General features: G+C 69.3%; 111 protein-coding genes, 1 tRNA gene and 1 pseudogene (2 of these 113 cut by a window edge). 48 read left to right on the forward strand and 65 right to left on the reverse strand.

The genetic code is table 11. The annotated features are described in order from the left end of the window. Window positions 1-1,180: the 5' end (the start) of an RHS repeat-associated core domain-containing protein gene (locus tag LV75_RS16610; RefSeq protein WP_253887821.1), read on the reverse strand. The gene continues 6,221 nt to the left of window position 1, outside the view; 1,180 of the gene's 7,401 nt are visible here — the first part of the coding sequence; its start codon is at window positions 1,178-1,180; its stop codon lies off the left edge, out of view. A 1,254-nt stretch (window positions 1,181-2,434) separates the two neighbouring features. Between LV75_RS16610 and LV75_RS35510 the strand changes: the two genes are divergently transcribed. Then, entirely contained in the window at window positions 2,435-4,069 is a 1,635-nt protein-coding gene (locus LV75_RS35510; RefSeq protein ID WP_253887822.1) for a restriction endonuclease, read from the forward strand. Window positions 4,070-4,705: 636 nt separating this feature from the next. Here LV75_RS35510 and LV75_RS16620 read toward each other — a convergent pair. From LV75_RS16620 to LV75_RS16635, 4 genes are all read right to left on the reverse strand, one after another. After that, window positions 4,706-5,101: an Imm1 family immunity protein gene (locus LV75_RS16620; RefSeq protein WP_253887823.1), complete on the reverse strand. Its 396-nt coding sequence runs from the start codon at window positions 5,099-5,101 to the stop codon at window positions 4,706-4,708. Window positions 5,102-5,208: 107 nt separating this feature from the next. Further along, a complete protein-coding gene (locus LV75_RS16625; protein WP_253887824.1) occupies window positions 5,209-5,847 on the reverse strand; it encodes a DddA-like double-stranded DNA deaminase toxin in 639 nt (212 codons plus the stop codon). Then, window positions 5,844-6,104, reverse strand: coding sequence for a hypothetical protein (locus tag LV75_RS16630; RefSeq protein ID WP_253887825.1), 261 nt, complete (start codon window positions 6,102-6,104; stop codon window positions 5,844-5,846). Before LV75_RS16630 ends, LV75_RS16625 begins: the two co-directional genes overlap by 4 nt. A 61-nt stretch (window positions 6,105-6,165) precedes the next feature. Next, window positions 6,166-6,540: a signal peptidase I gene (locus LV75_RS16635; RefSeq protein ID WP_253887826.1), complete on the reverse strand. Its 375-nt coding sequence runs from the start codon at window positions 6,538-6,540 to the stop codon at window positions 6,166-6,168. 185 nt (window positions 6,541-6,725) lie between these two features. Between LV75_RS16635 and LV75_RS16640 the strand changes: the two genes are divergently transcribed. Beyond that, window positions 6,726-7,433, forward strand: a complete 708-nt coding sequence (locus LV75_RS16640; protein WP_301319315.1) for a creatininase family protein — start codon at window positions 6,726-6,728, stop codon at window positions 7,431-7,433. Window positions 7,434-7,438: 5 nt separating this feature from the next. Here LV75_RS16640 and LV75_RS16645 read toward each other — a convergent pair whose 3' ends face one another. From LV75_RS16645 to LV75_RS16660, 4 genes are read right to left on the reverse strand one after another with little or no spacing between them, the layout of a single operon-like run. After that, the gene (locus LV75_RS16645) at window positions 7,439-7,852 is read right to left on the reverse strand and encodes a hypothetical protein (RefSeq protein WP_253888147.1); all 414 of its coding nucleotides are present in this window, start codon (window positions 7,850-7,852) and stop codon (window positions 7,439-7,441) included. An 18-nt stretch (window positions 7,853-7,870) separates the two neighbouring features. Then, window positions 7,871-8,692, reverse strand: a complete 822-nt coding sequence (locus LV75_RS16650; RefSeq protein WP_301319316.1) for a helix-turn-helix domain-containing protein — start codon at window positions 8,690-8,692, stop codon at window positions 7,871-7,873. Further along, complete coding sequence (locus LV75_RS16655) at window positions 8,689-9,072, reverse strand: helix-turn-helix domain-containing protein (protein WP_253887828.1); 384 nt, start codon at window positions 9,070-9,072, stop codon at window positions 8,689-8,691. Before LV75_RS16655 ends, LV75_RS16650 begins: the two co-directional genes overlap by 4 nt. A gap of 10 nt (window positions 9,073-9,082) precedes the next feature. Then, entirely contained in the window at window positions 9,083-9,529 is a 447-nt protein-coding gene (locus LV75_RS16660) for a hypothetical protein (RefSeq protein ID WP_253887829.1), read from the reverse strand. 899 nt (window positions 9,530-10,428) lie between these two features. Between LV75_RS16660 and cutA the strand changes: the two genes are divergently transcribed. Then, window positions 10,429-10,746 carry a divalent-cation tolerance protein CutA gene (cutA, locus tag LV75_RS16665; protein WP_253887830.1) on the forward strand — a complete coding sequence of 106 codons (318 nt, stop codon included), beginning with the start codon at window positions 10,429-10,431 and terminating at the stop codon, window positions 10,744-10,746. Between the two features lie 7 nt (window positions 10,747-10,753). Here cutA and LV75_RS16670 read toward each other — a convergent pair whose 3' ends face one another. Further along, entirely contained in the window at window positions 10,754-12,178 is a 1,425-nt protein-coding gene (locus LV75_RS16670; protein ID WP_253887831.1) for a helix-turn-helix domain-containing protein, read from the reverse strand. Between the two features lie 115 nt (window positions 12,179-12,293). Beyond that, entirely contained in the window at window positions 12,294-12,761 is a 468-nt protein-coding gene (locus LV75_RS16675; RefSeq protein ID WP_253887832.1) for an Imm1 family immunity protein, read from the reverse strand. Between the two features lie 405 nt (window positions 12,762-13,166). Between LV75_RS16675 and LV75_RS16680 the strand changes: the two genes are divergently transcribed. After that, entirely contained in the window at window positions 13,167-14,114 is a 948-nt protein-coding gene (locus LV75_RS16680; protein ID WP_253887833.1) for a hypothetical protein, read from the forward strand. Window positions 14,115-14,120: 6 nt separating this feature from the next. Here the strand turns inward: LV75_RS16680 and LV75_RS16685 are convergent, their stop codons facing one another. Then, window positions 14,121-15,035 carry a phosphotransferase gene (locus tag LV75_RS16685; RefSeq protein WP_253887834.1) on the reverse strand — a complete coding sequence of 305 codons (915 nt, stop codon included), beginning with the start codon at window positions 15,033-15,035 and terminating at the stop codon, window positions 14,121-14,123. Between the two features lie 1,089 nt (window positions 15,036-16,124). Between LV75_RS16685 and LV75_RS16690 the strand changes: the two genes are divergently transcribed. The 3 genes from LV75_RS16690 to LV75_RS16700 are packed head-to-tail and all read left to right on the forward strand — an operon-like array spanning window position 16,125 to window position 18,192. Continuing rightward, window positions 16,125-17,162, forward strand: coding sequence for a nucleotidyltransferase family protein (locus LV75_RS16690; RefSeq protein ID WP_253887835.1), 1,038 nt, complete (start codon window positions 16,125-16,127; stop codon window positions 17,160-17,162). Beyond that, window positions 17,159-17,638 carry a hypothetical protein gene (locus tag LV75_RS16695; protein ID WP_253887836.1) on the forward strand — a complete coding sequence of 160 codons (480 nt, stop codon included), beginning with the start codon at window positions 17,159-17,161 and terminating at the stop codon, window positions 17,636-17,638. Before LV75_RS16690 ends, LV75_RS16695 begins: the two co-directional genes overlap by 4 nt. Continuing rightward, window positions 17,635-18,192 carry a hypothetical protein gene (locus LV75_RS16700; RefSeq protein ID WP_253887837.1) on the forward strand — a complete coding sequence of 186 codons (558 nt, stop codon included), beginning with the start codon at window positions 17,635-17,637 and terminating at the stop codon, window positions 18,190-18,192. Before LV75_RS16695 ends, LV75_RS16700 begins: the two co-directional genes overlap by 4 nt. A gap of 1,434 nt (window positions 18,193-19,626) precedes the next feature. On the opposite strand, the gene LV75_RS34935 is transcribed toward LV75_RS16700, so the two are convergent. The 3 genes from LV75_RS34935 to LV75_RS16710 are packed head-to-tail and all read right to left on the reverse strand — an operon-like array spanning window position 19,627 to window position 20,237. Next, window positions 19,627-19,761: a hypothetical protein gene (locus LV75_RS34935; protein ID WP_301319318.1), complete on the reverse strand. Its 135-nt coding sequence runs from the start codon at window positions 19,759-19,761 to the stop codon at window positions 19,627-19,629. Window positions 19,762-19,764: 3 nt separating this feature from the next. Then, a complete protein-coding gene (locus LV75_RS16705) occupies window positions 19,765-20,004 on the reverse strand; it encodes a hypothetical protein (protein WP_253887838.1) in 240 nt (79 codons plus the stop codon). Beyond that, entirely contained in the window at window positions 20,001-20,237 is a 237-nt protein-coding gene (locus LV75_RS16710; protein WP_253887839.1) for a hypothetical protein, read from the reverse strand. The genes LV75_RS16705 and LV75_RS16710 overlap by 4 nt, the downstream gene beginning before the upstream one ends. 195 nt (window positions 20,238-20,432) lie before the next feature. Between LV75_RS16710 and LV75_RS16715 the strand changes: the two genes are divergently transcribed. Then, the gene (locus tag LV75_RS16715) at window positions 20,433-21,884 is read left to right on the forward strand and encodes a helix-turn-helix transcriptional regulator (protein ID WP_253887840.1); all 1,452 of its coding nucleotides are present in this window, start codon (window positions 20,433-20,435) and stop codon (window positions 21,882-21,884) included. On the opposite strand, the gene LV75_RS16720 is transcribed toward LV75_RS16715, so the two are convergent. The 3 genes from LV75_RS16720 to LV75_RS16730 all read right to left on the reverse strand — a co-directional run bounded on the left by LV75_RS16720 (window position 21,873) and on the right by LV75_RS16730 (window position 24,174). After that, a complete protein-coding gene (locus LV75_RS16720; protein ID WP_253887841.1) occupies window positions 21,873-22,223 on the reverse strand; it encodes a signal peptidase I in 351 nt (116 codons plus the stop codon). The genes LV75_RS16715 and LV75_RS16720 overlap by 12 nt on opposite strands. Further along, on the reverse strand, window positions 22,220-23,716 hold the full coding sequence (locus LV75_RS16725) for a helix-turn-helix domain-containing protein (RefSeq protein ID WP_253887842.1): 1,497 nt from the start codon (window positions 23,714-23,716) through the stop codon (window positions 22,220-22,222). The genes LV75_RS16720 and LV75_RS16725 overlap by 4 nt, the downstream gene beginning before the upstream one ends. A gap of 101 nt (window positions 23,717-23,817) precedes the next feature. Next, complete coding sequence (locus LV75_RS16730; protein WP_253887843.1) at window positions 23,818-24,174, reverse strand: XRE family transcriptional regulator; 357 nt, start codon at window positions 24,172-24,174, stop codon at window positions 23,818-23,820. A gap of 151 nt (window positions 24,175-24,325) precedes the next feature. On the opposite strand from LV75_RS16730, the gene LV75_RS16735 reads away from it, so the two are divergent. From LV75_RS16735 to LV75_RS16760, 6 genes are read left to right on the forward strand one after another with little or no spacing between them, the layout of a single operon-like run. Further along, a complete protein-coding gene (locus LV75_RS16735) occupies window positions 24,326-24,643 on the forward strand; it encodes a WhiB family transcriptional regulator (RefSeq protein WP_253887844.1) in 318 nt (105 codons plus the stop codon). Beyond that, window positions 24,640-24,957 (forward strand): hypothetical protein, encoded by a 318-nt coding sequence (locus tag LV75_RS16740; RefSeq protein WP_253887845.1) that lies wholly within the window; start codon window positions 24,640-24,642, stop codon window positions 24,955-24,957. Before LV75_RS16735 ends, LV75_RS16740 begins: the two co-directional genes overlap by 4 nt. Further along, window positions 24,954-26,978, forward strand: coding sequence for an FtsK/SpoIIIE domain-containing protein (locus LV75_RS16745; protein ID WP_253887846.1), 2,025 nt, complete (start codon window positions 24,954-24,956; stop codon window positions 26,976-26,978). The genes LV75_RS16740 and LV75_RS16745 overlap by 4 nt, the downstream gene beginning before the upstream one ends. Then, window positions 26,975-27,115: a hypothetical protein gene (locus LV75_RS16750; RefSeq protein ID WP_253887847.1), complete on the forward strand. Its 141-nt coding sequence runs from the start codon at window positions 26,975-26,977 to the stop codon at window positions 27,113-27,115. Before LV75_RS16745 ends, LV75_RS16750 begins: the two co-directional genes overlap by 4 nt. Then, complete coding sequence (locus LV75_RS16755; RefSeq protein ID WP_253887848.1) at window positions 27,105-27,470, forward strand: hypothetical protein; 366 nt, start codon at window positions 27,105-27,107, stop codon at window positions 27,468-27,470. Before LV75_RS16750 ends, LV75_RS16755 begins: the two co-directional genes overlap by 11 nt. Continuing rightward, window positions 27,380-28,858, forward strand: coding sequence for a recombinase family protein (locus LV75_RS16760; RefSeq protein WP_253887849.1), 1,479 nt, complete (start codon window positions 27,380-27,382; stop codon window positions 28,856-28,858). The genes LV75_RS16755 and LV75_RS16760 overlap by 91 nt, the downstream gene beginning before the upstream one ends. Here LV75_RS16760 and LV75_RS16765 read toward each other — a convergent pair. Further along, window positions 28,840-28,923: transfer RNA gene (locus LV75_RS16765), tRNA-Leu, on the reverse strand. The genes LV75_RS16760 and LV75_RS16765 overlap by 19 nt on opposite strands. Before the next feature lie 104 nt (window positions 28,924-29,027). Between LV75_RS16765 and LV75_RS16770 the strand changes: the two genes are divergently transcribed. Continuing rightward, window positions 29,028-30,374: a M20/M25/M40 family metallo-hydrolase gene (locus LV75_RS16770; RefSeq protein ID WP_253887850.1), complete on the forward strand. Its 1,347-nt coding sequence runs from the start codon at window positions 29,028-29,030 to the stop codon at window positions 30,372-30,374. 58 nt (window positions 30,375-30,432) lie between these two features. Here the strand turns inward: LV75_RS16770 and LV75_RS16775 are convergent, their stop codons facing one another. From LV75_RS16775 to LV75_RS16785, 3 genes are all read right to left on the reverse strand, one after another. Then, a complete protein-coding gene (locus LV75_RS16775; RefSeq protein WP_253887851.1) occupies window positions 30,433-30,930 on the reverse strand; it encodes an RICIN domain-containing protein in 498 nt (165 codons plus the stop codon). Window positions 30,931-31,111: 181 nt separating this feature from the next. Continuing rightward, window positions 31,112-31,765, reverse strand: coding sequence for a class I SAM-dependent methyltransferase (locus tag LV75_RS16780; RefSeq protein WP_253887852.1), 654 nt, complete (start codon window positions 31,763-31,765; stop codon window positions 31,112-31,114). Between the two features lie 306 nt (window positions 31,766-32,071). Continuing rightward, complete coding sequence (locus LV75_RS16785; RefSeq protein ID WP_253887853.1) at window positions 32,072-33,019, reverse strand: nucleoside-diphosphate kinase; 948 nt, start codon at window positions 33,017-33,019, stop codon at window positions 32,072-32,074. A gap of 100 nt (window positions 33,020-33,119) precedes the next feature. Here LV75_RS16785 and LV75_RS16790 point away from each other — a divergent pair, with 100 nt between their 5' ends. Continuing rightward, complete coding sequence (locus LV75_RS16790; protein WP_253887854.1) at window positions 33,120-33,590, forward strand: DUF2231 domain-containing protein; 471 nt, start codon at window positions 33,120-33,122, stop codon at window positions 33,588-33,590. A 3-nt stretch (window positions 33,591-33,593) separates the two neighbouring features. On the opposite strand, the gene LV75_RS16795 is transcribed toward LV75_RS16790, so the two are convergent. From LV75_RS16795 to LV75_RS16815, 5 genes are all read right to left on the reverse strand, one after another. Continuing rightward, entirely contained in the window at window positions 33,594-34,127 is a 534-nt protein-coding gene (locus tag LV75_RS16795; protein ID WP_253887855.1) for a hypothetical protein, read from the reverse strand. Between the two features lie 332 nt (window positions 34,128-34,459). Then, the gene (locus LV75_RS16800) at window positions 34,460-34,660 is read right to left on the reverse strand and encodes a DUF5703 family protein (protein ID WP_253887856.1); all 201 of its coding nucleotides are present in this window, start codon (window positions 34,658-34,660) and stop codon (window positions 34,460-34,462) included. Beyond that, complete coding sequence (locus tag LV75_RS16805; RefSeq protein WP_253887857.1) at window positions 34,657-35,658, reverse strand: YncE family protein; 1,002 nt, start codon at window positions 35,656-35,658, stop codon at window positions 34,657-34,659. Before LV75_RS16805 ends, LV75_RS16800 begins: the two co-directional genes overlap by 4 nt. 95 nt (window positions 35,659-35,753) lie before the next feature. Beyond that, window positions 35,754-36,164 carry a winged helix DNA-binding protein gene (locus LV75_RS16810; protein WP_253887858.1) on the reverse strand — a complete coding sequence of 137 codons (411 nt, stop codon included), beginning with the start codon at window positions 36,162-36,164 and terminating at the stop codon, window positions 35,754-35,756. Further along, the gene (locus LV75_RS16815; RefSeq protein WP_253887859.1) at window positions 36,161-36,628 is read right to left on the reverse strand and encodes a MarR family winged helix-turn-helix transcriptional regulator; all 468 of its coding nucleotides are present in this window, start codon (window positions 36,626-36,628) and stop codon (window positions 36,161-36,163) included. The genes LV75_RS16810 and LV75_RS16815 overlap by 4 nt, the downstream gene beginning before the upstream one ends. 177 nt (window positions 36,629-36,805) lie before the next feature. Here LV75_RS16815 and LV75_RS16820 point away from each other — a divergent pair, with 177 nt between their 5' ends. Further along, window positions 36,806-37,318, forward strand: a complete 513-nt coding sequence (locus LV75_RS16820; RefSeq protein ID WP_253887860.1) for a hypothetical protein — start codon at window positions 36,806-36,808, stop codon at window positions 37,316-37,318. On the opposite strand, the gene LV75_RS16825 is transcribed toward LV75_RS16820, so the two are convergent. After that, window positions 37,275-38,246 carry an aldo/keto reductase gene (locus tag LV75_RS16825; RefSeq protein WP_253887861.1) on the reverse strand — a complete coding sequence of 324 codons (972 nt, stop codon included), beginning with the start codon at window positions 38,244-38,246 and terminating at the stop codon, window positions 37,275-37,277. The genes LV75_RS16820 and LV75_RS16825 overlap by 44 nt on opposite strands. 85 nt (window positions 38,247-38,331) lie before the next feature. Between LV75_RS16825 and LV75_RS16830 the strand changes: the two genes are divergently transcribed. The 3 genes from LV75_RS16830 to LV75_RS16840 are packed head-to-tail and all read left to right on the forward strand — an operon-like array spanning window position 38,332 to window position 40,926. Continuing rightward, window positions 38,332-39,381: an LLM class F420-dependent oxidoreductase gene (locus LV75_RS16830; protein ID WP_253887862.1), complete on the forward strand. Its 1,050-nt coding sequence runs from the start codon at window positions 38,332-38,334 to the stop codon at window positions 39,379-39,381. Continuing rightward, the gene (locus tag LV75_RS16835) at window positions 39,378-40,205 is read left to right on the forward strand and encodes an undecaprenyl-diphosphate phosphatase (protein ID WP_253887863.1); all 828 of its coding nucleotides are present in this window, start codon (window positions 39,378-39,380) and stop codon (window positions 40,203-40,205) included. Before LV75_RS16830 ends, LV75_RS16835 begins: the two co-directional genes overlap by 4 nt. A 25-nt stretch (window positions 40,206-40,230) precedes the next feature. Further along, a complete protein-coding gene (locus LV75_RS16840) occupies window positions 40,231-40,926 on the forward strand; it encodes a histidine phosphatase family protein (protein WP_253887864.1) in 696 nt (231 codons plus the stop codon). Window positions 40,927-41,041: 115 nt separating this feature from the next. Here LV75_RS16840 and LV75_RS16845 read toward each other — a convergent pair whose 3' ends face one another. The 5 genes from LV75_RS16845 to LV75_RS16865 form a co-directional block, all read right to left on the reverse strand. Further along, entirely contained in the window at window positions 41,042-41,455 is a 414-nt protein-coding gene (locus LV75_RS16845) for an SSI family serine proteinase inhibitor (protein WP_253887865.1), read from the reverse strand. Between the two features lie 159 nt (window positions 41,456-41,614). Next, window positions 41,615-43,111: a CHAP domain-containing protein gene (locus LV75_RS16850; protein WP_301319322.1), complete on the reverse strand. Its 1,497-nt coding sequence runs from the start codon at window positions 43,109-43,111 to the stop codon at window positions 41,615-41,617. A gap of 155 nt (window positions 43,112-43,266) precedes the next feature. After that, entirely contained in the window at window positions 43,267-43,920 is a 654-nt protein-coding gene (locus LV75_RS16855; RefSeq protein WP_253887867.1) for a hypothetical protein, read from the reverse strand. Further along, a complete protein-coding gene (locus LV75_RS16860) occupies window positions 43,917-44,747 on the reverse strand; it encodes an ATP-binding cassette domain-containing protein (RefSeq protein ID WP_253887868.1) in 831 nt (276 codons plus the stop codon). The genes LV75_RS16855 and LV75_RS16860 overlap by 4 nt, the downstream gene beginning before the upstream one ends. A 9-nt stretch (window positions 44,748-44,756) precedes the next feature. After that, complete coding sequence (locus LV75_RS16865) at window positions 44,757-47,858, reverse strand: GH92 family glycosyl hydrolase (RefSeq protein ID WP_253887869.1); 3,102 nt, start codon at window positions 47,856-47,858, stop codon at window positions 44,757-44,759. 137 nt (window positions 47,859-47,995) lie between these two features. Here LV75_RS16865 and LV75_RS16870 point away from each other — a divergent pair, with 137 nt between their 5' ends. Beyond that, entirely contained in the window at window positions 47,996-48,505 is a 510-nt protein-coding gene (locus tag LV75_RS16870; RefSeq protein ID WP_253887870.1) for a hypothetical protein, read from the forward strand. 227 nt (window positions 48,506-48,732) lie between these two features. Next, window positions 48,733-49,425 (forward strand): hypothetical protein, encoded by a 693-nt coding sequence (locus tag LV75_RS16875; protein WP_253887871.1) that lies wholly within the window; start codon window positions 48,733-48,735, stop codon window positions 49,423-49,425. Between the two features lie 4 nt (window positions 49,426-49,429). On the opposite strand, the gene LV75_RS16880 is transcribed toward LV75_RS16875, so the two are convergent. Continuing rightward, on the reverse strand, window positions 49,430-50,731 hold the full coding sequence (locus tag LV75_RS16880) for a M20/M25/M40 family metallo-hydrolase (RefSeq protein WP_253887872.1): 1,302 nt from the start codon (window positions 50,729-50,731) through the stop codon (window positions 49,430-49,432). 192 nt (window positions 50,732-50,923) lie between these two features. Between LV75_RS16880 and mptB the strand changes: the two genes are divergently transcribed. The 3 genes and pseudogenes from mptB to LV75_RS16895 all read left to right on the forward strand — a co-directional run. Next, the gene (gene mptB, locus LV75_RS16885) at window positions 50,924-52,525 is read left to right on the forward strand and encodes a polyprenol phosphomannose-dependent alpha 1,6 mannosyltransferase MptB (protein WP_372504187.1); all 1,602 of its coding nucleotides are present in this window, start codon (window positions 50,924-50,926) and stop codon (window positions 52,523-52,525) included. 41 nt (window positions 52,526-52,566) lie between these two features. Further along, a complete protein-coding gene (locus LV75_RS16890) occupies window positions 52,567-53,637 on the forward strand; it encodes a glycosyltransferase family 9 protein (RefSeq protein WP_253887873.1) in 1,071 nt (356 codons plus the stop codon). Window positions 53,638-53,755: 118 nt separating this feature from the next. Continuing rightward, window positions 53,756-54,877 (forward strand): annotated as a pseudogene (locus LV75_RS16895) (sugar efflux transporter); the annotation flags it as partial. A gap of 45 nt (window positions 54,878-54,922) precedes the next feature. Here LV75_RS16895 and LV75_RS16900 read toward each other — a convergent pair. Continuing rightward, window positions 54,923-55,840: a S66 peptidase family protein gene (locus tag LV75_RS16900; RefSeq protein WP_253887874.1), complete on the reverse strand. Its 918-nt coding sequence runs from the start codon at window positions 55,838-55,840 to the stop codon at window positions 54,923-54,925. Continuing rightward, a complete protein-coding gene (locus tag LV75_RS16905; RefSeq protein WP_253887875.1) occupies window positions 55,837-57,747 on the reverse strand; it encodes a dipeptidyl-peptidase 5 in 1,911 nt (636 codons plus the stop codon). Before LV75_RS16905 ends, LV75_RS16900 begins: the two co-directional genes overlap by 4 nt. Window positions 57,748-57,859: 112 nt before the next feature. Between LV75_RS16905 and LV75_RS16910 the strand changes: the two genes are divergently transcribed. After that, entirely contained in the window at window positions 57,860-58,426 is a 567-nt protein-coding gene (locus tag LV75_RS16910) for a DUF3090 domain-containing protein (RefSeq protein ID WP_253887876.1), read from the forward strand. An 8-nt stretch (window positions 58,427-58,434) separates the two neighbouring features. Then, window positions 58,435-59,229, forward strand: a complete 795-nt coding sequence (locus LV75_RS16915; protein WP_253887877.1) for an SCO1664 family protein — start codon at window positions 58,435-58,437, stop codon at window positions 59,227-59,229. A 481-nt stretch (window positions 59,230-59,710) separates the two neighbouring features. Here LV75_RS16915 and LV75_RS16920 read toward each other — a convergent pair whose 3' ends face one another. Next, window positions 59,711-60,553, reverse strand: a complete 843-nt coding sequence (locus LV75_RS16920) for an LLM class F420-dependent oxidoreductase (protein WP_253887878.1) — start codon at window positions 60,551-60,553, stop codon at window positions 59,711-59,713. A 283-nt stretch (window positions 60,554-60,836) separates the two neighbouring features. Between LV75_RS16920 and LV75_RS16925 the strand changes: the two genes are divergently transcribed. From LV75_RS16925 to LV75_RS16945, 5 genes are read left to right on the forward strand one after another with little or no spacing between them, the layout of a single operon-like run. Continuing rightward, entirely contained in the window at window positions 60,837-61,649 is an 813-nt protein-coding gene (locus tag LV75_RS16925; RefSeq protein ID WP_253887879.1) for a DUF3097 domain-containing protein, read from the forward strand. Window positions 61,650-61,689: 40 nt separating this feature from the next. After that, window positions 61,690-62,115, forward strand: a complete 426-nt coding sequence (locus LV75_RS16930) for an NfeD family protein (protein WP_253887880.1) — start codon at window positions 61,690-61,692, stop codon at window positions 62,113-62,115. A gap of 15 nt (window positions 62,116-62,130) precedes the next feature. Next, window positions 62,131-63,264 carry an SPFH domain-containing protein gene (locus tag LV75_RS16935; protein WP_372504192.1) on the forward strand — a complete coding sequence of 378 codons (1,134 nt, stop codon included), beginning with the start codon at window positions 62,131-62,133 and terminating at the stop codon, window positions 63,262-63,264. A 34-nt stretch (window positions 63,265-63,298) separates the two neighbouring features. Further along, window positions 63,299-63,760, forward strand: coding sequence for a hypothetical protein (locus LV75_RS16940; RefSeq protein WP_253887881.1), 462 nt, complete (start codon window positions 63,299-63,301; stop codon window positions 63,758-63,760). After that, window positions 63,760-64,197 carry a hypothetical protein gene (locus LV75_RS16945; protein ID WP_253887882.1) on the forward strand — a complete coding sequence of 146 codons (438 nt, stop codon included), beginning with the start codon at window positions 63,760-63,762 and terminating at the stop codon, window positions 64,195-64,197. Before LV75_RS16940 ends, LV75_RS16945 begins: the two co-directional genes overlap by 1 nt. On the opposite strand, the gene LV75_RS16950 is transcribed toward LV75_RS16945, so the two are convergent. Next, window positions 64,190-64,897: a methyltransferase gene (locus LV75_RS16950; protein ID WP_253887883.1), complete on the reverse strand. Its 708-nt coding sequence runs from the start codon at window positions 64,895-64,897 to the stop codon at window positions 64,190-64,192. The two genes, LV75_RS16945 and LV75_RS16950, sit on opposite strands and share 8 nt — an antisense overlap. 53 nt (window positions 64,898-64,950) lie before the next feature. Between LV75_RS16950 and LV75_RS16955 the strand changes: the two genes are divergently transcribed. Beyond that, window positions 64,951-65,277, forward strand: a complete 327-nt coding sequence (locus LV75_RS16955) for a hypothetical protein (protein WP_253887884.1) — start codon at window positions 64,951-64,953, stop codon at window positions 65,275-65,277. Window positions 65,278-65,292: 15 nt separating this feature from the next. On the opposite strand, the gene LV75_RS16960 is transcribed toward LV75_RS16955, so the two are convergent. The 3 genes from LV75_RS16960 to LV75_RS16970 form a co-directional block, all read right to left on the reverse strand. Further along, complete coding sequence (locus tag LV75_RS16960) at window positions 65,293-66,366, reverse strand: DNA glycosylase AlkZ-like family protein (protein ID WP_301319323.1); 1,074 nt, start codon at window positions 66,364-66,366, stop codon at window positions 65,293-65,295. A 1-nt stretch (window position 66,367) separates the two neighbouring features. Beyond that, complete coding sequence (locus LV75_RS16965; RefSeq protein WP_253887885.1) at window positions 66,368-67,282, reverse strand: ferredoxin family protein; 915 nt, start codon at window positions 67,280-67,282, stop codon at window positions 66,368-66,370. 91 nt (window positions 67,283-67,373) lie between these two features. Next, the gene (locus LV75_RS16970) at window positions 67,374-68,342 is read right to left on the reverse strand and encodes a helix-turn-helix transcriptional regulator (protein WP_253887886.1); all 969 of its coding nucleotides are present in this window, start codon (window positions 68,340-68,342) and stop codon (window positions 67,374-67,376) included. 119 nt (window positions 68,343-68,461) lie between these two features. On the opposite strand from LV75_RS16970, the gene LV75_RS16975 reads away from it, so the two are divergent. Continuing rightward, a complete protein-coding gene (locus LV75_RS16975; RefSeq protein ID WP_253887887.1) occupies window positions 68,462-69,559 on the forward strand; it encodes a winged helix DNA-binding domain-containing protein in 1,098 nt (365 codons plus the stop codon). 62 nt (window positions 69,560-69,621) lie between these two features. On the opposite strand, the gene LV75_RS16980 is transcribed toward LV75_RS16975, so the two are convergent. The 3 genes from LV75_RS16980 to add all read right to left on the reverse strand — a co-directional run bounded on the left by LV75_RS16980 (window position 69,622) and on the right by add (window position 71,605). Next, window positions 69,622-70,131 (reverse strand): DinB family protein, encoded by a 510-nt coding sequence (locus LV75_RS16980; protein WP_253887888.1) that lies wholly within the window; start codon window positions 70,129-70,131, stop codon window positions 69,622-69,624. Window positions 70,132-70,283: 152 nt separating this feature from the next. Then, window positions 70,284-70,550 (reverse strand): hypothetical protein, encoded by a 267-nt coding sequence (locus LV75_RS16985; RefSeq protein WP_253887889.1) that lies wholly within the window; start codon window positions 70,548-70,550, stop codon window positions 70,284-70,286. Window positions 70,551-70,642: 92 nt separating this feature from the next. Beyond that, window positions 70,643-71,605 (reverse strand): adenosine deaminase, encoded by a 963-nt coding sequence (gene add, locus LV75_RS16990; RefSeq protein ID WP_253887890.1) that lies wholly within the window; start codon window positions 71,603-71,605, stop codon window positions 70,643-70,645. A 129-nt stretch (window positions 71,606-71,734) separates the two neighbouring features. Here add and LV75_RS16995 point away from each other — a divergent pair, with 129 nt between their 5' ends. Continuing rightward, the gene (locus LV75_RS16995; RefSeq protein WP_253887891.1) at window positions 71,735-72,133 is read left to right on the forward strand and encodes an STAS domain-containing protein; all 399 of its coding nucleotides are present in this window, start codon (window positions 71,735-71,737) and stop codon (window positions 72,131-72,133) included. 80 nt (window positions 72,134-72,213) lie between these two features. After that, entirely contained in the window at window positions 72,214-72,915 is a 702-nt protein-coding gene (locus tag LV75_RS17000) for a class I SAM-dependent methyltransferase (protein ID WP_253887892.1), read from the forward strand. Window positions 72,916-73,098: 183 nt separating this feature from the next. Here the strand turns inward: LV75_RS17000 and LV75_RS17005 are convergent, their stop codons facing one another. From LV75_RS17005 to LV75_RS17050, 10 genes are all read right to left on the reverse strand, one after another. Next, window positions 73,099-73,929 carry an alpha/beta fold hydrolase gene (locus tag LV75_RS17005; RefSeq protein WP_253887893.1) on the reverse strand — a complete coding sequence of 277 codons (831 nt, stop codon included), beginning with the start codon at window positions 73,927-73,929 and terminating at the stop codon, window positions 73,099-73,101. Window positions 73,930-74,151: 222 nt separating this feature from the next. Continuing rightward, entirely contained in the window at window positions 74,152-75,417 is a 1,266-nt protein-coding gene (locus tag LV75_RS17010; RefSeq protein ID WP_253887894.1) for an acyltransferase family protein, read from the reverse strand. Window positions 75,418-75,672: 255 nt separating this feature from the next. Continuing rightward, window positions 75,673-76,272, reverse strand: a complete 600-nt coding sequence (locus LV75_RS17015) for a dihydrofolate reductase family protein (protein WP_253887895.1) — start codon at window positions 76,270-76,272, stop codon at window positions 75,673-75,675. Between the two features lie 267 nt (window positions 76,273-76,539). Next, a complete protein-coding gene (locus LV75_RS17020; RefSeq protein WP_253887896.1) occupies window positions 76,540-78,069 on the reverse strand; it encodes an FAD-binding oxidoreductase in 1,530 nt (509 codons plus the stop codon). An 83-nt stretch (window positions 78,070-78,152) separates the two neighbouring features. Beyond that, the gene (locus LV75_RS17025) at window positions 78,153-78,932 is read right to left on the reverse strand and encodes a DUF2306 domain-containing protein (protein WP_253887897.1); all 780 of its coding nucleotides are present in this window, start codon (window positions 78,930-78,932) and stop codon (window positions 78,153-78,155) included. Window positions 78,933-79,117: 185 nt separating this feature from the next. Then, complete coding sequence (locus LV75_RS17030; RefSeq protein WP_253887898.1) at window positions 79,118-79,891, reverse strand: helix-turn-helix transcriptional regulator; 774 nt, start codon at window positions 79,889-79,891, stop codon at window positions 79,118-79,120. Window positions 79,892-80,001: 110 nt separating this feature from the next. Beyond that, the gene (locus tag LV75_RS17035) at window positions 80,002-81,573 is read right to left on the reverse strand and encodes an MFS transporter (RefSeq protein ID WP_253887899.1); all 1,572 of its coding nucleotides are present in this window, start codon (window positions 81,571-81,573) and stop codon (window positions 80,002-80,004) included. Window positions 81,574-81,766: 193 nt separating this feature from the next. Further along, window positions 81,767-82,924, reverse strand: coding sequence for an epoxide hydrolase family protein (locus LV75_RS17040; RefSeq protein ID WP_253887900.1), 1,158 nt, complete (start codon window positions 82,922-82,924; stop codon window positions 81,767-81,769). A 180-nt stretch (window positions 82,925-83,104) separates the two neighbouring features. Continuing rightward, entirely contained in the window at window positions 83,105-84,481 is a 1,377-nt protein-coding gene (locus LV75_RS17045; protein WP_253887901.1) for an FAD-binding oxidoreductase, read from the reverse strand. 28 nt (window positions 84,482-84,509) lie between these two features. Continuing rightward, entirely contained in the window at window positions 84,510-86,015 is a 1,506-nt protein-coding gene (locus LV75_RS17050; protein ID WP_253887902.1) for an alpha/beta hydrolase, read from the reverse strand. Window positions 86,016-86,195: 180 nt separating this feature from the next. Here LV75_RS17050 and LV75_RS17055 point away from each other — a divergent pair, with 180 nt between their 5' ends. The 3 genes from LV75_RS17055 to LV75_RS17065 all read left to right on the forward strand — a co-directional run bounded on the left by LV75_RS17055 (window position 86,196) and on the right by LV75_RS17065 (window position 88,410). After that, window positions 86,196-86,771 (forward strand): winged helix-turn-helix domain-containing protein, encoded by a 576-nt coding sequence (locus LV75_RS17055; RefSeq protein WP_253887903.1) that lies wholly within the window; start codon window positions 86,196-86,198, stop codon window positions 86,769-86,771. Further along, window positions 86,768-87,664, forward strand: coding sequence for an SRPBCC family protein (locus tag LV75_RS17060; RefSeq protein ID WP_253887904.1), 897 nt, complete (start codon window positions 86,768-86,770; stop codon window positions 87,662-87,664). Before LV75_RS17055 ends, LV75_RS17060 begins: the two co-directional genes overlap by 4 nt. A 143-nt stretch (window positions 87,665-87,807) precedes the next feature. Further along, window positions 87,808-88,410 (forward strand): dihydrofolate reductase family protein, encoded by a 603-nt coding sequence (locus LV75_RS17065; protein ID WP_253887905.1) that lies wholly within the window; start codon window positions 87,808-87,810, stop codon window positions 88,408-88,410. A gap of 50 nt (window positions 88,411-88,460) precedes the next feature. Here LV75_RS17065 and LV75_RS17070 read toward each other — a convergent pair whose 3' ends face one another. Further along, window positions 88,461-89,996 (reverse strand): class I SAM-dependent methyltransferase, encoded by a 1,536-nt coding sequence (locus LV75_RS17070; RefSeq protein WP_253887906.1) that lies wholly within the window; start codon window positions 89,994-89,996, stop codon window positions 88,461-88,463. 230 nt (window positions 89,997-90,226) lie between these two features. On the opposite strand from LV75_RS17070, the gene LV75_RS17075 reads away from it, so the two are divergent. The 4 genes from LV75_RS17075 to LV75_RS17090 all read left to right on the forward strand — a co-directional run bounded on the left by LV75_RS17075 (window position 90,227) and on the right by LV75_RS17090 (window position 96,426). Then, entirely contained in the window at window positions 90,227-91,639 is a 1,413-nt protein-coding gene (locus LV75_RS17075; protein ID WP_253887907.1) for an extracellular solute-binding protein, read from the forward strand. 27 nt (window positions 91,640-91,666) lie between these two features. Continuing rightward, complete coding sequence (locus LV75_RS17080; RefSeq protein ID WP_253887908.1) at window positions 91,667-93,298, forward strand: carboxylesterase/lipase family protein; 1,632 nt, start codon at window positions 91,667-91,669, stop codon at window positions 93,296-93,298. A gap of 207 nt (window positions 93,299-93,505) precedes the next feature. Next, entirely contained in the window at window positions 93,506-94,879 is a 1,374-nt protein-coding gene (locus tag LV75_RS17085; protein ID WP_253887909.1) for an aminotransferase family protein, read from the forward strand. Then, window positions 94,876-96,426: a GMC family oxidoreductase gene (locus tag LV75_RS17090; protein WP_253887910.1), complete on the forward strand. Its 1,551-nt coding sequence runs from the start codon at window positions 94,876-94,878 to the stop codon at window positions 96,424-96,426. Before LV75_RS17085 ends, LV75_RS17090 begins: the two co-directional genes overlap by 4 nt. 78 nt (window positions 96,427-96,504) lie before the next feature. Here LV75_RS17090 and LV75_RS17095 read toward each other — a convergent pair whose 3' ends face one another. The 3 genes from LV75_RS17095 to LV75_RS17105 all read right to left on the reverse strand — a co-directional run bounded on the left by LV75_RS17095 (window position 96,505) and on the right by LV75_RS17105 (window position 99,526). After that, window positions 96,505-96,846: a PCC domain-containing protein gene (locus LV75_RS17095; protein WP_253887911.1), complete on the reverse strand. Its 342-nt coding sequence runs from the start codon at window positions 96,844-96,846 to the stop codon at window positions 96,505-96,507. A 3-nt stretch (window positions 96,847-96,849) separates the two neighbouring features. After that, window positions 96,850-98,043, reverse strand: a complete 1,194-nt coding sequence (locus LV75_RS17100; RefSeq protein ID WP_253887912.1) for a helix-turn-helix transcriptional regulator — start codon at window positions 98,041-98,043, stop codon at window positions 96,850-96,852. Window positions 98,044-98,185: 142 nt separating this feature from the next. Continuing rightward, a complete protein-coding gene (locus LV75_RS17105; protein ID WP_253887913.1) occupies window positions 98,186-99,526 on the reverse strand; it encodes a condensation domain-containing protein in 1,341 nt (446 codons plus the stop codon). 242 nt (window positions 99,527-99,768) lie between these two features. On the opposite strand from LV75_RS17105, the gene LV75_RS17110 reads away from it, so the two are divergent. Then, complete coding sequence (locus LV75_RS17110) at window positions 99,769-101,103, forward strand: NAD(P)/FAD-dependent oxidoreductase (RefSeq protein ID WP_253887914.1); 1,335 nt, start codon at window positions 99,769-99,771, stop codon at window positions 101,101-101,103. Between the two features lie 54 nt (window positions 101,104-101,157). Here the strand turns inward: LV75_RS17110 and LV75_RS17115 are convergent, their stop codons facing one another. Both LV75_RS17115 and LV75_RS17120 read right to left on the reverse strand, forming a co-directional pair. Then, complete coding sequence (locus LV75_RS17115) at window positions 101,158-101,529, reverse strand: VOC family protein (protein WP_253887915.1); 372 nt, start codon at window positions 101,527-101,529, stop codon at window positions 101,158-101,160. 13 nt (window positions 101,530-101,542) lie between these two features. Then, the gene (locus LV75_RS17120) at window positions 101,543-101,911 is read right to left on the reverse strand and encodes a VOC family protein (RefSeq protein ID WP_253887916.1); all 369 of its coding nucleotides are present in this window, start codon (window positions 101,909-101,911) and stop codon (window positions 101,543-101,545) included. A 181-nt stretch (window positions 101,912-102,092) separates the two neighbouring features. On the opposite strand from LV75_RS17120, the gene LV75_RS17125 reads away from it, so the two are divergent. The 3 genes from LV75_RS17125 to LV75_RS17135 are packed head-to-tail and all read left to right on the forward strand — an operon-like array spanning window position 102,093 to window position 106,207. Then, entirely contained in the window at window positions 102,093-103,895 is a 1,803-nt protein-coding gene (locus tag LV75_RS17125) for a non-ribosomal peptide synthetase (RefSeq protein ID WP_253887917.1), read from the forward strand. Beyond that, window positions 103,892-105,133: an acyl-CoA dehydrogenase family protein gene (locus LV75_RS17130; RefSeq protein WP_253887918.1), complete on the forward strand. Its 1,242-nt coding sequence runs from the start codon at window positions 103,892-103,894 to the stop codon at window positions 105,131-105,133. The genes LV75_RS17125 and LV75_RS17130 overlap by 4 nt, the downstream gene beginning before the upstream one ends. Window positions 105,134-105,184: 51 nt before the next feature. Continuing rightward, entirely contained in the window at window positions 105,185-106,207 is a 1,023-nt protein-coding gene (locus LV75_RS17135) for an alcohol dehydrogenase catalytic domain-containing protein (RefSeq protein WP_253887919.1), read from the forward strand. A gap of 784 nt (window positions 106,208-106,991) precedes the next feature. Here the strand turns inward: LV75_RS17135 and LV75_RS17140 are convergent. The 4 genes from LV75_RS17140 to LV75_RS17155 all read right to left on the reverse strand — a co-directional run bounded on the left by LV75_RS17140 (window position 106,992) and on the right by LV75_RS17155 (window position 110,597). Further along, a complete protein-coding gene (locus tag LV75_RS17140) occupies window positions 106,992-107,504 on the reverse strand; it encodes a carboxymuconolactone decarboxylase family protein (RefSeq protein ID WP_253887920.1) in 513 nt (170 codons plus the stop codon). 122 nt (window positions 107,505-107,626) lie between these two features. Next, window positions 107,627-108,964 (reverse strand): FAD-dependent oxidoreductase, encoded by a 1,338-nt coding sequence (locus LV75_RS17145; protein ID WP_253887921.1) that lies wholly within the window; start codon window positions 108,962-108,964, stop codon window positions 107,627-107,629. Between the two features lie 21 nt (window positions 108,965-108,985). After that, window positions 108,986-109,405: an SgcJ/EcaC family oxidoreductase gene (locus tag LV75_RS17150; RefSeq protein WP_253887922.1), complete on the reverse strand. Its 420-nt coding sequence runs from the start codon at window positions 109,403-109,405 to the stop codon at window positions 108,986-108,988. A gap of 10 nt (window positions 109,406-109,415) precedes the next feature. Next, on the reverse strand, window positions 109,416-110,597 hold the full coding sequence (locus tag LV75_RS17155) for an acyl-CoA dehydrogenase family protein (RefSeq protein WP_253887923.1): 1,182 nt from the start codon (window positions 110,595-110,597) through the stop codon (window positions 109,416-109,418). Window positions 110,598-110,970: 373 nt separating this feature from the next. Between LV75_RS17155 and LV75_RS17160 the strand changes: the two genes are divergently transcribed. After that, window positions 110,971-112,527, forward strand: coding sequence for a 4-hydroxyphenylacetate 3-hydroxylase family protein (locus LV75_RS17160; protein ID WP_253887924.1), 1,557 nt, complete (start codon window positions 110,971-110,973; stop codon window positions 112,525-112,527). 64 nt (window positions 112,528-112,591) lie between these two features. On the opposite strand, the gene LV75_RS17165 is transcribed toward LV75_RS17160, so the two are convergent. Then, window positions 112,592-112,898: the 3' portion of a thiamine pyrophosphate-binding protein gene (locus LV75_RS17165; protein ID WP_253887925.1), read on the reverse strand. 1,340 nt of this gene lie beyond the right edge of the window; the window shows 307 of its 1,647 coding nt (coding positions 1,341-1,647); its start codon lies beyond the right edge, outside the window; it ends in the stop codon at window positions 112,592-112,594.

Consider the following 112,898-nt stretch of genomic DNA (forward strand, 5'->3'; position numbering starts at 1 on the left):
TGCCCAGGACGTCGGCGTCGCTCTCCTCGTGCAACCAGATGCCGTAGGGCAGCACCACGCCGTGCACTCTGCTCAGACCGCGGCCGGTGCCGACCGTGCGCCAGGTGTCCGGGACCGGGACGACGACGGTCACCCGGTGCGGCGTGGGCCACCCCGACGGCGGCGTGGTGTCCAGCCCGTCACGCACCCGGGCGGCCCAGTAGAAGGTGTCGTTCCAGTCGACGTAGCCCCACGGGACCTCGAAGACACCCTGGCTGTTCCAGCCCGACTCCTGGCAGCCCTGGGTGAGCGCGGCGTCGCGGCACACCCGGAACTGGTAGGTCAACGGCGAGGGCCACTCGTCGACGTCGGTGCCGGAGGCGTTGAGCCACGGGGTACGGGTCAGCGAGGTGCCGTAGTTGGCCGGTGCCAGCATCCGGATGCTCGGCTGCTGGTTGTACAGGGTGTAAGGCACCATGTACGCGCACACGCCTGCCTGGGAGAACCAGCCGACGTTGCTCACCCGCACGTCCCAGCCGATCTTCCACCGGCCGGGGTCGAGCCGCTCGATCACGGCGTCGAGGGTGACCTGCCCACCCGCGCTGACGGCGCCGGGGATCGGTGTCTGCGGGTGGACGCTGACGACCTCGACCCCGGTGTCGTCGTTGAACAGCCGGTACCCGACCCAGGCCTGCCCGGCGGGCCAGGTCTGGGTGCCGCTGTTGGTGATCGTGAGCCGCGCCGAGCCCTCGCGGTTGTGCAGCGGGGTGATCACCAGGCTGCCGCCGCTGTAGCTCGCCGACCACGGCTCGCTACCCGTTGGGGTGCAAGAGGTAGCGCTCTGCAGCGAGCTCTCCAGTTTGGACACCTTGAGCCGGTCGCCGTCGCTGGTCGTCCCCGCCTTGCGCGGCTGGGCCGCCTCGGTCGGGTGCAGCCGAGCCTTGATGTGCTCGGTGACAGCCCGCTTCGCCGCATCGACCCTGTCCAGCGCCGGGTTCACCCCGGGCGCGGGCCGTTTCGCGGGTGCGGGCGGGGTGGTCGGCGGCGCGGGTGCCTTCGGCGGGGCCGGGAGGGTCGTGCTGCCCTGACTGTCGCGGCCGGGCCCGACATCGGTCGGGAAGGCGGTGGCGGGCAACGCGGGCACACCAGCGGCGACCACCGCCACGCAGAGTGCGGCCAGCGTGAATCGAACCCGTCTCATGACGCCCCCAGTCAGCATCGCTTCGGCTGGTGGAGCGTAGAACCGCCCGGGATGGCGATTAACCGCCATAAGGTGCACGCCGAGCGGCCAAGAGATGAACGCCGCCTAGTTCCGCGCCCCTACATGCCCGCGAGGGCAGCGACGGCTGCCCACGCGAGACCGATGACGTAGCGCATCACCCGACCCCAGGATCGACCAGTGCGCGTCACTCGAGATCAAATAGGCAATCCGGCCTGCGGATCTTGGAGTTGCGCTTGGGCTAGCAACGACGGCTGTGCCACCTCAAGTACCGGTGCCGGTTCTGCGCCGATGAGGGCCAACCGCGGCATACACCGCTGGACTGGCGGGCGTAACCGCAACGGGTGCCATGCCCGTCCGCTATGCGCCTGGAGCCCAGGCGGACCGGGTGTCATCGACCAAGGAGCCGCGCAAGCGCGGTTAAAGGACGCTGACGCCTGACTACGACGCCACCAGGACGCCATCGACGTCGGTTGCCCCCATCGCCTGGTTGAGCCCGTCAACCAAGCTCAGGCCGAACGAGAGGCAGCTGCTACAGAACTGGCCAAGGGGCTAGACCCCGGCATCGTCACTACGGAGGAGATCTACGCCAAGCTCAACTCACTGGCACTGTCCACGCCACCGTGGACAGCGGCGACGCACCCACACTGGCCAAGCTCCACGACGCGATGGGCCTGAAGATCCGATACTTCAACGACGAAACGGCCGTCGAGATGACGGCCGCTTAGCGGGTGAATAGTGTGCGTGTTCGAGGAGCAAGAGACGCACTACTCACCCGCGCGTTCTTGGGGTAGGTGTCGCCGTCTCCAGGAGGTGCCGCGCGGATCCCATTTCCAGAGACGTGATCATTGACCAGTCGCGGGCAAGACGTACTACCGCGCGACTGACTGACTGACTGACGACGCCGAGTGATGGGCATCCTGCTGCACGCATACCCGGGCTGGCACGGCTAGCTACAAAGATGGCCGACTGCGAGGTACTAAACCGTCCATACTTCCACTTGACGGAGATGGCAGGGTATTCCAAGAGCGCTGGGGTCATCAGGTAACCGGCCAAGGCAATTGCAACTGCAGGGCTCCATGGGCAGACGATCTTAGCATGATTTCGCCTCAAGGAGGCTCTAAGATAGACTCTCCACTCGCGCTTAGATGAGCCCTATGGCGCTCGTCGAGCTATCACGGGACTTCTGGAGGTCGCGTGGGCTTGACGAGCCGTCACCGGTATCGAGGAGGTCTTGTGTCAGAGTTCGAAGTTGAGGTCGACGTCGAACACGAAGATCTTGTGGATCTCTGCGAATGCTATTGGGAAACTGATGGGGCCGGATCTTTTGTCCACACCGTTAAGACAATTGCTGAAAAGTACCGGATGGCGTCATATAAAGTGACAAAGACGGTGGGGGAGATCTGTGTTGCGCGCTCGCTAAGACATCACTGTCAGGTATGTGGAGTTGGCTTCGAGTATCGGTCTCGATCTGAATGGAGTTCGACTGCTCGTCTTGCGGCGGCCCGATGTCGAGACTGTGTTGATGCGGAAAAGCGCGAGCAAGAGGACGAGCGGCGCCGAATGGGTCTAGCCATGCGCGACGCGATCATATCCTCAATTAGGGTGGTCGACCAAGGTCGTTCCCTCCGGGCGGAAGATCTTGATCTTGCATCCGCATTTGCACTAGCTGCAATATTCGAAGACGCCGAAGAAGTTTCGAGTGGTGTTTCCACGCCTCTCGGGAAGCGGGTTGACCGCCTCACGCCCTTGGCAGAGCTCGACTTTGAACTCGTGTCAACGCTGGTGGATCTTCGGGTGGTGCACTTGCACCCATCGTCGACATCGGACTCATTCACATGGAATGGCGACGGCTCCCTAGGATCGTCGCACTATCCAGTTCTGGTGTCGTACTATATGACAGGTGTGGGAAGTGTCGGCAGCCGGGTCGCTGCTTATCAAGAATCGCTCTCCCGAGTACTGAAGCGTGAATGTTGGCCTGATCACTGGGTCGACCAGTTCTCGGAGTTCTGGTTTAAGGTTGCTGCTGCCGAGTGTAAGGCATATCTTGTCTACACCCTTAAGCAACACGGCCTCGATTTCACGCCAGGCCAGAAAACCGATGACGTGATCCGGCGCGCACTTCGATGGTATTCGATTGGACAGGTTTACTACTTCATCTGGCGTGCGGCTAAAGCTAGTGCCGCGTACCGTGCGCGAGACAAGGTGTCGGCCAAGCAAGCTGCAAATAGTGCGGTGACAAGGATATCTGCCGACATAGATCGGGCTTACGCTCAAGGTTGGCAGGTAAGTACGTATCGCCGCGACTCGCGACTTCCGATGTCAACGCTTTCGCATATACTCTTCTCTCGTGCGCTTGTCCTTGACGATCCAATGTCGTACTCTCCTATGGACTTGCCCGCAAGGCGTGCCGGATTAGCGCTCTCCTGGACGAATCTGGACTCAGGCACGTTCGAACGTCTCATCTTCCAGTTGATTGCCGAGACTGAAGGCTACGAGAACGTTGATTGGTTGATGCACACCAACGCGCCTGACCACGGGCGGGACGTAAGTGCGGTTCGCCTGCGTAGAGACCCTCTGAGCGGGCACAGTTCACAGCGGGTCGCTATTCAATGTAAGCACTGGACCAGCAAGCCAGTCCGCGACCATGATGTAAGTCAAGCCGTGGTCAGCATTAGTCATTGGCAGGATCCACCTTTTGATGTGGTGATCATCGCGACAAGCGGTCGGCTTACTTCCGACGCGGTATCCTGGATCGAGCGCCACAATTTGCGCTCAGGTCGGCCGATTGTCGAGGTGTGGAATGATGCGCGTTTGGAGCTTCTACTTAGCGACCGGCCTCATTTGATTCGGTCCTACGAACTACGATAGGGCAACGATTCTTGATCAAGAACGTGGGTCGGCAGTCGACGAGCGCAATGTAGCTGAGGTGGCAGCGGCGGACAATTAGGGTCGGTCCGACGTCGAGGATGGTGACGCGGAGGTGCGCACGGCAGGCTGGCCAGGTTGATGTTGAGTATTGGCTCCCCACTTGGACACGAACGGGCATCCGGCCTGTGAAAAAACATGTGCGTCCCGCCAGTTGGAACCTGCTCCGACGCAACTAGGCTGAGCCAGCCATCGTGGCTGCCGTGGAGGGATGTGGGTCGCGCTGCGACATCTGCACGACAGCCGGAATCTGAGCCAATGCCATCAACTTTCCGAGAGTTTTCGCCGGTCAGAGGTGGTTTCGGTCCTGTCGGAACCGTGCCGCCCAATGGGCCGCGATCTGGGCGCCGCGTGCAGGTTAGGCGGTGGCGACGCCAGGATGTCTACAGTGGAGCGTCCAGGGGCCTTTGCTGTGCGCCTAAACCCTACCCGCATGGCGGATCGTCAGGTGAACCACCTAAGGTTGCTGGAATCTGAGCGAGGGTCATCCTGCGAACCATACCACTCATTATGATCGGTAAGTCGGATAACTCGCCATGTCCAACTCTGGCGTGTCAGACAGCTGCCGTTGATATAGAACTATGCGGGGATCCAGGTGGTGCAGGTGGGTCGTGTTCGGGTGGTGATGAACTCGGTGATGGCGGTTTCGACGAGGTGACGGGGGACTTCAGTGCAGGGGAGTTGTGTGAAGGGGTGGCCATCGGGGGTTTGGTAGTTGTCGTTGGGGGTGGGGTTGGTGCCGTGTTCGGGGATCCAGGTGCCGTGGGGTTCTTCGTCCCAGGTTAGGGCGCCTTGGTCGCCGTGGATGCCGATGGTGAGGCAGTGGTCGTGGTGGTCGGTGATGTGGTGGAGCCACCAGGCGGTGCCCATGGTGGTGTTGGTGGGGAGGGCGCGGATGGCGTCGAGTACGGGGGTGGGGTCGCCGTCGAGGGTGGTGATGTCGAAGACGCCTGGGGTGTTGTCTGGAGTGGTCATCGTTGTCCTTGGACGTGCAGGACGTAGGCGGTGCCGTCGGGGTTGGTGCCGTAGACGGTGAGGCTATAGCCCTGGGGGAGGTAGCGCGCCAGGACGGTTGCGCATCCCTAGTAAGGCCCTCGATCGGGGCATGGGACGTGGTTGACGGTGAGTTCGACTCGGCGTTGTGCGGTGGCGATCATCATGGCGGCGACCTTGATTTCCACGTGGGTGGACAGGAAGCGGGCGTTGCGGCGGTGTACCCCGGCCTCGACCAGGCCGTGTTCGGCGAGGCGGGTCCAGTGAGGGTCGGTTCCGGAGACGATGGGTGTGTCGCGTCGGTCGCCTGGTTGTGGCCAGTGGTCGTGGTGGATGTGGCCGGTGGTCTTGGCCCGTGTGCCGTCAGGGCCGAGCCGGGGTGGCAGTCGGGGAGCACACCAGGCGGATTCGGTGGGGTAGTGGGCGCCGTCGGGGCCGCGGGGCACTGGGATGGCGGCGGTGGGTGAGGGGCCGGGCGTTGGCTGGCCGCTGTGGTGGTCGGCGGTGGCGGTGAGCAGTTCTCGTAGGAGCAGCAGTTGTTGTACTGCGGTCTGCAGCAGTGCTGTTGCGGTGCGGGCGGGGTCGAGGACGCTGGGGTGGTCGGTGATGTCGGCGACGGCGTGGCCGATGGTTTCGCAGTGGTCGAGTGCGGTGGTGGCTGTCTCGACTGGCACTCGTGTGGCCAGGTGACGTAGCTGCGTGGCGTGCTTGCCGATCGTGCCGTTCATGGGAGGCCGCGCTGGTGGTGGTCGGTGTGGTCGCTCAGTGCGTCGCGCCAGCGTTGTAGGGCGGTGATGGTGTCGTCGAGGGTGGAGGTGACGGTGGCGGCGAGGTTCTCTATCTGTTGGGCGCGGGCGGTGTCGCCTTGGGTCTGGGCGGCGTCGCGGCGTAGGGCGTGGAGTTCGTCTCGTATCTGGTGAACTGCTGTGTCCGGGATTCGGGTGCTCAGCCAGCGGAGCTGGTCTGCGTTGGCTGCGATGTCCACCGTGGCTGGCCTCCCATTGTTGCTGCGCGGCCTCGTGTCTCGACGGTTAGGGAGAGCTGACTTATCCGGTGGTTGAAGGCCAGCGGACGGTTATGACGATGGAGTTGGTGAGGGCTTGCCAGGTGTGGTCGATGCCTGGGCCCCACATGATGTAGTCGCCGGGGTGGGTCATGGTGTGGTGGCCGGTGGTGAGGTCGACGCGGAAGTGGCCAGTGACCAGGATGACGAGGGTGGTGCGTTGGTCGTCGGAGGTCCATTCGGGGCGTTTGTCGCCTGCTGGGTGGGTGCCCCATTTGACCTCGACGTCTTTGGAGGAGCGGATGCCTTCGGCTGGGTTGATGAAGTGGCCGACGAGCCAGCCGCGGGTGTTGGTGGTGTCGTTGGCGGCGTTTCCTATGGTCCAACGGGAGATGTGGTCGTGTGGTGTGAGGTGCATTGGCGGGATTCTAGGGGTGGAAGCGCGTCGATGGTCGGGACTGTGGCGTTGAGGGGCATTGAGTTCGGCGCAACTGGGGACGTGTGTCGAGCGCAGGTGGGGGAACTGGGGGCGTAGTGCTGGGCGCGTGGTTGTCCTTGTGGCTAAGGTCGCTGCGTCTTGGTGGTGGCGATTGTGGGTGTGGGTTGTTTACTGATTGGACTTCTCGGGATGCGAGTCGGTGGAACTCTGAGGTAGCGGTGATGGCGGTGGGAAGTTTTGAGCAGCATGGTGGGCACTTGCCGTTGGTGACGGATACGGTTGTGGCTGAGGTGATTGCACAGCGGTTGGCGGAGCGGTATGGGTTGTTTCGGTTGCCGCCGGTGACGATGTCTTGTTCGCATGAGCACGAGGGGTATCCGGGGACGGTCAGCCTCAGTGCGTCGACGTTGATTGCGATCATTCGGGATGTGCGGGCGTCGTTGGCTGAGGTGCATACGAACACGTGTCTGGTGTTGGTGAATGGACATGGGGGTAACTATGTGTTGTCGAACATCGCGCAGGAGGCGAATCTGATCGGGCCGTCGGTGGCGTTGTTTCCGGGGCGGCAGGATGTTGACGTGGCGCGGGAGGCGGCGGGGATGGAGTCGACGGCGAGTGAGGATATGCATGCGGGGGAGTGGGAGACGTCCATCTTGTTGCATGCGTATCCGGAGTTGGTGCGGCCCAGCTACAAGGAGGCTGACTACGAGGCGCCGGAGCGACCGTACTTCCATCTCACGGGGATGGCGGGGTACTCGAAGACGGGGGTCATTGGGTACCCGTCCAAGGCGACCGCGGAGAAGGGGGCGAGGGCTCTGGACTCGTTGACGGCGTCGTTTCGGGGGCTCTTTGATCTTCTGGTCGCGGACTGATCAGGTCATGCGGTGGCGGCGTCTCTGACTGTGGATGCCTGTTCGTGTAGCCAGAGGAGGGTCTGTTCGGGGGTGAGGGCGTGGTCTCGGAACTGTTCTAGGTGGTGTTCGGGGTAGGCGTGTACCTGGATTTCGGTGTGGTCTCGGAGTCGGCCGTGGATCTGGATTCTGGCTGTGTAGTCGTGGGTTTCGCCGAGGAGTCGGGGTTGTGGCTGGATGAGGGTGTGGGTCCAGTGCAGGAGGGTGGCGGCGGTGATGGGGAGGTGGTTGGAGTGGATCTCTACTCGTGCGTAGTCGGTGGGGCGGCCTCCCGCGGTGAGGGTGATGAGGTGGGGTGTGGGGAGTGAGTAGGTGATGAGGTGGTGGTCGAGGGCGTTGGTCATGGTGGTGAGGGTGTGGGCGATGACGGTGTGGCTCACTGCGGGTGCTTTCGGGGGTTAGGCGAAGACGCGGAGGGTGTGGTGATCGAAGGGGTGGGTGTGGGGGTGTAGGTGGGCAAGGAGGGTTTCGTAGGCACGGATGGTGTGGGGCTGTTCGGTGTAGAGGTGGGAGTTGTGCAGCGGTAGGTGCAGGACGGTGCGGCGGCTGGTGGTGTGGAGCAGTTGGAATGGTGCTGCGAGGTGGGGGGCCGCGAGGTGGGGGTGGGGTAGGACGTGGATGGTGATGTTGGGGTGGGTGGCGAGGGTGTGGAGGTGGCGGAGTTGGTCTTGAGGGGTGGTGTGGAGGGCTAGGTCGGTGAGGATGACGGTGACGGTGGGTGGGGCGGCGCCGGTGAGAATGGCGGCACGGGCGCGGTGGGTGGCGAGGCGGGCGGGGATGGTGTCGGCGGGGACCAGGGGTGTGGTGGCGAGCAGGGCGCGGTGGTGTTCGGGGGTGTGGAGGATGTCGGGCAGCGCCATCGGGGAGTAGTGGGTAATGGCGCTGCAGTCGTGTTCCAGGTCGTACAGGGTGTTGGCGTAGAGGCCGGTGTCGTGATGGTCGTGCCAGTGGTGCGGGGTGTGGTGGTCGGCGGCGAGGGCTAGAAGCTGGTCGCGATCGCTGCGGTTGGTGTGACCACAGGCGATGAGTAGATGCACCAGGTCCGCTGGCGGGATGTGGCGTTGGCCGTTGAGGTAGCGCGACAGGGTCGAGGGGAGCCAGCCGAGGTGGCGGGCGAGGGTGTTGTTGGTGTGGCCCGCGTTGGTCATGAGATGGCGGAGTTCGCGGCCGAGGATCCAGGTTCGTAGCGTTGTGGCGGGGCTGCGGTGGTGGGTGGTCATGGTTGGGCATCCCGGGGTCGGTGGGTGTTGATCGCGGCGAGGATCTCGTCGAGGCGTCGGTAGATGGCCATGAGGTGTAGGTCCATGGCGTCGAGTTCCGCGCGCGGATCCGCGCCGGGCGGTGCGGTGGGTTCGGGTTCGCGTGGGGATGGGTTGGTGCCTTCGAGGACGGCGGTGAGGTGGTCGGGGTGTAGGTCGAGGACTTGGGAGAGGGCTTCGAGGGTTCGGGTGCTTCGGCGGCGTTGGACGGTGTTGTATTGGATCTCTCGGATGACGGCCTGGGAGACCTGTGACCGTTGGGCGAGTTCGCGTTGACTGACACCGATCTCCCGGATGCGGCGGTCTACAACCTTGGCGACCGCGTTCCAATCTCCGGTCATGTGTCCCCGTCTAGGAGGCTTGTCGTCGCCAGGAGGTGAGCATCAGGTGCAGCTCCCCGGCGAGGATGGCGAGGGCTTCGGCGGCGTGGTTGCGGTAGGTGAGCGTGAGTTGTTGATCCCTTGTGGTGCTGGTCATGGTGATGCTGTCTCGGGAGTGGGTGACGGTGAGCGTCCTTCCGGGGTTGGTGATGGTGGCCGGTCGTGCCCCGGCGTGGCAGGCGACGATCAGGCGATCGGTGTCGGTGGGCGTGAGAACCATGCTGTAGGTGGGGATCGCGGCGGGGTGGATGTGTGCCCTGTGGAGGTTGGGCGCGAGATCGAAGATCGTGGTCGCACGGGTGCCGTCGGGGAGGTCGGCTTTGAGGCACCAGCGGTGGGCGAAGTGGTCGAACACCGGGCCGTGGCGAATGATGAGGGCATGGGCCTCTGGAGTACTGCCGAGCCTGCGCGGCGCCATGGCTAGTCCACGATGGTGCAGTCGTGGAGCTGGCGGACGAGGTTATGGGCCAGCACCCACACGATGGAGGGGTCGGTGTAGCGCAGAACGACCCGGTCGCCGGGGGTGAGACTGGTCGAGCCAGGGCGGAACTGGAGGCCCTGGACACCGGAGACGTCATGGTCGCGGGATCGAACGAGGACGTGGCCGCGCCGCAGGGCAGGGCAATGGCGGGTTGCGGTGTCGATGCAGGGCGGCAGATGGGTGGCTCGGTGACACCCATGCCGTCAGGCCAACCGGGCCAGTCGTCGCGATGGTCGAGCAGGAGCCAGAGGACGCCGTCGGGATTCTGGTCGGCGGGCTCGGCGCAGACCTGGCACAGCAAGCGGCGCATCGCACGGCGCTGGCGGGCCGGGTGGGTCGCACCGAACCTGGGGCGACCAGTGCCCGGAGCTGAGTTCGCGCGAGCCCAGAGGACACCGTGGCGGTCGCGGTCGCCGATGGACTCGTCCCGATAGGCGATGCCACGGCCGAGGGGGCGGCGTGCGAGCTTGTCGAGGTCGGTGACCTCGGCGGACCACCTGGTGATGTAGGGCGTAACGATCGCCAACCCTGAATGCCCTCGATTAGCCGCACTCGGTGGCGACAGGAGCGTGTCAGAAGGCTGTCCATAGGGGTGCATATGTAGTCATCCAGGTTCGTGGAGTGTGCTGGAGAAGTTGCTCCACACTGGATGCATTGCCGTGCAGCGGTCTATATCTACCTCGACATGAGCCATTCCCGCGCAGGAATCTCAGTCGTCGCAGGGCAATTCGCGCAGTGGCCCGTCACCTCATCGGGCGAGTAGACCAGACAGTGACGCTCCTGGGCCAGTAGCGAGCACTCGGGCCGGTTTCGGCTGGGACGCTATGATGCCGATCATGGCTGACTATCTGCAGGTCACGACCGTCGCGGACAGCGAGGAGGCGGCGAAGCGCCTTGCGCGGTCCGCTGTAGCCGCGCGGCTCGCCGCGAGTGCCAACGTGGTTGGCCCCATCGCGTCGGTGTTCTGGCACCTGGGTGAGTTGGGGGAGGGCCAGGAGTGGCAGGTGATCTTGAAGACGACCTCTGTGAGGTTCGTCGAGTTGAGGGACCACCTGCTGGCTGAGCATCCTTGGGAGAATCCCGAGATCTCTGCCGTGCAGATGGTTGCTGGCGCCTCCGCCTACTTTGACTGGTTGGACCGGACTACGCAGTAGCGCCAGCCTATTCGAAGAGTGCCGACACTGGATCGAGCCCCCTATGCTCGCGCAGCCTGTGCATGACTTCTGAGATGAGGGCCAAGGGCCGGACTGATCCCACGCCTCGCGCGAGGTCCATCGACCTCGCCGTGACGTGTGCCGCCTGCTCGACTTCGGAGCTGTCGATGAGCGCGTTGGCCAGGTACGTCAGGTACAAGGACTTGTCGCGTGCGTGAGTCTCGTCGAAGTTCGCCAGGGCGGCTTCCAGTGCGGCAACGGCGTCGTTGGGTCGCCCCAGCGCTGTCCAACACCGGCCCGACATGATCTCGATCTCGTTCTCGTCAACCCAGAACACCCAGTCTGGTTCGGGTCGGTCATCCTGCGCGCGCAGCGCGACTCTGGCGCCTTCCAGGGCCCGGCTGGTTGCCTGGTAGTTGCCAGCGACTGCGTATGTCCACGCCTTGCGTTCCAGAAGCAGCGCTCGAACACGGGGTGTCGCATCCACCTCAGCGGCCGCGAATGATGCCTCAGCGAGGGCGACGTTCGGGCCAGTTGTTCCAACCTCCTGGTATGCCAGGAAAGCGAGTGCGTTACCGGTGAGCGCCGGATCGTTGGCTTCCCGCGCGGCGGAGAGACTGGCCTGGTAGTGCTTCCTGGCCTCAGCGTGCATCCCGGCGTCGAACGCGGCCCAGCCGGTGAGTTGCGCCTGCTCGGCAATGATCTTGATCAGTTCGCGCTCAAGTTGGGGGTTGGAGTGGGCGTGCTTGACATACCCGATCGTCGATGACATTTCCGAAAGGTACAGGTTATACGTGTCGCGACCACCGAGGTGGTTGTCCAGACGGCGCAATCGCGCGGTTCGGTTGGCCAGGTAGTCGAGGTCCGTCGTGCCCGCTCGCGGTGAGAGCGTGCGGTGAAATGGGTCTGTCATACCCAAGAAAGCTCCAGAAGCGACCCGCATAAAGTCGCGCCTGTCCACGTCCATGTCCTCCGTGACGCTGGGCCGCTGTTGGCGGCTCTGTCCTGGCAGATCGAACCACAAGAGGTGCTGCGGTAGGTGTAGCACCTGTGCATAGGCTCGGAGAATGTCGAGATTCTGTTCAGGTTTGCCATTCTCCAGCTTGCTGACCTGTGCCTGGGTCAAGCCGAGCCATCGGCCTAGTAGTTCCTGGTTCAGGGCCTTGCCGAATATCTGCAGGTGCCGGGGGTGGTGGCGATACGCCTTCAGTACCTTCCCGATGTGCTGTGTTTCGAACGCTGATCGGAAGTCGTCCGTCTCGAAGAAGTCACGTCCGGGGCGGGCTGGCTTGCTCAGTTGGTCGCGTTGGTCTCGAAAGCACTTGTTGCACAGCTGTGCGGTGTTGTCGATCGCAAGCGCCGCACCACATGCCGCGCAGCGTCGACCGGCGGTTGTCCGGTCTCCCGTTCCGCGCGGGCTGCGAGTGCTCATCACGGTCCCAGTGTCCGTCTCTAGCTATAAGAACCCGTGATCGAGCGTACACCGGCCCAAGTGGTGACGGATGGTTCGATCACCTCGGCCGAGAGGCGTTAGCCCAGTCGGGTGACTAGTAGTGGTCGAACGGCTGCCAGTTGATACAGGTTGGTCTGCGCTGCGTGAGAAGCCATTGATCCAAGGCTAGTTGGGCGTCCGCTATGGGTATCGCTGCCGTGCGGGGAAACACTGTGCGTGTCGAGCCGTTAAAGATCAACACAAGGTCGGGCGTGGAGAGACGAGGATTGTAGGAGTTCGCGATCGGAGGGTCGCTGTTGGTGTCACTGTGGTTGAGGGCGGCATAGCCCAGTGTGGGCCGCACAGTGACGCGTAGTTGCTGGTCGGGGAACGGGCCGTTCTTGGTCTGGTGGAACTGCTGGTCGCCGAGTAGGAGAATGGTCTCCCATTCGTTGTGGTCCAGGCGAAGGACTTCCGCGATCAGCTCGGTTGATGCCTCAATACCGTGGGCGACCCGTGCCACGCCCGTCGTGAGAGAAGCGGTCAAGATGGTCCGGTCCGACGGTCCATTCAGCTCATCCATGCCTGTTCCGGAAGTGTGTGTGCTGGCGGGGGACGATCCAACCGTGGAACGCCAGCGTGAGCCCTGTCTATGTCAATCTCGACATGTCACATGCTCGTGCGGCATGTGTGCAGCTAGAGCCCTTGCGCACGGGGTCGTTCACCCAATCAGACGTACGGTCCGGCCGGGTATCCTGACCAACGGACTGGCGGCGGCACTCCTGGGGAAGGAACGAGGATGGGCGCACCCGAACACGTCCGTCGTAGCCAGGCGGAGTGGCTTCGGGTTCGGCGGGTTGGGAGTTCGCGTGGGCGCGAGCTGGCGGAGACGGCGGCGTCGTTATATCCGGCTGGGCAACGAGCACCGGGTGGTCATGTACTGACTGGGCCTGGTTGGTTGTTGGACGAACCCACGGAGTTGGACTCGGTGGAGCTCACCTTCTCCGACGCCAGTCTGCCGACACCTGATCTTGGGTCGGTGGATCATGTGCTGCCGCTGAGTGATCGGGGTGATCGTTATGGGAGCTACAGCCGTGCGGTGCGGGACTTGGTGCGGCCGCGGTTGCTGGAGAACCGCCTTAGTTATCGGCTTCTCGACGTGTCCACCGCGGGTGGATATGGGCTGACGTTCGGGACCACGACGTTCTTTGAGGTGTTTGACGCCAAGGAGTATCTGGCTCACGAGTTCAAGGCGGCGTGGTTGGCGGCGGGTGGGTCGGTGCCGACGTGGGACGCCCTGCCGCTGCGGGCAGCGCTGGGGGACCCGTTTGATCCCGCGAGGATGTTGATGTCGCCGGGTATCAGCACTTTGACGATCCGGAAGGATGCGCGTGGTGAGCACCGCTTCGTGGTGCACCAACGCGACGGTAGCGCCGTCGCCGATGGTGGCGAGATGTGCACTGTCATGCCGTCTGGGGAGTTCCAGCCGTCGTCGTTCGCCGCAGTGGATGTGGACAACGACTTTTCGTTGTGGCGCAACATCATGCGCGAGTACTCGGAAGAGTTCCTTGGCAACCCAGAGCATGATGGCTCCGGAGCGAGGTCCATCGACTACGCGGGTGAGGAGCCATTCCGCTCCTTCGAGCAGGCGCGTGCCGATGGTCGCCTCCGGCTCTGGCACTACGGCCTGGTGATGGACCCTCTCACCCTGGGCGCGAGTCAACGGACCGTCGCGGTCGTAGACGGCGAGGTGTTCGACCGCTTGTTCAACGCCTTGGTGGCGACCAACGACGAGGGTCACGTCATCGGCGAGGGAGGTCGAGCGGACATGCCATTCACCTCGGAGGCCATTGATCGGCTGGAACCGCGGTTCTCGGCCAGCTCCCTGACCTTGCTGCGACTGGCCTGGCGCGATCGACACCACTTGCTAGGTTGATCAGGACTAGAACGGCTTCCAGCGAGGCCCGGGTTGCTGTAACCGGATGGATTGCATCCTGGCCGCGAACTCCTCGGCGATCTCTCGGGACTGGCTGATGTTCTGCATCAGCCACGTGGTCATCTTGATCTCATGCACCTGCCGGAGCACGTCGAACCCTGACCATGTGGTGACGTCGAATCCGTATGTGCGAGCGAAGGCGGCGTACTGCTGGTCTAACCACCACCGGGCGGTCACGTACTCGGTAGCCGTCATCGCCAGGTCCCACTCGGGCTGGCCGAATCCGACGTGCTCGAAGTCGATCAGCACCGGGTTGTAGCCGATGACCATGACGTTCTTGATGTGCGCGTCGCCGTGGACGGGGGCCTTGTCCAGCGGAAAGACCAGTCTGTTGACCTCCTCGTCTAGTTCCTTGAACTTTGCGAGGAGATAGGACTTGTCATTGTCGGCGGCCAGGGAGGTCTCAAGGCGTCTGATGACTCGCTCTGTGAAGTCGTATGCGGGCAGCGTGAAGTCTGACGGAGGGGACAGCGAGTGCAGTTGGCGGAGGAGCCGCGCGAGTCTGGTGATGTCCTGCGGTTTCGCATCCGCGCCAGGGATGAGCAGCCATAAGGTAACCGGGTGCCCAAGCGCCTCAATGGGCTGGCCGAGATCAGGGACCACAGTAGCGCCGGGGTAGTCGGCGCTGGCGAGCCACTGGGCTACATGGACCTCGTTGACGGCTTCGTTCCAGTAGTCCATGGATCGGGCGATCCGGACGATAATAGGCTTATTCGCCAGTCGATATAGCGCGTTCTCGCCGGTCCGGATGCGGGTCGCGCCCGTCGAGTTGAGGCCCGCCTTGGTGCAGGCGGCGTCCAGGATGGCACGGGTGACCTGCGGGGAGAAGCATTCGGAACCCTCGCTCGCGTGGTCGCTCACGGATGTCAGGTTACCGGGCACTTCGGCAGCGAGGCAGATCGACATTCATCCTGAGAATATTGCTGGCCGTATATTCATTCTCGGAATGTTGCCATGGCGCGGTCATGTGGTGACCTGTGGATATTCTCGGCCAGAATTATCGCATCCCGAACCGGCATGGGAGATGTTCGCAATCTCAGTCCTACTGGACTCGTCGGCACGCACAAGGCGGGCCGCGAGCAAAGGACTAGTACCAATGACGAACAAACCTTCCCGGCACACGCCATGCCTTTTGTCGATTGCGACTGTGGCGTGGCTTCTCGGCACTGACCGTGGCTGGATCAGTCGAGCAGTTCGGACGGGCACTTTGCCCACCGTCCGGCGTAGGCAGGGGCTGGTCGTTCCGGCGCACGCCTTGGCGCACCTGGCGGATGAGTCGGGTGATGCTCAGCACCTCGACAGCCCTGGTCACGTTGTGCTGATTGATCGGCGCGGCAGCGTGCAGTTCTCTGCTTCCCACTTGATGCCCCCGCTGAGGCGGAACAGCGACCAGAGCGGAACACTTCTGGTTTCCCGCGTGTTGGGCTCGCCCGCTGGACTGGGGCGTGCTCGCGGGCGCACCCGGTGGCGCTACCGTGACGGAATCCAGGGGGATGAACTCCGTGCCCAGGCCGTGCCGATGGACGGCTACCTCTTAGTCGTCAGTGTCACCGGCTGGGCGCCCTGGGAAGAGGGCTTCTCGTTGCCGATCCCGCAGGTCGGACCGGAAGCCGTAGAGCGAGTGTGCGAGGTTCCCGATTGCGGGCACGAGTTCTCATCGTTCGAAGCTCCGTGCGCACGCTGTAAGGCTCCAGCATGTCCGCGGTGCAAGCGCTGCAGTTGCGCCCCGCGCCCTAGGGAGCAGCAGTGCTCCAAGTGCTTCAACGTGCTTCCCGTGCACATCTTCGAGGGTGACCGCTGCCGTGACTGCGCCTAGATGTACTCCGATCGAGTGATCAATGCTCGCCGAGTTAGCTCGTCTGTCCTAGGCGAGGCCGCCAAGCGGCCCACCGCCTCGCAGTGCCGACTTGCGTGGCCGGGCACAACGGTCGGCACGAGAGGACATGAAGCATGAACGACGAGACGTGCTCGTTGGAGGAGTTGATCACGCAGGCCCGCGAGACAGTCGAGGTGACCGACCAGGAGATCGAGGAGGCCCGCGCGCGGAGGCAGATGATCGCCGATGCTCTGCGCCTGGAGTTCCCGGGGTCGTGGGTGTACTTCAACGGCAGCCTTGCCCACGGTGACGCGCTGACCCCGTTGACTGACATCGATCTGGGAATCGTCATCGTCGAGGCCGCAGACACCCACGGTCCGGGGAAGAAGGGGCCGCGGGACCTGATGGACCGCGCGGCCGACGCCATCCGGCGGGAGCTCAAGGCCGACTTCCCGAAGCTCACGGTGCAGGTCGAGGGCTGCACCCGTGCGGTGCTGGTCCGCTTCGGCGACCCGGTGCACGCGGGGGAGAAGGACTTCACCGCGGACGTAATCTGCGCCATCGACAACCCGGATGACCTCGGGCTGTTCATCCCGAAGGTCCCCGGCTGGTCACGCTCGGCGCCAGACGTCCACACCAGCATGGTCCGCCAAGCCATCGAGGACACGAACGTCGGGTTCGCCCACGTGGTACGGCTGCTCAAGCACTGGAACCGGCGCAACGGCAAACCCCTCTGCAGTTGGAACATCAAGGCTCTCGCCCTCGCGTGCATCAACGGCCCGACCACTCAACTCGGCGGGATGCAGGTCTGGTTCGCCCACGCCGCCAGCGCGCTCGACCGGGGGCTGACGGAGGACCCGGCAGGAGTCGCAGAGAAGCCGATCAAGCTCGGGAAGGGGTGGACTCGCACTCAAGTGGTCACGACTCTGCGCGAGGCGGGCAAGCACGTCGACGAGGCCGTTCGGCTTGAGCGCGAGGGCTACCCGCTGCAAGCTGCGGAGCAGATGGCCAAGCTGTTCAACGACGAGGACATGTTCCCCTACCCCGACCGGGGTGCCCTCCACGACGAGGTCGTGCGTCGCTGGAAGGACAAGAGCAGTGTGGGCATCGCCGCTGGGGTCGGTTCGGGTGCGCGCCGACCCCAGGTGCAGGCCCGCAGCTGGGCGCCATGACCACGGCCCAGAGTTGGTGGTACGGGTTCCACCCCGCCTGGCAGGTCGCACTTGAGGCGCAGGCCCGCCGGGAGCACGGCGACGTCCTGCGCCTCCACCTGAACCCCGGTCTCGTCACCTATATAGTGCCGATCGACGTTCCCGGTCGCCGTCGCCCGGTGCCTGCGGCCATTGAGTTCCACCGGAGGCCGTACTACGACTGCTACGGGCTCGCCTCCGAGGACTATCCCCGAGTACATGCCGCACCCGGAGAAACCTCACCGCACAGGATGCCCGACGACGCACTTTGCCTGTACTACCCCGCATCGCCAGCGGACGAGCGGTGGCGTGCCGCTGACGGGCTCCTGGCGTTGATCGACCTGATCCGCAACCACCTGTTCTTCGAGGACTACTGGCGGGCTACCGGCGGGCACCGGCGTGGCATCTGGCTGGGAGCCGAGGCACCACACGGATTCGCGCGAGCGAGGGTGGCATGAGCCCTTCTGCCCTGGTGGCCGGAGCCTTCATCGCAGGCTCCGGCTTCTGGGCAGGGCTGACGGCAATGGGCTTGGTCCCGATCGTCGGGGCGTTCGCCACCCTTGTCGTCGGCACCGTGGCCGCGACCGTGGCGGTGAGGGTGTACAAGGCGCAGCAGAAGGAGCAGCGCAGGCAGGCCAAAGCGGAGTTCTACGCCGAGGCCGTCCGCGCTGTCGAGGACTACATGGAGTGTCCTTACCGCATCCTCCGCAAGGACGGCTCTGCGGCTGCCCGTCGCGAGATCACCCAGCACATCAGCGACGTCAAGTCCCGCATCAGCTTCTACACCGCGCTGTTGGCCATCCATGGGACCCCCGAGGTTCGGGCCGCTTACGACACCTTCGTCGCCGCGGCCCAGCGCGAAGCAGGACCCCAGATGACCGCTGCGTGGGACACCAAACCGGTCAAGAAGGACACCGGCGTACCTCTGCGCACGGCTCCGTTGCCGCGCGTCGTCACCGACGTCGCCCGCGCCGGTCTGCTGAACACCCTCAAAGACGACCTTGATCGGTAACCTGCTGGACTGAGATGTGGCCGTCTTGCCAGGTCTGAGCCAGAACCACTGACGCTACGAAGACAGAAACAATTCCTCTAGTCGATCTCTGGATCATACCAACCACCAACTTCCTGATCTTCTTCACTAGTTTGCGGAAGGCCCTGCTGCTTCCGATTGCACTGAGCAGTGAGATAGCCAGGATGCTGATACATAGCAGTAAACCAGATACGTAGCCGCTTTGGGAATCGAACCCTGCGCTGGACCCAGGCCAAGCAAGACGGACACTGTAAACCTTGTCCAAAGGTACCCAACGCGGAGGGTGTGGTCAACTTTCCGCACACGATCCACTACTTTGGGGTGAATCTGGTAACGCTGACACAGGTTCGAGCGAGCGTGCAGTCGTGAAACCCCGGGCTGCGTTGGCGCTGGTGGTGACGACTTCGGATCCGCCGATCTAGCACGCCAAAGGGTCGTTGGCATGGTGGTTCGATCTTGGAGGAGGAGTTCAGGCGATCTTGCTAGTCGGCGAATGTGCGAGGCCTTTGGTGGCCGACTACAGAACGGTGAATGGGGTGAGTGGGGCGCTGAAGTAGGACGTTGTCGAGACGTAGGACGAGGGTAGCTAGGAGTTGTTCGAGGGCGTCTAGGCGCTCCGCGATGGGGTCCTCTGGTTCCTGCTGGAGTTCGATGCGCGGGATGGGGCCCTTGGCGAGGACTTCGGTTAGATAGAGGGTTGGTAGTTCTAGCGCTTCGGAGAGCGCTTTTAGCGTCTTGGGGCGACGGTGGCGTTCGGTGATGTTGTATTGGATTTCTCGGATGATGGCTTGGGAGAGGCCCGAGCGTTTGGCGAGTTGGACTTGCGTTAGTCGTAGCTCGTACATGCGATCGGAGATGACCTCGGCTACGGCTTGCCAGTTGTTGGGCATCAGGAGACCGCCTTGTCGTGGACGGACACATGTTGTGGGGTTCGGTGGTGAGGTCCGCCAGGGCTGTGGAGGGGTGGCGGCGGGCCGTGAGGGTGAGGCTGTAGGTGGAGACGACGGCAGCGTGGATGTGTGCGGTGTGCAGGCCGGGCTAGGGCGAGGCTGACGCCGTCGGGGGAGTTGGGCTTGGAGGTATCAGCGTGGGTGACGGGGCCGTAGATCGGACCGAGGCGGACGACGAGGAGCCTGGGGCGAGGTGGTTGGGGTGCGGCCGGCTGGTGGCATGGGTCGGCCCTCGGGGGTGAGCGTTGGGATGGCAGCGGGTGTCCTGGGTGGGGACAGGGTGGGCGTGGCGGGGTGGTGCGGCGGGACGGGGTGGGTGGAGGGCTGAGCTGGTGGTTTCTCGGTTGGGACGGGGTGTGGCAGGTTGTCCCGGGGTGGGGGCGGGCTGGTCTTGGAGGCGAGTTGGAGGGGCCGGTGAGGTGGGCCGGGCTGACGGGTGGCTAGGGAGTGGCGGCGTCGAGTTTGGCTAGGGAGGACTGAAGGCTTCGGTGGTGGGGCCGATGATGAAGTCGATCTGCTCTTCGGTGGGGTGGAGGGTGGCGGTCATCTCGCAGTTGTCGCGGATGGCGACCCAGGTGATGACTTTGAGTGGCGCGGTCATGGCTCAGCTTTCGTCGGGTAGGGCGGAGTGGAGGACGTGGCGTTCGTGGGTGTGTTCGATGAGGCGGTAGACGGCGGTGCAGGCGGTTCGGACCAGTTCCTTCTGGGCGTCGAGGGTGGGGGCCGGGGCGGTGCCTTCGTGGGCGTCGATGGAGGCCAGGACGTAGTGGTCGATGGCGGCGGCGGTGTTGCTGAGGTCGGTGACCATGTCGCCGTCGAAGCGCCACGTCGGGTCGCTGGTCATGAGCTGGGGTGCTGGGCCAGCCAGCGGAGCGAGGTGATGACCGTGGTGGCGGTGTCGTCAAGGTTGTCGATCTCGGGGCCGCTGCCCAGCCGGTCCTGTTCGAGCGCGGTAGCGACGGCCTTGACGCAGCGGGTGAGATCGTCGAGGTCCTTGGAGAGGTAGGGGACGCCGGGTGGACGGGGCTGATTTCGCGATCGGAAGGCTGATATCAGCCTGTTGACGATGGTGTTCACCGGCGGTACCTCCTGGGGTGGTCGGCCGGTGCGGTGAGGGCATTGGCCTGGGGTGAAGCGGTGTAGTACCTAGTCAAGGGCCTGCACGCGGCCGGGAACAGAGAACCCGGGTCAGAGGCGCGTGGAAGGTCTGTTGGAACCGGCCGCGGAGTTGGTTTCGGCTGTACGGTTGCCCTGATACCGGAGGTGGTCCGCATGGGGACTGGGCGTCGTCGGGTGGAGTTGGCGGCTGTACGGCGTGGAGCGGGGTTCACGCAGGAGTCATTGGCTGAGGCGCTCGGGGTTGACCGGACGACGGTGATCACATGGGAGGCCGGGAGTCACGCGCCGATGCCGCACGTGAGGCCGCGGTTGGCGCGGCTGCTGGAGCGGTCGTCGGACGAGTTGGATTCGCTGCTGGACGGTCGCCCGAAAGCGGTGGAGTTCGGGCGACCGGATCTCGACGCGGTGTTTTCCTGGTTGGACCGGCTCGCAGGCTGGGATCGTGGGACCAGTCGACGGCGGGTGGGCGAGGAGCTTGTGGACGTCGCACCGCGTCGGGCGGTGGGGCGTGCGGAGATCGCGGACCGGCTGGCGCGCTACTACGGCGGAGACAGCCAGTTCGGGGCCTGGGTTGGATCGGTCGATGTCCTGACCAGCGTGGTGACGTGGCCGGAGTGGCTGGATCTGCGATGTGAGCTGTCACCGCACGGGGACCGTTTGGAGCTCAGCATGGGCGCGGCCGCTCGGTGGGCGATGGACAAACGGGCGGCGGACACTGCCGCGCGCAGGCTCGCGCACGCGGTTGCTGAGGGCACGCGGTTGACGGATGCGCCGGTGTACCGGCTGGTGGAGGCTGACCCGACCAAGGGCTTGGTGCGCGGCCAGGTGGAAGTGGCGTCGTTCCTGGACTACGCGTTGACGGCGGATTTGCTGGAGCGGGAGCTAGGCGAATCGGGCGACGGGCTGCCGCTGCGGGACGCGTGGATGCCGGACCTGGAAGCGGTGTTCGACCTACGGGGGCGGCTGTGTGCCGGTGGGGCGCTGGCGTTGTTCGCGGCGGCGCGCCCGGCGGACCCGTTCCGCGGTGAGGCTGACTATGTACTGCTGGTGCAGGAGCGATCCGGCCAGGTGGTGAACGCGGCTGGGCGGTTGGCGGTGATCCCGAAGGGGTTCCATGGGCCGCTCAACGATGTGCGAGCGGACAGCCGGATCGGGGCGACGTTGCGGCGGGAGCTCGAAGAGGAGCTGTTCGGGCGCGGGGACGTGGATGTCACGGGCGGGCCTGTGCGGGCGGCGGACCCGATGCACCGGGAGCGGTTGTCGGCGCCGATGCGGTGGTTGAGTGAGGATCCGGCGCGGTGGCGGATGGAGTGCACGGGGTTCGGACTGAACTTGGTGAGCGGGAACTACGAGTTCGCGTGCCTGGTCGTCATCGAGGACGAGGAATTCTGGGAGCGATTCGGAGGACAGATCGAAGCGAATTGGGAGTCCGCCGGATTGCGGCAGTACTCATCACGAGATGGGGAATCGCTCGAAAAACTGATCGCGGATGACACGTGGAGCAACGAAGGCGTGTTCGCGATGGTGCAGGGGCTCCGGCGGTTGCGGGAGATCGGCGGTGACCGGGTGCGGGTGCCGCCGGTGGAGTGGCGGCTAGGCGGCTGAGGGCCAGCGGACGGTCATGACCACGGAGTCCGCGAGGGCTTCCCAGGAGTGATCGACACCGGCGCCCCACATGACGTAGTCGCCAGGGCGGGCCATGGTGTGGTGCCCGCCGGTGAGGTCCACGCGGAAGCGGCCGCTGACCAGGACGACCAAGGTGGTGCGCTGGTCGTCGGAGGTCCACTCGGGGCGCTTGTCGCCTGCCGGGTGGGTGCCCCACTTGAACTCGACGTCCTTCGAGGAGCGGACACCCTCGGACGGGTCGATGAAGTGGCCGACGAGCCAGCCGCGAGTGTCGGTGGTGTCGTCTGCGGCGTTGCCGCTGGACCAGGCGGTGGTCACTCGGTGATCTCCCAGTCGAGGGGTGGCAGGGCGACCCGGGTGGGGTCGAGTTCGACGAGGCGTCGCAGGCCCTGGAGCATGGCGAACAGTCCCTCGTTGCTCCACGCTACATCACCGAGAAGGTCGCCAATGATGTCCGGGTCCTGTGTGGAATAGCGGCGGAGGGATGTCGATTCCCAGTTCGCTTCGACCATTCCGCCGAATTGTGGCCAGAAGTCTTCGTCCTGGATGACGATGAGGCTGGCGAACTCGTAGTTCCCGCTGACCAGGTTGAGGCCGAAGCCGGTGCATTCCATGCGGAGGCGGCCGGGGTGGGCGAGGAGCCAGCGCAGCGGTTCGGACAGGCGGCTGGGGTGCATGGGGTCGGCGCTGCGTTGGTCGCCGATGGTGCTGTCGATGTCGGCGCGGCCGAACAGTTCCTCTTCCATCTCGCGGCGGAGGGTGGCGCCGACCTGGGCGTCCGCGCGGATGTCGGTGACGGGCTGGTGGAAGCCCTTGGGGATGACCGCAAGGCGGCGGGCGGCGTTGACGACGTGGCCGGAGCGTTCCTGGATCAACAGGAGGTAGTCGGCTGGGCCGCGGAACGGGTCTGCGGGGCGGGCGATGGCGGTGAGGGCCAGTGCGCCACCCGCGCAGAGACGGCTACCGACGTCGAGGACGGCAGGCAGGTTGGGCAGGTAGCGGTCGCGCAGGGGCAGAGCGGTCGAGCCTGCGGTGATCGCGTCGATGAGTTCGGCTTCGAGGAGGTCGAGGGTTAGGGCGTACTCGACGAACGAGGCGATACCGGCCGTGCCCTCGATGCGCTGCAGGCCGACGTCGATGCTGGTCAAGCGGTACAGGGGCGCGTTGACCAGGCGAGTTTCGAGCGTGAGGGTTTCCGCGAGCCGGTTGATGGCCGCGTCAGCATCGAGGTCGGCGGCATGGGACGAGGTTGCGGTGGCCCGGATGCGGTCGTTGCTCGCGATCAAGGGAACGGCGATGTCGAGCCAGTCCGGGCGGGTCACGATGCTGGTGGTCAGGAGCTGGTGGCCGAAGTGCGCGCGGTACAGGGGCGTCGGGCCGTAGTAGGCGGTGAGAGCGTCGGCGATGTCGCGTTGGCTGATGCGGGCGCGGTGGTGGCCGCGGTCTTGGAGCTGGTGCGGGTCGAGCTGAGCGGCGCGTGCTGCCACACGGGTGCGGGCGGTGCCTGGAGTCCAACCCGCTTGAGCGTCGACCCAGTCGAGGGCGGCGACGATGTTCGGATCGAGCTGGAGGCGGTCGCTGGTCGGCGGGCTGGTGAGATCGGCGAAGCGGGCCTGAGCGTCCGGTGCCGCTTGGGCTAGGGCCCTGTCGAGGAGCTGTTGCATCTCGGACTGTGGCTTGACCGTGGGCTTCTGGTGCCAGGCCGCGACTGTGCGGGGCGAGATGCCGAGGTGGGCGGCGAAGGCTTCTTGACTGAGGCGTAGCGCGCTCTGGAGGGCAGCAGCGGTGCGGCCGGTCCACGGGCTACGCATCTCCGCGCCCGGGTTCTGCGGGGTTCTTGCGGTGTTTGTGCGGCGCTTGTTCATGGGAGCAAGCGCCGTTTCGGCCTTGAATCAGAGGTATGGAAAGCACCTCACTCGCCACCGGTATTTCGCAATACCGCGCGCAGATCGGCTTGGATGCCGTCGAGCACGGTAGCGATCTCGGCGACGCGCCTTTCCAGACTGTCCAGTCGGGACACGACGGGATCAGGCAGGGGTGGGGTGCGACCGTTCAGAACCGCGTCCAAGTGTTGTGGGTGCAGGCTGAGCGTGACCGAGAGGGCTTCGAGGGTTCGCGCGCTGCGGCGGCGTTCGACGGTGTTGAGCTGCAACTCCCGCACGATGGCTTGGGAGACCTGCGAGCGTTCGGCGAGTTCACGTTGGCGCAGGCCGAGTGCGTCCGCGCGCTCGTTGATGACCCTCGCGACTGCCGCCCAGTCTTCCGCCACGCATTCCTCCGTGCTCCGCCTCGCGGCCGACATTAGCGCCTTGACCTCTTAGCGCGCCGCTCAAACGACGCGGCGGACGAACGCGCCCATGGGGCGCTCTATTTACCGCTTACGGGCGGTTCTAAATCACTCTTCGACTGGCGGGTGCGTTGTGAGCGACGAGCAATGGTTGATCGGGATCGCGTGGCGGCTGGACCGGTTGCGGTGGGTGCCGACGTCGGTGTTGGACGAGGTGGTGCGCCGGGATGGCGATATGGGGGAGTCGGACTGGGCGGGGACGGACAGGGAGGTCGCGGCGCGGTTGTGCGCGGGGTGCCCGGTGCGGGACGAGTGCCTGGAGTTGGAGTTGCGCACGACCGGTGAGGCGACGGTGGGGGTGTTCGGCGGGCTCGGGGATGAGGACCGGCGAGCGTTGTATCCGCACTGGTTGCGGCGCGGGGAGCGAGTCGAACGGGGGCCGCTGACATGATCGAGTTCACGACTCTGCACGTGGTCGCGGCTGCTGGCGGCCTGCTCGTGTTGCTCGGGGTGTGGCGGTCTGGTGCCCGGCGGGCTCGGGCGGCGGCTGAGGCGACCCGGAGTGGGGCGCGGTTGGTGTCGCTGGTCGGGCGGGTGTTGTTCAACGCCGGGTTGATCGTGGCTGTTCAGTGGGTGGTGATCACTCACCCGGGGAGTCCGTGGTTGCTGCTGGCGGTGCTCGGGTTGCCTGCCCTGTTCGCGGCGTACGCGTTGACCAGGGCGTTGACGGTGACCACGGTCGATACGTCGAGGCGGCGGCGATGAGCGGGGAGTTGGAGCGCGCCGTGCTGGACGGAGAGTTGCTGCCGGTCCGACGGGTTTCGTGGTGGTGGCGGTCGACCTGGGTGCCGGTGTGGCTCAAGAGCTGGCGGGACTTCCTGGCGGTGGTGCTGGTGGCGCCGTGGCGGTTCGTGGGTGCCGTAGTGCGGGGGCTGATCGCGGTGGGCCGGTGGTGGCGTCGGTGGGTGACGGTGCGGGACTACCGGGAGGCTGCCGAGTCGTCGGAGAAGTTGGCGGACAAGTTCGAGCCGATCCGGGCGTTGACGTTGTTCCGGTGGAAGGTCACCGCGGCCGTGGTCGTGGCTGGCGTGGTCCTGGTGGCGGTGTTGGACCTGGTCTATGGGGTGCTGTGGGAGATCGTCGCCGCGGCGGCTGTGGGGTTGGCGGTGCTGGGGCGGCGTCGTGAGGGGAGTCCGGGGCGGCGGGCGGTGTTGGCGGGGCCGCGGGCGTTGACGTGGACGATGGACCCGCAGGTGCTGATCGACGCGTTCCGGGACGCGAAGCTCATCGGCAAGGACGAGACGCTACGGCTGGTCGAGCGTGCCCGGCGCGATGGTGTCGGGTGGGCGGTGACGGTCGATCTGCCCGCGACGCGCAAGGCAGTGGACGTGATCCGGAATCGGGACGCGTTGGCGTCGGCGCTGGCGGTCGATGAGGTCCAGTTGAGTGTGGAACGGGTGCGCGGCAACGGCGGGCACGCGGGTCGGGTGGCGATGTGGGTTGCCGATGCGGACCCGTACACGACTCCACCGGTGCGCACGCCGCTGCTGGAGGCGGAGCGGTGGGACGCGTGGCGGCCGGTCCCGTTCGGACAGGACGCGCGGGACCGGCGGGTGGACTTGCCGTTGGTGTGGACATCGCTTCTGGTGGGCGCGATTCCGCGCCAGGGTAAGACGTTCGCGGCTCGACTCGCTGCGGCCGGGTTGATCCTGGACCCGCACACCCGGCTGTACGTGGCGGACTTCAAGGCCGGTAAGGACTGGGACGCCGCTGGCCAGGTCGCGCACCGGTTCATGTCTGGCGATGAAGCTGAGCACGTCGTGGCATTGGTCGGCTGGTTGATCGAGTTGGTCGGCGAGGTGCAGGCCCGGTATCGGCGGATGCGGGCGCTGGACGACGTGACGTGCCCCGAGTCGAAGGTGACTCCAGCGATGTCGCACGACCCGGGGTTCGCGATCACCGCGCTGTTCGTCGATGAGGTCCAAGTGCCGCTGGAGGACCGAACGCAGATCAAGGTGCAGGACCGGCGGGTCACGGCGGGCGAGTACATCGGCGAGCTGCTGACCTGGTTGGCGAAGAAAGGGCCGGCGGCGGGGCTCGTGCTGGTGCTGGCCACGCAACGGCCGGACTCCAAGACCATCCCGTCCGGGCTGCGGGCGGTGATGGGCTCGCGGTTCGCACTGCGGGTCATGGACTGGCGGGACTCGAACATCGTGCTCGGGGAGCAGATGAACACCCGCGGCTACGACAGCAGTCGCCTACTCGCCGCGCACAAGGGCGTGGGCATCCTCCGCCCGGACGGCGAGACGCAGACGGACGGGCTCGCGGTCACGGTGCGGACCTACTACATGCCCAACGAGAACTGGCGAACCATCTGCGCGCGTGGCCGGGAGCTACGGGAGACGGAAGGCACCCTGACCGGTCATGCCGCCGGACAGGACGCCACGCTGGTCTTGGACCATGCGGCAGCGGCCAAAGCCATTGGCGCGGGCACTGGGCCGGTGTGGCGGCCGGACGGGTTGCCGGAACCGTTGGACGCGGTCGTGGCCTACCTCGGAGACGACCTGGAGTCGCGCGAGTTCGTCCCGACCTCGGAACTGGTGGACGCCCTCGACGTCGAACCGACCGCCTTCGCCCGACAGATGGCGACCCTGGGTTGTCGGCCGGTGCGCAACCGCATTCCAATGGAGGACGGCGAAGTCAGGCGTGTCCGCGGCTACCTCACCACCGACATCCGCGCGGCGATCCTGGCCGGTGATTTCAGCTCATCGAGTGATGAGCCATGAACAGCCCGGATGACCTGGTCGTGCGCTTCCCGGCCGATCTACCTGAGCTGAACCAGCGTGCTTGTCGGGCACTCCTTGCCATACTGGTCGAGCTGACCACCATGGAACCGCCGAGTGAGGTCGACGATGACTCTTGAAATCAGCCGTGACCCGTGGTCGACACTCGACGACCTGATGGGCATCGAGGTCACCGACCTGGTCGACGACGGGATCGGCGACTTGGGGTTCTATGGCCGCTGCTCCACCGAGGGCAACCAAGACCCCGAGACCTCCCACGGCTGGCAGCACGGCAACGCCAACAAGTTCATCGGCCCACTCGGCGGGCGGATCGTGGCCGACTTCTTCGACATCGGCCAGTCGCGGTCTGTGCCTTGGGAGCGGCGGAAGGAAGGCGCCGGCTGTTGGCCGCACTCAAGGACCCTGCCCGCACCTGGACCGGGATCGTGGTCGGCGAGGGCACTCGGTGCTGGTTCGGCAATCAGTTCTCCCTGATCGCGCCTCGGTTCGAGGCGTACGGGGTGGACCTGTGGGTGCCGGAGTTGGGCGGCAAGTACGACTCGCGCAATCCGTCGCACAAGATGCTGATGAGCGTGTTGGGCGGGATGAGCGAGTCCGAGCGCCAACACGTCCAAGCCCGAGTCCGCGCTGCGATGGATGCCCAGGTGGTCAACGAGGGCCGCCACCAGGGCGGACGGGCTCCCTACGGCTACGTTACCGTCAACGGCGGTGTCCACCCGAACCCGCGCAAGGCCGCCGAGGGCTTCCACCTGCGGGTTCTGGTGATCGACGAGCCAGCCGCTGAGGTCGTCCGTCGGATCTTCGCCGCCTACCTCGACGGCAATGGTGACCGCGCCATCGCGAACGCACTCAACCGCGACGGCGTCCCTTGTCCCTCAGCGGCCCGCCCGGAGCAGAACCGGCACCGGCTCGCCGACGGCTGGCAGGCCAGCGCCGTCCGAGCGATCCTGGAGAACCCCCGCTACACCGGCTACGCCGTATTCGGCCGCTGGGTGAAGCAAGAGGTCCTAGCCGACCCGGACGACGTCGCAGCCGGACACGTCACCAAGTTCCGCCGCGCATCGGCGGACCGGATCGTGCGCTCCCGCACGCAAGCCCACCCCGTGATCGTGTCGGTCGAAACCTTCACCGAGGTCCAACTACTCCGCCGATCCAAGGGCGCCGGTGGCCTGGAATCACGCAGCAAACTTGAACGCGGCCCGAAGGCGACGAAACGCGTATACGCGCTGCGTGGTCGAGTCCGGTGTGGTCACTGCGAACGCCGCATGGAAGGAACCCCGCGAGAAGCCCGCATCTACTACCGGTGTGCCGCCCGCTCCATCGTCCCCGGATCACCGATCCTGGCGACACACCCGAAGAACATCTATCTCCCCGAAAGTGCCGTACTCCCGCACCTCAACGACTGGATCAGCGGACTACTCGCTCCCAAGAACCGCGACACCACCGTGGCGGCCCTAGTCGGTGCCCAACCCGGCAATACGACCAACACCCGCACCGAACCTCTGCGGCAACGCATCAAGGACGCCGAGACCCGGCTACGTAGGCTCCAAGCCGCCATCGAGGCAGGCGCCAACCCGACCGCCCTGGTTGACGCGCTCAACCGCGCGGAGGCTGAGCGGGACGCGGCGCGTGTCGAACTCGATGCCCTGCCCAGCGCGCGGACTATCAGCGCTGCCGAGGTGGACGCGATGATCGACTACCTCGACACCATCGGTCGCCAGGTCAACGACACCAGCCCTGCCAAGCTGCAAGAGCTGTACACGGCCCTTGACCTGGAACTCCTCTACAACGCAGAAGACCGGATGCTCAACGTCAGCATCCGGTCCGGTAGGGGTAATAAGCGTGTCCGAGGGGGGACTTGAACCCCCACGCCCGTTAAGGGCACTAGCACCTCAAGCTAGCGCGTCTGCCATTCCGCCACCCGGACTCGCGGGGGCTGGCCCCGCGTGGTGTGGGCATACCTTATCCGATGCTGTGGACCTCTCCCAAACCGGGGCTGTCGGTTGGGGCTGGGGGTGGTAGGAAGGCGGGGTGAGTGAGCAGCAGAGTGCGCTGGCCGAGCCCCATGACACCGCGGTGGCTGAGGAGGAGGCGGTCGCTCTTACGAGCGAGTTGATCCGGATCGACACGACCAATACCGGGGATCCGGCGACCGTGGTGGGGGAGCGGTTGGCGGCTGAGTACGTGGCTGAGAAGTTGGCCGAGGTCGGGTATGAGACGACCTATGTGGAGTCGGGGGCCAAGGGGCGGGGGAACGTCATCGCGCGGTTGGCGGGGGCGGATCCCTCGCGGGGGGCGTTGTTGGTGCACGGGCACCTCGACGTCGTGCCCGCTGATCCGTCGGAGTGGTCGGTGCACCCGTTCTCCGGGGCGGTGCAGGACGACTACGTGTGGGGGCGCGGCGCGGTCGACATGAAGGACATGCTGGGGATGACCCTGGCCACGGCGCGGCGGTTCAAGCGGGACGGGATCGTGCCGCCGCGGGATCTGATCTTCGCGTTCCTGGCCGACGAGGAGGCCGGCGGCGAGTACGGGTCGCAGTGGCTGGTGGAGAACCGGGCGGACCTGTTCGAGGGCGCGACCGAGGCGATCAGCGAGGTGGGCGGGTTCTCGATCACCGTCAAGGACGGGGTCCGGGCCTACATGATCGAGACCGCCGAGAAGGGGATCGCCTGGTTGCGGCTGCGGGCCCGCGGGCGCGCCGGGCACGGGTCGATGGTGCACGAGGACAACGCGGTCACCAAGCTGACCCAGGCCGTCGCCCGGTTGGGGACGCACAAGTTCCCGGTCGTGATGACCGACTCGGTGCGGGAGTTCCTGGCCGCGGTCACCGAGTTGACCGGGATGGAGTTCGACGAGGCCGATCTCGACGGGTCGGTGGCCAAGCTCGGGGCGGTGGCGCGGATGGTCGGCGCGACGCTGCGGGACACGGCCAACCCGACGATGCTCAACGCCGGGTACAAGGCCAACGTGATCCCGTCGGTGGCCGAGGCCGTCGTCGACTGCCGGGTGCTGCCGGGTCGGCGGGAGGCGTTCGAGCGGGAGCTGGACGAGATCCTCGGGCCGGACATCGAGCGCGAGTACGTCACCAACCTGCCGCCGGTGGAGACGACCTTCGACGGCGCGCTGGTGGACGCGATGACGGCGTCGGTGATCGCCGAAGACCCGGGTGCGGTGACGCTGCCGTACATGCTCTCGGGCGGGACGGACGCGAAGGCGTTCCAGTCGCTGGGGATCCGGTGCTTCGGGTTCGCGCCGCTGAAGCTGCCCGCTGACCTGGACTTCTCGGCGTTGTTCCACGGCGTGGACGAGCGGGTGCCGGTGGACGCGCTGAAGTTCGGGACCCGGGTGCTGGACCGGTTCCTGCGCAGCAGCTGAGCTCGAGCGGGCGAGTGGCAGTCGGCCTGCCACTCGCCCGCTCACCTGCTGAGGACTACTAGAACCAGCGCTGCTGCGCGGAGGTGTTGCAGGACCACTGGTAGACGGTCCCGCCGTTGTAGTTGGTGTTCGGGTTGACGTCCAGGCAGCGCCCGGAGTGGACGTTCTTGATGCTGAAGCCCGCACCGTTGGTGGGGTAGGTCCACTTCTGCTGGTTGCCGCCGTTGCACGTCCACAGGTAGACGGTGCCGCCGTCCCAGTTGGTGCTGGGGTTGGCGTCCAGGCACATGTTGGTGTTCGCCTTGGGCCTGATGGTGCCGTCGGTGTAGAGGTACCAGAACTGCTGGACGCCTCCGTTGTAAGCCCACTGGTAGATCTGACCGCCGTTGTTGTTCACCGTCGCCGGGTTTGCGTCGAGCACGCGGCCGGGGGCCAGTCCGGTTTGCAGGGTGTAGGCCGCCGGAACAGCGGACGCCTGTGCGGGCATCAGGGCCACCATGCCGAAAACTGCCGCCAGGGCTGTCAGGACTATGCGGAACACGCGGGTTGCGCGCACGTTCGTTCTCCTTCTTCGGGAACCTCGCTCCTGGTGGAGCGGTGCGCGACAAGATTCCCAGCGGCGCCGGGCCGTTGGATCCGCCAACCGGATTTCTTTGTTCCTTCAATTGGGTGACCGGATATCCGATGGAAGAGTTACGGAGAAAAAGGAAATACTTGGACCCGGCAGTTCCGGCAGATCAACTCCTGATTGCCACAATCGACTTGGTCAGCCCCGCTACCTTCTCGTGCCAGACGGTGGAGTCGGGGAACAGCAGGCGCATCTCGGAGATCGACAGGAGCTCGCAGGCCAGGACCGCGTCGAGGGCCCCCTGGTAGTCGAGCTCGGAGTGGCCGAAGGGCCAGTGCGGCAGGAGCTTGGCGCGCAGGTGCGGGGAGAGGAACTGCAGGCCGGGGAAGACCCAGTGCGGCTCGATGGGGAAGTAGCGGTACGGGGTCTGGACCCAGTGCCGCTTCGCCGAGGACTGGACGACGTCGGCGAGGCGTCTTCGGGCGGAGTAGCCGCCGACGTGTTCGATGAGGCTGTTGGAGACGACGAGGTCGAACTGCTCGCCGCCCAGGCTCGTGGGGCCGCACGCGTCGTCGACGATGTGGCGCAGCCAGGGGCCGGGGGAGTCGGCGTCGACGAGGTTGACGGTGGTGACCTCGGCGGGGCGCACGGAGGCGTTGAGCCAGAAGGAGGGCAGGCCGCCGAGGTCGAGGACGCGCATCTGCGCGAGGTCGGGGAAACTGTCCAGCAGTTTCTCCCAGCGCTTCGCCCTGGCCCATCCGGACACGGAACGGGAATCATCCGGGTTGTTCAGCTTCCGCTTCAACTGCTGGGTTAGCGTCACTATTCCCCCTACACAGAATTGGCCCCAGGCGGCGTGGATCACAAATAGGGTCGCTGTACCGCCCGTAGTCGTTCCCTTGCTGCCGGTGACTCCACTCGTTCGGCGCAAGGACCGATTTCCGCAGCCGGTCCGACCAGGCCATTTCGTCGGATTGCGTAGGCACATCGAGGAAACGTCAGCGGCTCACGTGCCAATGACGTCACATTTGCGCGGCAAACGGAGGTCGGCTGGATCCGCCGAGTAGTCGAAAGGTGGCCGACAACGGGCCCACGCTGCTTGGGAGCGAAATTCAGATCTATTTTTGGGTTAAACCGAGTCGGGTGACCACGAGTCGATCGGGGGGCGGTTGATCCGGCGCTCGGCGGCCGGCAGGTCGTAGACGATGTGGTGGCTCGCGACCAGCAGCGGGTCCCAGCTGTGCGGATCGATGCCCAGGTCCGCGAGATGCTCGCGCAGCCGCGCCCAGTCGATGTGCGCGCCGGTGTCGCGGGTGGCCTGCAGGGCGCAGGTCGCGGGGTGACCGGGCGGGGTCTGGGCCATGAGTCGGTTCAGGGCCGCTGCGGGGTTCATGTCGCTGCGTTCGGTCGCGGCGGTCATGGCCTCGAGTTCGGCGTAGAGGCTGGCTGACACGGACGGGTCTATAGGAGCGGTCATGGCCGCGTACATGGACGGGACCTCTTCGCCTGCCATCAGGTACGACTCGCGGATGACGTCGATGGGCTCGTCGGAGGCGTGGACGTAGGCGACCAGGCAGTTGGGGGAGCCGAGGACCTGGCGGAGTTGGCCGGGCTCGCGTCGTTCCGGTCGGGCCGGGCCCTTGAGGTAGGTCAGCCGCAGGCTCGCGGGGAGGTGCTCGACCGGGGTGGTGTCGCGCAGCACCACTAGGACCGCGTCGGCGTAGTCGCAGATCGCGTCGGCGACGTCCAGGCAGTCCTGGGTGGAGATGGCGGACTGGTAGTGCCACACGGCCGCGGCGACGCGGTGGTCCAGGCGGAAGCGGGTGTGGTGGACGGGCTCGAAGCCGTGCGCGCGGACGAAGTCGAAGCACGGGCGGGCGAGACCCGCGGCCACGCAGTCCGGCTGGATGACGAGGAGGGCGTGCCCCTGCACGGCCGCGATGAACGGGGCCGCGTGCCGGATACCGCCGAGGAACCACTCGTCGACGGCCAGCAGGGACCACTTGCGCGGGTCGGCGGTGAGGGTCCGCCAGTCGTAGCCGGGGGGTTCCTCAGTGGACTGGTCGCTGGGCGGCACGTGATCATTGTGCGCACATGGCGCTGAGGGCGTGCACGGGGTTGACTGAACCGGTCGTGGGTCGGGCGCGTACCTGTTGTATTGCCTAGTGGAGGTGGGTATGCCGGAGTTCATCAACGGGTTGCCGGTGCACGCGCTGGTGGTGCACGCCGTGGTGGTGCTGGTGCCGCTGTCGGTGCTCGGCGCCATCGTGATCGCGCTGTGGCCCGCGGCTCGGCGGCGGTTCGGGTGGCTTGTCGTGGGGTTCGCCGCGGTCGCGACGATCCTGACGCCGATCGCGACGTCGAGCGGGGAGGACCTGGAGAAGCGGCTGCCGGAGAGCGACCTGATCAAGGCGCACGAGGAGCTCGGCGACCTGACGATCTGGTTCGTGCTGGGGCTGCTGCTGGCGGTGACGGCGCTGATGGTGGTGAGTTCGCTGCCCGCTGACGTGTGGACGAAGCCGGTGGTGATCGTGCTGGCGGTGCTCAGCATCGGGGCTGGAGTGCTGGCCGGGGTGCACGTGTACCGGGTGGGAGACGCGGGGGCACGGGCGGTGTGGGACGGGATCGACCAGCAACCCGCCCGCTAACGCCTAGTCCCTGACCCGTTCGAACTTCTGTGTCCCGCTGCGTTGGTCGATGGTGAGCTGGTCGAGGTCGCAAGTGACCCCAACGGTGGCGTCGGGGGGAATCAGTCGGGAGAGCGGGATGGCAGGCATGGCTTCGTCGCGTACGCGGATGGTTCGGCTGCCCGAGCTGGCGGTCGCGTGCAGGTGTACTTGCTCGTCCTCGATGTCGTAGCGGTAGTCGACGGTGCCGACGAAAGTGATGACGATCGGAACGCCCGAGTGCTCGCCCTTGTGCTCGGTGCCCGTGCCGAAGTCGAGGCGAGCTGTGCCGTCCGGGTTGAAGACCCACTTTTCGCCCGCGGTGGCCAACGAAATGACGATGTCCTTGTCGCGGGTGAATGTTTTGGTACCGGACACTTCACGCCAGGTGCCCGCAAGGCACTCGCGCGTGGTGGTTGACGCTTTGAACGGAAACCTGCCTTGCAGCAGCATGCTGTCGCGCGGCACGGCCAGCACCCGCCGTACCGCTTCCAGCGTGGCGGGGACGGCGAGCGGCACACGCGACTTCCCGATTCGCACGAGAGCCAGCACCAGCGACGCTGGGGGCTGGCGGGGATTACTGGGGGTTGTCTGACGGTGCCATGGTCGGGAGTGGGCTGGCTGGGGATGGGGGCCTGGGTGGTTGCAGGTTGATGTACCAGCGGTCGTCGCTGCGGCCCAGGGCGTGCAGTGTTGTGGCGTCCTCGGCGTTCAGCGCCGCGACGTATCTGCCCACTGCGTCTTCCACGTTCGACCCGCCGTCGAAGGTGGTGTCCGAGCCGCAGCCGCCGAGGGCGGCGAGCACGGCGACGACCGCGATCAGCCTTCGGCGTCGAGCGGTCGGGTGGATGTCAGATCGCGACCTTGGGGACGCCTGCTCGGCGGATCTTGCGGCGGAGGAGGACTTTGCGGGTGCCGTCGGCGTAGAGGCGGACTCGGGAGAGTTCCCAGCCGTTGAATTCGGCTTGGATGGCCAGTTGGGTCGCCGCTGTTAGGCGGGATACGCCGGGGGGTAGTCGGAGTGGGAGGTATTCCCAGTCGTCTTCGGTCATGGTTGCACCACCTGAACACCTCCTCCGTTGCCGGACGCGACCACCACGCGTCCGGTAGCTGCATCGACCGCGACCGAGTTGGGTTGAGCGACCGTGGGGTAGCGGTGCCGTTCGATGGGCTCCTCACCGCCGACCTGGTAGGCCACGACCTCGTTGGTCTCGGTCAGCGTTACCCACGCCAGGTCGCGCTTGGCGTCGTAGGCGATCCCGTAGGGCGAGCCGGGCACGGGGTAGCGCTGTCGCATCAGCAGGGGGTTGGCCGAGAAGGCCAACAAGGCGCCGCCGCGGGTGTCGGTGATCAGGACGCGGCCCCAGCGGTCGGTGACGCCGTTGGTCGAGCCCTGGCCCGCGCGCAGACCCTCCCCGACCGTGCCCTTGGCGACGTCGAGGCGGAATACCGCGTTGCGCAGGCGGTCGAGGACGAGGGCGTCGGGGCCGGTGCTGAACACCTGGTCGGCGCTGAGCAGGCTGCCGGAGATCAGGCGCGGCGCCTGGTCGGCGTCGAGGACGGCGATCTGCCTGCGGTCGCGCACGGCGACGAGCGTGTCGCCCTGGTAGCTGGTCGCGGCGGCGGGGGAGCCGTCCACGGCGGACTCGGTGAGGGTGCCGCCGGGCAGCGCGACGCGGACCACCCGGCCCGGCACCGTGGCCAGCAACGCGCCGTCACCAGCGGTTGTCAGGGATTCGGCGGTGCCGGGCAGGGTGAGCGAGCGCGGGGTCTTGTCGAGCGCGTCGAGGTCGTAGAGGCGCAGTTCGACGCCTGTCGCCACGGCCAAGGTGCGGGTCGTGGCGTCGGTGGCCACGGCGGCGACCGGCGCGGACAGCGGTAGGACGGTGCCCGTCGGGGTGGCGCTGGGCGCGGGGGAGCGGGCGGGGGTCGCGGCCACCGGGTTGTCGGTGACCATCAGCTCGTCCCTGGGTTGGTCACCCGATGAGCAGCCCGCGACGAACGCGGCGCACAGGGCTGTGGAAGCGACCAGGACGACCAGGCGGGGCAAGCAGACCTCCGGACGGCGGGGACAGGCGTCCCTCCAGCATCCCGCAACAACGACACGAAGGCCACGTCCGGTGGGGTGTGTCCGCCCACCGGACCTCAGGCGGCCAGTTCGGCTTCCGCGCGGGCCGTCACGGCCGCCAGTACGCGTCCCGCCGTCTGCTTGTCCTCGGCGGACAGGTCGCCATAGAGGAGCGCGGCGATGGTGTCGACGCCGTCGCTGATGTGCTGGAACCGGGCGCGGCCCTCTTGGGTCAAGGTCAACCCGGGACCTGTGAGGCCCTCTTGGGTCAACCGGGCGACAGTCAGCGCTGCCTCGGCGCGGTCGACCTTGAGTCGCTCGGCGAGTCTGCCGACCAGTTCGTTCTCGGGGATGTCGGCGTCGGACAGCAGCACCAAGGCGACCCAGGTCGGGAAGTCCGTGTTCGCCTCGTCGAGCAGACGGTCCAGCAGCGCACGGGTGGCGCGACCGGCCTGGCCGATGACGAGTCCGTTGAAGGGGTAGGTCATGTCTCCTCCTGTGGGTCTTCGAGCTGTGGGTCGTTGAGCAGCGTGCGTAGTGCGTCGATGAGGGCTTGGGTGCGCGGGCTGTCGACGCCGCCTAGTGACGCGGTGAGCTGGTCTTGCAGCGCGACGACGGCGGTGATGGCCTGGTCGGTGACTTCGCGACCGCGGTCGGTGAGCGACAGCAGCATCGCCCGGCTGTCCGCGGGATCGGGTGTGCGCGTCACCAGCCCGGCCTGCTCCAGGGAGCGCGCCAGCTTCGACACGTAGAGCGGCTCAAGGCCGGTGAAGTCGGCGAGTTGCCGTTGACTCGGTCGGGTACCAGCCCGCTGCAGGCTCGACAGCGGGGCGACGACCGCGTATTGCGCGTGGGTCAGCCCCAGGGGTGTCACCACCCGGTCGATCATCGCCCGCCAGCGGGTCGACAGCCGCCAGACCAGGCCGGACACCGGGGTCGCCGCATCGCTCATGGCAACTATAGTACATGGATACTATGTCCATGGACAATGTTCGCTGCACCACGAAACAGGCAGGTCAGGTTCACCGGATTCGGCAACTTGTTACCCCGGGCGAGTGATGTCGCAACCAACTTGTAACACCCGGAGTGTGACGGCCGACGGAGCAGGCACGAGTGCAGGGAGGCAGCAATGGCGATCGACCCCACTCACCTGCCGATCTTCGGCGACGTCGAGCCCAACGACCCGCCCGCGCCGATCCGCGCGGCGAGCGTCCTGCTGCTGATCAACGTCGCGCTCACCGCCGCGCACCTGGCCGTCGTCACCGCCAGCACCGACCACGACGTGTCGCTCGCGCTGCTGCCGATCTGCCTGGCCGTCGCCTTCGCGCTGGGCATCCGCGGCGGCCGCGACTGGGCCCGGGTCGCGTCGCTGCTCGTCGCCGGACTCGCCCTGCTGCTCATGCTCGGCGTGGCCGAAGGCGTCCTGGGCGTCACCGCGCTGGTGCTCTCGACCGTGCTCGTCCTCGCGGCCGGGCACCTGATGTACCGCTCAGACGTGCGCGACTACTTCGGGCTTCCCGACAACGACAGCGACACCGACGACAGCGACACCGCAGGTACTGAGGTCGCTCCGGACGGCGAAGACGACTTCGGCGGACCTAGTGCAGACGCCGCTCCGGGTACCCGAACTCCACGGCGCTGACGTCGTCGAGCGCCGAGCGAATCGCCGCCGGTAGCGTCAACTCCTCCGCGACGAGCGACCCCTTCAACTGCGCTGTATCGCGCGCCCCGACCACCGGCGCCACCACGCCGGGACGATCCCGCACCCACGCCAGCGCCACCGCCAACGGCGACGTGCCCAGCCCGTCCGCGGCTGTTGCCACTGCCTGCACGATCCGGGCGGCCCGATCCGTGCGATGTCTCTCCACGTACCGCGCGAACACCGGCGAGGCTCCCCGCGAGTCTGCGGGCGTATTGGTGCGGTACTTACCCGTCAACACGCCTCGACCCAACGGCGCCCACGGCAACACCCCCAAGCCGTGGTGCACACACGCGGGCACGACCTCACGCTCCACCCCGCGCTCCAGCAACGAGTACTCCACCTGCGTACTCACCAGCGGTAGACCTACCGACGCCTGACGAGCCGCTGCGGTCGCGGTCTGCCAACCGGTGTAGTTCGACACCCCCGCGTAGCGGACCTTGCCCGCCCGCACCGCGCTGTCGACGGCCGCGAGGGTCTCCTCGAGCGGCACCGCCTCGTCCCAGGCGTGCAACTGCCACAGGTCCACGTGATCGGTGCGCAACCGCCGCAGCGACCCCTCCAGCGCGGTCAACAACGCCCCCCGCGACGCGCCCCCGCCGAACGGCCCGTCGTGGCGCCGCGCGACCGCCTTGGTCGCCAGGACCACCCGCTCCCTCGGCACCAGGTCGCCCAGCAGCGCGCCGAGCAGCCGCTCGGCCTCCCCGTCGGCGTAGATGTCCGCGGTGTCGACCAGGGTGCCGCCCGCCTCGGTGAACGCCGCCAACTGGGCGGCCGCCTCGTCCGCGTCGGTGTCCCCGCCCCAGGTCAGCGTGCCCAGGCCCAACCGGGAAACCCGCAGCCCGCTGCGCCCGAGGTGTCGTTGCTCCACGATCACCGAGCCTAGGCCGCCACCGGGTCGGCGCCACCGGAGGCCCACTGGCCAAGCACCCTTACCGGTGAGTAACCTGCCGGTCATGCGACTCGGACTGAACATGGGCTACTGGGGTGCGGGCAACGACGCGGCCAACCTGGAACTGGCGCGCGAGGCCGACCGGCTCGGCTACTCGGTGGCCTGGGTCGCCGAGGCCTACGGCTCCGACGCGCCCAGCGTGCTCGCCTGGGTCGCCGCGCAGACCACCCAGATCGACATCGGCAGCGCCATCCTGCAGATCCCCGCGCGCCGCCCCACCATGGCCGCGATGACCGCCGCCACCCTCGACACCCTCTCCGGCGGCCGCTTCCGGCTCGGCCTGGGCGTGTCCGGCCCGCAGGTCTCCGAAGGCTGGTACGGGGTCAAGTTCGACAAGCCGCTGGGCCGCACCCGCGAGTACGTCGACATCGTCCGCACCGCACTGCGCCGCGAACGCGTCGACTACCAGGGCAAGCACTTCGTCCAACCGCTTCCCGACGGTCCCGGCAAGGCACTCAAGCTCACCGTGCACCCGGTACGCGAACACATCCCGATCTACCTGGCCTCCATCGGCCCCAAGAACCTGGAACTTACCGGCGAGATCGCCGACGGCTGGCTGGCCATCTTCTACTCACCGGAACACGGCCGCGAGTCGCTAGAGGTCATCGCGAAGGGACGCGAGAAGGCGGGTAAGACCCTCGAAGGCTTCGACGTCGTCCCCACCAGCCCGTTGGTGGTCGACGACGACTGGCGCCGCGCCGCCGACACCGTCCGCCCCTACGCCGCCCTCTACGTGGGGGGCATGGGCAGCCGCGAGCAGAACTTCTACAACAACCTCGCCTGCCGCATGGGCTACGAGGCCGAGGCCACCGAGTGCCAGGACCGCTACCTGGCCAAGGACTACGCGGGGGCCGCGGCAGCCGTGCCGCTGGGATTCCTCGACTCGACCTCGCTACTCGGCCCGAAAGAGCGCATCGCGGACAAGATGCGCGAACTGGCCGAGTCCGGGGTCACCACACTGACCGTTTCGCCGATCCTGCAAGATTTGGAGCGCAGCAAGGCGGCCCTGCGGGTCGCCGTGGACGCTCTGGAGCTAGCGGGAGTCGGTAGTTGACCTGGTTGCAAGCAATCGTCCTGGGCATCGTGCAGGGACTCACCGAGTTCCTGCCGATCTCCTCATCGGCGCACATCCGGATCGTCTCGGAGCTGTGGTTCGGCGGTGACGCGGGCGCCTCGTTCACCGCGGTCATCCAGCTGGGCACCGAGACCGCGGTGATCATCTACTTCGCCAAGGACATCTGGCGGCTGCTGCGCGCCTGGTTCGTCGGCCTGTTCTCCGCCGCCGGGCGCACCGACCCGGACTACAAGCTCGCCTGGTACGTGATCATCGGCTCCGCGCCGATCGCCATCCTGGGCGTGGTGTTCAAGGACGCCATCCGCTCCGGGCTGCGCAACCTGTGGATCACCGCGATCGTCCTCATGGTCTTCGCGGTCTTCCTGGCCATCGCCGACGAGGTCGGCAAGCAGGCCCGCGACAAGCTCACCATGCGCGACAGCATCGTGATGGGTTTCGCCCAGGCGATGGCCCTGGTCCCGGGCGTCTCGCGCTCCGGCGGGACGCTCACCGCGGGCATGTTCCTGGGCCTCAAGCGCGAAGCCGCCACCCGGTACTCGTTCCTGCTGGCCATCCCGTCGGTGTTCGGCGCGGGCATCTTCAGCATCCCCGACGTCCTCGACCGCAGCGGACCCGGCGTGCAGGCCAGCGTCCCGCAGACGGTCGTGGCCACCGTGGTGTCCTTCGCGGTCGGCTACGCCTGCGTCGCGTGGCTGCTGCGGTACGTGTCGAAGAACAACTTCATGGTGTTCGTCTGGTACCGGATCGCGGTCGGCGCGCTCTTGTGTGGACTGCTCGTGACCGGGGTCGTCGCACCCACGTGATCGGCACCGCTTAGGCTCTTCGGCCGTGGCAACACTCGTCCTCCTCCGCCATGCCCGCTCCACCGCCAACGGCTCCGGTGTGCTCGCGGGTCGCAGCGAGGGGGTCACCCTCGACCCGACCGGCCAGCGGCAAGCCGCCGACCTGGTCGACCGGCTCGCCGAGGTGACCCTGCACGACATCGTGCGCTCCCCGCTGCCGCGCTGCGAACAGACCATCTCCGCCTTGGCGGCCGCCCGCGGCCTCGAACCCGTCGTCGACGACGCGTTCCTCGAGGTCGACTACGGGTCCTGGACCGGCAAGGCCATCAAAGACCTGCTCGGCGAACCGCTGTGGAAGGTCGTTCAGCAACACCCGTCGGCCGCGGTGTTCCCCGACGGGGAAGGCCTAGCCGACGTGCAGGCCCGCGCTGTGCGGGCGGTGCGGGCGCATGACGCGCGAATCACCGCTAAGTACGGCGAGCGCGCGGTGTGGCTGCTGTGCAGCCACGGCGACGTCATCAAGTCCATCTTGTCCGACGCGCTGGGCCAGCACCTGGACACGTTCCAGCGCATCGTGGTGGACCCGGCGTCGGTGAGCGTCATCCGCTACACCGAGACCCGTCCGTTCGTGCTGCGGATGAACGACGCGGGCAAGGAGTTCGCCGGGGTGGTGCCGCCGGAGCCCAAGCCGGAAGAGAACACCGGCGACGCCACTGTGGGCGGATCGACGGGCAGCGCCTAGGCGCTGCCCTGCAAGTCAGGCATGCGCTATCCGCGCCCGCGCTGCCCCTGACCGCCCGCGCACCCAGGAACCACGCGGATCACCGATCCCACGCACCAGACTCACAGGACAGCGCCTAGAAGCCGAACACGTCGTTGCTGCTGACGATCGCGACGCACTGGTTCGAGTACTCGCGGGAGAAGTAGACGTAGTCGCCGTACCAGTCGCCCTTGGCGGTTACCACTACCGGGTCGTAGTTGTAGGTGCACGGCCTATCGGTGTCGCTCAAGGCGTCGAAGTCGGCGTTGACGGCTTTAAGGGCGTCGCACGCTGCCTTGGGGTCGGCGTGGGTGCTGCCGTCTGTCGGGTCGCAGTTGAGGATGGCCGCCTTCGTCTGGCCGTTGCTGAGCCACTGCGTGGTGAGCGTCAGCGACGCGCCGGGATCGGCGACTGCGGCTCGCGGTTCGTCCGGAGACGCCGCCGTGGCCGCGGCGGTGCCACCGCTGAGTGCCAGTGCGGCCAGGGCTAGGCCTGCGAGCACGGTACGCATCGAGGGTCACTCCTCGGGTTCGATTGTGTTCGTACCGTTACTGCGTACCCGGATGATGTTGTTCGCGCCCAGACCTGCCCGGTGAACCACCCGATCGTGCGGCACAACGCTGGTGGATCTGGCCACCTCCCGCCAGGAGGTGGCCAGATCCCACGACCGCTACTCGGTGGCGTGGAGTTGGTTGGTGATCGCCCATTGGTCGACGTCAGTGGTGGGTTGGGGGCCGTCCGGTCCCCACGACGGGACGAGGTAGGCGGTCCCTCCCGTGATCCGGTAGACCTTGCCCGTGCTGTGCCCCCGCACGTGGGTGCCGTCCGCGGGGACCGCCGGGAGCCGCGTGATCGCCCAGTTGTCGACGTTGACCCAGCTGGAGTAGGGCACCGCTTGCAGGGAGGTGACCGGCAGCGGTGCGCCGCCCGCGACCACGGAGATCGCTCCCGTCGTGTAGCCCCGGACCACTGTTCCGTCTGCCGGATGTGGCCGCAGGCGGTTCCCGATGGCAGCGTGGTCGACGAACGCGAGGGAGGTCACGGGCTGGATGTTGTCGAACGCCGAGACCGGCATGGCGGCGCCGCCCGCCATCACGTGCACGACGCCCGTGCCGTGGTCAACGATCATGGACCCGTCGAACGGGTGCCGCAGGAGTTGGTTGTCGATCGCCCACGGGTCGACGTTGGTCCACGACGTGTACGGGACGTTGCCGAGGTTGTAGACGGGCATGGGCGACTTCCCGGCCACCACGTAGATGCCGCCGGTGAAGTGGTTGCGGACCATGGTCCCGTCCACCGGGACCGCTCGCAGTTGGTGCTCGATGGCCCAGCCGTCCACGTCGATCCACGTCGGGTTGGGAATGGCGCCCATGCCGGTCAGGCGGAACCCGAATCCCCCCGCGACGGTGAACATCTCACCGGTGACCGGGTTGCGCAGACCGGTGCCGTCAACCGGGTACTGGGGCATTCGGTTGATCTCGCCCTGGGAGTAGTTGCGGGCGATGGTGCGTTGGCCGCCAACCGCGCTCCAACTGGTCACCCAGAGCGGAGCGCGTCCTGCGATCACGTACACCCTGCCCGTGTCAGTGGCGAGAACGTAGCTGCCGTCAGGTGGTACGGGCACCGGATTGACGTGGGGGAAGTAGAGGTACTTGTGGGCGCGCTGGCCGCTCTGCGGGTAATACGTCTCGTTGAGGCCGTTGTAGCTGGTGACGTTCACCGAACCGTCACCGTTGATCGACTCGACCCACGCCACGTGGCCGGACCCGCCACCTCTGGAGCCATCCCACCACGCCACCGCCCCGACCATCGGGTTGTTCCCGTACGGCACGCCTGCCCGATCCGCGGCCGCGAGCCAGTTGGCCGCGTCCCCCCACCGCTGACCGCTCGGTTGGCCGTACGAGTTGGCGAAGGGGATTCCCGCCTGGTTCAACTTGTACGCGACGAAGCTGGTGCAGTTGCGTCGCGCGAACCCCCACTGGTCGTATTTGGTCCCTACCGCGGTGGACTCGTACCCAGGGTCGTAACCAGACGCAGTCGCGCGGGCTGGAAAGGTCGTGAGGAGGAGCAGGACGCCTACTAGTGCGGTCAAGAGAAGACGGGCATAAGACACACGAAGTCCGCTTGTCACCTGGCTTGCCTCCAAGGGGTGTCCCGTGCTGAACATCCCCTGGAGTGAACCGGAGCGCCTGTGTCAGCGCTAGCCGCGACCACTGAGATTGCGCCAGGTATGTTCCTGCTTACCTCGACTGGTCTAGCAGTTCGGACACGCTGGTCATTTCAGTGGCTTAGTCCAGGCATTCCTCTATTGAACGAGGCGGATCAGTCCCGGCGGACCGACACCACGTGCGTGATGACCGCGGCGACCGCCAAGGCAGCCAGCCCGGCGGGCAGCAATGCGAGGGCGAGGGGCAGCACGTCACCGGCGTCGCTGGTGTTCGCCATCCGCTTGAACAGCGTGTTCGGTGGCGAGCCCGTGGTCAGCAACGCTGCTGCAGCCAGCGCGAGGGCCACCAGCAGCGCGTAGCCCTGCCGCCGGAACACCAGGCGGGAGCAGACCAGGCCGATCGCGATACCCAGGGACCCGCACAGCAGGTGGGCCAGCGCCCCGGCGGGTAGGTCGGCCGCGGACACCGGGCGCGGGCTGAGCACCAGCGGCATGACGAGGCCGATGACGGTCAGTCCGAGGGCCAGCAAGGCGCTCACCGCGACCGTGGCCGCCAAGACCCGGATCGGGCTGCGCGCGGCCACGACCGTGATCGCGCGGTGAACCGGGTCCTCGACGCTGATCACCGCGATCGTCAGCCAGGTGGCGCATACCAGCGAGATCGCCGCGTTGAGCGCGTAGACACCCGGCAAGGGGCCGGAGTTGTTGCCGGAGGAGATGCCGACGCCCGCGCAGAACAGCAGTACCGGGGCCAGGTAGCGCTGAGCGTGCACTGTTGTGGCGAAGGTGTAGCGGATAAGCGCGTTCATGAGGCCGCCTTCTCCGGGGTGACGCTGTCGATTGACCAGCCGTGGCGTAGGGCGACGGCGAGAAGGGCGTCGGAGTGGGCGCGGTCGACCCGAACGAACAGCTGCCCTTGGTGGGTGACGGCGGTAACGACGCCGTCGAGGTCGTCCCAGCCCGGATCCTCGGCGTCGGAGTCCGGTCTCGATAGCGCTACCTCGACGATGGCGCGTTCCGGTGCGATCGCGGCGGCGATCCTGCCGTCGTGAATGCGGTGGATGCGGGTCGCGTTGGCTCTCGTCACGGACTCGCGGTGGTCGGTGAACACCACAGCGCCACCGGCCGCCGCGGTCTCGGCGATGATGGTGGCGAGAACCCCATGCGCGTCGGCGTCCAGGCCGGACCAAGGCTCGTCGAGCACCAACAGGCCCGGTGGCACCATCAGCGCTTGAGCCAACGCCACCTTTTGCGCGTTGCCCTTGGACAGGGTCCTTAGCTGGGAGTCGAAGCCGCCCTGCAGATCCAGCCGCTCGAGCAGTTCCTCGGCTCGCTCAGCGGCAGCCTCGCCGGTCATCCCACGGATCCGACCCAAGTGCCCCAGGTAGGCCAAGGCGGACAGGCGTTCGTTCGGTGGGAACCGCTCCGGTACATAACCGACGACATCCGGTCGGCCGCTCACCTGCCCCAGCGTCGGTCGCGACACCCCGACCATCAGCCGTAGCAACGTCGACTTGCCTGAGCCGTTGCCACCCACGATGGCGACCACAGCGCCAGGTTCGACAGTCAGGTCTACCTCGCGCAGCACCCAGTTACCGCCGCCGTAGCGCTTGCTCACTGCCTCCACGCTCAGCATGAGGCCACCTCAGCTCGTGCCTGGGCCCTCCTCGTGGTCGGCCAGCAATTGGACCTGGGCGAGCCTGGTAGGACCGTCGAGAACGAGACGGTAGTGCCGGTGGTGTTCGGGTGTTGTTACCTGGAACGGGCGAGTCTGCAGACGCCACCGGAACACCTGCTCGACCTGCCGGTCCAGCACCTGCCAATCGCGGCCGTCCGGCGACCCCTCAAGCACCCAGCCGGTCGGGTCCGGGCCGCTCGACGCCGAGGTCAACGTGTAGAGCACGACCCGGCCCGCCGCGGCGACGGTCACCGGGGCGTCCACTGTGGTCTCGGTGCGGGCAGTGTCGTCGAACAACGGACCCGGCATCCCCGCGGTGAGGTCTCGCAGCGGAATCCCCGTCCCCAGCGGCTTTGGCAGTTGGCCGGCGCCCCACAGCGACGGCGTCGGACCCATCGTGAACTCCAACCGCGCCCCGGCCGCGATGACGTCGTGGTCGATCCAGGCGTGGTCGTGTGGTTCGCCGTTGACCAGCAGCCTCTGGACGTAGACGTTGTCGTGGCTGTTGCCGTCCGCGATCACCTCAAGGTCCCCACCGTCGAGGTGCACCACCGCGCGGCGGAACAAGGGGGAGCCGATCGCGTAGACGGGGGATCCGACCCGCAGCGGATAGAGGCCTAACGCGCTGAAGAGGTACCACGCGGACATCTCGCCGTTGTCCTCGTCGCCGCAGTAGCCCTGACCGATCTCACTGCCCTGATAGAGCCGGGCCAGCACGTCACGCACGATCTCCTGCGTGCGCCAAGGGCGACCGAGCTGCGTGTAGAGGTACGGGATGTGGTGGGCGGGCTGGTTGCTGTGCCCGTACTGCCCGAGCCGCACATCCCGGGCCTCGGTCATCTCGTGGATGGCTCGACCGTAAGAGCCCGGGAACGCCGCAGTCTCCGGTACCGAGAAGTACTCGTCGAGCAGGTCCGCCAACGCGGCAGGCCCACCGTGCAGCGCGGCCAAACCGATCGGGTCGTGGGGGACACCGAACGCCGCTGTCCAGCCGTTGGTCTCGGTGTAGTCGTAGCCCCACACCCGGGGGTCGTACTTGTCCGCCGGCCACCGCCACGACTTGTCCCTGCCCTGGAAGAACCCGACACCCGGATCGAAGTGGTGGACGTAGTGGCGGGCACGGTCGAGGAAGTACGCGTGGTTGGCGGCATCACCGAGCGCGGCTGCCATGTTCGCGATGCCGAAGTCGTTGACGCACCCCTCCAGTGCCCACGACATCCCCTCGTTGACGCTCATGGGCGTGTAGTGCAGGAACTGCGACCGATCGAGCCCCTTACGACCCACGCTGTCGTTCGGCGCGACGACGGTCGCGTTGCGCAGCGCCGCCTCGTAGGCCTCCTCGATCCCAGGCACCCCCTTGAGATGGGCATCGGCGAACGCCACATCGGAGCTGGTGCCGGTCATCAAGTTCGCGTACCCGGGGGAGGACCACCGCGACACCCAGCCGCCATCGCGGTACTGCTGCACGAACCCATCCACCAGCTCACGACACCGGGCTGGGTCGAGCAGCGCGTAGGCAGGCCAGCACGTGCGATAGGTGTCCCAGAAGCCGTTGTTGACGTAGACCTGCCCGTCTTTGATCGACGGCGGGCTCACCGGGCTCGCATAGCGCGGCCCGGTCTCGGTCGGTTCGAACCCGGAGTTGGGGTAGAGGAACAACCGGTAGAGGCACGAGTAAAGCGTGGTGAGCTGGTCCTCGGTGGCGTCCTCGACCTCGATCCGGTCGGTGATCGCCGCCCACCGCGCCTTGGCCTCGTCGCGGACCTCGTCGAAGTCGCGCTCGTCGAGGTTGCGGCGCGCCTGCTCGGCGCTGATCAGCGAGGTCGCCACCCGCACCGTCACCTGCCGGGTGCCCTCGGCGAACCGCAGCAGCATCGTCCGATCCCGCGCCAGCCCGCGCCACCGGTGATCGGCACGCGTGATCGGCTTGTCGACCGTGGCGTGGATGAACATCCGCCCCGCGCCCACCGACAGTCCACTACGAACGTCGGTGTAACCGGTGATGGTGTCTCCGTCGACATCCACCCTGCCGCCCAGCCCCACGTTGTCCAACACAAGATGCGCGGCCCCCGGCGGGTAGGAGAACCGCAGCACGGCAGAGTGATCGCCGGGGGCCACCTCTGCCCGCACGCCGTGGTCGAACTCGACCAGGTAGTGATAAGGGTGGGCCTGCTCCCGCGCGTGGTCGAAGGTCAGGGCCCGTGCCCGCCTGCCGACAGCGGTACCGGTCGTCGGCATGAAGTGGAACGTGTGCCGATCACCCATCCACGGGCTGGGCATGTGGCTCAACCCGATCGCCTGCAACGCGGGCTTGTTCGTCGCCGTGTTGCCGCGGTGGTACTCATACGACCAGTTCGTCACCGCCGCGTTCGTGACCGGGATCCAGAAGTTGAACCCGTGCGGTACCGCTGCCGCCGGGATCGTGTTGCCACGCGAGAACGACCCGGTTGAATGCGTGCCCCGAGTGGTGACGATGCGTTCGACCGGGCTGCCCTGCCGCGCGCGGGTAGCGCCAATGGCCAAATCATCGATCCATCCGCCGAACGTCGCCGGACCGTGCGGGATGTCCACGGCCAGCAGGACCCGCGCGATCGTCTTGCCTATAGCGGCGTCGAGGCGGACAGCGCGGTAGTTCCACTGGTCGGGGAACAGCGCCTTGGACTCACCCTGCGCCCGCGCGGTGATCGGGTAGCCGAGCTGGTCGACGGCACCGAGGTCCGACAGGCGGCTGCCGTCGGAGAACACCAGGTCGACCGCGACGTGGGTGGCCAGGTAGCGGTCGTCGAACTCGGGGAAGACCACATAGGACAGCTCGTCACCCGCGGTCACCTCCTGGTCGGACCAGAACAGCCGGTTCACCGCCTCGCCGGGGGCCTGCGCCTCGCCCTCGTAGCGCAATGCGCGCAGTCCGGTGAAGCCGACGCCCGCCTTGGCCGCCGGCGCGGTGGCCGGGCCGGGCCCCACGCGCGTGCGCAGGGTGACGACGGGGGAGCGGGCACCCAGTTCGGGGGTATCGGTCCAGGTGGGGACCGTGTCGGCCGCCTCGAACGAGGTGCGGAACCCGTGCATGCCGGACACGGTACGCCCGACGGCGGGGTTCGAAGTGATCTTCTGCCCGGATGGCCGATCGTGACGGTGGTCATTTCCCCCGATTCGCCGAGGGCCACCCCAGTAGGGTCCGCGGCAGGGCGAGGGAGGGGGACCTGGTGCCACCGGGAGTCGGGGAGCTGTTCATCGCGGAGGTAGACCAGGACGCCTGGCGCCGCCCGCTGGTGCCGTGGTTGGTCGGCGCCGCCGCGCTGGTCGTCGCCGGACTCGGCCTGCTGCTGGTCGGCTGGGTCGGCGTCCTGGTCGCCGCGGTCGGGCTGGCCGTGGCCGCGGTCAAGCTCGGCGGCTACGCGGCCCGCCACAAGCGCCGCTCCAGCCCGCTGATGATCGACCTCACCGGCGTGCGGCTGCCCACCGGCCAGGGGCCCGCGTTCCTGCCCTGGGACACCCTGCGCTCGGTCGGCGTCGACGGCCCCACCCTGCGCTTCCGCGTCCGCCTCAGCGTCACCCCCACCACCCCCGGCGTCACCGGCCTGCACCGGCGCGACGCCTGGCCGGTCGCCTCCGGCCCCGGGCTGCCGCTGGACACCCGCCTGTTCACCCGCACCAGCGAGGACATCGTGGCCGCCCTGCGCGACTACTCCCGCGGGTCCCTTCGCATCGACTGACGCCAGCGGACCGCCCCGCGGCAGTGCGCTCCTGGTGCGCGTTCGGAGTGGCCGGTCGTAGATCAGAAATGCGGCCACATCGTTGGAGCAGGTCAAAACGTGAGGGGGTTCGGTCACCCACTGTGGGGGCGATGATCACTCAGATGGCGTGCACGTGAATCTGCACGGGCGGGCTACAGTCAGCGCTCGATGTCACTCGATCGTGCACTGGCGGGGGTGGTTCGACCGTGCTCTTCGGCGACCTGCGAGGACGCGTCCGCTCCCCGCTCCTCGATCTGGTCCGGCTCAACCGCGTGGTGCGCTGGGGGCAGGGCGCCGAGCCGGTCGAGGTGATCGCGACCGAGGCGGACACGCCCTACCTCAGCGGGGTCGGCGGGTCGGCGGGGTTATCGATCAACCCGTTGTCGCCGGTGCTCACCCGGCCGTTAGGGCAAGCGCGGCCGCCGGAGGACTTAGCCGAGGTGCTGCGCGCTGTGACCACCAGGATCGCGTTGGTGAGCCTGGCCGTCGGTGAGGGTGATGAGCACCCGCTGCACGCAGCACTCGATGACACAGCCGCCCGCGACATCCTGGTGATCACCGCCGGGGACACCTCCGTCGCCGACCACCCGTGGTCCATCCCCGTCCTGTCCTGCACCCCGTCCGGCCGCCCCAGTTGGTTCGTCGAGCCCGACCCCGACGCGCGCGGGCTGTTCGCCCCCGGTGAAGAGGTCCCCGGACCACAAGGCCCCACCACCGGCAACGGCGTCGCCGCCGCGGTCGTGGCCGCCACCGCCGCGCTGTTGTGGACGTTGTTCCCCAGCGCGACCGCGACCCAGCTGCGTTCGGCGCTGCTTATAGGCACCACCACCCGTCGTGTGGGCCCGCCGCTCCTCGACGCTGAGCGCGCGCACGAGCAACTGGCCCACTACGCCACCTGAGCGCCTAACGCGACAGGAACCCGTCCAGCACCTCGACGCCGAACCGCAGCCCCTCCACCGGCACGCGCTCGTCCACACCGTGCGCCATCGCCCGGTAGTCGAACCCCTCCGGCAGCAGCAACGGCGCGAACCCGTAGCACTCGATCCCGAGCTTGCTGAACGCCTTGGCGTCGGTGCCGCCGCCCATGCAGTACGGGATCACCACCGCCTCCGGGTCCTGCGCGCGGATCGCGTCCGCCATCGCGTCGAACCACGGCGACTCGATCGGGGACTGCACCGGCGGCTGGTTCGCGATGAACTCCCGGCGGATCCCCGGCCCGAGCAGGTTGTCGATATCCGACAACATCCACTCCTCGGTACCGGGCAGCACTCGAGTGTCCACCTGCGCCTGAGCCACCCCCGGCACCACGTTCACCTTGTAGCCCGCGGACAACACCGTCGGCCTGGTGCTGTTGCGCACCGTGTTCTCCACGAGCTTCACCGCAGGCCCGAACCGGGCGATCGTGCCGTCCACGTCGTCCCAGTCGACCGGGACGTCCAGCGTCGCTGCGGTGCGCTCGATGAACTCGCGAACAGCGGGAGTCAGCACCACCGGCCACTGGTGAGCCGCCAACCTGTGCAAGGCGTCGACGAGCTTGACCACCGCGTTGTCGTCGTTGCGCCGAGAACCGTGCCCCGCCTTACCCGTCGCCGTCAGCAGCAGGTGAGCCGTCCCGCGCTCGGCAGTCCCAACTGGATACAGGTGGGCCAAACTGCCGTCGGGACGCCTTGTCGGCACCGTGTAGCCGCCGGACTCACCGATCGCGACGGCGCACCCCTCGAACAGCTCCCGGTGGTCCTTGATCAGCCAGTGCGCCCCGTAGTCGCTGGTGTCCTCCTCGTCGGCGACGAACGCGAACACGATGTCGCGCAGCGGCGTGCGCCCCTGCTCGGCCCACCGCGCCAGCACGGTCAGCACCGAGGCGCACATGTCCTTCATGTCCACCGCGCCCCGGCCCCAGACGAAACCGTCGCGAATCTCACCCCCGAACGGATCGACCGCCCACTCCTCGGGATCGGCGGGCACCACGTCCAGGTGCATCTGCACCAGCAGCGCGGGCAGGTCCGGGCGTTGCCCCGACAGCCGCGCGATCACGTTCGACCGGCGCGGCGCGCGCTCGAGCAGCACCGGCTTCAACCCCGCGTCGGTCAGCAGGTCGGCGACCAGTTCCGCCAGGTCACGCTCACCGCGCCCCTGTCCGTGCCCCCGGTTGGTGGTGTCGAACCGGATCAACCGCGCACACAGCTGCTCAACCGGTTCGATCATTGAGTCGACCTCCTCGCTCGCTGGCCCATGGACGCCACCCTGGCCACACCCGGGCCCGGTCCGCAACGTGAACACCGGTGTTTCGTGGGCCGAACGGCGGCCACCAGGTGTGACCATCCGCACGCGGCTCGTGCGACCACAACGACCATCGCCCGGATATGTCGACCGCCACCTGTGTAATCTCTTCTCCCGATGGCCACCAGCACAGAACCGTCCCCACACGTGGAAAACCCCTTGGGCGCTGAGAACGCGGACACTGCGACACCCCTGCCCGACCAGGGCGCGACCGTCACCGACGGCCGCGACGACCAGGTCGACCGGCGGGCCAACCCGCTGCCCGTGCGCACGATCGCACTCGGCACCGCGGGCAGCCTGCTCATCCTGCTCAGCGCGTTCGGCGCCGCCGGGGTGCTCATCAGCGACCCCGTGCTCGGGCACGGCCCGCTCTCGTGGATCCGCTACGGCCACGGCCGGATGCTCGCCACCGGGACCCTCTACCTCGGCTTCGGCCTGGTGGTGTGGGCCTGGGTGCGCCTCGGCAGGCACGTGCTGGCCGGGCGGGTCGGCTCCCGACCGGTGCTCATCGCCGCGGCGAGCTGGATGGGACCGCTGCTGGTGTCCCCGCCGGTCTTCACCCGCGACGTCTTCTCCTACATCGCGCAGGGGGCGCTGCCGCTCTACGGGCAGGACCCGTACGCGGTCGGGCCCATCGTGCTCGGCCTGCAGGAGGTCGTGCAGAACGTCCACCCGTTCTGGCAGACCACCCCGGCGCCGTACGGGCCGATGTTCATCCTGCTTGCCAAGGGCGTCGCCTGGGTCACCGGCACGAACATGATCCTCGGCGTCATCCTGATGCGGTTCGTGCTGCTCGCGGGCCTGTTCATGCTGCTGTGGGCGCTGCCCGGCCTGGTCCGCCACCTCGGCGGGCACCTGCCGACGACGCTGTGGCTGGCCGTCGCGGGCCCGATGACCGTCGTGCACCTGGTCGGCGGCCCGCACAACGACCTGCTCATGGTGGGCTTCCTCGCCGCGGGCACGCTCTGCGTCCTGGACCGCAAGCACGTGCTCGGCATCGCCCTGGTCACCCTCGGCGCCGCCGTGAAGGCCACCGCCGCGCTCGCGCTGCCGTTCCTGGTGTGGGTGTGGGCCGGGCACCTGAAGTCCACGTTCTGGAAGAACTTCACCCGGGCCGTGGCCGCCGCCGTCGCCACCACGGCCGTCGTGTTCACCGCGACCACGCTGCTGGCCGGGGTGAACCTGGGCTGGTTCAAGGCGCTGCAGGCGCCGACGATGATCGTGAACTGGCTGTCCGTCCCGACCGCGGTCGGCGAGGTCGTGCACTCGATCGCGAACATCTTCTTCGACGCGAACAAGAGCTGGTTCGTCAACACCACCCGGGTCATCGGCGGTCTGCTGTTCTTCGCCATCGCCATCCGCCAGTGGTGGTTGGCCCGCACCGGCGGCGCCGACGCGGTGCGCCGGATGGCCCTGGTCCTCTTCGCCGTCGCTGTCCTCTCGCCCGCCACCCTGCCGTGGTACCTGACCTGGGGCTTCGTCATCGCCGCCGCCCTGCCCTGGCAGCGCAGGCAGCTCGCCATCCTGGTCGGCGCCGCGGTGTTCCTGGTGCTGACGTACTCGCCCGCCGGTGAGGACCTGCTCTACAACTGGCCGTTCATCGCCGCCGCGCTCGCCGTCTCCGTGCTCGCCGGGATCTCCCTGGTCCGCCACGACCCGCTGCGCCTGTTCAACGACCGCCACGAACTGGTCACCGTCGAGGCCCCGGTCAAGGTCTGAATCCGGTTGCACCCTGGCCGCCGACTGGCCAGGGTGTCCCGGTGCGACTACTGGTCAACTTCGTCTACTGCTACCCGGTCGGGCACGCCGTGGAAGCGCTGCACTACGCGCACGGCTACCACGTCGCCAACCCCGACGCCCGGATCTCGGTGGCCCTCAACGCGGCCACCCCGGTCGAGTTGGCCTCGCTGTGCCCCTTCATCGACGAGGTCTACCCGGTGCCGGTGGACGTGTTCGACGGTGACGCCACCTTCGACCTGTCAGCCCTACCGGCCGACTTCGACCACTACCTCAACGACGTGCGCGGCTTCCTGCCCGACCAACGCGCGATCTTCCCCGGCCTGGCCGCCTACTACGACGCCTCCAAGCGTCACTTCACCGGCGAGTTCGGGATCGCTGGCCACAAAGGCCCCGCCTACGCGCCTGGCGAGCACCTAAGGTTCACCCTCACCCCGGAGCCCCGGGGCAATGCACCGCGGATCGCCATCCTCCCCGGCGGTAGCGCCGACCGTTCGCTCTATCCGTCGGTCCGCTCCTGGGAAGCCATCGCCAGCGCACTCGTTGACCGATTCCCGGATGCCGACTTCCTGATGGTCGGCAAGCTCGCCGCCGACGGGCGGACAGCAACGACCTATAGCGCCGTGGAACTCCAGCGGATCCAGGACGCGCTACCTCGGGTCAGCTCGGTCCTCGACGCCCCGATCGTCGACCAGCTGCGCGCCGTGGCCGCCTGCGATGTCCTGGTCTCGCCGCACTCGGGGTTCGGCATGGCCGCTCTGGCGGCGGGCACGCCGTGGCTCACCATCGCGGGCAACAAGTGGCCGGAGTACTTCTTCAACGGCGTCCCGTTCTACTCCGTGCTGCCTGACGTCACCCGGTATCCCTGCTACACGATGCTGGGGCCCGATCCGGAGCCGATCGACGACGACGGCCCCCGCTCGCCGAGCATGTGCCACCAGCGGATCACCGAGGACCTCCCCGAGATCGTCGAGGCCGCCGGTCTGCTGGTCGAGAAGAGGGTGCCGTACCGGCAGGCTTTCGCCGACCACCTGGCGCGGATGTCCGCCGTGGGTGGCGTGCCGTGGTCGATAGACAGCGTGCACCTGGGCTAGGCAGGGGCGTTCGCTGGGCGGGCAGTGGTGTCCAGTGTGGATCCGATGTGGCGGAGAACGCTCCCAAAAGGGGTCGCGTCGGCCCCCACCGGCCGGTGAGGATGAGGTGGTGACTGGTGTGGCTTCACCCTCCGCCCCTGTCCGAACCCCTTCGTTGCTCCCCCTGGCCACCACCACGGCCTCGGTCGGGGTGGCCTCGGCGCTCGCCGTGCCGTTCCTCCCGCTGTTCCTCACCGAGGAGATCACCGCCGACCCGGTCGCGCTCGGCGGGTTCCTGCTGGCCGGTCCCATCGCGAGTGTGCTGGTCAGCAGCCTGTTCGGCAGGCTGTCGGACACCAGGGCGATCCGCCGTCCGCTGATGATCGGTGCGGGGCTGGCTGGCGCGCTCGGCTACGGCCTCTACACCGCCACCCACGACTACTGGGTCCTGTTGGTCCTCTCCGTCACCGTCGTCGCGGCGAGCACGTCGCTGATCTCGCAGGTGTTCGCCTATGCCGGGCTCGTCCTCGACCGGTCCGGCTCGACCCGCGCGCCGCTGATCATCAGCACTCTGCGGATGCTCGTGTCGCTGTCCTGGGTCGCAGGCCCACCCCTGGCCGCGCTGCTGGTCTCGGTCGCTGGCTTCACCGGCCTGTTCGCCGTCGTCGCCTGCTGCTACGCCCTGGTCGCCGCGGTCACGACCCGCCTACCCGAACCGGGAGCCGACCACCGGACCAACACCGCGGAGCGGGTGGCACCGGGGGCCAGGCGTCGACTGTGGTTCGCCGTGCCCGCGTTCGTGCTGATCCAGGCCGCCGGGGCGTTGGGGATCATGGCGCTGCCGCTGTTCGTCGCCGCCGACCTCGGGGGAGGGGCGGCGGACGCGGGGCTGGTGATGGGGCTGTGCGCCGCCCTGGAGATCCCGCTGATGCTCGGCTTCGGCGCGTTGGCGGTGCGGACCAGCCAGCACCGGCTCGTCCTGGTCGGCATGGCGTTCGCCGTGGCCTACCACGCGGTCGTGTTCGCCACGACCGACATCTGGCAGGTCGCGGTCGCCCAGGTGCTCAACGCGGTGGTGATCGCCGCGGTGATGGGTGTCGGGATCTCCTACTTCCAGTCCCTCGACCCCAGCCGTCCCGGGGCGGTCACCGCGCTGTTCGGCAATACGACCGTCGCCGGGACGATGATCGCCGGGCCCCTCTTGGGCTTAGCGCAGCAGTTGGGCTACCGCAGCGCCTACCTGATGTGCCTGTCTATGGCCGGGCTGGGCCTCTTACTGCTCGCGTTGGCCCGGCCCCCGACGCCGTCAGCTAAGAGCGGCCTCGGTCATGGTGAGGGTCCCGTCGTCGGCGTCGAGGATGGCGTCGACGCCGAGCGGGATGGTGAGCTGGCCGGGGCAGTGCCCGAACCCCAGTTCCCACACCATCGGCAGCCCAAGACCGCCGAGTAGGTCCTCGGTGACGGTGTAGATCTCCGCCAGCTCCCCGCAACCGACCCACGAACCCAGCGCGATCCCCGACACCCCGGTGAACCACCCGGCCCGCAGCAGTTGGGTGAGCATCCGATCGATCCGGTACGGCGCCTCGTTCACGTCCTCGAGCAGCAGGATCGCCCCGTCCGGCGGCGGGTGGTGGTCGGCCACCCCCAGCCCGGCCGTGATCAGCGACAGGTTGCCGCCCACGGTGATCCCACGCGCCACCCCGTGCCCCGCGGTCGCCGTCGACGGGCCGATGAGCCGCTTCACGCTCTCCGGGTAGAACAGCGTGTCCTGCAGGTGCCGCCGCGCGTCCGCGTCGAACAGCCGACCGGCGATCATCGGCGAGAACAGCGTGACCAGGCCCAGCCGGGTCCCGATCGCGTCGTGCAGGCAGGTCGCGTCGCTGGACCCGGCGAAGATCTTCGGGCCCGCCTGAGCCAGCTCCGACCAGTCGAGCAGGTCGAGCACCCGTTGCCCGCCGTACCCGCCGCGCGCGCAGATGACCGCCTCGACCTGCGGGTCGCACCAAGCGCGCTGGAAGTCGGCGGCGCGGTGGTAGTCGCTGCCCGCCAGGTACGGCAGCTTCGGGTGTCGGTCCAGGACGTGGTCGCCGACCTGCACCGTCAGGTCCCACGACTCCAGCACGGCGATGCCCTCGGCCAGCAACACCGGGTCCACCGGCCCGGACGGGGCGACCACGGCGACGGTGGACCCGCGCCGCAACCTGGGTGGGTGAGCGCGCCTCACCGGTGCAGCTCCACCGCAGGCGCGTCGGTCTCGAACCCGAACACCTGCCCGTAGAACGACAGCTCCGCCTCGTGCGCGGCGATGATCGTCGACGCCGCCCGGAACCCGTGCTGCTCGCCCTCGAACGTCAGGTACGCGTGCGGGATCCCCGTGCCGTCGAGCGCGGCCACGAACCGGTTCGCCTGCTCCGGCGGGCACACCCGGTCGCCGAGCCCTTGCAGCAAGAGCACCGGACCCGCGAGCCGGTCGATGTGGTTGATGGGGGAGCGCTCGGCATAGAGCTCACGGTGCTCTGGCAGCGTCCCGACGAGGCTCTCCAGGTAGCGCGACTCGAAGTCGTGGCTCTCGGCACCGCCATCTGCCCACGGTGAGAGATCCAGCATCGGGTAGCTCAAGGTCGCGCACTGGAAGATGTCCAGCGTCGTCATCGCGGCCGCGGCGGTCCACCCACCGGCGCTACCGCCGCGGATGCCCACCCGGTCCGGGTCGGCGAGCCCTTCCTTGATCAGCACGGTCGCCACGGTCGCGCAGTCCCGCACGTCCGCGACGCCCCACTGCCCGTTGAGCAGCTCCCGGAAGTGCCTGCCGTGCCCGGTCGAGCCCGCGTAGTCGACCGTCACGACCGCGAAACCACGGCTGGTGAAGTACGCGATGTCCACCTCGAGAGCGGGCACGCAGTGCGCCGTCGGACCGCTGTGCGGGTACACCAACAGCGGCGGCGTCTCACCGGGCGGACCGGCGAAGTCCGGGTTCGTCGGCGGGTAGAGGTACGCCGGGATCCGGTACCCCTCCGGCGAGTCGAACACCCGGGCCTGCGGCAACGGCAGGTACTCCAGCGCGGGCAGCGGGGCGGGGGAGTCGAGCTCGGTCAGCTCGCCGGTCGACAGGTCCAGCCGCACCGGCGTCCAGTCCGCACGGGGGCCCGCAGCCGAGGCGACGACCACACCATCGGTGCCCGCGTCCAGGTTCGACCACGCGGACAGGTCGGCATCGACCTCGGTCACCGTGCCGGAGCGCTCGTCGAGGATGGCCAGGCGGTTGGTGCGCAGCACCGCGAACCGGCCCCGGCCCAGCTGCCCGAACCACCGGTACCCGAGCTGCCACAGCGGCCCGCCGAGCTCGTGCTCGCCCGCCGCCAGGTTCACCACCGTGCCGTCCAGGCCGACCCGGTGCAGGTTCCACCAGCCGTCGGGGTCGGTCATCGCCAGCAGCGAGTCCGCCGCCTCCCACTCGACCTGGCACACCGCCTCGCGCGGCCCGCCCGCGACGACGCGGTGCGGTCCCAGCACGCCCTCGTCGGTGATCGCGGCCACGCACAGCTCGGTGCCGTCCCACGGCATGTTCGGGTGCTCCCACCCCAGCCACGCGGCATGACGCCCGTCAGGACTGGGCTGCGGCGACGACATGAAGTGGTGAGTACGGCCCAGGACACGGGCAGGGCTGCCGTCCAACGGCAGGGCTACCAGCTCCCGGTAGTCCGACTCGTCCTCGCGCACGCACCAGACCTCGGTGCCATCCGGCCCCGCGACCAAGTCGGTGTAGCGCCAGCCCTGCGGCGTCGACGGCTCCGCCGAGATCGGCTTCGGGTCGGTGCCCTCGCGGTCGGTCAGGTACACCCGCTGGTCGTCCCAGTTGGTGAACACCACGCGCTCGCCGAGCACCAGGTAGGGCATGCCGCCGTACTCGTGCACCCGGTTGCGCACGTTCCACGGCGCCTCGAGCACCCGCCGGACCCGCGCGCCGTCGTGCCGGAACAGCGCCGATCGGCCGCCTTCCAGCGGCTGGCCCTCGGTCCAGAACACCTCGGCGCCGACCCGGCGCACCCAGGACGGCGCACTGCCCGCCCTGGCCACGTCGGCCGCGCCGAGCGGGGACACCCACGTACCGTATGGAGCGATCTTCGACACAGGCAGGACCCTACAGACCCCGCTGTGGTGGCCCGATACGGTGGACCGGTGCGGGGACAGCGGTGGGTACGGCCTGCTCGCCGCGGCGTTGTCCCATAAGGTCGGAGGTGCCATGGCCCGTGTCATCCACGTCTTCCGTCAACCCGACCGCTTCGTAGCGGGCACCGTCGGGCAACCCGGTGACCGCACGTTCTACCTGCAGGCCGTCGAGAACGTCCGCACGGTGAGCGTGACGATCGAGAAGCAGCAGGTCGCCGTGCTCGCCGAGCGCATCGGCTCGCTCCTGGAAGAGGTCCACCGCCGCTTCGGCGCCGAGGTCCCCGACGGGGTGCCCGACACCGACCTCGACGCCGAGCCGCTGCAGGTGCCGGTCGAGGAGGAGTTCCGGGTCGGCACCATGGGCCTGGGCTGGGACGCCGAGACCCGCGCGGTGGTGATCGAGCTGCTGGCCGCGACCGAGGGTGAGGTCGACGAGTCGGTGGTGCTCGACGACACCGAGGAGGGCCCGGACGCGGTGCGGGTGTTCCTCAGCCCGACCGAGGCCCGCGCGTTCGCCGACCGGGCCGACCGGGTCGTCAACGCCGGGCGCAAGCCGTGCCCGCTGTGCGGGGAACCGCTCGACCCGCTCGGTCACGTCTGCCCCCGGCAGAACGGGTACCGCCGCAGCGACGAGGACTGAGGCGACCAGTGCTGCCCACCGACCCCGGCGTCGGCGAGTTCCTCGTGCGCGGTTCCCTGGAGATCGAGGGCAGGCTGGTCGACGCGTCCAACGCGACCCTGCTCTGCGGCATCGAGGCCGACGGCGTCGTCGCGCAGTGCGTGTACAAGCCGGTCCGCGGTGAACGCCCCCTGTGGGACTTCCCCGACGGCACCCTCGCGGGTCGTGAGGTCGCCGCCTACCTGGTGTCGGTGGCGGCCGGTCTGCCGCTGATCCCGCCGACGGTGCTGCGCGACGGCCCGTTCGGCCCCGGGATGGTGCAGCTGTGGATCGAGACCAAGGAGGGCGACGACCTGGTCGACGTGCTGCCGCCCGACGAGGTGCCGCAGGGCTGGCGCGCGATCCTGCACGCCCACGACCGCTTCGGTGACCCCGCGGTCTTGGCGCACTCGAACGCGTTACCGGTGGCGTTGCTGTCCGCGCTGGACATCGTCATCAACAACGCCGACCGCAAGGGCGGTCACGTCCTGCACGGCACCGACGGCGGCGTCTACGGCGTCGACCACGGCATCAGCCTGCACCAGGACCACAAGCTGCGCACCGTGCTGTGGGGCTGGGCGGGGGAGGCCCTGCCGGACGAGGCGGTCGACGCGCTGCACTCGCTCAACGCCGCCCTGCGCGGACCGCTCCCGGCCGACCTCGCCGAGCACATCACCCGCGCCGAGATCTCGGCGCTGAGCACCCGGGTCAAGGCGCTGCTGGCGGCCCCGGTGTACCCGGTCCCGGACGAGGACGGCCGCCCCATCCCGTGGCCCGCCTTCTAGCGCCCTCCCGCTAGCACCCCCTTCACCAGGCGTTTCTCTTCGCCTATCCCCCATGAACTCACTATTCACTATTGACTATCAAGGTAACCGATAGTGGGTCTTGGCCGGTACCGGGAGGAGGGTGAGAAAAGCGCCAAGACAGGGGAGGGGGCCGCTCTGGCGGCGAGGTGACGCCGCACGGGCGCGGCACCGGGTGGGGTTGGCAACGCGGCTGCGCTCGTGGGACTCCTGGCCCTGACGAAGTGGCCGCGGTGCTGGCGTTCGCGAGCGACGCCGACCGGTAGGCCGATCCGAGGAGCCGACCTACCGGTCATGGCGGCCAACGCGCCGAATCCGCGATTGACGAGGTCGGAGCCTCGGCTGCCGGACCGCTGCTGCGGCCGTCAGTGAGCTGATGGCACTACCGGCAGCAGCGACGGTCCCGAGGTCGGGTAGCGCTGCCTTGCGCGGCCACCCCTGGGCGGTGCTTGGCGTTGCTGGGTTACTCGCGGGGGAGGGCGGCGTGTCGCTCGAGGAAGCGCGCGACGTCGTCGGCGTCGTCGAGGGGGAGGGGGTAGACGGTGAGGCGGGTGACGCCTAGAGCGGCGTAGCGGTGGGCTGCGGTTGCGGTGACTTCGACCAGGTCCACCTGCATGAAGTTGATTTCGAGTTGGCCGAGGTGGGCTGGGCGTTCGACCTGGTCGGCGGCGCGGGCCAGGCCGCGCAGGTGTTCGGCGAGGGCGTCAGGTGATGAGCCGGTTCCGAACCAGCCGTGGCCGCGGGCGACGGCTCGGCGGAAGGCCGCGGGGCTGTGGCCGCCGACGACGACGCGGGGGCCGCCGGGCGTGACCGGGCGGGGGTTGGCGTCGAGGTTGTCGAAGGACACGTGCTCGCCGTGGAAGGCGACCGGCGCGGGGTCGTTCCACAGTGCCCGCAGGACGTCGATGTACTCGTCGGTGCGGCTGCCGCGTTCGGACATCGGCACGCCGAGCGCGGCGAGTTCGGGCTCCAGGTAGCCGCCCGCAACGCCGAGCAGGAGGCGGCCGCCCGACAGCACGTCCAGGCTCGCGGCCTGCTTGGCCAGTACCAGCGGGTTGCGCTGCGGCAGGATCACGATGCCGGTGCCGAGTTCGATCCGCTCGGTCAGCGCGGCCACGTAGGTCAGGTGGACCAGCGGGTCCAGGATCGGGTCCTCCGGCGCCATCGGCGACTCGGGCACCCGCGGGCTGGGCAGGACCACGTGGTCCCCGCACCACCAGGACCGGTAGCCGAGGTCTTCGGCCAGCCCGGCCAACCGCGCGGTCTCGGCCGGTCCGAGCGTGGCCTTCGCACTCAACCCGTACACGCCTGGCTCCACGAGCGGACACCTCCGGTTGATCTTCGATGTGGCCCCCGATTCTCGGCGCGCCCACCCGGTTCGGCCAGAGGGTCCACCGGAGTCTCCGGTCACCCCGACCACCGTCTCCCCTCATCTCAATATTCACTATTAGCTATCAAGATAATAGAAGGTGTACCAATCCGGGCACGCCGGAACCTCAGAACCTCCAGCCACACAAAACCCGCACCAGACGACAGGGCCTCGGCGTGGCTGGGGAGCGGGGGCGGAGCGGGTCGCTACGGTGGCGGCCGTGCGCTCTCAGGGATACGGGGACATCACCTCTGGCAGGCCGCGGCGGCAGGTGCCGGAGGTGATCGCCGAGAACGGGCTCGTGGTGGAGGACCCGGCCAGCGGGTTCTGCGGTGCGGTGGTGCGGTTCGAGTACGGCAACGTGGTGCTGGAGGACCGGCAGGGTCGGCATCGGCTGTTCCCGTTGGCGCCCGCGGGGTTCCTGGTGGACGGCAAGCCGGTGACGTTGGTGCGGCCGATGCCCGCCAAGGCGGCGGTGGCGCCGAAGCGGTCGGCCTCAGGGTCGACGCGGGTCGAGGGGCTGCGGGCCAGGACGGCGAAGGCGAGTCGGATCTGGGTGGAGGGCATCCACGACGCCGAGCTGGTGGAGTTGGTGTGGGGGCACGACCTGCGGGTCGAGGGTGTCGTGGTGGAGCCGTTGGACGGGGTGGACAACCTCGTTGAGCGGGTCGCCGAGTTCGGGACCGGGCCGCACCGGCGGTTGGGGGTGTTGGTCGACCACCTGGTGGCGGGCAGCAAGGAGTCGCGGATCGTCGCGGGGGTGCGCGACGAGCACGTGCTGGTGACCGGTCATCCCTATGTGGACATCTGGCAGGCGGTGAAGCCGTCGGTGCTGGGGATCGCGGCGTGGCCGGTGGTGCCGCGGGGCGTAGCGTGGAAGGACGGCGTGTGCGCGGCCCTGGGCTGGGGTGACCCGGCTGACGGGTGGCGGCGGGTGCGCTCGGCGGTGTCGGGGTTCCGGGACCTGGAGGCACCGCTGGTCGGCGCGGTCGAGCGGTTGATCGATTTCGTGACCGACACCGGTTCGGTGTGATCGGGGCCCGGTCCCGGGTCCGATCTGCGAGGATGATCGCATGGCGGCACTGATCTGGCTCGTCGGCGGGCTGCTGCTGATCGCGGCGGAGGTTCTGTCCGGTGATTTCGTGCTGGTCATGCTCGGTGTCGCCGGGTTGGCTGGCGCGGGCGCGGAGGCGTTGTTCGGGGTGCCGCTGCTGAGCGTGGCGGTGTTCGCGGTGACGTCGTTGGCGTTGACGACGTTGGCGCGGCCGGTGTTGCGGCGCAGGTTGGGTGGGGCGCACGTGCGCGACAACGTGGCCGCGCTGGTGGGGGAGCGGGCGGTCGTGGTGGCGCGGGTGGATGAGCACGGTGGGCGGGTGAAGTTGCGCGGGCAGGAGTGGTCGGCCCGCGCCTTGGACGCCACGCAGGTGTTGGAGCCGGGAACCCCGGTGACGGTCATGGAGATCGCCGGGGCGACCGCGGTGGTGTGGGCTGACCAGTAGGTCGGGTTGGAGGCTGTGGTGGACGTCGGGCTGATCGTTGGCGCCGTGGTGGTGTTCTTCGTGTTGGTCGTCATGATCAAGTCGATCAAGGTGATCCCGCAGGCGCAGTCGGCGGTGATCGAGCGCCTGGGTCGGTTCCGCACGGTGGCCGAGCCGGGGTTGAACTTCCTGCTGCCGTTCATGGACCGGATCCGGGCGCGGATCGATCTGCGCGAGCAGGTGGTGTCGTTCCCGCCGCAGCCGGTGATCACGCAGGACAACCTGACGGTGTCGATCGACACGGTGGTGTACTTCCAGGTGACCGATTCGCGGGCGGCGGTCTACGAGATCGCGAACTACATCATCGCGGTGGAGCAGTTGACCACGACGACGCTGCGCAACGTGGTCGGTGGGATGAGCCTGGAGGAGACGTTGACCTCCCGCGACCACATCAACGGTCAGCTGCGCGGGGTGCTCGACGAGGAGACCGGGCGGTGGGGGATCCGGGTGGCCCGGGTGGAGTTGAAGGCGATCGACCCGCCGCCGTCCATCCAGGACTCGATGGAGAAGCAGATGCGCGCGGACCGGGAGAAGCGCGCGATCATCCTGACCGCGGAGGGCCAGCGGGAGGCGGCGATCAAGACCGCTGAGGGGTCGAAGCAGAGCCAGATCCTGGCGGCCGAGGGCGCGAAGCAGGCGACGATCATGGCCGCTGAGGCGGAGCGGCAGTCGCGGATCCTGCGGGCGCAGGGTGAGCGGGCGGCGCGGTACCTGCAGGCGCAGGGTCAGGCGAAGGCGATCGAGAAGGTGTTCGCGGCGATCAAGGCGGGGCGGCCGACGCCGGAGGTGTTGGCGTACCAGTACTTGCAGACGTTGCCGGAGATGGCCAAGGGTGACGCGAACAAGGTGTGGATGATCCCGACGGACTTCGGGAAGGCGTTGGAGGGGTTCGCGCGGCAGTTCGGGATCAAGTCCGACGACGGGGTGTTCCGGTACGAGCCCTCTGAGGAGGCGGTGTCGTCGCGGCCGCAGTCCGATGAGGAGGAGGTGGCGGAGTGGTTCGACACCTCGACGGATCCGGAGGTCGCGAGGGCGGTGCGGGCGGCTGAGGAGGTCGCGCGCAAGGAGGTCGACCCGCCTGCCGCTGGTTTGGTGCCGCCGCTGCCGTAGCGCGGCTGTCGGTGGTGGGTGTTTGAATGCTGGCATGGGTGTGTTGACGGACTACTTCCGTGCCGCGGATGCCGGTGTTGTCGTGCGGTACCTGGAGCTTTCCGAGGCGGCGTCGCCGGTCGGGGAGTTCGACGGGGTGCAGGCGAAGTCGGTTGATCCGGATGTGGTGTTGGGTCAGTTGGTGGCTGCGGCGCTCGGTGGGTCCTATGAGGACCTGGATTCGCGGCCGGTGTGGCCGACGTCGCCTCCGCCCACGGATGTCCCCGAAGAGGGTGATCCGTGGGCTGAGGGTCCTTGGGTGTCGGAGCTGGATGCCCCGGTCAGGGATGCGCTGGCCGGGGTGTCTGATGTGGCCGCGGTGACGGCGGTGTGGGTCGAGGCCGAGGAGGTCTTCGGCGAGGCTGCCGAGTGGGAGCCGTTTGTGGCCGAGTTGGTGGCTTTGGCGCGTCGTGCGCGCGACGCTGGTGAGTCGTTGTTCTGCTGGGTGTGCCTCTGATGGGTATTGAGTTCGAGTACTTCAGGGCTCCTGATGTGGCTGCGGTGCTGCGTGGGGTGTCGGATCGGGTGACGTTCCCGGCTTTCGATGGTGTGTCGGCGAAGTGGTTCGCGCTCGATGGTGTGGTGGACCGGTTGGTGGGGTTGACCGGGCACGAGGTCGTGGAGCGGCGGGTGTGGCCGAGCAGCCCGGAGCCGGAGGGGCCGGTGCCCGCTGGTGACCCGTGGATGACGGGGCCGTTCGTGTACGAGTGGGACGCCGGGACCCGGGACGCGTTAGCCGGCGTGTCGGATGTGGACGCTGTGGCGCGGCGGTGGGCGTCGCAGGAGGAGTTGGACGACCCGGACGCGGTGGTGGTGTGGGTCGGTGCGCTGGTGCGGGTGGCCCGGGCGGCGCGGGACTCCGGTGAGGTGTTGTTCTACGCGATGTTCATGTGACTGGTGCGCGGGTCATTCGGTAGGTGAAGTAGTCCACGGTCCAGTCGTCTCGGGTGTGTTGTGTGGTGGCGAGGGTCTGGCTGGTGAGGCCTGCGGCGGCGGCCCGGGTGTGCAGGTGGTCGAGGTCGCCGGAGGTGCCGAAGAAGATGAGCAGGCGTGCTGTGTCGGTCATGTGCGCGCTGACCTGGGCGAAGAAGGTGTTCATCGCGCGGTAGTGGTGGTCGGTGGTGGCTGTTTCGAGGGTGTCGCGGGGGGCGAACCAGCGGAACGGCGGGTCGAAGATGATCAGGTCGAAGCGGCCGTCGACGGCGCTGAAGACGTCGCTGTGGCGGGCGGTGAGGGTGACGCCGTTGCGGGCGGCGTTGGCCCGGGTGGTGGTGATGGCGCTGGGGTTGGTGTCGACGGCCAGGACCTCGCGGGCGGTGGCGGCGGCGAGGATGGCGTTGACGCCGCTGCCGGTGCCCATGTCCAGGACGCGGTCGGTGGAGCGGACCTCGTCGAGGACGGCTTGGCCGAGCAGGTGGGAGGTGCCGGTGATGGGGTGCACGTCGGGTGGGATGTGCAGGGTGCGGCCGAGGTAGTCGACGGTGTGGTCGGGGCGGGTGGTGGAGTCGCGGTGGGCGGCTTCGTGCCAGCGCCGGATGCGTGCCACGTGGTCGTCGGGCAGCGAACTCCGGTGTGGCGGGGTTTCGTGGTCCACCTCTTGACCGTATTCGGCCGCGCACCTGGGTTTCGGCGTGCTATCTGTGTGCGGTGCTCGAGTACGTCACGCGGGTCTTGGCGCGGTTGGACATCGGTTGGCGGGTGAAGTTGGTCGAGCCGGGGCCCGGTGAGGTGCGGGTGACCGTGGGGGACGACCGGGTGTCGGAGGTGGTGTACCTGGCGTTGACGGTGCCGTTGGCGGACGCGGTGGCGGCGATGGCGAGTCAGGTGCAGGACCACGCGATCGAGGCGTACTGGGGTCGGGCGTTGCCCGCGTGTCCGGGGCACCAGCACCCGTTGTCGCCGCGGGTGGTCGGGTGTGGTGTGCGGTGGGTGTGTCCCCGGGATCCGGCGCACCACAGCGAGGCGCTGTTGTGATCAGGCCTGGTGTGGTCAGGCGGTGGTGAGGCGGACGTCGCGGAAGCCGCGGGCGGTGGCGACGCGTTCGGCTTCGGCGGTGAGGTCGCGGGTGGTGCCGGTGAACGGTTCGACGGTGATGGTGAGGGTTTTGCCGCTGGTCTTGGTGCGCCAGATGCCGACGATCTCGCCGCGGTCGAGGACGGCGCCGGGGTTGCCGATCATGCGCCAGAGGCGTTTGCGGTGGGTGTCGTCGGGGACGATGAGGGCGCGGTCGCGGGTTTGCAGCCACGGGTCGAGCGGGGGCAGCAGGCGCAGCACGTCGGGGTCGGGTGCGGTGCGCAGGGCGTCGAGGTCGGTTTCGGGGAACCAGCGGCCGTCGCCGAGGTCGATGAGGTCGTCGGGCCAGACGGGTTTGACCTGGGTTTGGGTGGTGTCGAGGAAGGCGGCGACCTCGGCGGTGGTGGCGGGGCCGTGCAGGCGCAGGTAGGCCTCGATGACGGGGGTGGCGCCGGTGCTGCGCTGCGGTACGGGGTGGCGGTCGGGGAGTGGGCGTAGTCGGGTGGGGCGGGTGTCGGCGTGGACGCTGATGCCCGCGAAGAGGCCGATGATCTGGAAGAGGCTGCCGTAGATGTGGGTGGCGGCGCAGACGGTGCAGTCGTAGGCGTAGGGCGCGGGGAGTCGGGCGGTGATCTCGGTGCTGACCTGGCCGCGGGGTTTCTCGGTGTCGACGGTGTCGCGCATCGCGTGGGCGGCGGCGGTGTAGGCGTCGAGGCCGGGGATGCCCGCGCGGCGCAGTGCGGTGCCGCAGCCGCTGAGGCGGGCGGTGGCGTCGGCGTCGGTGCGCGGCCACAGGGCGGTGGCGAGGTCGGGGATGTCGCGGGTGCGCAGCAGGTGTGGGGCGCCGCGGTGGGCCCAGGTGGTGGTGAAGCCGCGCAGTGGTGCGTCGGTGGGCAGGCGGGCGGCGAGGGCGACGTGGGGTGAGCGGCTGCCCGCGTCTTGGACGCCGAGGTCGAAGACGGCGAGTGCGGTGGGGTCGGTGGTGTCGCGGTGCAGGCCGTGGCGGGCGACGCGGTAGGCGAGGACTTGGGCGCGGGTGGTGGTTGCCATGTCAGTCGATCCGGATCACGTGGTGGGTGGTGACGGGGCCTGGGGTGGCGCCGCAGCTGGCGGGGCGGTCGGGGCCGGTGTGGTGTTCGGCGATGGTGACGCGCCAGCCGCGGCCGTCGACGTGGGTGACGGCGACGCGCCAGTGGCCGTCGTCGTCGAGTTCGGGGTCGCGCACGCGCAGGACGTCGGGGTGGGTGGTGTTGGTGAGGTCGCGGACGGCGAGTTCGGCGGTTTGTCCGGCGGGGGGCCAGGTGGAGCGGCCCCGGCAGCGGTCGGTGCGCACGGCGGTGCCGGTGAGCAGGGCGCGGGCGCGGTCGGTGGTGAGGTCGCCGTAGGTGTAGCCGGTGGGTAGCAGTAGCCCGGTGGGGGCGAAGCGGTGTCCCCCGATGTGGGTGCATTCCCAGACGGCGTCGCCGTGGGTGGTGGCGAGGTCGGCGACGATGGGGCGGCCGCGGACGGCGCAGCACAGGTCGCGGCGGCCGTTGGTGCACACCAGCAGGACGGGCCAGGTGACGGGTTCGCCGAAGCCGCCGACCTCGCCCGCGCCCGCGGCGGGGAAGTCGAGGTCGAGCAGGAGTTTGGGGTCGGTGAAGGTGTCGCGGCGCAGGAAGGCGCGGCCGGGGGTGGTGTGGGCGAGGTAGACCTGGCGGGGGGTGGGGCGGTGGCGGTCGGGGTGGGGGCCTGGGCGGCGGATGAGGACGACGCGGACGCCGGTGCCTTTGGCGCGGGCGGTGAGTTCGGCGGCGACGCCGGTGTCGAGGTGGCTCTGGGTGAGGGCGTCGCGTCCCCAGGGGCCGGGTTGTTCCAGGCACAGCCAGGTGGTGGCAGTCGCGGCGCTGCCAGCGAAGGGTTCGTCGAGCGCGCGCGACACCGCGGAGCAGGCGGTGGCGGGCAGCGCCGGGGGAGTGGTCGCCATCGGCACAAGGCTCTCACGGAAGATACCGCCGTTCGAGTGCACCCGGCGTGTTTGCCGGGTGACGTGGTGTCGGTGGGCGGTGCCGGGGTGGTCACCGGGGTTGTGATCGGTGCGCGGCGCGGCCGAGGCGTTCGGCGACGCCGGTGATGCGGTCGAGGAGTTCCGGTGGTGAGTGGACCTCGAAGTCGCAGCCGATGAGGGAGACCCAGATGGCGAGGCCGTCGAGGGAGTTGGAGCCCGCGCGCAGGGTGCAGCGGTGCTCGTCGAGGGGTTCGAGGATGCCTGCGGTGCTGGTGATGTGTTCGGCGGCGTCGGTCATCGACATGTGGAGGGTGACGACGGCCTGGTAGCGGTAGGCGGCGTTGCTGAGGCCGTAGGCGGTGTAGGCGGCCATGTCGTCGGCGGGTGGTTCGCGGGGGGTGAAGCGGGGGCCTGTGGGGGTGCGGGGGGTGAGGCGGTCGACGCGGAAGGTGCGCCAGTCGTCGCGGTCGACGTCGAAGCCGACGAGGTACCAGCGGCGGCCGGTGTGCACGAGGCGCAGCGGTTCGACTTGGCGCAGGGTGTTCTCGCCGTCGCGGTGGCGGTAGTCGAAGCGGAGTCGTTCGTGGTCGCGGCAGGCGGAGGCGATGGTGGAGAGGGTGTCGGGGTCGACGGTGGGGCCGCGGCCGGGGATCGCGAGCATGGCCGACTGCAGTGCGTTGACGCGGTTGCGCAGGCGGGAGGGCAGGACCTGTTCGAGTTTGGCCAGCGCCCGCACGGAGGTCTCTTCGATGCCCGCGACGGTGCCGCCGGAGGCACTGCGCAGCCCGATCGCGACGGCCACGGCTTCCTCGTCGTCGAGCAGCAGGGGCGGCAGTGCGGCTCCTGCGCCGAGGCGGTAGCCGCCGGTGGTGCCGGTGGAGGCGTGCACGGGGTACCCCAGCGACCGGAGCTTGTCGACATCACGGCGCACCGTGCGGTCGGTGACGCCGAGCCGGTCGGCCAGGTCCGCGCCGGACCAGTCGCGGCGGGTCTGCAGCAGTGACAGCAGGCGCAGCAACCGGGCCGAGGTCTCCAACATGCCGCCCAGTCTGACACCTATTGCGGACCACAGCGGTCCGCAATGGCGACGCCGCAGGCGAGCCAGTCCTGGGGCAATACGCGGCCACCGTCCCCAGGCGCGCCGCTAGTGTTCGCCCGGTGTCCCCGGTCTTGACCCGTCGCGCCCTTAACCGTGCTCTGCTGGCCCGGCAGTTCCTCCTCGAGCGAGTATCGGTGTCACCACTGGAAGCGGTGCGCCACCTGGTTGGCCTGCAGGCTCAAGCCCCGAACCCGCCCTACATCGGTCTCTGGTCGCGGCTGGCCGACTTCGCTCTGGCCGACCTGGCTGACCTGCTTTCCTCCCGCCAGGTGGTGCGCCTGGCGCTGATGCGTTCCACCATCCACTTGGTCGACTCCCGTGACGCCGAGCCACTGCGCGGGCTGCTGGCGCCCGTGCTTGTCCGAGGCTTCCGGGCAACCGTGGGTCGGGCGTTTGACGACGTCGATCACGATGAGGTTGCGGCGGTTGGGGCGGGGATTGTTGCCGAGGAGCCCTTGACGGCGGCGGAGTTGGGGCGGCGTTTGGCTGTGCGGTGGCCGAACCACGAGCCGGACCGGTTGGCTGCGCTTGTGCGGACGCAGGTTGGGCTGGTGCAGGTGCCGCCCCGTGGCCTGTGGGGGTCCTCCGGGCAGGCCAAACACACCACGCTGGCCGCCTGGCTGCCCGAAACCAACGCGGCAGCGATGTCCCCCGACACCGTGATCCGCCGCTACCTGGCCGCGTTCGGGCCCGCCACGCCCGCCGACGCGCAGATGTGGTCCGGGCTCACCGGCCTGCGGGAAGTGTTCGAGCGCCAAGCGGATCTCGTCACCTTCCGCGACGAAGCGGACCGCGTGCTCTACGACTTGCCCGAAGCGCCCCGCCCGGACCCGGACACCCCTGCCCCGGTGCGCTTGGTCGCCGCGTTCGACAACCTGATCCTCTCCCACGCCGACCGCTCTCGGGTGATCGCCGACGAGCACCGCAAGCCGGTGATCATGGGTACCGGCAACGGCAACGTCCGACCCACCGTCCTGGTGGACGGCGTGGTGGTTGGGATGTGGGGCACCCAGCGGACCAAGCGCACCGCGGTGCTGACGATCACCCCGCTGGCGAAGATCTCCGCCAAGGACCGTCGAGCGATTGAGCCTGAAGCCCGGCGACTGCTGGCGGTCACCGACCCGGACGCGGACACGGTCGAGATCCACTACGCCTAGTGGCTCGACTCAGAACGTTGGGCGGGTCGAGACATGGTCGACGTTCTGGGTCGCGCCACTAGCTACTCGCCGGTGGTGCCGTCCAGGTACTCGCGCAGGAGGTCCAGGTGGCCGACGTGGCGGGCGGTCTCCTGGATCACGTGGGTCAGAACCCAGCGCAGGGTGCGCTCGGGATCCCGGCGAGCGTGGTCCTCGGGGGCGAGGCTGGCGATGGCCCGCTCTGAGATGGCCCACTCGTCGCGATAGGCGGCCAGCACCGCGGTGGTGGTGTCTTCAGGTCGGATGCGCCACTCGGCATGCACATCGTCGGGCTCCCAGAGCGACGGCTCGTCCGAGCCACCCGCTGTGCGAGTGATCCAGTAGCGCTCGACGGCGGTCAGGTGCTTCACGATCCCCAGCACGCTCAGCACCGGCGAGGTCGGCACCGGTGTCTCAGTGGCCTGCGCCGGGGTGAGCCCGTCGGCCTTGATCAGCACAGTGGCCCGCAGGAACGCGAGGAACTCCCACTGCAGCCGGAGTTCGTCATCAGCATCGGTACGGGGCCAACTGCGGTCCGACCCGGTGATCGACATGGCACCCACTCTAGGGGAATCGGGGGCAGGGGTAACCGTGAAGTCGAGGGTTGCCCCACGCCAGCAGCCATAAACCTCAACCTGAGGATGAGGGTTGCCGGCAAGGCTGTGACCAGCACTAACTCGCTTAGTCGGCCATTGGATACTCGTGCTTAAGCGCTGCGCTTGCCCAGCACCTGCATCCCCGCCTCGGTCACTCGCACCGCCACATCCCGGGTCCCCAACACCACCCGGAACACCACCAAGCCCCGCCGCTCCAACACCGTCAGCGCCTCGGCCACCCACTGCGGCACGTGCCCCGCGGGCCCACCATCCGATCCCGCCCACAGGAAGCTCAACGGCGCGCCCCACAACCCCGAGTGGAACAGCACCGAACCCTCAGCCGCGTGCCGAAGCGCGCGCGTCTCGTTCTCCGTCATCACAGACCTCCCCAGAACCCCACATCCGCGTGGCACCGATCACAGGCCTTATCGGCAGGTTCCCGCGCCACGAAAGCACCCGCCACCCCTGCTCACCCCAGCCACCGAACAGCTCCCGACACCAACCCGTCCCGCACCCGTGGCGGCGCGAACCCCGCCGCCGCGATCGCGGCGGCGGCCAGTGCCGCGTCGTCGAATCCCAGCTCGTCGCGCCACAGCGCGTACTCCTCGGCCAGGCCGCGGCCGGTCACGTCCGGCACGTCGGTGTTGACCGTCACCGCCACCCCGGCGTCGAGCAGCCGCCGCACCGGGTGCGCCGCGGGCGAGGGCACGAGTCCCAGGGCCACGTTCGACGAGACGCACACCTCGACCGGGATTCCTCGTTCCCGCAGCAGTGCCATCACCGACGGGTCCTCCAGCGCGCGGAACCCGTGCCCGATGCGTTGGGCGCCGCCGAGTTCGACGGCTTCGCGGACGCTGTCGGCGCCCGCTGATTCCCCGGCGTGGTGCACCATCCGCAGCCCTGCCTGTTGTGCTTCCCGCAGGACCCCGGCGAAGGGCGCCAGCGGGAACGCCTCGTCCCCGGCGAGTCCGATCCCGACCACGATGTCGTTGTGGCGGGCGGCCAACTCCACTGTGCGTTCCAGTCGCGCCACCGACTGGCGGCGTGAGTGGTCCAGTAGCAGGCGCACGGTGATCCCGTGTGCGCGTTGGCCTTCGCGCAGTCCGGCGACGACCGCGGCCAGGGGCATGTGGAGGTCGTCGAGTCGTTCGCCGTGGGAGGCGGCGGTGAAGGTGACCTCCGCGTAGTGCGTTCCCTGCGCGGCCTCGTCCGCGCAGAACTCCACGGCGAGCCGGTGGAAGTCCTCTGCGGACCGTGCCAGCGCGCGGACGAGGGAGTTGCGGTCGGCGAAGGCCCGGAAACCGCGGAACGGCCCGCCCGGTGGCACCGGGACGCCCTCGCGCGCCGCCCAGTGCGCCAGGGTCGCCGCCCGCACCGTGCTCTCCAGGTGGACGTGCAAATGCGCCTTCGGCAACGCGACCAAGTCCCGCACACCACCAGGCTAGAAGCCTTCGGGGCAAGATCGCCGCCGGTTTTCCCGTTCCACCGGCAACCTTTCCACTGCTGCCGGTGCTCTTAGGGGGTAGCAGGCACACCTCGAGCGAAAGGGGCCGGATCCACCGTGGCACTGACCTTCGCCCAGCCCGACCGCAGACTCACCCTCACCGTCGCGCGCACCGGCCGCCACGTCACCATCGCCGCGGTGGGCCGCATCGACCTGGCCACCGAGTCGCCCTGGCACGAGGAGGTCATGCGGGCCTGCACCGCGGCGGACGAGACGACCCGGGTGTGCGTGGACCTCACCGAGGTCACGTTCCTGAGCTGGGCCAGCACCGCGGTCCTGGTGCGCGCCCACCGGGCCTGCGCGCGCCGCGGCCGGACCCTGCGCGTGGTGGCCAGCGGTCCCGTCCTCACCGGACTGCACGTGACCCGCCTGCACGAGGACATCACGATCATCCCGGGGCTGCGGCCGGTCGAGGTCACCCGCCCGCGCGCGGCCACCGGGTGGCTGATCGCCTAGCGCCCGCGGTGTCCGGTCGCGTCACTCGATGCGGTGACAGCCGGGTGGCGGGAGCGCGCGGGGCGCAGCACTGTTGGCCGGTGGACTTCCCCCGGTTGGACGCCCTCAGCGACCAGTACGAGAGCCCGTTCGCGACGTTCCTGGCGCACACCGACCAGAAGCGCAAGGCCAACCGCTACCTGGAGCAGGTGGCCGACGGGTTGGCGCGGCGGGCGGTGTTCGTCGACGCCGGGGCGGGGACCGGGGACACCACCGCGCACCTGGCCGAGCGGTTCGAGCGGGTGGTCGCCATCGAGCCCAACCCGGCGTTGCGGGCGCAGCTGGCGGGCCGGGTGCCCGGCGCGGAGATCATCGACGTGCCGATCCTGGCGGCGGAGCCGGGGGCCGGGGCGGATCTGGTGTTCTGCGGGCACGTCCTGTACTACGTGCACCCGGACCTGTGGGCCGAGCACCTGGCCGCCCTCGCGTCGTGGACCGCGCCAGGGGGCCAGTGCGTGGTCGCGATGCAGAACCCCGGCAGTGACTGCATGGTCATGTTGCGCGAGTTCGGCGGGCCCCGGTTCGACCTCACCCGGGTGGTCGCCGCCGAGACGCACACGGTGCCGTCGTTCGTGCAGGTGCCCGATCTCGACACCGCGGTGGAGGTCGCGGCGTTCATCCTCGGGTTGGCGCCGTTGCCGGTCACCAGGGACCTGGTCGAGGACTACATCGAGCAGCGGTTCCGGGCGGCGGGCAGCTACGTGTTCTCCTGCACCCAGGACTTCCACCACCTGGCCACCTGAGCCCGGGAACGCGAAAAGCCCCGGCGGGGCCGGGGCTCGGGTGGCGCAAGCGGGCGAAGGGGTCCCGGGGGGAGGGATCCCCTTCGCCCGCCCGCTCCAGTGGTGTCGCCGGTGCGGGTGTGGGCACCGCGCACCGGCGACGTCTCGATCAGGGCCGCGGTGTCGACGGGTCCGCGGTGTCGATCAGGGTCGCAGCGCGGACTCCAGTGCGGCGGAGAACTCCGCGGGGTGGGTCATGAGGCCCTGGTGGTCGCCGGGGAACTCGACGAGGTCCTCGCCGTAGAGCTCGGCGAGCTTCGCGGTGGCCTCGTAGCAGGGCAGGCCGCGGGACCCGGCGCCACCGGCCCAGACGACCCGGGGGGAGGCGTCCTTGAGGGCGGCGATGTCGGGCGTGCCCTGGGTGAACTGCTGCAGCTGGTAGGGGAAGAACAGCTCGAAGTTCTTCCGCATCTGCTCCATGCCCGCGAGCATCTCCGGGGTCGGCTCCGGCTGGGCGGGCATGTCCTCGGGGTTGACCCCGACGATCTTGACGAACTTGCCGACCGCGGGGAAGGCGCCCTCCTTGTGGAAGGTGTCGACGACCTCGTCGAAGTACTCGCGCCACTGCTGTCCGTCGGGCAGCACGTCGATCGCGGCGGGCTCGTGCGCGACCAGGACCTTGACCTGCTCGGGGTGCTGGATGGCCAGCTCGATGCCCACGAGCGCGCCGCCGCTGGTGCCCAGCACGTAGGCGGGTTCGGAGGTGACCTCGGCGAGCAGGCGGTGCGCGTCGTCGGCGTGCTCCTCGAGGTGCTGCTCGACCGGCTCACCCTGCAGGCTGCTGCGGGTGTAGCCGCGCGGGTCGAAGGTGACGACGGTGTAGTTCGCGGCCAGCACCGGGACCAGGCCTGCGAAGCTCGTCGCGTCGGCGGGCGCGCCGGTGATCAGCAGCAGCACCGGACCGGACCCGGTCACCTCGTAGTGCAGCGTCGCCCCGGGGACGTCGAGTTTGGCTTCGCGAGTTGATTCTGACATCTCACACTTTCGGTCGAGGAGAGGCGACAACACGCCGGTGGTCGGCCGGGACGAGAGGTCACGGCACGCGGGGGAACCCGCGCCGGGCGGCGTCTGCGCCCCGCCCGGCGGCGGTCCACCGTGTGGTCATTGTAGGAGTGGCGCCCGCCCGCCTGTTCTTCCATCGTGCGCTCCGCAGCGGCGCGATTCCAGGCGCGGCAGGCGTTTCACCCCGTCCGGGTGCTATTCGCGTTGGCTGGCCGGGGTGGCGGTGACCGGGTTGGGCACCACGACGGTGGCCACCGGGTCGGCGCCCGCGGCCGGGGTCGGTGCCGGTGGTCGGGTGATCCGGTCGGACAGGCGCTGCAGCGGCCGTTCCACCAGGAAGTAGCTGATCGTCGCCATGACCACGCAGGCGAGCACGACCACGGTGATCAGTTCCAGGAAGCTGTTGCGGCCGCGGAAGGCGGTGACGCCGACCGGGTCGTTGCCGAAGATGCTGCCGTTCTGGAACCAGAAGTAGATGACCGCGAAGTGCCACAGGTAGATGCCGTAGGAGACCCGGCCCAGGTAGCGCACCGGGAGGTTGGTGAGCACGGCGTCCTGGAACTTCGAGGCGGCGCCGGGGACCGACAGCGGAAGCACCACCGCGGGCCCCCACAGCAGGAACGTGGTGAGCTGCACGACCGCGGCCGCGGAGTAGGGGAAGTCGAAGTAGCCGATCCTGGCGAACGGGGAGAAGCAGTTCACCACGAACAGCGCCGCGGCGGCCAGCCAGAACGCGTTGGGGTGCGCGGCGACGACCCGGTGCAGGGCGGGGACCCGGTCGGGTTCGAGTTGCGCGCGGGCGGAGATGACGGCCATCGCCATGCCGATGGCGAACACGCCCAGCTGGGCGAAGGGCCAGAAGTACTCCTTGGGGTAGGGGCCCAGGTGGCCCCAGTGCAGGTAGATGATCCACGGGAAGTTCAGCACCAGCATGACGGCGGGCACGATCATCATCCGGCGGACCCGCTGGTCCATGGTGGCGCCGGTGCGGCCGAGTTTGCCCATGAGCCAGGCCAGCAGCGGCAGCACGAGGTAGAACTGCATCTCGGTGGGCACCGACCATGTGGGGTCCATGCCCGCCATCCACACCGCGTCGTAGTTCTGCATCAGCACCAGCGGTCGCAGCACGTACCAGACGCTGTCGACGGAGTTGGCGTTGAGGACGAACAGGCAGACCAGGGTGAGCAGGTAGTAGGCGGGTAAGAGCCGGAACACCCGGCGGGTGAAGAACTTGCCCAGCGCGGGGCCGGGTTTGCCCGACAGCGACGCCCTGGCGAACGGCCGGTACAGCAGCAGCCCGGACAGCACGAAGAACGGGGAGAGGCTGACCGTGAACCCGGACATGAGGGCCGCGGCGAACATGTTGGTCGGCGGGGAGTCGTAGGAGCCGACGAGTCCGGAGATGAACGCGGTGTGCGTGATGACCACGCCCAACGCGCAGATCCCGCGGATACCCTCCAATCGGGGAACCCGTTGTTTCTCGGTACTGGGTGCGGCGCTGCCGCCAGCCGCGGGTGCCACCATGTGATCCTCCAGATCGCCGTCGAGACGATCGCCTATTTTTCTCGAACCGGCGAACCCTGGCTTCTTCTGGAATGCGGTGACCGCAGGTGACGCAAAGGTCAGGGCCCGTGCTCCGCTCGGCGGAGTGCCAAGTGGAGCACGGGCCCGGATGGCCCACCGGCGCCGATTCAGTGGCCGGTTCGGGTGTTTTCGCTAGCCGTTGTCTTTGAGTACCCGGAATGAGATGTGGGTGGCGTAGCCGGACTCGCGCACCCGGGTCCGCTCGGCCTTGACCTTGAGGTCGTCGAGCCGTTCGAACAGCCGGATGCCCCTGCCGAGCAGGATGGGCGCCAGGTGCAGGGTGAACTCGTCGATGAGGTCGGCGCGCAGGAACTGCTGCACGACGTTCGCGCTGGCCACCTCGACGTCCTTGTCGCCAGCGGCGGCCCGCGCCTGGTCCAGGGCGCTGTGGATTCCGTCGGTGACGAAGGTGAACGGCGAGTCCGGCCGCACCCACTCCTGCGGCGGGTTGTGGGTGAGCACGAAGCACGGCACGTCGCCGGGGGTGTTGCCGCCCCAGGCCTCGTCGACGTCGAACATCCGCCTGCCCACGATCATCGCGCCGTTGGCGGCGTGCAGTTCCTCGAGGACCTCGCGGTCGACGCCGGTGCAGCCGAAGCTGCCCGGGACCCCGCCGTGCACCCAGTGGTGCAGCGCCTCGCCGCCCTCACCCATGTCCTGGCCGGGCCGGTCGTCGACCCCGGCGATAAAGCCGTCGAGTGACATCGACAACGAGAATTTGACTTTTCCCATGCCTGCTCCGATCTAGGCGTTGTTCGCCGTTCACCGCGGCTCGTCGCGCTTATCCGGGATGGGGGGAGACCCGGTCCGCGCGCCGTTGCCGGTGACACCGCCGGTGGGGAACAACCATCTCGGTCGTGTGGCGGGCACATTACCGGTCGGTGCCCGCCAGGAATGACCGGGGGTGAATGCCGCGGTGTCGCGCAACGGGTCGCGGAGTCGCTCATGACCGGGCCCGGCTATTTCGCCAGGCCCGGTCAGGTCCGCTTTTCGCGCCGCTCAGCCGATGCTGCGGGCGAAGCGGAAGAACTGGTGCGGGTCGTACTTGCGCTTGATCCTGGTGAGCCGGTCGTAGTTCTCCGCGTAGTAGGAGCGCCGCCAGTCCGGCAGTGCCGGGTCGAAGAAGTTCTGGTAGCTCTCGCCCTGCGAGCCGGGCTCCAGGGTGGGGAACGCGGCGGCGAGCCAGGCGGTGGCGGCCTGGGTGTCCTCGGTGGTGGTGTTCGGGTTGTTGAGGCCGCAGACGAAACCGGCGAGGATCTTGGTGGTGCGGTGCACGAACGCGGTGGCGGTGCGGGCGGGTTCGTTGGCCTTGCCGCCGAAGGTGTCGAGGTAGATCAGCCGGGTCTGGCCCGCGCGGCCGTCGGCGACCAGGGCGGCGAGCATCCGGTCGATGTTGCTCTCGGGCACGTACCCGGCGAACATGCGGTTGCGCATCCGGTTGTAGGGCATCCGCGACAGTTGCGCCTCCGGCGAGTAGCCGATCCGGTGGCACTGCTCGACGGTGCTCTCGGCGCAGCCGTACCACTCCATCATGGCGTCGAAGTAGGACTTCTCCTGCGCGGCGCGGAACACCGGCTCGACCCCGGCGTCGGCGACGAGTTGGTCGAGGAGTCGGTCGATCTCGGCGACGGTGCCGTGCCAGGCGCCGCCGATGGCCACGATCGGCGGGTTGCCCGAGCCCGCGTCCTCGTTGATGATCGTGGCCGAGGCGGCCAGGTCGTTGGAGGACTCGTAGGCCCAGGGCTGGAACGCCTTGATGACCCGCTGGGCGTGCTCCCAGTCGAACACGATGTTGAAGTTGACCATGTGCCGCACGTCGGTGGGGGCGACCTCGTAGTCGGTGATGACGCCGTAGTTGCCGCCGCCGTTGCCGCGCAGCGCCCAGAACAGGTCCGGGTTCTCGGTGGCCGAGGCGCGCACGTGCCTGCCGTTGGCCAGCACGACGGTGGCCGACACGAGCCGGTCGACGGCCAGGCCGTACTTGCGGGTCTGGAAGCCGATCCCGCCGCCCTGGATGAACCCGCCCGCGCAGACCGTGGCGCAGGTGCCGCCGACCATCGACAGCCCGCGCGGCGCCAGCGCGTTGAGGACGTCGACCTGTTGGCTGCCCGGTCCGATCCGGACGGTGGAGCCGCCCACCTCGATCCGGTTGAGCCGCGAGACGTCCAGGACGATCCCGCTGGAGGTGGAGTAGCCGCCGAAGCTGTGCCCGCCGCTGCGCGGGACCGCGGGCAGGCCGTTGTCCTGGGCGAACTTGATGACGGTCTGCACGTCGCGCGCCGAGGTGCAGTAGGCGACCGCCTTGGGGCGGACGGCGTCGTACTCCTGGACGGCGAGTTGCCTGGCGAAGTCGTAGCCCGCGTCGGCGGGCAGCACGAGCGAGCCGGCCAGGGCGCGCCGCAGCGCGTCCCAGTTGGTCCCCCGGCCGCCCGCGGGCGCGGCGGCCGACGGGATGGACCCGATGGTCCCCACCGCGGCGATGGCTCCGGTCCCGACACCGAGGCGCAGGAAGTCCCGGCGACTGGGCATGGTGATCCCCTTCGTTCGTCAGTGGAGCGCGGCGCCCGGGGCGCCGCGCGCTGTCACCCGGAGCGCGCGGGGCCCTCCGGTGGTCACAGGTCCGGGACGGTGAGCTGGACGGTGGTCGCGGTGGCGGGGGTCTTCCTGGCGCGGGTGGTGACGCCGCCGAGGTTGCGGCCCGCGGAGCGTTCGAGCCACCAGTGCGCGATCAGCAGGGTGCCGACCCAGCCGACCCAGCGGGCGGCCTCGACGGCGATGAACGGGTTGACGCCCAGCCAGTGCATCCCGATGTTGCCGATGGCGAAGCCCCACACGCCGAAGCCCCACATGATGGCGAAGCTGTAGACCATCCAGCGGCGGTGCTCGGCGTAGCGGTGCTGGCGGGCGCGCACCCAGCCCAGAACCGCGGCGATGGTCCACAGTGGAGCGGCGAGTAGGACCGCGACGCTGCCGGGGGTGAACGCGACCGGGTACATGGCCAGGGCCAGCAGTGCGCTGGGGATGGCGCCCGCGAGCAGGTAGACCCGGCCGGAGAGCCGGTGCGCGGCGGGGTGCTTGCGGCGCAGCCACGGCCACAGCTGCAGCAGGGTGGTCAGCACGGCGACCGAGCCGGTGATCACGTGCCCGGCGAGGAAGGCGTAGTGCAGGGAGTGCTGCGGTGGGATCCGGGCCTGTGCCGGGTCGAAGGTCAGGTACGGCCGGACCACGTACACCACGAAGGCGACGCCGATGGCCGATAAGAGCAGCAGGGGTAACCGGCTCGGGACGCGCTTGCGGCGACCGGGTTCTCGGCGGGGTGTGCTCTGGGTGGGTGTTCGCGTGCCTGCACCCGGGGTGTCTGACGGGCCGGGGTTGTCGAGGTGCTGGGTCACGGTGCTCGTTCCTCTCCCGCGATAGCCCTCCCCGCGGTCGAGGCGGGCACGCCCGGGGCGGCCGGCCGTGGCTAACAGGCTCGTGCACGGCCCTGCCCGCCGCTTCTCCGAAAGTGCTGCACTTGGCAGGCGCGGGAGTGCGCGGGTGCGCGGGTTGGGCCCGACGGCGGTACCGCGGGAGGCGGTCAGTTCGCATGGGTGCCGCAGGCCTCCGGCCGCAGTTCCAGCAGGGCCAGCGACACCGGCGGGTCGAGGCCGCGCTTGGGCCGCAGGCACAGGCCGGTGAAGCTGGTGACCGTGTCGTGCCGGATCGGGATCTGTCCGATCGAGCCGGTCACCGTGCCGTGCGCGTCGTCGAACCGCTGCGCCCCGCCCGCGCCCCCACCGATCCCGCACGCGCGCCCGTCGACTTCGCGCCCGCCTTCGCGCCGGTTCGCCTCGCCTTCGACAGTCCCGCTCACTCCGCCTTCGACTGTGTTGATCTCGCCTTCGGCGACGGAATAGGCGAGCAAGTGCCACCGGCGCCGGTGCGCGCTGGGCGCCGGGCGGCCCAGGACGGTGTAGCGGAACAGCGGGGCGGGCGGGACCGGGGGAGCGGGGGCGTCCTCGAGCAGGGTGCCGGTGCCGACGCGGCCCAGTTCGCGGTAGAGCGAGGGCGGCGCGCCGACGTTGTCGCTGAAGCGGGAGCTGAAGGTGCCGATGCTGGCGTAGCCGACCTGCTGGCCGATCTCGGTGACGCTGATCGTGGTCGACAGCAGCAGCCGCTTGGCCTCCAGCAGCCGCATCGCGGACAGGAAGCGGCCCGGTGGGACGCCGGTGACGCGCTGGAACGCGCGGGAGAAGTGGAACTTGCTGTAGAGCGCGGTCCTGGCGAGGTCGTCGACGGTGATCTGCCCGCCGAGGTTGTCGTACATCTGCCGGATGACCCGGTCGACCGCGTTGCCGAAGACGTCGTCCACCCCTACCCCCCATGGTGACGCTGGCGGCTGTGTCCACGCAGCCGCGGGATCGAACTGGTGAAGCGCAGGGGCGGGTCGGTGGTGCGGGCGGGCACCACCGACCCGGTGACTCAGCCGTCGGTGGAGCCACTGCCGGTGGAGCCGCCCGCGTCGTTGGCCGCCGGGATCCGGCGCAGGCCGACGGTGACCATGACCGCGCAGACCACCACCAGGCCCGCGCAGATCGCCGCGCTGATGTGCAGGCTGCTCGTCGTGGCCTGATAAGCGCTGTTGAGCAGGCTCGCCGCGTCGGCGGCGGGGAGCTGGTCGGCCACCGAGATCGCCCCGGCCGCGCTCTCGCGGGCCGCGTCGGCGACGCCGTCGGGGGTGGAGGCGGGGATCTCGACGGCGGAGCGGTAGAGGCTGAAGCCGACCACGCCCACCGTCGCCACCCCCATCGCCAGCCCGAACTCGCCGGAGGTCTCGGTGAGCGAGGCCGCCGCGCCGACGTGCTCCGGTGGCGCGGACTGCATCGCCAGCACCGCGCACAGGCCCGCCATCGGGCCGATGCCGATGTTGGCCACCACCAGCGCGGCGACGGTGAACCCGAGGTCGTCGGTGCTGGCGCTGACCTGGGTGAGCATCAGGAACCCGACCGCGGCCACCAGCAGGCCGCCCGCGATGACGAGCGCGGGTTTGATCCGCTGGATGAGCACCGGCGCGAGCTGGATGAGCACGATCATGCTGATCGCCCCGGGCAGCAACCACAGCGCCGTCTGCACCGGGGTGAGCCGCTGCACGGTCTGCAGGTAGAGCGAGACGAACAGCTGGTTGGCCGACACCAGGCCCGCGAACGTGGTCAGCAGCAGCGCCGTGGTGAAGGTGCCGTTGCGGAACAGGCGCAGGTCCAGCAGCGGGTGGGTCAGTCGGTTCTGCCTGCGCACGAAGGTGATGCCGCTGGCGAGGCCGACCGCGATGGCCAGCACGGCCAGCAGTGTGCCGCCGCCACGGGTGAGCTGCTTGAGCCCGTAGACCAGCGGCAAGATCGCCAGCAGGGAGAGCGCGACGCTGAACAGGTCGATGCGGCCCGCGCCCGGGTTGCGGAACTCGGGCAGGAACTTCGGTGCCAGCACCAGCAGCACGAGCATCACCGGGACGCCGAACAGGAACGCCGCGCCCCACCAGAACGCCTCCAGCAGCGCGCCGCCGATGATCGGGCCCAGCGCGACACCGCCCATGAAGCACACCATCCACACCGACAGCGCGGTGGCGTGCTGCTTGGGGTTGGTGAACATGCCGCTGATCAGCGACATCGTCGAGGGCATCATCGTGGAGCCCGCGATGCCCAGCAGGGCCCGGGTGGCGATGAGCATCTCCGGGGTCTGCGAGTAGGCGGCGAGCACGGACGCCGCGGCGAAGCAGGCCGCGCCGATCAGCAGCAGCTTGCGGCGGCCGATGCGGTCGCCGACGGTGCCCATGGTGACCAGCAGGCCCGCGAGCAGGAACCCGTAGATGTCGGTGATCCACAGCTGCTGCACGCTGCTCGCGCCGAGATCGCCCGCGACGTGCGGCAGCGCGAGGTACAGCACGCTCATGTCGAGCGCGATCAGGATCGTCGGCAGGCCCAGCACGGCCAGGCCGAGCCACTCCCGCCGACCGGCCCGGACGTCGGTGCCGGTCTCGGTCCCACCACTGACGTTCATGGGCAGCACTCCTTCGTCATGCAAGGGATCTTGTACGTAAAGGGACATCTTTGTCAATGCCGCGCGAGCCGCCCCGCCCGGGCCGGGTGAAGCACTGTGATCGCTGGTGGGACCGGGTGCGCGGGTCACTGCCGGGCCGGGTCGGGGCGGGGCAGCCGGGGTGGGAGAGGGGGTGGGGCGGGAGCGCCCGGGCTCAGCGGTGGGCGGCGAAGAACGCGCGGATGTCCTCGACCAGCAGGGTGGGCTGTTCCATGGCGGCGAAGTGGCCGCCGCGGTCGTGCTCGGTCCAGTGCGCGATCGTCGGCAGGTCGCGGTCGGCCAGGCGGCGCAGCGGCACGAGGATGTCGTGCGGGAACACCGTGACGCCCACCGGGACGGTGATCGGGGGCGGCGCTGCGGTGCCCGCCGCGGCGGGGCGCAGCGCGTCGGCGCCCTCGTAGTAGTGCTGCGCCGAGGAACCCGCGGTGGCGGTGAACCAGTAGAGGGAGACGTTGGTGAGCATGTGGTCGCGGTCGACGGCGTCCTCGGGTGCCTTGGCCGAGTCGGTCCACTCGCGGAACTTCTCCACGATCCAGGCGAGCTGGCCGACGGGGGAGTCGGTGAGGGCGTAGGCCAGGGTCTGCGGTCGGGTCGACTGCAGCTTCATGTAGCCCGACAGGTCCGCGTCGAAGTGCGCCAGGCGCCCGAGCCGGGCCTGGTCGGACTCGCTGAGGTCGGCCAGCTCGGCCGGGTCACCGGAGGGGAAGGTCAGCAGCATGTTCACGTGCGCGCCGACGACCCGGTCCGGGGCGTGCCTGGCCAGCTCCAGGGTGATCACCGACCCCGCGTCCCCGCCCTGGGCGGCGTAGCGGGTGTAGCCGAGGCGGTCCATCAGCTCGGCCCACGCGCGGGCGACCCGGGCGGCGTTCCAGCCGGGCTCGGTGGGCGGCGGGGAGAACCCGAACCCGGGGATGGACGGGATGACCAGGTGGAACGCGTGCGCCGGGTCCCCGCCGGTGGCGCGCGGGTCGGTGAGCGGCTCGATGACCTCCAGGAACTCGGCGATCGAGCCGGGCCAGCCGTGCGTGAGCACCAGCGGCAGCGCGTCGGGTTCGGGGGAGCGCACGTGCAGGAAGTGCACGGTGGTGCCGTCGATCTCGGTGCGGAACTGCGGGTACCGGTTGAGCCGCGCTTCCGCGGCGCGCCAGTCGAACTCCTCGCGCCAGTACTCGGCGAGCTCCTTGAGGTAGCCGACGGGGACACCCCGGCGCCACCCCGGTTCCGGTGCCTCGGCGGGCCACCGGGTGGTGGCGAGCCGGTGCCGCAGGTCGTCGAGGTCGGCCTGCGGGACGTCGATTCGGAAGGGCTGCATTCTGGCTCCGATCCCTGGTGGGCGACCGGCGCACCGGCGCGCGGCGGGGGAGCCGCCGCGGCGCGGTGCCGCCGCAGTGCACATGCTGGGTTCCGCGCGGCGGTGCCCACATCTCCCTACGTGCTCACCAGTCGCCTCAGGCGAAGAGAGCACTTTCGCGTAGGGCCAAGGGTTGGTGGGTCAGTTCAGGGTGCGTGCGGTCGCGTGCGGGGCGATGTCGCCGTGGAACAGCCCGTCGGGGTCGACCCGGGCCCGCACGGCGTCGACGGCGCGGACCTGCTCGGCGCTCAGGTGTCCTTGGGGTCGGGTGAAGTCCTCGACGAAGCAGGGCACCGTGCGCCCGGTGTCCCACGGCCGCAACGCCTCCCGCACAAGCGCGCAGTGCCCGCGCAGCTCCTCGGCGGTCACCGGTCCCATCGGCACGCCCGAGCCCGCGTAGGAGAAGGCGGCGTCGAGCCGGTCGAGGACGCCGCCGTCGGGTGCCGACACCGCGTAGGCGCCGCCGAGTTGGCGCAGCCCGGCCGCGATCAGCGGTGAGCCGTCGCCGAGCACCCGCAGCAGGGTCTCGGCGCCGTCGGCGTCGAGGTCGCCGAGCAGCAGGTGGTCGCCGACGACCGGCATCGGCTGGGCGGGGTCCATGTGCGCGTCGAGTACCGCGGCCGCGGGCCCGGGCCGCCAGGTGTCGAGCACCGGGGCGGCGATCTCACGCAACGGGCCGAGTAGCTCGTCGGCTTGCCGGGTCGCGGTGGCGAGGTCGGCGGTGTCGGACAGGACTGCGCCGTCGACGCACAGCATCGGCCCGGTCGCCAACTCCGGCGGCACGTCCGGCACCGGCGGCAGGTTCATCACCCGCACCGACGTCGTCACCTCCCACGGCGCCGTGGCGCTCCACTCGCGCCAGCGCGACAGCAGCCGCTCGGCGTGCGCGGCGGGCCAGTAGGCGGCGCCGGTGATCACCGCGGCGACCGGGAACAGCGCGATCTCCACCGCGGTGACGACACCGAACCCGCCACCGCCGCCGCGGATCGCCCAGAACAGGTCCGGGTCGGTGGCCGCGTCCACCCGCAGGTGCTCGCCCTCGGCGGTGACGAGGTCCAGTGCCACGACGGTGTTGGCGGCCAGCCCGTGGCGGCGGCCGTAGAAGCTCATGCCGCCGCCGAGCAGGTAGCCGACCACGCCGACGGTGGCCGACGAGCCGTGCGCGGCGGTCAACCCGTGCGGTGCGGTCGCCTCGACCACCGCCCCCCACCGGGTGCCCGCCGGGATCCGAGCCCGCCGCCGCGCCGCGTCGACCTCGACGCCGCCGTCGACCCGGGTGTGGATGAGCAGCCCGCCGTCCACCGGCCGCACACCACCGGCGCCGTGCCCGGTGGTGTGCACCCGCACGGGCAGCCCTTCGGCGCGGGCGTGGCGCAGGGCCGCGCGGACGTCGTCGATGGTGCGGGCGGTGATCGCCGCGGCGGGTCGGGCCGGTGCGGCGAGGTTGAACACCTCGGTGGCCTCGGTGAAGGCCCGCTCACCGGGCCGGGCGAGCGGTGGTCGTCGGATCGTGGTCATCGCGTGTCCCCCGGGTGCGTGGGTCGGGTCAGCAGCGCTGGTCGGTCGCCGGGCGGTGGCCGGTCACCAGGTACCTGGTCACCAGGTCGTTGGCGCAGGTGTTGCGGTGGTAGAGGTAGACGAGGTGGCCGCTGTCGTCGACCGACACCAGCCGGGCCCGCTGCCCGAGCGCCCGGCGCGTCTCCACCGCACCGACGTACGGGGTGCCGGGGTCGCGCAGGTTCGACACCATCAGCACGTTCGACGGCCCCCGGTCGGAGATCCGCACCGGCGGCTCCACCGGCCGCGTCGGCCAGAACGGGCACAGCCACGGACCCGCGCCGGAACCGCCGAACATCGGGAACTCGGCCCGGTCCCGCTCCAGGGCGCGCCGGTAGTGCTCGAACCCGCGCGGCCAGTCGGCGCTGTTGCAGGCCAGGTGCATGAACCCGGAGAAATCCGCTCGCGGGCGCGCCCCGGTGGGCGCGATGCCCTGGTCGAGCCGGTGCCACGACTCCGCCAGCGACGGGTAGGCCGCGGCGGCGAACAGCGAACCGAAGGTGGCGTAGCGGAACTCGGCGCCGGTCATCGACCCCAGCGGCCGCCGGTCCAACCGCTCGGCCAGGGCGAAGTACTTGGCCCGCACCAGGTCCGCGGTGGCGCCCAGGTGGTAGGTGTCGTCGCGTTCGGCGGCCCACGCGGCGAAATCGGGGAAGGTGTCGCGCACGCCCTCGGCGAGGCGGCGCGACCAGGTGTGATCGATGCCGCCCGCGCCGACCACGCTGTCGAGCACGACCCGGTCGGTGCGCTCGGGGAACAGCGTCGCGTACACCGAGCCGAGGTAGGTGCCGTAGGAGTAACCCAGGTACGACACCCGCCGCTCGCCCAGCGCCGCCCGGATCCGGTCGAGGTCCCTGGCGACGTTCGCGGTGGACATGTGCGGCAGCAGCGCCGCGGTGGCCGAGTGGGCGCACTGCCCGGCGATGGTCCGCAGTTCCGACCAGCGGCGCGACAGGTCCGCGGTGCTCGCCGCGTAGGGCGAGGCGGGCACGTTGAGCTCCTGGTCGGGCCGCAGGTCGCAGGTGACCGGGGTGCTGCGGCCGATTCCCCTGGGGTCGAAGGCGACCAGGTCGTAGGCCTCGCGCACCGCGCTCGGCAGGCCGAGCGACACCAGCCGCAACGACTGGTCGAGTTCGGAGTCGAATTGGCCACCCGGGTTGAGCACGAGCACACCGCGGCGCTTCTCCGCCCGGGTGCTCGGCAACCGCGACACGGCCACCGCGATCTTTTCCGCCCGCGGCCGCGAGTAGTCCAGCGGCACCGCCAGCGTCGCGCATTCCAGGCCCTGTGACGATTCCAGGCCCTGTGCCGGTTGCCCGACATCGGGGCACGGGCCCCACACCAGCGGGCGATCGCCGCCGGTCACCTCGGTGGTGGCCGCCCCGGCCCAGGTGGTCGCGGTGGTCAGGGCGGTGGCGGCGAGAACGGGGACCAGTGCCCGGGTGATTAATCCGCGGCGACTGCGGGAGCGCGGGACAATGCGATGTTCCGGCATGGCACCACTCTTTCGTGCGCGCTGGCGACTGGCCAACACGGTATTGCACGACGACCAGCGGGCGATGATTCCCCGACCGGGTCCGCATTATCGGAGAAAAGCGCGCGGGCCCCACCCGAACCGGGTGGGGCCCGCTCCGCTCGATTGACAAGGGATCCTTTTACGGAGAAGACTGTGCCCATGAGGGACGTGCTGTACCTGGACCAGTTCGAGCAGGCCGAGGTGCTGCTCAAGCCGCAGCGCGTGGAGGTGCTCCGACAGCTCGACGCGCCGCGCTCGTGCACCGAGGTCGGCGCCCGGCTCGGCCAGACCCCGCAGTGGGTGTACTACCACGTGCAGCGGCTCGTCGACGCCGGGCTGGTGGCCCGGGTGTCCGAACGCAGCGTGCGCGGCATCAAGGAGGGCGTCTACCAGGCCAGCGCCCGCTCGTTCCGGTTGTCCCCCAAGCTGGTCGGCCCGATCGGGCTGCGCGCCAAGCAGGACGAGCTGAGCCTGGGCTTCGTGCTCGACCTGATGGAGGAGGTGCTCACCGACATCGCCGTGCTCGAGCAGACCTCGGGCACCGGGGTGCTGCCGGAGTTGCCCTCGCTCGGGGTGTCCGGGCAGATCAGGGTGCCGCCGGAACGGCGCCAGGACTTCCTCACCGAGCTGCGCGATACGTTGCAAGACCTGTTCGCGCGCTACGGCGGCGCGCAGGGAGATGCCTTCAAGCTCGCCGTGGCCTGTTACCCACAGCTGCCGAAGGAGGCGCCGTGAGCGCTCCGATGACCCTGCGCGCCCGCGCGGGCGCGCCGATCGCCCAGGTGCGGCACGCGTTGACCGACCCGCAGGCCCTGCGCACCTGGCTGGCCGAACACGCCGAGGTCGACCTGCCCGGCCGGTTCGCGTTCTGGGGCCGCTACACCCCCGAGGGCCAAGCACCCACGCAGCGCCCGGTCTACGTCGACGAGCACACGCTGCGCTTCGTCTGGCCGCTGGCGGGCGAGGACACCACCGTGGAGCTCACCCTGGCCGAGGAGACCCCGGCCACGACGATCGTGTCGGTCACCCAGACCCACGTCCCCGACTGGGTCGAGGTCGTCGCCGAGGTCAACCCCAGGTCCGTGCTGGCCACCTTCTGGTCGCTGTCGATCGCCAACCTCGTCGACTACGTCGAGGGCCGCGAACTGACCCCCAAATGCGACTTCACCGCCGAGGGCCTCACCGGCGAGGTCGTCATCGACGCGCCCCCGGACGCGGTGTTCCGCTCGCTGATGGAACCCGAGCGGTTCGGCCGCTGGTTCGGCGCCACCATGGAGGTCGAACCCTACGTCGGCGGCCGCTGGGCGATGGGCGGCTTCGGCGTGGACAAAGACGTCGACAACTCCATCGCCACCATCATCGACCTGGCCCCCGACCGCAAGGTCGGCCTCGACTGGGGCAACATGACCAGCACCTGGGAGCTGGCCGACAGCGACGGCGGCACCCGGCTCACCTTCGTCCACAGTGGATTCGACGAGGGCAACCCGCCGTACGCGGGCTGGCTCGGCTGGCTCGGCGGGATCAGCGAACTGCGCCGCTTCCACGAACTGCCGCACTGGCGCCCGATCTGGTTCGAACACCGCATCCCCGGCACCCCGCAACACGTCCTCGCCGCCAGCGCCCGCTGACCCACCCCTGGCTCACCCCACCCACTGTGCTCTCTTAACCCACCCTCCCACTGTGCTCTCTTTACCCCACCCACCCACCCACGTCTCCCACCCCACCCCGGCACACATCCACCAACAGAAAGGCAACGGCGTTGGGCAGGCTCGTGGTTACCACCTCGCTGTCACTAGACGGCGTCATGCAATCCCCCGGGATCCCGGACGAGGACACCAGCGGCGGGTTCGCCCTGGGCGGCTGGCTCGTCCCGCACTTCGACGAGAGCCTCGCCGCGCTCGAACAGAGCGGCGCGCTGCTGATCGGCCGCCGGACCTACGACATCTTCGCCGCCTACTGGCCGAAGGTCGACGACGACGACCCCATCGGCAAGATCATGAACAACACCCAGAAGTACGTCGTGTCCACCACCCTGCGCGACCCGGCCTGGCAGAACACCACCGTCCTGAGCGGTGACGTGGTCGCCGAGATCACCGACCTCAAGCGGCGCGAGGGCGAGATCCACGTCCCCGGCAGCGGCAACCTGGTGCAGACCCTGCTGGCCAACGACCTGGTCGACGAGTTCCGGCTCACCCACTTCCCGGTCCTGCTCGGCAGCGGCAAGCGGCTCTTCGCCGACGGCACCAGCCCCGCGGGCCTCAAACTGACCAACACCATGATCACCAAGACCGGGGTCATCGCCGCCACCTACGTGCGCGACGGCGAGGTCAAACTCGGCTCCTTCGCCCTCGACCAAGAGCAGGCGGGCGACTAGCGCCACGTGGGACACGGCCGTGCGGGGAGCGACACCCGCACGGCCGGGGGTCAGTTCTCCCGCTGGGCGGTGATCACCACGAACGTGCCCGGCCGCCACTCGTGCCGCACCCGCAGACCCGCCGCGCTCAACCACGCCCGCAAGTCCGCGTAGTCGAACAACCGCAACCCGTCGGCGTGCTGCGGGAAGTGGTGGCGCCACACGAAATGCCGGTACACCGGGTCCGGGGCGTTGCGGAAGGTGAGCAACGTGAACGTGCCGCCCGGCCGCAGGCACCGGCCCACCTCGGCGATCACCGCGGGCGCGTCGTCGGGGAAGGCCTGCAGCGCGTTCCAGCACAGCACCGCGCCCAGCGACCCGTCGGCGAAAGGCAGGGTCCGGCCGCTGGAGAGCACGGCCGGGATCTCCGGCAACCGCGCCCGCAACGTGGTCAGCATCGGCAACCCCAGGTCCAGGGCCACCACCCGCTGCGCGCCGACCGCGTTGGCCAACGCCGCGGTCCACCGCCCCGCCCCCGCGGCGAGGTCGAGCACCGGCCCGTCCACCGGCCGCACGTGCTCGGCGATGTAGGCGTCCTCGTCGGAGGGCAGCACCTGCGCGGCCCAGTTGGACCCGCACAACCGCAGGAAGTTCGGCCGGGCGTAGGCCTCGTAGAAGAACCCCATGCTCGGCATCTCGGCCAGCTTGAACAGGAAATCGGCGCCGCGGTCGTGGCCGTCGCCGATGGTCGTGGTGAAGTCGACGATGCCGCCATCGAGGGCGTAGGCGTTGGCGCACCCGCGACAGCGGGCCGCCGCGTCGCCGAACTCCAGGCCCTGCCCGCAACTCGGGCAGCGGAACGCCGCGCCGTGCCGGTCGAACCCGCCCGCGTCGGTCGGCAGCGGGCCCGGGTCGCGCGGCGGGACGGCGTCGACCAGCACCGGGGTGGGCGTGCCGTTGCGCACCGCCCAGTAGGCCTTGGCGCCCGCGTGCCCGAGCACGGTCTCGGTGTCGTTGTCCCAGTGCGCCCTGACCTGCTGCGGGGTGAGGCCGGTGATCCACCCCCGGTCGAAGTCGCGTTCGGTGTCGTCGAGCTCCCACGCGGCCGGGTACGGGAACGCGCGGCCCAGGTCCGGGCGCTCCGGGTCGAGCCGCTGCACGGCGCGCTCCAACCTGGACAGGTCGTCGTCGTCGACACCCACGTCGATGGCCACGTCCAGCACCTGGTCGCGGGCCTCGGGGAAGTGCCCGAGCAGGTACAGCAGGGCGAGGGAGAGCGGTTGGTCCTTCGTGGTCGCCCGCCACGCCGCCAGGTAGGTGTCGACCCCGGCGGCGACCGCGGCGGTCAGCTCGCCCGGCGATCTCGGGTACTCGGTGTCGACGAGCAGGCCGAGCACGACCGCGGCCCGACCCTGCCGATCCGGGTCGAGGTCGGCGAACAGGTCCACCAGCTCACCCGCGACGCCCAGCGCGGCACCGGTCGCCCGGCCCGCGTGCCACACCGCGTCGATCAGCGCTTGGTGGACGGTGTCGAGGTGCTCGCGCGGCGCCGAGGTGAACTCGGCGACCACAGCGGTCGTGGTGGTGGGGCTCTCGGGCATGACCATGGGCGTGTCCCTCGGTGATCAGGCGGCGGATCCGGTCCCACTATCGGCGCCGCGGCGGCGGCCGCGCACCTTCGGCCATGCGCTGTCGCCGGGCAACCACAGCAATCCCGGAGATGCGCGCGCCGCGCCGCGCCGGGAAGCATCTGCTGCGGTTGCGCCCCCCGGCAGCCGTTCCGTTGCCGGCCCCGCGCGTGGCGGCCCCGATCGGGCAACAGCAGGCAGGAGATCGCATGACGACGACCGTGCTGGACATCTGGGTGGCCGACCTGACCTTCCCCGGCTACATGGACTGGTGGCACCGGCAGGCCGCCGAGTTCGAGGCCGCCCACCCCGAGTACCGGGTGGACCTGCGCGCGCTGGGGTTCTTCACCGCGCCGCAGGAGATCTCGGCGGCCGTCGCCGAGGGCAAGGGCCCCGCCGTGGCCGAGTACTACTTCTACATGAGCCAGATCGCCAGGGACACCACCGATCCCGACGGTCGGCCGCGCTACACCTCGGTGCGCCGCGCCATCGGCGACCGCACCGAGATCCTCGGTGAGCCGGTCGTGGTCGACGACATCATCCCGGCGATGCGCGACTACTACACCGTCGACGGGGACCTGTGGTCGATGCCGTCGGTGGGCACCACCAGCGTGCTCTACGCCAACACCGACCACCTGGCCGCCGCCGGGCTCAGCGAGCTGCCCACCACCTGGGCCGGGGTCGAGGCCGCCTGCGCCGCGCTCGCCGAGGTCAAGGCGGGCCCCACGATCGGCTGGGCCAACCACGGCATGTTCTTCCAGCAGGCACTGGCCTCGCAGGGCGGTCTGTTGGCCGACAACGACAACGGCCGGGCCGGGCGCGCGGGCACCGTCGACCTCGCCTCACCGCAGATGCTCGCCTGGGTCCGCTGGTGGCGCGACCTGCACACCGCTGGGCACTACGAGCACACCGGCACGATCCCGGACTGGCAGGGCACGTTCCAGTCCTTCGCCGAGCAGCGCGTCGGTCTGCGGATCAGCTCCTCCAACGACGTCAACTACATGGTCTCGGCGGCCGCGGGCGCCGGTTTCGGGCTGCAGGTGGGGGCGTGGCCGTACAACAGCGCGGTTCCGTATGCGGGCAACGCGATCGCGGGCAGTTCGCTGTGGCTGGCCGACGGGCTCGACGAGGCCACTCGCGACGGGGCGTTGGCGTTCCTGCAGTTCACCCACAGCCCGCGCAAGGCCGCCGACCGGCACAAGGAGAACAGCTTCCTGCCGTTGACCCACGCCGCCTACGACTTGCTCGAGGAGGAGGGCTGGTTCGCCGCGCACCCCTACCACCGGGTGCCCAGCGACCAACTCGCCGTCTACCCCGACCGGCCCGCGGGTCCGGGCGCCGCGCAGTGGCCGCCGTCGCGGGGCGCGCTGTTCGGGGAGTTCGCCCGCGCGCAGGACATCATGACCCACGCGATGGGCGACGTCCTCACCCGCGGCGACGACCCGCTCGAGCGGTTCACCCGAGCCACCGCCGAAGCGCAGGCGCTACTCGAGGCCTACAACGCCACCTGCCACTCGCCGGTGCCCGGCAGCGCCCCGGAAACCCTGCGGGTGGAGTACTTCACCGACGCGCTCAGCTACTCCGGCGCCGACCTGGACGAGGTCGTGCGGTCCCAGCGCTGACCCACCCCGAGGACAGGAGAGATCGCCATGCGACCCACGTTGATCGCCCGCGCCTTGGTGGCGGTGGCCGCCCTCGGGCTCGGCCTCGCCCAACCCGCCGCCGCCGAGCCCCACGGATCCGGTGACCCGGCCCTGGTCCGCACCGACAAGGGCGCGGTGCGCGGCACCGTCACCCAGGACTACCGCGAGTTCCAAGGGATCCCGTACGCCGCGCCCCCGGTCGGGCCCCTGCGCTGGGCGTCGCCGCGGCCCACCCAGCCCTGGCGCGACACCCGCGCGGCGACCCGACCGGGCAACGGCTGCGCCCAGATCGAGTTACACCCGTACCTGCACAGCGAGAGCGAGGACTGCCTCTACCTCAACGTGACCACACCGCGGCGCGCCGAGCACCGGCGGCTGCCGGTGCTCGTGTTCTTCCACGGCGGCGGGTTCAGCGCCGGGTCCAGCCATGAGACCCTGCCCACGGAGTTGGCCGCGCGCGGCGACGTGGTCGCGGTGACGGTCAACTACCGCTTGGGCGCGTTGGGGTTCCTGGCGCACCCGGCCCTCGACGGCGGCGAGGCCCGGCAGCGCTCGGGCAACTTCGGCCTGGAGGACCAGCAGGAGGCGCTGCGCTGGGTGCGACGCAACGCCGCCGCGTTCGGCGGTGACCCCGGCAACGTGACCATCTCCGGGCAGTGGTCGGGCGGCAAGGCCGTCTGCGTGCAGATGACCTCACCGTCGGCGGCCGGGCTGTTCCACAAGGTCATCACGATGAGCAACCCGTGCACGCTGCACACCGTCCCCCGCGGCGACGGGTCACCGGACCCCGAACCGTTGGGGCTGCCCCGATCCCGCGCCGCCGCCGAGCGCCACGGCCTGGCGCTGGCCGCCGACGTCGGGTGCGCCGACCCGGCCACCGCGGCCGCCTGCCTGCGCGCGGTCCCCGCGATGGACCTGCTGAAGAAGGCCCCGTTCCTGACCTTCACCCCGGTCTACGGCGGGGGCGGCGTGCTCCCGGTCGACCCGCTGACCGCGTTCGAGACCGGCCGCTTCCACAAGGTTCCGGTCCTGCTGGGCACCAACCGCGACGCCTACCGCACCTCCGACGCGTACCTGGAGCTGTGGGGCTACCCGAAGCTGACGCCCGAGGGTTACGTCCTGCGGGTCCGCAACTTCGTCGGCGCCGCGAACGCCGAGCGGGTGCTGGCCCGATACCCGTTGCGCGACTACCAGAACATCCCGAGCCTGGCGTGGTCGGCGCTGGCCACCGACGCGCTGCTGTCGCGCCCGCAAAGCGACACCGCCGCCCTGTTCGCCCGGCACGTGCCCACCTACGCCTACGAGTTCGCCGACCGCGACGCCCCCTGGTACGGCGACCTCGCGCTGCCCTCGTTCCCGACCGGCGCCTACCAGGACGCCGAACTGCAGTACCTGTTCACCACCGTCTACTTCGCGGGCCGCGCCTTCACCCCCGCGCAGCGGGCGCTGTCGAACACGATGATCGACTACGTCAGCCGCTTCGCCCACCGCGGCGACCCCAACGGCCGCGGCCTGCCGCACTGGCCCAGCGCCAACCGCGACGCCGCGCTGGCCCAGGTGCTCGAACCGGGCGCGGTGCGCCCCGGGAACTTCCGCGTCGGGCACAGCTACGACTTCTGGCGCTCCATCGACTACTGAACCGCGCCGACCCGATCGACCGCCGACAGGATCGCCCGCTGAGCGGCCCGATCCCGCGCATTCCCGGAGATGCGGCCGGTGCCGCGGCGCGGCGATTCTCGACGGTGCGGGCCGCGCGCCGCACACGAACCGGCCACACGAGCTGGCCACACGAACTCGCGCAAGACCTGACAGGACCCGAAAGCCGACGGAGGGCAGGGTGGGAACGTGACCACGACTGGGATCGACAGCACGGCGGTGTCCGTGGCGGAATGGGAGGACCTCGACCGGCGGCACGTCATCCACCCCCACCAGAGCGGCGCCAGCCCGCAGCGCACCGTCGTCGTGCGCGGCTCGGGCAGCACCGTGTGGGACGCGGGCGGCACCGAGCTGCTCGACGTCTCCGGGGGCGGCAACTGGGCCTGCCAGGTCGGGCACGGCCGCGAGGAACTGGTCACCGCACTGAGCGAGCAGGCGGGCCAACTGGCCTACTTCTCCGGGTTCTTCGGGTTCACCAACGACAAGGCCGTCCGGCTCGCGGTGCGGCTGAGCGAGCTCGCCCCCGAGGGCCTGTCCCGGGTGTTCTTCACCTGCGGCGGCTCCGAGGGCGTCGAGACCGCCATCAAGGTCGCCCGGCTCTACCACCACCACCGCGGCGACACCGACCGCACCTGGATCATCTCCCGGCAACTGGCCTACCACGGCGCCACCTACGGCAGCGGCACCGCGACCGGGTTCGCGCCCATGCACCAGGGCATCGGCCCGAACCTGCCGCACGTGGAGAAGGTGTCCGCGCCCTACCCCTACCGCGCCGAGGACCTCTACGGCGGGCAGGACACCACCGAGTTCCTGCTCGCCGAACTCGCCGAGACCATCGAGCGCCTCGGCGCCGACAACATCGCCGCGATGATCGGCGAACCCGTGATGGGCGGCGGCGGCATCCTCACCCCGCCACCGGACTACTGGCCCCGCGTGCGCGAACTGCTCAGCGCGCACGGCATCCTGCTCATCGCCGACGAGGTCGTCACCGCGTTCGGCCGCACCGGCACCTGGTTCGACTCCGCCGCCCGGGGCATGCGCCCGGACCTGATCGTCACCGCCAAGGGCCTCACCAGCGGCTACGCCCCGCTCGGCGCGGTGCTGATCCGCGAGGACATCGCCGAGACCGTCGCGGGCGAGGGCGCCTACTTCTTCCACGGCCACACCTACTCCGCGCACCCGACCGCGTGCGCGGTCGCCCTGGCCAACCTGGACGTGATCGAACGCGACGGCCTGCTCGAGCGGGCCAAGGAGATCGGCGAGTGGTTCGCCGAACTGCTCGCCCCGCTCGCCGAGCTGCCGGTGGTCGGCGACATCCGCATCGAGGGCGCCACCGCGGGCATCGAACTGGTCGCCGACCGGGCCACCCGCGAACCGATCATGGCCGGGAACGTCACCACCGAACTGCGCGAGGCGCACGGGGTCATCCTGCGCGACTACGGCCCGACCCTCGTGCTGTCGCCGCCGCTGGTGCTGCGCCGCGACGAGGCCGAACGCGCCGCGCTGGCCCTCGCCGAGGTCCTCGGGCGCCTGGGCACCGACGGACAGGTGGCCGGGGCGTGAGCGCGCGGGTGACCGACTACCTGGTGATCGGCGCCGGGTCCGCGGGCTGCGTCCTGGCGGGCAGGCTCTCGCAGGACCCCGACGTGCGGGTGCACCTCATCGAGGCCGGACCGGCCGACACCAGCGAGAACATCCACGTGCCGCTGGGCGCTGGCGCGCTGTTCCGGTCCAAACTGGACTGGGACTACGACACCCACGACGAGCCGTTCCTCAACGGCCGCAGGCTCTACCTGCCCCGCGGCCGGGTGCTGGGCGGCACCAGCTCGATGAACGGCATGGTCTACATGCGCGGCAACCCCGCAGACTACGACGACTGGGGCCTGCCCGGGTGGACGTTCGCCGACCTGCTGCCCTACTTCAAGAAGTCCGAGGACAACGAACGCGGCGCCTCGGACTACCACGGCGTCGGCGGCCCCCTCGCGGTGTCGGAGGGCCGCTCGAACAACCCGATGTCGACCGCGTTCGTCGAGGCCGCCGTGGAGGCGGGGTATGCGGCGAACGAGGACTTCAACGGTCCCGACCAGCACGGCTTCGGGCGCTACCAGCTGACCCAGCGTGACGGCAGGCGCTGCAGCAGCGCCACCGCCTACCTGCGCCCGGCACTGGGGCGACCGAACCTGACCGTTGAGACCAACGTGCAGGTCCACCGGATCCTGGTCGAGAACGGGCGCGCGGTCGGTGTCGTGGGCGCCCGGCTCGACGAGGAGATCGAGATCCGGGCCGAGCGCGAGGTCATCCTGTGCGCGGGCGCCTACAACTCCCCACAACTGCTGCTGCTCTCCGGCATCGGCCCGGCGGACGAGTTGGCGGCACTGGGCATCCCCGTCGTGGTGGACCAGCCCGGTGTCGGCCGCGGCCTGCAGGACCACCCCTCGGCGAACCTGGTGTTCCCGCACTCGCACCCGATCAGCCTGCTCATCGCCGGAGACCCGGAGTACCAGCGCGAGTACGCCGAACACGGCACCGGGCCGCTGTCGTCCAACGTCCCGGAAGCGGGCGGCTTCGTGACCACCGACGGCGGCTCCGGCGGCCCGGACGTGCAGTTCCACGCCTCACCACTGATGCTGCTGGCCGTCGGTTTGGAAGCGCCCACCGACCACGCCATCTCCTTCGGCCCGTGCGTGCTCACCACCCGCAGCCGCGGCAGCGTCACCCTCGCCTCAGCCGACCCCACCGTGAAACCCCGGATCCGCCACAACTACTACCAAGAGGACGCCGACCTGCGCACGATGGTGGCCGGGCTGCGAGTCGGCCTGGAGATCGCCAAACAGAAGGCCCTGTCGCCCTACACCGGCAAACTCCACCAGCCCCCGGAGTCCGAGTCCGACGCCGACCTGCGCGACTACGCCCGCCGCAACACCCAAACCCTGTTCCACCCGGCGGGCACCTGCGCCATGGGCACCGTCCTCGACGCCGACCTCCGAGTCCGCGGCGTCGACGGGCTACGCGTGGTGGACGCCTCCGCGATGCCGACCCTGGTGCGGGGCAACACCAACGCCCCCATCATCGCCATGGCGGAGAAGGCCGCCGACTTGATCGCGACCTAGCAACTCCGAACGGTGAAGTCCCCGGCCCGCCGCGGGCCGGGGACTTCACCGTTCGAGGCTGTGCAGGGCTTCCACACCTCAAACTGGCCCGTCGATACTGATCAGGTAGGCGCGCGCGAACCAGGTCCCCACCTGCGCGGCGTGGACGTGCCCGGCCACAGCACGGTCGCCCTGAACAGCCATGGTGGCGTGAACGTGGACGACGCCGTCCCTGATCTCCCCGGAACCATGCATCTCGGCGGGCAGGCTGTACGACGAAACGATGTCTTTGCGCGCATCATCGACCGGCATCGTTGACACGGTGAATGAATCCACGCCACCAATGAGACTCACAATCGCAGCGTTAACGATGCCACGCTCTCCTGCTTGCCTCGTGAGAGATTCCATCAATTCGTCGTTGGTCACATCGAGAACGATCACGCTCTACCTTCCAATGGCCGGGCTCAAGTCTTGAAGAAGCTTGGCGGAGCACCACCGCGCCCCAGCGTCAACAGGACTGACCGTTTCGCGAGCGAGACGCTCGGCGGCGATCGCGGCAAACGGGAACTTCGCGGGATTCTGCACGAATACCTGCGCCTGACTCCAACTGATTTCGCAAACCCGAGACGCGACCGCGGTGAGATATAGACCCCGAACTTCCTCGTCCCGCCTCAAGATGGCTACCACCCGATCCGACTCGCGTTGTCCGGGCAGTTTCGCCAGGATGCCTGTCGCATTGACTCTCGCCACCGAGTTGTCCAGATCTACGGCCCACCTCAGCAGAACCGATCTGGTGCTGCCGTCTACCGCCGCAGCGATTGCCCGATCCACCTCGTACGTCGTCTGAACTTGAGCCAGAGGCCCTGCGTCGCCGCCGGAAATACTTGCCGCGAAGTCGCCCGCCGTGTGGGCATCTGCGGCAGCCAACGTCGCCAGCGACAGAAAAGTGCGTCGATCGAGAGCCACGCCTGAGTCACTCCCCCCGATTGAAGACAGCGGTGTACCCGTCCGATCGCTACCAGTCCAGTCCGCGGATGCGCCCCAGCCGCTTCCGGGTGGCGCGTTGCGGCTGCCCGAGGTGGCAGTCTGGCTGGAGTTCTCGCCACGCCTGCGCACCTGTTCTTCCTTCGCGCGTGCCCGAAGTTCGACGAGTGCCCCACCGGCCCCCAGGCATTGGTCCAATGCGCCGATCAGCTCAAGGGAAGGTAGATTCTTGTTGGGGCGTTCGGCCAGGGAAACGTATTGGCGCGTGTATCCGATCCTGGTTGCCAATTCTGGCTGACTCAGGCCCGCCTCCAGTCGGAGTCGCTTGATCTCCTTGTGGAGTGAGACGGCCGCCTCTCCCATCTCGATTCTTGCGAGACGTTCCATCTCGTCCAGTATGTCGCCGAGTTCATCCATGCCTATTCCGAGAGCGCGGGAAATTCTTGGGCGCATCCAGGGAATGGGCCCTTGTGTTCCACGTTCCCAACGACTGATGGTCGAGCGATCGACCGGGATCAACTCGGCCAGTTGTTCCTGTGAGAGACCTGCCCGCTCGCGGGCATCGGCGAGAGATTGGATCTTGCGCCTCGCCGTCTGCCCATCCGGACCCTCAGCGCGAAGATCACTCACGGATACCCCCACGGTCACGGTCACGGTGCGACTGATTGCCCAGTGTAGTGCCGCCGGGTCTGTTCGGGCCGCTATGCCGAGGACCGCGCGCTTGTTGCCTCACTGACGCCTCACTGATGCCCAGACGCTGGCTGGACATCCACCGTGCCCTGTGCTCGTGGGGCGGCTACCAGAGGTCGGCGTCGGGGGTGGAGATGCAGCGGGTGAGGAGTTGGGTGTAGTCGTGGACCAGGGACCACATTGTGTCGGCGTCGAACAGGTGGGTGTTGAACTTCAGGCTGCTCACCGTCCCCACTCCCGGGAGCACGTCCAAGGCCCACAGCGCCCCGTCAGGGATGTCGCAGCTCACCGGTTGTGGCACGCGGCGGTCCCGTAGTTCGGAGTAGGTCAGGTCGCCGACCGGGGTGCCGTCGATGCCGTCGGGGAATTGCAGGACTTCGAAGGCGATGATGTCTCGGTCCGCCGAGGGCACGATGAGGTCGGGGGCCTGCTGATCGATCAGCGGGAACGGGATGTCGTGCACATAGGCCTGCAAGCAGGTCGAGCGGGTGCGCTCCAGGACGTCGCGGAAGGTGCGGGCGCCGGTGAGGTCGACGCGCAGCGGGAGGAAGTTCAGGAACGCGCCGATGGTGTCCTGGTGCGGGCCGATGCCCCGGCCGGAGCTGAACGTGCCCACCACGACGTCCCTCGAGGTGGACTTCCCGGTCAGCAGCACGGTGAACGCGCCGAGGAACAGCATGAACGGGGAGCTGTGCGTCGCCTTGGCCAGCCGCAGGGTCGCCGCGGTGGTGTCGGCGTCGATGAGTGAGCGGTGGTCGGCGTAGATGGCCGGGATGTCCTCGTTCACCGGCCGGTCGGTGGCCACGGTGGTGATCTCAGCACCGGCGAGCTTGTCGCGCCAGTACGCGGCCGCCCGCTCCACCTCGGGGCCGGTCAGCGTGCCTGGCTGCTCCGCGACGAACTCCCGGTACTGCCGCACCGGCGGCAGGTCCTCGACCGGGTGCCCGCGCCTGGCCGCGTAGCGGGTGGCCAGGTCGCGGATGAGCACCCGCATCGACCAACCGTCCGCGGCGATGTGGTGCACCACCAGCGCCAACACCCAGTCGTCGTCGGCGAAGCGGCCCAGGGCGGCCCGCAGGTGCGGCAGCTCGCGCACCGGGTAGTCGGCCGTCTCGACCTCGCTGTAGAACCGCTCGGCCCGCGCGTCGCGCTCGTCCTGAGCCGTCGCGGACAGGTCCTCGACGAGCAGCCGCACCGGTTCGGCCGGGTGCACGACCTGGAACGGCTCGTCGCCGCGCACGATCGAGGTGCGCAGCATCTCGTGGCGCCGCACCAGGTCCAGCAGCGCCGCCCGCAGCGTGTCCACCTCGAGGGGCCCGCGCACCCGCCACGCGGACAGCACGATGTGCTTGGCGCCCAGCGCGCCGGTGACGTCGCCCTTGTCCAGGGTGCACAGGAAGTCCTGCTGCAGCGACAGCGGTGCGCGCGTCGCGTCCGAAACGGTCATGTCCGTGCGGCTCCTTCGGTCGAGGGGCCCTGGATCGGTTGCCCCGCAAGGAGAACTCGGGCCCGGCGGGCGTGGGGGAGTGCGCGCACCATCGTGGCAGACCGCCCGGCGCGCGTGATGTCCCAGAATGCGGTTCTCGCGGGCCGGTGGCCAGGGCAATCCGGAAGATGCGCGTGCGCGGCCCCCGGTGCGACGGTGCGGGGGAGCGCCGGAGGCCCGGCGCGGGTGGAAGGGAGCGGCACGTGAGCGATCCGATCGCGGGCAGGGCCATCGTGCTCGGCGCCAGCATGGCGGGACTGCTCGCCGCGCGGGCACTGGCGCAGGTGTACCCGTCGGTGCTGGTGCTCGACCGGGACAAGGTGCTGGGGGTCCGCGAGTCGCGCGACGGCGCCCCGCACACCCGGCACGCGCACGGGCTGCACGGGCGCGGCCACCTGATCTTCGAAGAGTTCTTCCCCGGCCTCACCCAGGAACTGGTCGACGACGGCGTGCCCGTCGGGGACCTCGGTGAGATGCGCTGGTTCTTCAACGGCCGCAAGATCCTGCCCGCGCACACCGGGCTGCTCTCGATCACCGCGCCCCGGCCGGTGCTCGAGCACCACGTGCGCACCCGGGTGGCGGCGCTGCCGAACGTGACCATCCTGGAGCACCACTCCGTGTCGACCCTGATCGCCTCGCCCGACCGGTCCCGCATTGTCGGGGTGCGGGCCCGCCGCGACGGCGCCGACGCCGACGAGGTGCTGGAGGCGGACTTGGTGGTCGACACCACCGGCCGCGGCTCGCGGACACCGGTGTGGCTGGAGGAACTGGGCTACGAACGGCCACCGGTCGAACGGGTCAAGGTGGGGCTGGCCTACACCACCCGCTATTACCGGTCCAAGCCGGAGATGTTCGACGGGGTGCAGTCGATCAACCCGGTCGCCTCGCCCGCGCACCCGCGCGGCGCGTTCCTCGGCCAGGTCGGCCCGGACATCTGCGTGCTGTCGCTGACCGGCATCCTCGGCGACCGCCCGCCGACCCAGCCGGAGGAGTTCCTGGACTTCGTGAAGTCCTTACCCGTGCCCGACGTCTACGACGCCGTGCGCGACGCGGAACCGCTCGACGACGCGGTGACGTTCGGGTTCCCCGCCAGCGTGCGCAGGCACTACGAGCGGCTCACCCGGTTCCCGCTCGGGCTGCTGGTCATGGGGGACGCGGTGTGCAGCTTCAACCCGGTGTACGGGCAGGGCATGAGCGTCGCCGCCATCGAGGCCAAGGCGCTGCTGGAGCGGCTGCTGCGGGACGGGACCGCGCCGAACCCCCGCCGGTTCTTCGCCGAGCAGGCCAAGGTGATCGACGTGCCGTGGGAGATCTCCGCGGGCGGTGACCTCGACTTCCCCGAGGTGGAGGGCAAGCGGACGCTGAAGGTGCGCGTCGGCAACGCCTACATGGCCCGGCTGCAGTACGCCGCGACCCGCGACAGCGAGGTCACCAAGGGGTTCATGCGGGTCGCCGGGCTGATGGACCCGCCGCAGGCGCTGATGCGGCCCTCGATGGTGCGCCGGGTGTTGCGCCACTCCGCGAGCCGCCCGGGCTGACCCGCGCTCGCCGTCGTCGTCCCCACCGGGCCGCGCCCGGTGGGGACACCGGCGTCAGCGTTCCTGCAGGACGGACATGACGTTGCCCGCCGGGTCGGTGAACCAGGCGATGAACGGGCCCTCCTCGCGGAACACGCCCCGGTCGTCGGTCGGCAGGCCCTCGTAGCGCTCGAACCGGACACCGCGGCCTACGAGCTCGTCCACGGCCTGATCGATGTCCTCGACCTGGAAGTTGAGGACGGTGAACGAGGCGGGCACGTGGCCGGGCTTGGGGTAGACGAGCACATGGGTGTCCTCGGTGATGTGCAGGTGCAGCATCCCGTACTCCTCGGTGACCCGCAGACCGAGCACGGACTCGTAGAACTCCCGCGCTGCGGCGACGTCGTCCACCGCGAACCCGCTGAACACGCGCGTGTGTCGCACCATCTGAGCACTCCTCCTACCGGCGGGACGCGAGGTACGCCGCGCTGAGTTCGATGATCTGCACGTAGTTGCCGTCCGGGTCGAGCACCGTGCCGAACACGCCGTCGCGGCGCTGCTCGGGCCGCGCGAGCCAGGTGACGCCGAGCGCGTCCAGGTGCGCCGCGGTGGCCGCGGCGTCGTCCACGTGGAAGTTGAGGACGTAGCGGCCCGGTTCGGCGGTGCTGCCCGCGACGTCGTCGCGCGGGTCGATCAGGATCGCGGTGCCACCGAAGTCGAGGAACCCGTGCTCGTCCTGCGCGGGCGCGAACACCTCCAGGTACCAGCGGCGCAGCCGGTCCGGATCGGCGGTGCCGAGCAGGATGCTGCCCAGCCGCGGTGCTCCCATGGTTCCTCCCTGGACTGACGTGTTCCCGGGTGCGCGACCCGGCCACACTATCGCGCGGCGGACCCCCGCCCGCTACCGCGGACGTGCGCGATCACCCGACCCGCGCACAGTCCACTGTGGACCGGGTACCCCGCATTCCGGAAGATGCGCGCCGGGATCGGCCCCTGCGAGGCTGCTGGTCATGGCTGCATGGCGCAACTCGCGGCGGGACCGCTACACCAGCGTGCACGGGTGTTTCGCCGACCAGGTCCAGCGGGTCCCGGACGAGGTCGCGGTGGCGCACGGCGCGGTCCGGTTGACCTACCGGGAACTCGACGAGCGGGCCACCCGGCTCGCCCACCGGCTGCTCGACCTCGGCGTCGGCCCGCAGGACCCGGTCGCGGTCCTGGTCAGCTGGTCGCCCGACGTCGTGGTGGCGTTCCTCGCCGTGCTCAAGGCGGGCGCCTGCTACCTGCCGCTGCACGAGGCCTACCCGCTCGAGCGGATGCGCTGGATCGTCGACAACGTCACCACCAGCGAGAACACCACCGACGGCGCGGGAGTGCGGGTGCTGCTCGCCGACCGCGCCACCCAGCAGCGCGGACTGCCCGACGCAGCGCACGTCGTCCTGCTCGACGACGACCCCGCGCTCGACGAGGCGCCCACCACCGACCCCGGCGTCGAGGTGGACGGTGACGCGCTCGCCTACGTCATGTACACCTCCGGGTCGACCGGGCACCCCAAGGGCGTGGCGGTCACCCACCGCGGCGTGCTGTGCCTGGCGCTGGACTCCTGCTGGGACAGCGGCAACCACGAGCGGACCGCGATGGTGGCGCCTTACGCGTTCGGCGTGTCCACCTACGAGGTCTGGGTGCCGCTGCTGCACGGCGGCACCATCGTGCTCAAACCCCCCGGCGACCTCGACGTGCGCGCCCTCGTCAGCGACCACGGGGTCACCGGGCTGCACCTGACCGCCGGACTGTTCCGCGTCTTGGCCGAAGAGGACCCCGGTTGCCTCGCCGGGGTGCGTGAGGTGATGACCGGCGGCGACGTGATCGCCCCGACCGCGGTGCGCCGCGTCCTCGACGCCTGCCCGGACCTCGTGGTCCGCGCCCTCTACGGGGGCACCGAGATGTCCTCCTTCGCCCTGCACTCGCCGATGACCGCGCCCTACACCCCCGGCCGGTCGGTGCCCGTCGGCCGACCGATGGACGACGTCCGGCTCTACCTGCTCGACCCCGACGGCGTGCCGGTGCCCGACGGAGAGGCCGGTGAGCTGCACGTCGCCGGTCCCCGGCTCGCGCGCGGCTACGCGGGCCGCCCCGACCTGACCGAGCAGCGGTTCGTGCCCGACCCCTTCGCCGCCCCGGGCGAGCGCATGTACCGCACCGGCGACCTCGTCCGCCGCACCCCCGAGGGGCTCATCGAGTTCGTCGCCCGGGTCGGCGACCAGGTCAAGGTCCGCGGCTACCTCGTCGAACCGGGCGAGGTCGAAGCCGTGCTGGGCGCCCTGCCCGGCCTCGCGCACGTCGCCGTCGTTGCCGGTCCCGCCGACCACGGCGACCAGCGGCTGGTCGCCTACCTCGTCCCCGAACCCGCCGGCGCCACCGTGGAACAAGTGCGCGAACATGCCCGGTCCCTGCTGCCGGAGTACATGGTCCCCGCCGCCTACGTCGTGCTCGACGCGCTGCCGCTGACCCCGAACGGCAAACTCGACCGCGCCGCGCTGCCCGCGCCCGCGTTCACCGGCACCGCCGCCTACCGCGCCCCCACCACAGCCAGACAACGGACGCTGTGCACCCTCTTCGGTGAGGTGCTCGAAGTCCCCGCGGTGGGCCTGGACGACAGCTTCTTCGACCTCGACGGCCAATCGCTGCTGGCCATGCGGCTGGTCGGCCGGATCCGGGCGGCGCTCGGCCTGGAACTGACGATCAGCGACCTGTTCGACGCGCCAACCCCCGCCCAACTCGACAAGCGGCTCGACCAGGCCGGGGCGACCCGATGACCGGCAACGGCGTCCGAACCGACACGGTCGCACCGCCGGTCCCGGAACCGGACCTCACCCCCGCCGACGTGGTGGCCCGCGCCGAGGCGATCGCGGCGACCCTGGTCGCCCGCCAAGCCGAGACCGAACAGCACACCGGCTACGCCCAGGACACGCACGAGGCGTTCGCCCGGGCCGGTCTCTACCGGATCCTGGTGCCGCGCCGCTACGGCGGCTACGAGTTCGGCGCCGAGACGTTCATGCGGGTGTGCCTGGCGCTGGCCCGCGGCTGCCCGTCCACCGGCTGGATGTTCCTCTTCGGCGCCGCGCACGCCCTCCCGGTCGCCACCCTGTTCGACGCCGACGCCCAACAGGAGCTGTTCAGCGGCGGCGACTTCATCTGCCCGGCCACCGTCGCCCCCAACGGCACCGCCGAACGCACCCCCGACGGCGACTGGATCCTTGACGGCACCTGGCCCTACTGCTCCGGCGCCCCTTACGCCACACACTTCCTCGGCCACTGCCTCGCCCGACCCGACCCCGACAGCGAACCCGAGCCGATGATGTTCATCGTGCCCAGGTCGCAATGGGAACGCCTCGACGACTGGGGCGCCCAACTGGGCCTCAAAGGCAGCGGCTCGCACTCCATCCGCGTGCGCCGACAGCGGATCCCGGCCAAGTACACGCTGCGTGGACACCTCAGCCAGCTCAGCGTCACCGACGGCGCCCCCGGCAGGCTGCTGCACGGCCCCGAGTACGGCGGCGGCCCACTGAGCTTCATGCTGCTCGAACTCGGCGTGCTCGCCGTCGGCATGGCCCGCGGCGCGCTCGACGCCTACGAGGAACTACTCCTGGCCAGGACAACCCTGTTCCCGCCTATCGTGCGCCGCGTCGAGGACCCCGACTACCAGTACCGCTACGGCGAGGCCACCGGCCTGATCAGCGCCGCGGAAGCCGCCGCGCTCGACGCCGTACGGCAGTGGAGCGCGCTGTGCGCGGAGGGCCCGGCCGCGTTCACCCGCGCCGCGGAACTGCGGTTGGCGCTGATCAGCCGCGAGGCCGTCCGGCTGTGCTGGCGGGCGGTGGAGACCCACCTGTTCCCCACGGCCGGGTCCAGCGCGGTGCGCCACGGCGAGCGGATCGAACGCGTGTGGCGGGACATGTCCACGCTGCACAGCCACGCCGGGCTCGGCGTGTTCCTCTCCACCCTGGCAAACCGCGAACTGACCCGAGCCCACTTCGGCGTCCCCGACCAGTAGACCCGCACCCCAGGACCTGCGCAGGAAAGGCCGACACTTGAGGAGAACGCGATGAAGGCAGCTGTCATCCCCGGGGTCAACGCCGCCTGGGAACTGCGCGAGGTGCCAACCCCGGTCCCCGGCCCCGGCGAGGTGCTCATCCGGGTCGCCGCCTGCGGCATGTGCGTCAACGACGTCGACGCCACCCGCGGCTACATCCCGTTCCCCAGCTTCGAACCCGCCATCACCGGCCACGAACCGGTCGGCACCGTCGTCGAACTGGGCCCCGGGGTCACCAGCAGGCAGATCGGCGACGTCGTCGGCACCACCTGGATCCGCGGCACCTGCGGCCGCTGCGACTACTGCCGCCTGGAGCTACCGCTGTCCGGGCAGGCCGCGTTCAACTGCGCCGCCCCCACCTCCACCGGCTTCACCGTCCAAGGCGGACACGCCGAATACCTCGCGGTCGCCGCCCGCGAAACCGTCCTGATCCCCGACGGCCTCGCCCCCGAACTCGCCGCCCCCGTGCTCTGCGCCGGGTACACCGCCCTCAGCGCCCTGCGCGCCGGAGAACCAGCACCGGGGGAGCGGGTCGCCGTACTCGGCATCGGCGCGCTCGGCCACCTGGCCGTGCAGTTCGCCCGCGCCGCCGGGTTTGAGACCGTCGCGATCACCCGGTCACCGGACAAGCACGAGTTGGCGCGGGAGTTGGGCGCCAGCCATGTGGTTGGTAGCGGGGCTGAATTGCGCGAGATCGGGGGCGCTGACGTGATCCTGGTGACGGCTCCGTCGCATCCGGCTGCGAGTGAGTCGCTTGGTGGGTTGCGGGCCAATGGCAGGCTGGTGCTTGCCGGGATCGACGGCGCGGAGCCGTTCATCATTCCGCCTGCGGTGCAGTACCCGTTCTTTGCGCAGCGGAACAAGATTGTTGGTGCTACGCATGATGATCCGCGGTACTTGCGGGAGGCGCTGGAGTTGGTGGCGAGTGGGGCGGTGACGCCGATGGTTGAGGTGTTTGGGGCGGAACAGGTGCAGGAAGCGGTGGAGAAGGTGGGGAAGCGGGAGGTGCGGTTTCGGGCTGTCATCACGTACTAGGGGTGGTGGTGTGTGGCCCTGGGGTCGGCCTCGTCGCCTGGCGGCGAGCTCGGCGTGCCGGATCGGACGCCTCGTTGCCTGGCGGCGACATCGGGCCCGATCCGCGGCAATGCGACGAGCTCGATGGGGCGAACTTGTTTTGCGTGGGGCCCCTACGACACCCGTGGCAGAACCGCAAAGCAGGGGCCCAAAAGCAGGCCCTGCCGCGTGGAAACGCTACGGGTGTTGTCCCCCCACGCAAAACAAGTCCGCCCCATCGAGCAGTTGGCACCAAGCGAGTCCGACTGTCCAGGCGCTGGGTTGGCAGCGTCGACGAGGGCGGGCTGGGATGGCACCGGATCTTCCGAGTGTCCAGGGGCTGGCACTGTGGGTTGGGGCGGACCTGACGGGGGGCGGGTTGGCACCGCAGGGTCCGAGTGTCCAGGCGCTGAGCGGGTGTGGGTTGGGGCGACCTGACGGCAGCCGGGTTGGCACCGGCGACTCCGAGGAGCGCGGGGCTGAGTAGGCGGGCTGGCGGGTGGTTGTCCACACGTGTTCTGTAGTCCACAGGCCTTGATCGCCGCCCCGGTTTTGTCGGGTCGTCTCGGTAGGCTGTATATCGGGGGCGCTTGTGGCAGATGATCTTGCGCGTTGCGGGGCTGGGGGTGTCGGCCTTCGCTTAGGCCGCTACAGCACGAGGACTTTCGAGTGGCCAGGTGCTGAGTGGGTGGACCGAGGTCCTGGGGGTGCACTAAAGCTGTCGTCGGGTCGCCCAGCAGTGTGGGCGACCCGACAGGCGCTGGGCTCAGCCGACGTTCTGGTAGCCGACGACGCTGACGTGTTGGGCTGAGGGGAGGTAGTCGGCTTGGGTGGGGCTGGCCCAGGTTCCCAGGCCGTCGACGTAGCGGTTGTATATGCAGAATGCGGCTGCGATCAGGACTGTGTCGTGTATTTCCTCGTCGGTGGCGCCTGCCTCGCGAGCCGCGGCGACGTCCTCGGCAAGGACCTTCTGGCCGCTGACCCGCACCTTGTCGGCGATGGCCAGCAGCGCGGTCAGCTTCGGTGTGCGCGGGGCCTCGGTCAGGTCTTCCACGCCCAACTCGACCGCGGCGATGGTGGCGTGGAAGTTGCCGCAGAACGTGCACTCGTTGCCGCGTGAGACGGTGGCGGCGATCAGTTCGCGTTCGCCCCTGGTCAGCGAGTTGTCGGCGCGCAGCAGGGTCTCGGCCAGGTCCGAGAGCGGCCCGGCGGTCAGCGGCCGGTAGCGCATCAGGCCGCGGATGCCGGGTTCGTCGTTGCCGAGTTCGATGTGTGCCACGTGTCTCCTCCTGTGGTCTGGGGTCGGTTCCCCAGTTGGCATCGGCCCGCCGGGGTCCCGCCTGTTGGGCCGATCTGTCCACACCGCTGGGGTGGTGGGCGACGACCGCCCACCACCCCAACTCAGGCGGGCACCGCCTCGGCCCGGTCGGCGCCCTCGAGGACCCTGGTCACCATCTCCGGGGCGGTCAGCTCGCCCACCGGGTCGACCAGACCGGCCACCCGCATGAACGTCCGGGTCACCGCGCCGTCCACGGTCGCGGCCAGCTGCAACTTGGCCATGTAGGCGTTCATCTCCAACACCTGCGGCGGCCGCGGCCCCTGCACCTCGGGGAAGGCGAGGTCACCCGCCGCGGAGATCCCCCACGGCACCTCGACCACCTCGGCGATGTCGCGCAGGAACGCCAACGGGTCGGCCACGCCGTCGGCCAGGTGCTCGCGCAGCACCAGGGCCTGCTGCGCGGCCACCGTCATGCCCTGGCCGTACACCGGGTTGAAGCTGCACGCCGCGTCGCCGAGCACCACGAAGCGGTCGGGGAACCGCTCCAACCGCTCGTAGCGGCGGCGCTGGCTGGCCGGGTAGCGGTAGCTGACCGGGTCGTCGAGCGGCTCGGCGTCCTTGACCACGTCGTAGACGTCGGGCACCGGCAGGGACCTGGCGTACTCCAGGAAGCCCGCCGGGTCGGTCGGCGCGGGGTCGTCGAGGACACCGGTGAGCGACAGCGCGCACAGGTCGTTCTCGATGATCGTCAGAAACGCCCCGCGCGGGGTCACCGGGCCGGACACCGGGTTGATCGACTGCACCGCGCGCAGCGGCGCGGGGTCGGCCAGCCGGTAGGTGCGGGTGGTGTAGCTCAGGTCGATCTTGACCCGCTCCTCCTCCGGGCGCCCGTAGCCCAACCCGGCCAGCCACAGCGGGGTCCGCGAACCGCGGCCGGTGGTGTCGACCACCAGGTCGGCCTCGATCACCTCGGGCACGCTGCCCTTGGTCTGCGCCTGCACCCGCACCCCGGTCACCCGGGACCGGTCGGTCGTAGTGAGCAGGCCGACGATGTCGGTCTCTTCCACGAACCGCACCGCGGGCAGCGCCGCCACCCGGGTGCGCACGTGCCGCTCCAGGGTCGGCCTGCTCGCCGCGACCGCGATCAGGCCGGTCGTGCCGGGGGCCAGCTTGCGGCCGTTGAAGAACCAGCGCAGCTCACCGAGGTCGGCGGTGGGCACCCCGTCGGCGATGAGCGCGTCGGTGAACCCGGGGAACAACTCGTCGAGGATCTGCTGCCCGCGCGCCAGCAACCCGTGCACGTGCCGCCCCTGCGGGACGCCGCGGCGCGCGGTGCCCACCCCGGTGAGCCGGTCCCGGTCGACGACGAGGACCTGGGGGTAGACCTCGGCGAGCACCCGCGCGGCGAGCAGACCGGCCATGCCAGCGCCGAGCACCACGGCGCGCTTGTCGTGTCCCATCCGGCTCACCCTCCGCGCCGCTCAGGCCGCGTCACGGGGGCAGTTCTGGTACACCGCAAGGCGCCACTGGTCCTCCTGGCGCACCACCACCCACGACGCGCGGATGGCCCGGTCGGGGTGCACCTCGGTCTCGCCCTCGAGCAGCACCCCGCCCTCGGTGATCAGGACACCGGCGTCGCGGCCGAGGAAGGTGACCTCGATGGGCTTGCCGGTGACCCGGGTGCCCCGGTACTCGGCCCGGAACGACGCGGCCATGTGCTCGGTGATCGCGGCGCGGCCCTTGCGGTGCAGGCCGGGCAGGATCAGCGTGCCCGTGTCGGTGAAGACCGACGCGAACGCCTCCGCGTCGTTGGCGGCCCAGGCGGCCACGACGCGCTGGGGGATGGCGGCGACCGCGGCCTGGTCACCGGCGGAGGGACCCGCTGCTGTGCTGGTGGACATCGGCGTTCCTTTACAGGTAGAGGGTGTCGGGTTCGAGGCCGCAGAGCACCCGGCCGTAGAGCTCGGTGTTGGTGTCCGGGTGCATCAGGGCGTGCAGGTTGACCGCGTGCACGTCGCGCTGGAACCGCTGGATCGGCACGTCGGTGTAGATCGAGGACCCGCCGCTGGCCGAGGCGTGGATGTCGACGGACTCCTTGGCCAGCGCGCACACCGCGCCCATGTCGGCGCGGGCGGCGGCCCGCTCCAGGACCGTCCACTCGGCACCCTCGGCGGACTTGGTGTCCACCAGCGCGGCCAGCCGGTGCGCGTGGAACCCGGCCTGGTCGATCTTGAGCGCCGCCGTGGCCACCCGCAGGTGGGTCAGCGGCGCCTCGCTCTGCTTGGCGTAGCCGGTGTAGGTGATCTTGCGGGAGGGCAGTCGCTCCAGGAACGCCTCCTGCGCGCCCTTGGCCAGCCCGAGGGTGGTGCCGACCGAGGACGCCGAGGCGACCGGCAGCAGCGGCGAGCGGTAGATCGCGGCGCCCTTGGAGCGCTCGGAGACCGTGTGCCCGCCCAGCACCACCGGCAGCGGCAGCACCCGCTCGGCCGGGATGAACACGTCCTGCGCGACGGTGCTGACGCTGCCCGTGCCGCGCAGGCCGCTGGTGTGCCAGTCGTCCACGATGGTCAGGTCCGACATCGGCACCAGGGCCAGGACCGGCACCGGCTCGGCGTCGGGGGCGGCCAGGATCGCGATGATCTCCTGCCAGTGCGCGTGCCGGGCGCCGGTGATGAACCCCCACTTGCCGTTGACGACCACCCCGCCCGGGGCCGGGGTCGCCATGCCGCCGGGGCTCAGCGTGCCGCAGATCCGCACGTCGGCGGTGGCGAACACCTCGTCCTGCACGGCGTCGGGGAACATGCCCGCCATCCAGGTCGGGATCCAGTACACCGACGCGGTCCACGCCGCGGAGCCGTCGGCGCGGCCGAGTTCGGTCGCCACGTCGACCAGGGTGGCCGTGTCGGTCTCGTACCCGCCGAGGTGGCGGGGGGCGCGCAACCGGAACACCCCGGCGTCGGCGAGGGCCTCGATGACCTCGTCGTGCGGGCGCCGGTTCTCCTCCGACCAGGGCGCGTGCGCGCGCAGCAGCGGCGCCAGCCGCGCCACGCGGGCGACGAGCTCGGCGCGGGTGGGGACTTCGGTGGACAGCACCATATCCTCCTGGACCAGTTGGCTGAGGGGAAACCAGGACCGGCCGTGCCCCGGGATCGCAGGTCGACGCCCGCGACACGACCGTCGCACGCGCCGCGCGCCCGGGGCATCTTCGTCCTTGCGACATCGGGGAATTGTGCGCACCGGGCCCGGTCCGGTAACGCCGCGCCGCGGACCTCAGCACGATCCGAGAAGCTCGCGCACGCGGCCACTGACACCGTCTTAGGTGAGCCGTGCCCACCAAGCCGTGCGAACAGAACCGCGCCGACCGAGCACCGCCAACCGAGCTGTGCCATCCGGACAGCGCCACCTGAACTGTGCCCCGGGCCGCGCCGATCGGGCCGCGCCCACCCGAGTTCCCGGGAGGAAACCGTTGCGCGAGGACACTGGCCGCACGACGCGGCCGTTGACGAGTGCCGAGTACATCGAGAGCCTGCGCGACGACCGGGAGATCTACCTCTACGGCGATCGGATCAAGGACGTGACCACGCACCCGGCGTTCCACAACCCGGTGCGGATGACCGCGCGGCTCTACGACGCGCTGCACGACCCCGCCCACCAGCCGGTGCTCACGGCACCGACCGACACCGGCGGCACCGGGTTCACCCACCGCTTCTTCCGCACCCCGCGCTCGGCCGAGGACCTGGTCGCCGACCGGGACGCGATCGCGGCGTGGGCGCGGATGACCTACGGCTGGATGGGGCGCAGCCCCGACTACAAGGCGTCGTTCCTGGGCACCCTGGGCGCCAACGCCGACTTCTACGAGCCGTTCGCCGACAACGCCCGCCGCTGGTACCGGGAATCGCAGGAGAAGGTCCTGTTCTGGAACCACGCGATCGTGCACCCGCCGGTGGACCGGGACCGGCCGCCCGACGAGGTCGCCGACGTGTTCGTGCACGTGGAGAAGGAGACCGACTCGGGGGTGGTGGTCAGCGGCGCGAAGGTCGTGGCGACCGGGTCGGCGCTGACGCACTACAACTTCATCGCCCACTACGGACTGCCGTTCAAGAAGCGCGAGTTCGCGCTGGTGGCCACGGTGCCGATGAACGCCCCCGGGATGAAGCTGATCTGCCGCCCGTCCTACTCGGCCACCGCCGCGGTGATGGGCAGCCCGTTCGACTACCCGCTGTCGTCGCGGCTGGACGAGAACGACACGATCCTGGTGCTGGACAAGGTGCTCATCCCCTGGGAGAACGTGTTCGTCTACGGCGACGTCGCCAAGGTCGGGCTGTTCACCGGGCAGTCCGGGTTCGTCGAGCGGTTCACCTTCCACGGCTGCGTGCGGCTGACGGTGAAGCTGGAGTTCATCGCGGGCCTGCTGGCCAAGGCACTCGAGCTGACCGGCACGGCGAACTTCCGGGGCGTGCAGGCCCGACTGGGCGAGGTGCTGGCGTGGCGCAACCTGTTCCTGGCGCTGTCGGACGCCGCCGCGCGCAACCCGGTGCCCTGGCGCGACGGGGCCGTGCTGCCCAACCCGGCCTACGGGCTGGCGTACCGGTGGTTCATGCAGGTCGGCTACCCGCGCGTGCGTGAGGTCATCCTGCAGGACGTGGCCAGCGGGCTGATCTACGTCAACTCCGCCGCCGAGGACTTCCGCAACCCCGACATCCGCCCCTACCTCGACAAATACCTGCGGGGCTCCGGTGGAGCCAGCGCGGTCGAGCGGGTCAAGGTGATGAAGCTGCTGTGGGACGCGGTGGGCTCGGAGTTCGGCGGCAGGCACGAGCTCTACGAGCGCAACTACGCTGGCAACCACGAGAACACCCGCATCGAGTTGATGTACGCCCAGCTCGCCGACGGGACCCTCGACCGGCACAAGGCGTTCGTGGACGACTGCCTCGCCGAGTACGACCTGGACGGCTGGACGGTGCCGGACCTGTCTTCCTTCGCGCACCTGCGCGGGCTGCGCGACGGCCTGTTCGAGGCGTGAAACGCGGCCGGGACGGTCCTGAACGGACCGCCCCGGCCGCGTTGTCGTCGCGGTGTAGGACTTTCTAATGGCCGGAGGTCATGTCGGCGAGGAATCCGGCGACCACGGCCGCCTCGACCTTGCAGTCGAGCACCAGGGTGCCCACCGCGCCGTCGTCGAGCCAGTCGCGCAGTGCCGAGAGGTCCGCGGTGCTCCGCACGGTCGCCGCGCGGGCACCGAGCGACCTGGCCACCCCGGCGAAGTCGGTGTCGTCGAACACCGCCGTGCTCAGGTCGGCGCCCTTGGGGCCGTAGAGGTGCGCCTCGAAGCCGTAGGCCGCGTCGTCGTAGACGACCACGACGGCCGAAGGCGCGGTGCGTACCAGGGTCTCC

This window comes from Actinokineospora diospyrosa (assembly GCF_024171925.1).
In the GTDB taxonomy this organism is placed as follows: domain Bacteria; phylum Actinomycetota; class Actinomycetes; order Mycobacteriales; family Pseudonocardiaceae; genus Actinokineospora; species Actinokineospora diospyrosa.

What these genes read in the sequence shown, in the direction of transcription:
- LV75_RS16620 (WP_253887823.1), bottom strand. Translation starts at nt 5,101, where the DNA reads ATGACCACTCCAGACAACACCCCAGGCGTCTTCGACATCACCACCCTC.
- LV75_RS16625 (WP_253887824.1), bottom strand. Translation starts at nt 5,847, where the DNA reads ATGAACGGCACGATCGGCAAGCACGCCACGCAGCTACGTCACCTGGCC.
- LV75_RS16635 (WP_253887826.1), bottom strand. Translation starts at nt 6,540, where the DNA reads ATGCACCTCACACCACACGACCACATCTCCCGTTGGACCATAGGAAAC.
- LV75_RS16650 (WP_301319316.1), bottom strand. Translation starts at nt 8,692, where the DNA reads ATGACCACCCACCACCGCAGCCCCGCCACAACGCTACGAACCTGGATC.
- LV75_RS16655 (WP_253887828.1), bottom strand. Translation starts at nt 9,072, where the DNA reads ATGACCGGAGATTGGAACGCGGTCGCCAAGGTTGTAGACCGCCGCATC.
- LV75_RS16660 (WP_253887829.1), bottom strand. Translation starts at nt 9,529, where the DNA reads ATGGCGCCGCGCAGGCTCGGCAGTACTCCAGAGGCCCATGCCCTCATC.
- cutA (WP_253887830.1), top strand. Translation starts at nt 10,429, where the DNA reads ATGGCTGACTATCTGCAGGTCACGACCGTCGCGGACAGCGAGGAGGCG.
- LV75_RS16670 (WP_253887831.1), bottom strand. Translation starts at nt 12,178, where the DNA reads ATGAGCACTCGCAGCCCGCGCGGAACGGGAGACCGGACAACCGCCGGT.
- LV75_RS16675 (WP_253887832.1), bottom strand. Translation starts at nt 12,761, where the DNA reads ATGGATGAGCTGAATGGACCGTCGGACCGGACCATCTTGACCGCTTCT.
- LV75_RS16690 (WP_253887835.1), top strand. Translation starts at nt 16,125, where the DNA reads ATGAACGACGAGACGTGCTCGTTGGAGGAGTTGATCACGCAGGCCCGC.
- LV75_RS16695 (WP_253887836.1), top strand. Translation starts at nt 17,159, where the DNA reads ATGACCACGGCCCAGAGTTGGTGGTACGGGTTCCACCCCGCCTGGCAG.
- LV75_RS16700 (WP_253887837.1), top strand. Translation starts at nt 17,635, where the DNA reads ATGAGCCCTTCTGCCCTGGTGGCCGGAGCCTTCATCGCAGGCTCCGGC.
- LV75_RS34935 (WP_301319318.1), bottom strand. Translation starts at nt 19,761, where the DNA reads ATGACCGCGCCACTCAAAGTCATCACCTGGGTCGCCATCCGCGACAAC.
- LV75_RS16705 (WP_253887838.1), bottom strand. Translation starts at nt 20,004, where the DNA reads ATGACCAGCGACCCGACGTGGCGCTTCGACGGCGACATGGTCACCGAC.
- LV75_RS16715 (WP_253887840.1), top strand. Translation starts at nt 20,433, where the DNA reads ATGGGGACTGGGCGTCGTCGGGTGGAGTTGGCGGCTGTACGGCGTGGA.
- LV75_RS16725 (WP_253887842.1), bottom strand. Translation starts at nt 23,716, where the DNA reads ATGCGTAGCCCGTGGACCGGCCGCACCGCTGCTGCCCTCCAGAGCGCG.
- LV75_RS16740 (WP_253887845.1), top strand. Translation starts at nt 24,640, where the DNA reads ATGATCGAGTTCACGACTCTGCACGTGGTCGCGGCTGCTGGCGGCCTG.
- LV75_RS16745 (WP_253887846.1), top strand. Translation starts at nt 24,954, where the DNA reads ATGAGCGGGGAGTTGGAGCGCGCCGTGCTGGACGGAGAGTTGCTGCCG.
- LV75_RS16750 (WP_253887847.1), top strand. Translation starts at nt 26,975, where the DNA reads ATGAACAGCCCGGATGACCTGGTCGTGCGCTTCCCGGCCGATCTACCT.
- LV75_RS16755 (WP_253887848.1), top strand. Translation starts at nt 27,105, where the DNA reads ATGACTCTTGAAATCAGCCGTGACCCGTGGTCGACACTCGACGACCTG.
- LV75_RS16790 (WP_253887854.1), top strand. Translation starts at nt 33,120, where the DNA reads ATGCCGGAGTTCATCAACGGGTTGCCGGTGCACGCGCTGGTGGTGCAC.
- LV75_RS16800 (WP_253887856.1), bottom strand. Translation starts at nt 34,660, where the DNA reads ATGACCGAAGACGACTGGGAATACCTCCCACTCCGACTACCCCCCGGC.
- LV75_RS16810 (WP_253887858.1), bottom strand. Translation starts at nt 36,164, where the DNA reads ATGACCTACCCCTTCAACGGACTCGTCATCGGCCAGGCCGGTCGCGCC.
- LV75_RS16815 (WP_253887859.1), bottom strand. Translation starts at nt 36,628, where the DNA reads ATGAGCGATGCGGCGACCCCGGTGTCCGGCCTGGTCTGGCGGCTGTCG.
- LV75_RS16820 (WP_253887860.1), top strand. Translation starts at nt 36,806, where the DNA reads ATGGCGATCGACCCCACTCACCTGCCGATCTTCGGCGACGTCGAGCCC.
- LV75_RS16830 (WP_253887862.1), top strand. Translation starts at nt 38,332, where the DNA reads ATGCGACTCGGACTGAACATGGGCTACTGGGGTGCGGGCAACGACGCG.
- LV75_RS16845 (WP_253887865.1), bottom strand. Translation starts at nt 41,455, where the DNA reads ATGCGTACCGTGCTCGCAGGCCTAGCCCTGGCCGCACTGGCACTCAGC.
- LV75_RS16850 (WP_301319322.1), bottom strand. Translation starts at nt 43,111, where the DNA reads ATGTTCAGCACGGGACACCCCTTGGAGGCAAGCCAGGTGACAAGCGGA.
- LV75_RS16855 (WP_253887867.1), bottom strand. Translation starts at nt 43,920, where the DNA reads ATGAACGCGCTTATCCGCTACACCTTCGCCACAACAGTGCACGCTCAG.
- LV75_RS16860 (WP_253887868.1), bottom strand. Translation starts at nt 44,747, where the DNA reads ATGCTGAGCGTGGAGGCAGTGAGCAAGCGCTACGGCGGCGGTAACTGG.
- LV75_RS16865 (WP_253887869.1), bottom strand. Translation starts at nt 47,858, where the DNA reads ATGCACGGGTTCCGCACCTCGTTCGAGGCGGCCGACACGGTCCCCACC.
- LV75_RS16880 (WP_253887872.1), bottom strand. Translation starts at nt 50,731, where the DNA reads ATGATCGAACCGGTTGAGCAGCTGTGTGCGCGGTTGATCCGGTTCGAC.
- mptB (WP_372504187.1), top strand. Translation starts at nt 50,924, where the DNA reads ATGGCCACCAGCACAGAACCGTCCCCACACGTGGAAAACCCCTTGGGC.
- LV75_RS16910 (WP_253887876.1), top strand. Translation starts at nt 57,860, where the DNA reads ATGGCCCGTGTCATCCACGTCTTCCGTCAACCCGACCGCTTCGTAGCG.
- LV75_RS16930 (WP_253887880.1), top strand. Translation starts at nt 61,690, where the DNA reads ATGGCGGCACTGATCTGGCTCGTCGGCGGGCTGCTGCTGATCGCGGCG.
- LV75_RS16940 (WP_253887881.1), top strand. Translation starts at nt 63,299, where the DNA reads ATGGGTGTGTTGACGGACTACTTCCGTGCCGCGGATGCCGGTGTTGTC.
- LV75_RS16945 (WP_253887882.1), top strand. Translation starts at nt 63,760, where the DNA reads ATGGGTATTGAGTTCGAGTACTTCAGGGCTCCTGATGTGGCTGCGGTG.
- LV75_RS16960 (WP_301319323.1), bottom strand. Translation starts at nt 66,366, where the DNA reads ATGGCAACCACCACCCGCGCCCAAGTCCTCGCCTACCGCGTCGCCCGC.
- LV75_RS16965 (WP_253887885.1), bottom strand. Translation starts at nt 67,282, where the DNA reads ATGGCGACCACTCCCCCGGCGCTGCCCGCCACCGCCTGCTCCGCGGTG.
- LV75_RS16970 (WP_253887886.1), bottom strand. Translation starts at nt 68,342, where the DNA reads ATGTTGGAGACCTCGGCCCGGTTGCTGCGCCTGCTGTCACTGCTGCAG.
- LV75_RS16980 (WP_253887888.1), bottom strand. Translation starts at nt 70,131, where the DNA reads ATGTCGATCACCGGGTCGGACCGCAGTTGGCCCCGTACCGATGCTGAT.
- LV75_RS16985 (WP_253887889.1), bottom strand. Translation starts at nt 70,550, where the DNA reads ATGACGGAGAACGAGACGCGCGCGCTTCGGCACGCGGCTGAGGGTTCG.
- LV75_RS17005 (WP_253887893.1), bottom strand. Translation starts at nt 73,929, where the DNA reads ATGTCAGAATCAACTCGCGAAGCCAAACTCGACGTCCCCGGGGCGACG.
- LV75_RS17015 (WP_253887895.1), bottom strand. Translation starts at nt 76,272, where the DNA reads ATGGGAAAAGTCAAATTCTCGTTGTCGATGTCACTCGACGGCTTTATC.
- LV75_RS17020 (WP_253887896.1), bottom strand. Translation starts at nt 78,069, where the DNA reads ATGCCCAGTCGCCGGGACTTCCTGCGCCTCGGTGTCGGGACCGGAGCC.
- LV75_RS17035 (WP_253887899.1), bottom strand. Translation starts at nt 81,573, where the DNA reads ATGAACGTCAGTGGTGGGACCGAGACCGGCACCGACGTCCGGGCCGGT.
- LV75_RS17040 (WP_253887900.1), bottom strand. Translation starts at nt 82,924, where the DNA reads ATGCAGCCCTTCCGAATCGACGTCCCGCAGGCCGACCTCGACGACCTG.
- LV75_RS17045 (WP_253887901.1), bottom strand. Translation starts at nt 84,481, where the DNA reads ATGACCACGATCCGACGACCACCGCTCGCCCGGCCCGGTGAGCGGGCC.
- LV75_RS17050 (WP_253887902.1), bottom strand. Translation starts at nt 86,015, where the DNA reads ATGCCGGAACATCGCATTGTCCCGCGCTCCCGCAGTCGCCGCGGATTA.
- LV75_RS17055 (WP_253887903.1), top strand. Translation starts at nt 86,196, where the DNA reads ATGAGGGACGTGCTGTACCTGGACCAGTTCGAGCAGGCCGAGGTGCTG.
- LV75_RS17070 (WP_253887906.1), bottom strand. Translation starts at nt 89,996, where the DNA reads ATGGTCATGCCCGAGAGCCCCACCACCACGACCGCTGTGGTCGCCGAG.
- LV75_RS17075 (WP_253887907.1), top strand. Translation starts at nt 90,227, where the DNA reads ATGACGACGACCGTGCTGGACATCTGGGTGGCCGACCTGACCTTCCCC.
- LV75_RS17080 (WP_253887908.1), top strand. Translation starts at nt 91,667, where the DNA reads ATGCGACCCACGTTGATCGCCCGCGCCTTGGTGGCGGTGGCCGCCCTC.
- LV75_RS17105 (WP_253887913.1), bottom strand. Translation starts at nt 99,526, where the DNA reads ATGACCGTTTCGGACGCGACGCGCGCACCGCTGTCGCTGCAGCAGGAC.
- LV75_RS17115 (WP_253887915.1), bottom strand. Translation starts at nt 101,529, where the DNA reads ATGGTGCGACACACGCGCGTGTTCAGCGGGTTCGCGGTGGACGACGTC.
- LV75_RS17120 (WP_253887916.1), bottom strand. Translation starts at nt 101,911, where the DNA reads ATGGGAGCACCGCGGCTGGGCAGCATCCTGCTCGGCACCGCCGATCCG.
- LV75_RS17125 (WP_253887917.1), top strand. Translation starts at nt 102,093, where the DNA reads ATGGCTGCATGGCGCAACTCGCGGCGGGACCGCTACACCAGCGTGCAC.
- LV75_RS17130 (WP_253887918.1), top strand. Translation starts at nt 103,892, where the DNA reads ATGACCGGCAACGGCGTCCGAACCGACACGGTCGCACCGCCGGTCCCG.
- LV75_RS17135 (WP_253887919.1), top strand. Translation starts at nt 105,185, where the DNA reads ATGAAGGCAGCTGTCATCCCCGGGGTCAACGCCGCCTGGGAACTGCGC.
- LV75_RS17145 (WP_253887921.1), bottom strand. Translation starts at nt 108,964, where the DNA reads ATGGGACACGACAAGCGCGCCGTGGTGCTCGGCGCTGGCATGGCCGGT.
- LV75_RS17150 (WP_253887922.1), bottom strand. Translation starts at nt 109,405, where the DNA reads ATGTCCACCAGCACAGCAGCGGGTCCCTCCGCCGGTGACCAGGCCGCG.